General features: G+C 72.3%; 88 protein-coding genes and 1 riboswitch. Of the genes, 57 read left to right on the top strand and 31 right to left on the bottom strand.

The window, feature by feature from the left end; all coding sequences use genetic code 11:
- The first annotated feature begins 373 nt into the window (after positions 1 to 373).
- The 8 genes from CW362_RS18810 (at position 374) to CW362_RS45645 (ending at position 7,819) form a co-directional block, all read left to right on the top strand.
- Entirely contained in the window at positions 374 to 1,456 is a 1,083-nt protein-coding gene (locus CW362_RS18810; protein ID WP_103550665.1) for an NADH-quinone oxidoreductase subunit B family protein, read from the top strand.
- 50 nt (positions 1,457 to 1,506) lie between these two features.
- Positions 1,507 to 3,288, top strand: coding sequence for a nickel-dependent hydrogenase large subunit (locus CW362_RS18805; protein WP_103550664.1), 1,782 nt, complete (start codon positions 1,507 to 1,509; stop codon positions 3,286 to 3,288).
- 100 nt (positions 3,289 to 3,388) lie between these two features.
- On the top strand, positions 3,389 to 4,300 hold the full coding sequence (locus CW362_RS18800) for a NifU family protein (protein ID WP_103550663.1): 912 nt from the start codon (positions 3,389 to 3,391) through the stop codon (positions 4,298 to 4,300).
- Positions 4,297 to 5,052: a DUF5947 family protein gene (locus tag CW362_RS18795; RefSeq protein ID WP_338069066.1), complete on the top strand. Its 756-nt coding sequence runs from the start codon at positions 4,297 to 4,299 to the stop codon at positions 5,050 to 5,052. Before CW362_RS18800 ends, CW362_RS18795 begins: the two co-directional genes overlap by 4 nt.
- Positions 5,049 to 5,702: a DUF6084 family protein gene (locus tag CW362_RS18790; RefSeq protein ID WP_103550662.1), complete on the top strand. Its 654-nt coding sequence runs from the start codon at positions 5,049 to 5,051 to the stop codon at positions 5,700 to 5,702. Before CW362_RS18795 ends, CW362_RS18790 begins: the two co-directional genes overlap by 4 nt.
- A 1-nt stretch (position 5,703) precedes the next feature.
- Positions 5,704 to 7,140, top strand: a complete 1,437-nt coding sequence (locus CW362_RS18785) for a hypothetical protein (protein WP_103550661.1) — start codon at positions 5,704 to 5,706, stop codon at positions 7,138 to 7,140.
- On the top strand, positions 7,137 to 7,697 hold the full coding sequence (locus CW362_RS18780) for a hydrogenase maturation protease (RefSeq protein ID WP_103550660.1): 561 nt from the start codon (positions 7,137 to 7,139) through the stop codon (positions 7,695 to 7,697). The genes CW362_RS18785 and CW362_RS18780 overlap by 4 nt, the downstream gene beginning before the upstream one ends.
- Positions 7,698 to 7,702: 5 nt before the next feature.
- Positions 7,703 to 7,819, top strand: coding sequence for a DUF6893 family small protein (locus tag CW362_RS45645; RefSeq protein ID WP_392180883.1), 117 nt, complete (start codon positions 7,703 to 7,705; stop codon positions 7,817 to 7,819).
- Here CW362_RS45645 and CW362_RS18775 read toward each other — a convergent pair.
- Entirely contained in the window at positions 7,795 to 8,250 is a 456-nt protein-coding gene (locus CW362_RS18775; protein ID WP_162684119.1) for a helix-turn-helix transcriptional regulator, read from the bottom strand. The two genes, CW362_RS45645 and CW362_RS18775, sit on opposite strands and share 25 nt — an antisense overlap.
- 85 nt (positions 8,251 to 8,335) lie before the next feature.
- On the opposite strand from CW362_RS18775, the gene CW362_RS45640 reads away from it, so the two are divergent.
- The 8 genes from CW362_RS45640 to CW362_RS18735 all read left to right on the top strand — a co-directional run bounded on the left by CW362_RS45640 (position 8,336) and on the right by CW362_RS18735 (position 16,429).
- On the top strand, positions 8,336 to 8,845 hold the full coding sequence (locus CW362_RS45640; protein ID WP_103550658.1) for a hydrogenase maturation nickel metallochaperone HypA/HybF: 510 nt from the start codon (positions 8,336 to 8,338) through the stop codon (positions 8,843 to 8,845).
- The gene (gene hypB, locus CW362_RS18765; RefSeq protein WP_103550657.1) at positions 8,829 to 9,614 is read left to right on the top strand and encodes a hydrogenase nickel incorporation protein HypB; all 786 of its coding nucleotides are present in this window, start codon (positions 8,829 to 8,831) and stop codon (positions 9,612 to 9,614) included. Before CW362_RS45640 ends, hypB begins: the two co-directional genes overlap by 17 nt.
- The gene (gene hypF / locus CW362_RS18760; protein WP_103550656.1) at positions 9,611 to 11,980 is read left to right on the top strand and encodes a carbamoyltransferase HypF; all 2,370 of its coding nucleotides are present in this window, start codon (positions 9,611 to 9,613) and stop codon (positions 11,978 to 11,980) included. The genes hypB and hypF overlap by 4 nt, the downstream gene beginning before the upstream one ends.
- Positions 11,981 to 12,015: 35 nt before the next feature.
- On the top strand, positions 12,016 to 12,354 hold the full coding sequence (locus tag CW362_RS18755; RefSeq protein WP_103550655.1) for a HypC/HybG/HupF family hydrogenase formation chaperone: 339 nt from the start codon (positions 12,016 to 12,018) through the stop codon (positions 12,352 to 12,354).
- Positions 12,351 to 13,469 (top strand): hydrogenase formation protein HypD, encoded by a 1,119-nt coding sequence (gene hypD / locus CW362_RS18750; RefSeq protein WP_103550654.1) that lies wholly within the window; start codon positions 12,351 to 12,353, stop codon positions 13,467 to 13,469. Before CW362_RS18755 ends, hypD begins: the two co-directional genes overlap by 4 nt.
- A gap of 73 nt (positions 13,470 to 13,542) precedes the next feature.
- Positions 13,543 to 14,532 (top strand): hydrogenase expression/formation protein HypE, encoded by a 990-nt coding sequence (gene hypE / locus CW362_RS18745; protein WP_240657859.1) that lies wholly within the window; start codon positions 13,543 to 13,545, stop codon positions 14,530 to 14,532.
- Positions 14,533 to 14,767: 235 nt separating this feature from the next.
- Positions 14,768 to 15,124, top strand: a complete 357-nt coding sequence (locus tag CW362_RS18740; protein WP_103550652.1) for a DUF779 domain-containing protein — start codon at positions 14,768 to 14,770, stop codon at positions 15,122 to 15,124.
- A 75-nt stretch (positions 15,125 to 15,199) separates the two neighbouring features.
- Positions 15,200 to 16,429, top strand: a complete 1,230-nt coding sequence (locus CW362_RS18735; RefSeq protein WP_103550651.1) for a phosphodiester glycosidase family protein — start codon at positions 15,200 to 15,202, stop codon at positions 16,427 to 16,429.
- Between the two features lie 33 nt (positions 16,430 to 16,462).
- Here the strand turns inward: CW362_RS18735 and CW362_RS18730 are convergent, their stop codons facing one another.
- The 6 genes from CW362_RS18730 to CW362_RS18705 all read right to left on the bottom strand — a co-directional run bounded on the left by CW362_RS18730 (position 16,463) and on the right by CW362_RS18705 (position 21,900).
- The gene (locus tag CW362_RS18730; protein WP_103550650.1) at positions 16,463 to 16,657 is read right to left on the bottom strand and encodes a hypothetical protein; all 195 of its coding nucleotides are present in this window, start codon (positions 16,655 to 16,657) and stop codon (positions 16,463 to 16,465) included.
- A 104-nt stretch (positions 16,658 to 16,761) separates the two neighbouring features.
- The gene (locus tag CW362_RS18725; protein ID WP_103550649.1) at positions 16,762 to 17,625 is read right to left on the bottom strand and encodes a phosphatidylinositol-specific phospholipase C/glycerophosphodiester phosphodiesterase family protein; all 864 of its coding nucleotides are present in this window, start codon (positions 17,623 to 17,625) and stop codon (positions 16,762 to 16,764) included.
- A gap of 223 nt (positions 17,626 to 17,848) precedes the next feature.
- Positions 17,849 to 18,973, bottom strand: a complete 1,125-nt coding sequence (locus tag CW362_RS18720) for an acyl-CoA dehydrogenase family protein (RefSeq protein WP_206300984.1) — start codon at positions 18,971 to 18,973, stop codon at positions 17,849 to 17,851.
- Positions 18,952 to 20,142 carry an acyl-CoA dehydrogenase family protein gene (locus CW362_RS18715; protein ID WP_103550648.1) on the bottom strand — a complete coding sequence of 397 codons (1,191 nt, stop codon included), beginning with the start codon at positions 20,140 to 20,142 and terminating at the stop codon, positions 18,952 to 18,954. The genes CW362_RS18720 and CW362_RS18715 overlap by 22 nt, the downstream gene beginning before the upstream one ends.
- Positions 20,139 to 21,116, bottom strand: a complete 978-nt coding sequence (locus tag CW362_RS18710) for an NADPH:quinone oxidoreductase family protein (protein ID WP_103550647.1) — start codon at positions 21,114 to 21,116, stop codon at positions 20,139 to 20,141. The genes CW362_RS18715 and CW362_RS18710 overlap by 4 nt, the downstream gene beginning before the upstream one ends.
- Positions 21,117 to 21,255: 139 nt before the next feature.
- Positions 21,256 to 21,900, bottom strand: coding sequence for a helix-turn-helix domain-containing protein (locus tag CW362_RS18705; protein ID WP_240657858.1), 645 nt, complete (start codon positions 21,898 to 21,900; stop codon positions 21,256 to 21,258).
- A 77-nt stretch (positions 21,901 to 21,977) separates the two neighbouring features.
- Here CW362_RS18705 and CW362_RS18700 point away from each other — a divergent pair, with 77 nt between their 5' ends.
- The 5 genes from CW362_RS18700 to CW362_RS18680 all read left to right on the top strand — a co-directional run bounded on the left by CW362_RS18700 (position 21,978) and on the right by CW362_RS18680 (position 26,807).
- Positions 21,978 to 22,958 (top strand): NAD(P)/FAD-dependent oxidoreductase, encoded by a 981-nt coding sequence (locus CW362_RS18700; RefSeq protein WP_103550670.1) that lies wholly within the window; start codon positions 21,978 to 21,980, stop codon positions 22,956 to 22,958.
- A 72-nt stretch (positions 22,959 to 23,030) separates the two neighbouring features.
- Positions 23,031 to 24,569: an ATP-dependent DNA ligase gene (locus tag CW362_RS18695; RefSeq protein ID WP_103550646.1), complete on the top strand. Its 1,539-nt coding sequence runs from the start codon at positions 23,031 to 23,033 to the stop codon at positions 24,567 to 24,569.
- Positions 24,566 to 25,042 carry an NUDIX hydrolase gene (locus CW362_RS18690; RefSeq protein WP_103550645.1) on the top strand — a complete coding sequence of 159 codons (477 nt, stop codon included), beginning with the start codon at positions 24,566 to 24,568 and terminating at the stop codon, positions 25,040 to 25,042. Before CW362_RS18695 ends, CW362_RS18690 begins: the two co-directional genes overlap by 4 nt.
- Positions 25,043 to 25,150: 108 nt before the next feature.
- Entirely contained in the window at positions 25,151 to 26,542 is a 1,392-nt protein-coding gene (locus CW362_RS18685) for an NADP-dependent succinic semialdehyde dehydrogenase (RefSeq protein ID WP_103550644.1), read from the top strand.
- A gap of 25 nt (positions 26,543 to 26,567) precedes the next feature.
- A complete protein-coding gene (locus CW362_RS18680) occupies positions 26,568 to 26,807 on the top strand; it encodes a DUF6213 family protein (protein ID WP_037616672.1) in 240 nt (79 codons plus the stop codon).
- A 211-nt stretch (positions 26,808 to 27,018) separates the two neighbouring features.
- On the opposite strand, the gene CW362_RS18675 is transcribed toward CW362_RS18680, so the two are convergent.
- Positions 27,019 to 27,693, bottom strand: coding sequence for a transcriptional regulator (locus tag CW362_RS18675; protein WP_103550643.1), 675 nt, complete (start codon positions 27,691 to 27,693; stop codon positions 27,019 to 27,021).
- A 219-nt stretch (positions 27,694 to 27,912) separates the two neighbouring features.
- A complete protein-coding gene (locus CW362_RS18670) occupies positions 27,913 to 29,142 on the bottom strand; it encodes an acyl-CoA dehydrogenase family protein (RefSeq protein ID WP_103550642.1) in 1,230 nt (409 codons plus the stop codon).
- A gap of 169 nt (positions 29,143 to 29,311) precedes the next feature.
- Between CW362_RS18670 and CW362_RS18665 the strand changes: the two genes are divergently transcribed.
- The gene (locus CW362_RS18665) at positions 29,312 to 29,956 is read left to right on the top strand and encodes a TetR/AcrR family transcriptional regulator (protein ID WP_103550641.1); all 645 of its coding nucleotides are present in this window, start codon (positions 29,312 to 29,314) and stop codon (positions 29,954 to 29,956) included.
- A gap of 156 nt (positions 29,957 to 30,112) precedes the next feature.
- On the opposite strand, the gene def is transcribed toward CW362_RS18665, so the two are convergent.
- On the bottom strand, positions 30,113 to 30,652 hold the full coding sequence (gene def / locus CW362_RS18660; protein WP_162684118.1) for a peptide deformylase: 540 nt from the start codon (positions 30,650 to 30,652) through the stop codon (positions 30,113 to 30,115).
- A gap of 154 nt (positions 30,653 to 30,806) precedes the next feature.
- Between def and CW362_RS18655 the strand changes: the two genes are divergently transcribed.
- The 7 genes from CW362_RS18655 (at position 30,807) to CW362_RS43795 (ending at position 39,257) form a co-directional block, all read left to right on the top strand.
- Positions 30,807 to 32,045 carry a MurT ligase domain-containing protein gene (locus tag CW362_RS18655; protein ID WP_103550639.1) on the top strand — a complete coding sequence of 413 codons (1,239 nt, stop codon included), beginning with the start codon at positions 30,807 to 30,809 and terminating at the stop codon, positions 32,043 to 32,045.
- Positions 32,046 to 32,064: 19 nt separating this feature from the next.
- Positions 32,065 to 32,793 (top strand): type 1 glutamine amidotransferase, encoded by a 729-nt coding sequence (locus CW362_RS18650; RefSeq protein WP_103550638.1) that lies wholly within the window; start codon positions 32,065 to 32,067, stop codon positions 32,791 to 32,793.
- 293 nt (positions 32,794 to 33,086) lie between these two features.
- Entirely contained in the window at positions 33,087 to 34,112 is a 1,026-nt protein-coding gene (locus CW362_RS18645; protein ID WP_103550637.1) for a 6-phosphofructokinase, read from the top strand.
- 103 nt (positions 34,113 to 34,215) lie between these two features.
- Positions 34,216 to 35,169 carry a cytochrome c oxidase assembly protein gene (locus CW362_RS18640; RefSeq protein ID WP_103550636.1) on the top strand — a complete coding sequence of 318 codons (954 nt, stop codon included), beginning with the start codon at positions 34,216 to 34,218 and terminating at the stop codon, positions 35,167 to 35,169.
- 227 nt (positions 35,170 to 35,396) lie between these two features.
- On the top strand, positions 35,397 to 36,863 hold the full coding sequence (locus CW362_RS18635) for a DUF6777 domain-containing protein (protein WP_103550635.1): 1,467 nt from the start codon (positions 35,397 to 35,399) through the stop codon (positions 36,861 to 36,863).
- Entirely contained in the window at positions 36,863 to 39,004 is a 2,142-nt protein-coding gene (locus tag CW362_RS18630; RefSeq protein WP_103550634.1) for a serine/threonine-protein kinase, read from the top strand. The genes CW362_RS18635 and CW362_RS18630 overlap by 1 nt, the downstream gene beginning before the upstream one ends.
- A gap of 94 nt (positions 39,005 to 39,098) precedes the next feature.
- On the top strand, positions 39,099 to 39,257 hold the full coding sequence (locus CW362_RS43795; protein WP_167455624.1) for a hypothetical protein: 159 nt from the start codon (positions 39,099 to 39,101) through the stop codon (positions 39,255 to 39,257).
- 48 nt (positions 39,258 to 39,305) lie between these two features.
- Here CW362_RS43795 and CW362_RS18625 read toward each other — a convergent pair whose 3' ends face one another.
- From CW362_RS18625 to CW362_RS18610, 4 genes are all read right to left on the bottom strand, one after another.
- Complete coding sequence (locus tag CW362_RS18625; RefSeq protein WP_103550633.1) at positions 39,306 to 40,511, bottom strand: sensor histidine kinase; 1,206 nt, start codon at positions 40,509 to 40,511, stop codon at positions 39,306 to 39,308.
- Positions 40,512 to 40,695: 184 nt separating this feature from the next.
- Positions 40,696 to 42,498, bottom strand: coding sequence for a sodium/solute symporter (locus tag CW362_RS18620; protein WP_103550632.1), 1,803 nt, complete (start codon positions 42,496 to 42,498; stop codon positions 40,696 to 40,698).
- Between the two features lie 3 nt (positions 42,499 to 42,501).
- Positions 42,502 to 42,861, bottom strand: coding sequence for a hypothetical protein (locus CW362_RS18615; protein ID WP_103550631.1), 360 nt, complete (start codon positions 42,859 to 42,861; stop codon positions 42,502 to 42,504).
- 10 nt (positions 42,862 to 42,871) lie between these two features.
- Positions 42,872 to 43,627 carry a LytR/AlgR family response regulator transcription factor gene (locus tag CW362_RS18610; RefSeq protein WP_103550630.1) on the bottom strand — a complete coding sequence of 252 codons (756 nt, stop codon included), beginning with the start codon at positions 43,625 to 43,627 and terminating at the stop codon, positions 42,872 to 42,874.
- Between the two features lie 98 nt (positions 43,628 to 43,725).
- Here CW362_RS18610 and CW362_RS18605 point away from each other — a divergent pair, with 98 nt between their 5' ends.
- From CW362_RS18605 to CW362_RS18590, 4 genes are all read left to right on the top strand, one after another.
- Positions 43,726 to 44,229, top strand: a complete 504-nt coding sequence (locus CW362_RS18605) for an Lrp/AsnC family transcriptional regulator (protein ID WP_103550629.1) — start codon at positions 43,726 to 43,728, stop codon at positions 44,227 to 44,229.
- Positions 44,230 to 44,354: 125 nt separating this feature from the next.
- Positions 44,355 to 45,167, top strand: coding sequence for a dimethylargininase (ddaH, locus tag CW362_RS18600; RefSeq protein ID WP_103550628.1), 813 nt, complete (start codon positions 44,355 to 44,357; stop codon positions 45,165 to 45,167).
- Positions 45,164 to 46,414 carry an ornithine--oxo-acid transaminase gene (rocD, locus tag CW362_RS18595; protein WP_103550627.1) on the top strand — a complete coding sequence of 417 codons (1,251 nt, stop codon included), beginning with the start codon at positions 45,164 to 45,166 and terminating at the stop codon, positions 46,412 to 46,414. Before ddaH ends, rocD begins: the two co-directional genes overlap by 4 nt.
- A 100-nt stretch (positions 46,415 to 46,514) precedes the next feature.
- Positions 46,515 to 47,240 carry a lysophospholipid acyltransferase family protein gene (locus CW362_RS18590; protein WP_103550626.1) on the top strand — a complete coding sequence of 242 codons (726 nt, stop codon included), beginning with the start codon at positions 46,515 to 46,517 and terminating at the stop codon, positions 47,238 to 47,240.
- A gap of 80 nt (positions 47,241 to 47,320) precedes the next feature.
- Here the strand turns inward: CW362_RS18590 and CW362_RS18585 are convergent, their stop codons facing one another.
- The 8 genes from CW362_RS18585 to CW362_RS18550 form a co-directional block, all read right to left on the bottom strand.
- The gene (locus CW362_RS18585; protein WP_103550625.1) at positions 47,321 to 48,925 is read right to left on the bottom strand and encodes an alpha/beta hydrolase; all 1,605 of its coding nucleotides are present in this window, start codon (positions 48,923 to 48,925) and stop codon (positions 47,321 to 47,323) included.
- Between the two features lie 168 nt (positions 48,926 to 49,093).
- Positions 49,094 to 49,861 carry an urease accessory protein UreD gene (locus tag CW362_RS18580; RefSeq protein WP_103550624.1) on the bottom strand — a complete coding sequence of 256 codons (768 nt, stop codon included), beginning with the start codon at positions 49,859 to 49,861 and terminating at the stop codon, positions 49,094 to 49,096.
- Entirely contained in the window at positions 49,849 to 50,526 is a 678-nt protein-coding gene (gene ureG, locus CW362_RS18575; protein WP_103550623.1) for an urease accessory protein UreG, read from the bottom strand. The genes CW362_RS18580 and ureG overlap by 13 nt, the downstream gene beginning before the upstream one ends.
- Positions 50,527 to 50,618: 92 nt before the next feature.
- Complete coding sequence (locus tag CW362_RS18570) at positions 50,619 to 51,293, bottom strand: urease accessory protein UreF (protein ID WP_103550622.1); 675 nt, start codon at positions 51,291 to 51,293, stop codon at positions 50,619 to 50,621.
- Positions 51,293 to 53,014: an urease subunit alpha gene (locus CW362_RS18565; RefSeq protein ID WP_103550667.1), complete on the bottom strand. Its 1,722-nt coding sequence runs from the start codon at positions 53,012 to 53,014 to the stop codon at positions 51,293 to 51,295. Before CW362_RS18565 ends, CW362_RS18570 begins: the two co-directional genes overlap by 1 nt.
- Entirely contained in the window at positions 53,007 to 53,318 is a 312-nt protein-coding gene (locus CW362_RS18560) for an urease subunit beta (RefSeq protein ID WP_103550621.1), read from the bottom strand. The genes CW362_RS18565 and CW362_RS18560 overlap by 8 nt, the downstream gene beginning before the upstream one ends.
- A 16-nt stretch (positions 53,319 to 53,334) precedes the next feature.
- Complete coding sequence (locus CW362_RS18555) at positions 53,335 to 53,637, bottom strand: urease subunit gamma (protein WP_103550668.1); 303 nt, start codon at positions 53,635 to 53,637, stop codon at positions 53,335 to 53,337.
- A gap of 532 nt (positions 53,638 to 54,169) precedes the next feature.
- Positions 54,170 to 54,448, bottom strand: coding sequence for a type II toxin-antitoxin system Phd/YefM family antitoxin (locus CW362_RS18550; RefSeq protein WP_103550620.1), 279 nt, complete (start codon positions 54,446 to 54,448; stop codon positions 54,170 to 54,172).
- A gap of 188 nt (positions 54,449 to 54,636) precedes the next feature.
- Here CW362_RS18550 and CW362_RS18545 point away from each other — a divergent pair, with 188 nt between their 5' ends.
- From CW362_RS18545 to CW362_RS18535, 3 genes are all read left to right on the top strand, one after another.
- On the top strand, positions 54,637 to 55,281 hold the full coding sequence (locus CW362_RS18545) for an ATP-dependent Clp protease proteolytic subunit (RefSeq protein ID WP_103550619.1): 645 nt from the start codon (positions 54,637 to 54,639) through the stop codon (positions 55,279 to 55,281).
- On the top strand, positions 55,278 to 55,583 hold the full coding sequence (locus CW362_RS18540; RefSeq protein ID WP_103550618.1) for a hypothetical protein: 306 nt from the start codon (positions 55,278 to 55,280) through the stop codon (positions 55,581 to 55,583). The genes CW362_RS18545 and CW362_RS18540 overlap by 4 nt, the downstream gene beginning before the upstream one ends.
- Before the next feature lie 350 nt (positions 55,584 to 55,933).
- Positions 55,934 to 56,117: riboswitch (cyclic di-AMP (ydaO/yuaA leader) on the top strand.
- A 3-nt stretch (positions 56,118 to 56,120) separates the two neighbouring features.
- On the top strand, positions 56,121 to 56,594 hold the full coding sequence (locus CW362_RS18535) for a C40 family peptidase (RefSeq protein ID WP_103550617.1): 474 nt from the start codon (positions 56,121 to 56,123) through the stop codon (positions 56,592 to 56,594).
- A gap of 70 nt (positions 56,595 to 56,664) precedes the next feature.
- On the opposite strand, the gene CW362_RS18530 is transcribed toward CW362_RS18535, so the two are convergent.
- The gene (locus CW362_RS18530) at positions 56,665 to 57,360 is read right to left on the bottom strand and encodes a LysE family translocator (protein ID WP_103550616.1); all 696 of its coding nucleotides are present in this window, start codon (positions 57,358 to 57,360) and stop codon (positions 56,665 to 56,667) included.
- A 110-nt stretch (positions 57,361 to 57,470) separates the two neighbouring features.
- Here CW362_RS18530 and CW362_RS18525 point away from each other — a divergent pair, with 110 nt between their 5' ends.
- On the top strand, positions 57,471 to 58,442 hold the full coding sequence (locus CW362_RS18525; RefSeq protein ID WP_103550615.1) for a LysR family transcriptional regulator: 972 nt from the start codon (positions 57,471 to 57,473) through the stop codon (positions 58,440 to 58,442).
- Here CW362_RS18525 and CW362_RS18520 read toward each other — a convergent pair.
- Positions 58,430 to 58,888: an ATP-binding protein gene (locus CW362_RS18520; RefSeq protein ID WP_103550614.1), complete on the bottom strand. Its 459-nt coding sequence runs from the start codon at positions 58,886 to 58,888 to the stop codon at positions 58,430 to 58,432. The two genes, CW362_RS18525 and CW362_RS18520, sit on opposite strands and share 13 nt — an antisense overlap.
- Before the next feature lie 212 nt (positions 58,889 to 59,100).
- On the opposite strand from CW362_RS18520, the gene CW362_RS18515 reads away from it, so the two are divergent.
- Together CW362_RS18515 and CW362_RS18510 are read left to right on the top strand one after the other, a co-directional pair.
- On the top strand, positions 59,101 to 59,958 hold the full coding sequence (locus CW362_RS18515) for a helix-turn-helix domain-containing protein (protein WP_103550613.1): 858 nt from the start codon (positions 59,101 to 59,103) through the stop codon (positions 59,956 to 59,958).
- 13 nt (positions 59,959 to 59,971) lie between these two features.
- The gene (locus CW362_RS18510) at positions 59,972 to 60,196 is read left to right on the top strand and encodes a DUF397 domain-containing protein (RefSeq protein ID WP_103550612.1); all 225 of its coding nucleotides are present in this window, start codon (positions 59,972 to 59,974) and stop codon (positions 60,194 to 60,196) included.
- Positions 60,197 to 60,295: 99 nt separating this feature from the next.
- Here CW362_RS18510 and CW362_RS18505 read toward each other — a convergent pair whose 3' ends face one another.
- Positions 60,296 to 61,420, bottom strand: coding sequence for an 8-amino-7-oxononanoate synthase (locus tag CW362_RS18505; RefSeq protein ID WP_103550611.1), 1,125 nt, complete (start codon positions 61,418 to 61,420; stop codon positions 60,296 to 60,298).
- A gap of 169 nt (positions 61,421 to 61,589) precedes the next feature.
- Between CW362_RS18505 and bioB the strand changes: the two genes are divergently transcribed.
- From bioB to CW362_RS18485, 4 genes are all read left to right on the top strand, one after another.
- On the top strand, positions 61,590 to 62,816 hold the full coding sequence (gene bioB, locus CW362_RS18500; RefSeq protein WP_103550610.1) for a biotin synthase BioB: 1,227 nt from the start codon (positions 61,590 to 61,592) through the stop codon (positions 62,814 to 62,816).
- Positions 62,809 to 64,089 (top strand): adenosylmethionine--8-amino-7-oxononanoate transaminase, encoded by a 1,281-nt coding sequence (locus CW362_RS18495; RefSeq protein ID WP_103550609.1) that lies wholly within the window; start codon positions 62,809 to 62,811, stop codon positions 64,087 to 64,089. The genes bioB and CW362_RS18495 overlap by 8 nt, the downstream gene beginning before the upstream one ends.
- Before the next feature lies 1 nt (position 64,090).
- Positions 64,091 to 64,807 (top strand): dethiobiotin synthase, encoded by a 717-nt coding sequence (gene bioD / locus CW362_RS18490; protein WP_103550608.1) that lies wholly within the window; start codon positions 64,091 to 64,093, stop codon positions 64,805 to 64,807.
- A 129-nt stretch (positions 64,808 to 64,936) separates the two neighbouring features.
- Positions 64,937 to 65,626 (top strand): class I SAM-dependent methyltransferase, encoded by a 690-nt coding sequence (locus CW362_RS18485; protein ID WP_103550607.1) that lies wholly within the window; start codon positions 64,937 to 64,939, stop codon positions 65,624 to 65,626.
- A gap of 31 nt (positions 65,627 to 65,657) precedes the next feature.
- On the opposite strand, the gene CW362_RS18480 is transcribed toward CW362_RS18485, so the two are convergent.
- Positions 65,658 to 66,032: a fic family toxin-antitoxin system, toxin component gene (locus CW362_RS18480; protein WP_103550606.1), complete on the bottom strand. Its 375-nt coding sequence runs from the start codon at positions 66,030 to 66,032 to the stop codon at positions 65,658 to 65,660.
- Positions 66,033 to 66,036: 4 nt separating this feature from the next.
- Positions 66,037 to 66,276, bottom strand: a complete 240-nt coding sequence (locus CW362_RS18475; RefSeq protein ID WP_103550605.1) for a toxin-antitoxin system HicB family antitoxin — start codon at positions 66,274 to 66,276, stop codon at positions 66,037 to 66,039.
- A 297-nt stretch (positions 66,277 to 66,573) separates the two neighbouring features.
- Here CW362_RS18475 and CW362_RS18470 point away from each other — a divergent pair, with 297 nt between their 5' ends.
- From CW362_RS18470 to CW362_RS18440, 7 genes are all read left to right on the top strand, one after another.
- Positions 66,574 to 67,533 carry an ABC transporter ATP-binding protein gene (locus CW362_RS18470; RefSeq protein WP_103550604.1) on the top strand — a complete coding sequence of 320 codons (960 nt, stop codon included), beginning with the start codon at positions 66,574 to 66,576 and terminating at the stop codon, positions 67,531 to 67,533.
- A 7-nt stretch (positions 67,534 to 67,540) separates the two neighbouring features.
- Positions 67,541 to 70,105 carry an ABC transporter permease gene (locus CW362_RS18465; RefSeq protein ID WP_103550603.1) on the top strand — a complete coding sequence of 855 codons (2,565 nt, stop codon included), beginning with the start codon at positions 67,541 to 67,543 and terminating at the stop codon, positions 70,103 to 70,105.
- A gap of 216 nt (positions 70,106 to 70,321) precedes the next feature.
- A complete protein-coding gene (locus CW362_RS18460) occupies positions 70,322 to 71,242 on the top strand; it encodes an LLM class F420-dependent oxidoreductase (protein ID WP_103550602.1) in 921 nt (306 codons plus the stop codon).
- Positions 71,243 to 71,299: 57 nt separating this feature from the next.
- Positions 71,300 to 71,725 carry a GNAT family N-acetyltransferase gene (locus CW362_RS18455; RefSeq protein ID WP_103550601.1) on the top strand — a complete coding sequence of 142 codons (426 nt, stop codon included), beginning with the start codon at positions 71,300 to 71,302 and terminating at the stop codon, positions 71,723 to 71,725.
- Positions 71,726 to 71,951: 226 nt separating this feature from the next.
- Complete coding sequence (locus tag CW362_RS18450) at positions 71,952 to 73,277, top strand: hemolysin family protein (RefSeq protein ID WP_103550600.1); 1,326 nt, start codon at positions 71,952 to 71,954, stop codon at positions 73,275 to 73,277.
- On the top strand, positions 73,274 to 74,287 hold the full coding sequence (locus CW362_RS18445; protein ID WP_103550599.1) for a hemolysin family protein: 1,014 nt from the start codon (positions 73,274 to 73,276) through the stop codon (positions 74,285 to 74,287). Before CW362_RS18450 ends, CW362_RS18445 begins: the two co-directional genes overlap by 4 nt.
- A 101-nt stretch (positions 74,288 to 74,388) precedes the next feature.
- Complete coding sequence (locus CW362_RS18440; protein ID WP_103550598.1) at positions 74,389 to 75,201, top strand: SGNH/GDSL hydrolase family protein; 813 nt, start codon at positions 74,389 to 74,391, stop codon at positions 75,199 to 75,201.
- A gap of 754 nt (positions 75,202 to 75,955) precedes the next feature.
- Here the strand turns inward: CW362_RS18440 and CW362_RS18435 are convergent.
- Together CW362_RS18435 and CW362_RS18430 are read right to left on the bottom strand one after the other, a co-directional pair.
- Positions 75,956 to 77,158: a BN159_2729 family protein gene (locus CW362_RS18435; RefSeq protein ID WP_103550597.1), complete on the bottom strand. Its 1,203-nt coding sequence runs from the start codon at positions 77,156 to 77,158 to the stop codon at positions 75,956 to 75,958.
- Complete coding sequence (locus CW362_RS18430; RefSeq protein ID WP_206300983.1) at positions 77,155 to 77,736, bottom strand: RNA polymerase sigma factor; 582 nt, start codon at positions 77,734 to 77,736, stop codon at positions 77,155 to 77,157. The genes CW362_RS18435 and CW362_RS18430 overlap by 4 nt, the downstream gene beginning before the upstream one ends.
- A 428-nt stretch (positions 77,737 to 78,164) precedes the next feature.
- Here CW362_RS18430 and CW362_RS18425 point away from each other — a divergent pair, with 428 nt between their 5' ends.
- The 4 genes from CW362_RS18425 to mug all read left to right on the top strand — a co-directional run bounded on the left by CW362_RS18425 (position 78,165) and on the right by mug (position 81,491).
- Positions 78,165 to 78,632 carry a transcriptional regulator gene (locus CW362_RS18425; RefSeq protein WP_240657857.1) on the top strand — a complete coding sequence of 156 codons (468 nt, stop codon included), beginning with the start codon at positions 78,165 to 78,167 and terminating at the stop codon, positions 78,630 to 78,632.
- Between the two features lie 243 nt (positions 78,633 to 78,875).
- A complete protein-coding gene (locus CW362_RS43335; RefSeq protein ID WP_162684117.1) occupies positions 78,876 to 79,214 on the top strand; it encodes a hypothetical protein in 339 nt (112 codons plus the stop codon).
- 286 nt (positions 79,215 to 79,500) lie between these two features.
- Positions 79,501 to 80,943 carry an adenylosuccinate lyase gene (gene purB / locus CW362_RS18415; RefSeq protein WP_103550594.1) on the top strand — a complete coding sequence of 481 codons (1,443 nt, stop codon included), beginning with the start codon at positions 79,501 to 79,503 and terminating at the stop codon, positions 80,941 to 80,943.
- Entirely contained in the window at positions 80,940 to 81,491 is a 552-nt protein-coding gene (gene mug, locus CW362_RS18410) for a G/U mismatch-specific DNA glycosylase (protein WP_103550593.1), read from the top strand. The genes purB and mug overlap by 4 nt, the downstream gene beginning before the upstream one ends.
- Positions 81,492 to 81,586: 95 nt before the next feature.
- On the opposite strand, the gene CW362_RS18405 is transcribed toward mug, so the two are convergent.
- Both CW362_RS18405 and CW362_RS18400 read right to left on the bottom strand, forming a co-directional pair.
- Positions 81,587 to 82,312 (bottom strand): ABC transporter permease subunit, encoded by a 726-nt coding sequence (locus CW362_RS18405; RefSeq protein WP_103550592.1) that lies wholly within the window; start codon positions 82,310 to 82,312, stop codon positions 81,587 to 81,589.
- A gap of 2 nt (positions 82,313 to 82,314) precedes the next feature.
- Positions 82,315 to 83,244 carry an ABC transporter ATP-binding protein gene (locus tag CW362_RS18400; protein ID WP_103550591.1) on the bottom strand — a complete coding sequence of 310 codons (930 nt, stop codon included), beginning with the start codon at positions 83,242 to 83,244 and terminating at the stop codon, positions 82,315 to 82,317.
- Between the two features lie 108 nt (positions 83,245 to 83,352).
- Between CW362_RS18400 and CW362_RS18395 the strand changes: the two genes are divergently transcribed.
- The 3 genes from CW362_RS18395 to CW362_RS18385 all read left to right on the top strand — a co-directional run bounded on the left by CW362_RS18395 (position 83,353) and on the right by CW362_RS18385 (position 86,449).
- Positions 83,353 to 84,516 carry a sensor histidine kinase gene (locus CW362_RS18395; protein WP_103550590.1) on the top strand — a complete coding sequence of 388 codons (1,164 nt, stop codon included), beginning with the start codon at positions 83,353 to 83,355 and terminating at the stop codon, positions 84,514 to 84,516.
- A gap of 14 nt (positions 84,517 to 84,530) precedes the next feature.
- Positions 84,531 to 85,193, top strand: a complete 663-nt coding sequence (locus tag CW362_RS18390) for a response regulator transcription factor (RefSeq protein ID WP_103550589.1) — start codon at positions 84,531 to 84,533, stop codon at positions 85,191 to 85,193.
- 98 nt (positions 85,194 to 85,291) lie between these two features.
- Complete coding sequence (locus tag CW362_RS18385) at positions 85,292 to 86,449, top strand: ROK family transcriptional regulator (RefSeq protein WP_103550588.1); 1,158 nt, start codon at positions 85,292 to 85,294, stop codon at positions 86,447 to 86,449.
- Positions 86,450 to 86,587 lie beyond the last annotated feature (138 nt).

The following is an 86,587-nucleotide window of genomic DNA, read 5'->3' as shown; positions in this document are numbered from 1 at the left end:
GTCCTCGCTCACGCAATGTCCTTGGCATCAACAACCATCCCAAATGTCCACGTTTGACTCAATGGGAAATCGGTCCCGCGACGTGCTGACAAAAGACCCTTGCGCTCCCCCTGCCCGGCACCCGACCAGGCCTTTCATCCTCTCCGGCCCACCGGGAAGCCCTCCCGCCGCACATCGGTGTGACATGGCAGACATTTCCCCTCCAGGCGCCTCGAAGGTAAAGGGGCGCCCCTCACCCGCCGGCCGGGACGGGCAATGTGCGGCGCGGCGATAGGGCCGGTTCACACTTACCGCCGACACCTCCGGGCGGTAACCCTGGAAGAGGCTGTTTGGCCGGCTACGACTGGAATACGCCGATTCTCAGGAGGGCTCGATGGACGCCCCGACCGCGACGACGGCGGACCCCACCGCGCAGGACGAAGCGCAGGAGGACCCGACCGTCCACATTCTCTGGATCAACGCGGGGCTGAGCTGCGACGGGGATTCGGTCTCGCTGACCGCCGCGACCCAGCCGAGCATCGAGGAACTGGCGCTCGGTGCCCTGCCGGGACTGCCCAAGGTGGCGGTGCACTGGCCCCTGATCGACTTCGAGTGCGGGCCCGTGGAGGGCGCCGACACGTTCATCGAATGGTTCTTCAAGGCCGACCGGGGTGAGCTGGAGCCCTTCGTGCTGGTCGTCGAGGGGTCCGTCCCGAACGAGCGGGTCAAGCCCGAGGGCTACTGGTGCGGCTTCGGCGACGACCCCGAGACCGGCCAGCCGATCACCACCAGCGAGTGGCTGGACCGGCTCGCCCCCAAGGCGCTCGCCGTCGTCGCCATCGGTACCTGTGCGACGTACGGCGGTATCCACGCGATGGCCGGGAACCCGACCGGCGCGATGGGTGTGCCGGACTACCTGGGCTGGGAGTGGAAGTCCCAGGCGGGCATCCCGATCGTCTGCATCCCGGGCTGTCCCGTGCACCCGGACAACGCCTCCGAGACCCTGCTCTACCTCCTGTACCAGGCGGCGGGCGCGGCCCCCATGATCCCGCTGGACGAGGAACTGCGGCCGACCTGGCTGTTCGGCGCGACGGTGCACGAGGGCTGCGATCGTGCCGGGTACTACGAACAGGGACAGTTCGCCACCGAGTACGGATCCCCCGAGTGCCTGGTCAAGATCGGCTGCTGGGGCCCGGTGGTCAAGTGCAACGTGCCCAAGCGCGGCTGGATCAACGGCGTGGGCGGCTGCCCGAACGTCGGCGGCATCTGCATCGCCTGCACCATGCCGGGCTTCCCCGACAAGTTCATGCCGTTCATGGACGAGCCGCCGGGCGGCCACGTGTCCGCGACGGCGAGCGGGATCTACGGATCCGTCATCCGGCGCCTGCGGAACATCACCGCGAAGACCGTCGACAAGGAACCGAAGTGGCGCGGCAGGAGCGAGGAGCTCACAACCGGCTACAAGGCGCCGTGGTGACCACGGCCACCCGCTGAGCAGGACACTCGACAGGAAGGCGGCGCGGCACCATGGCGACGGCGACGAACAGGCCGGCCGGTGAGGGCCTCACGGAGATGTCGTGGGACCCGATCACCCGCATCGTGGGCAGCCTCGGCATCCACACCAAGATCGATTTCAAGGCGAAGCGGGTGGCGGAGTGCTACAGCACCTCGTCCGTCTTCCGCGGCTACAGCGTGTTCATGCGCGGCAAGGACCCGCGCGACGCGCACTTCATCACCAGCCGGATCTGCGGCATCTGCGGCGACAACCACGCCACCTGCTCGGTCTACACCCAGAACATGGCGTACGGCGTGACACCCCCGCACCTCGGGGAGTGGATCATCAACCTCGGCGAGGCCGCGGAGTACATGTTCGACCACAACATCTTCCAGGAGAACCTGGTCGGCGTGGACTACTGCGAGAAGATGGTCCGCGAGACCAACCCCGGTGTGCTGGAACAGGCCGAGCGCACCGAGGCCCCGCACGCGGCCGACCACGGCTACCGCACCATCGCGGACATCATGCGCTCGCTCAACCCGCTGGAGGGCGAGTTCTACCGTGAGGCGCTCCAGGTCAGCCGCTACACGCGGGAGATGTTCTGCCTGATGGAGGGCCGCCACGTGCACCCCTCCACGCTCTACCCGGGCGGCGTCGGCACGGTCGCGACCGTGCAGCTCTTCACCGACTACCTGACCCGGCTCACCCGCTACGTGGAGTTCATGAAGCGGGTCGTCCCGCTCCACGACGACCTCTTCGACTTCTTCTACGAGGCCCTGCCCGGGTACGAGGACGTGGGCCGGCGCCGGGTGCTGCTGGGCTGCTGGGGCGCGCTGAACGACCCCGAGCACTGCGACTTCCAGTACGCCGGCATGGAGGACTGGGGCCGGCGCATGTTCGTCACCCCGGGTGTCATCGTGGACGGCAAGCTGGTCACCAACAGCCTCGTCGACATCAACCTCGGCATCCGCATCCTGCTGGGCAGTTCGTACTACGAGGACTGGTCGGGCATGGAGAAGTTCGTCGAGCGGGACCCGCTGGGCAATCCCGTCGACGAGCGGCACCCGTGGAACCAGCACACCATCCCGGCCCCGCAGAAGCGGGACTTCGACGACAAGTACAGCTGGGTCATGTCCCCGCGCTGGTTCGACGGCACCGACCACCTGGCGCTGGACACCGGCGGCGGCCCGATCGCCCGGCTGTGGTCCACGGCGCTGTCCGGACTCGTCGACATCGGTTACGTCAAGGCCACCGGGCACAGCGTGCAGATCAACCTGCCGCGCACGATGACCAAGCCGGAGATGGCGCTGGAGTGGAAGATCCCGCAGTGGAGCAACGCCCTCGAACGCAACCGGGCCCGCACCTACTTCCAGGCGTACGCCGCCGCGGCCGCCCTGTACTTCGCCGAGCAGGCGATGGAGGAGGTGCGCGCCGGACGCACCCAGACCTGGGAGAAGTTCGACGTGCCGGACGAGTCGATCGGCTGCGGCTTCACCGAGGCGGTCCGGGGTGTGCTCTCCCACCACATGGTGATCCGGGACGGCAAGATCGCCAACTACCACCCGTACCCGCCGACCCCGTGGAACGGCAGTGTGCGCGACTCCTACGGCACACCGGGCCCCTACGAGGACGCGGTGCAGAACACCCCCATCTTCGAGGAGAACCCGCCCGAGAACTTCAAGGGCATCGACATCATGCGGGCCGTCCGCAGCTTCGACCCGTGTCTGCCGTGCGGTGTGCACATGTACGTCGGCGGCGGGCGGACCGTGGAGGAGACGCACATGCCGACGGGGCTGAGCGGACTGGCCGGCTGACCCTCCCGGGACCCGACGTCCCTCGCGACCCGACACTCATCGCGATCCGACCTCCTCGCGATGCGACCTTCCTCAGGAGCCTCAGGAGAAAGGCTTGCCGATGGCCGGACAGGAGACGGGCGAGCGGATAGGCGCGCTGCTCGACGAGCTGGCGCAGCGGGCGGGACCGGAGGCGCGCGACGTCGCGGACGAACTGGTGCGCTGCCTCATGGAGTTCTACGGCGAGGGCCTGGCCCGGACCGTACGCCTGCTGCGCTCCGCCCCGGACGGCGCGGATCCCCTCGCCGTCCTCACCGCCGACGAGCTCGTCAGCGATCTGCTGATCCTGCACGATCTGCACCCCGAGGACACCGCGACCCGGGTGGGCCGGGCCCTCGACAAGGTCCGCCCCTACCTCGGCTCTCACGCGGGCGACGTCGAGGTGACCGGGCTCGACCTGGAGGCGGCCGACGGTCCGACGCTGCGCCTCAGGCTGCGCGGCAGCTGCGACGGCTGCCCCTCCTCCACCCAGACCGTGCGCTGGACCATCGAGGAGGCGGTCGCCCGGATCGCCCCCGAGGTCGCGCGCATCGAGGTCGAGGGCACGACCGACGGGAACCCGCAGCCCGCCCTGCTCCAGATCCTGCCGCACCGCCCGGACGACGCTCCGGGCGGGGCGGCGCCGGCCGGGGAACCCGGCGCGGCGGCGCGCTGGTACGAACTCGGCCGCCACGCGCTGCCGACGGGCGAGCGGGCCACCGGGGTCACCGAGGTCGGCGGCCGCGCCCTGCTGCTGGTCCGTCTGCCGGGGCAGTTGTACGCCTACCGCGACCGCTGCCCGCTGTGCGCGGCGGGCCTCGCTCCGGCGGTCCTGGACGGCGAGCTGCTGCGGTGCGCGGGCTGCGGCGCTGCGTTCGACGTGCGCAGGGCGGGCCGGGGCGAGGAGGGCCACCTGGAACCCGTACCGCTGCTGGAGGAGGACGGGTCGGTGCGGGTGGCGCTGCCCGGTGAGCTGCTGGGGGCGGGGCCATGACCTCCGACGTCCTCAGGCAGTTCACCCGGAGACCACCGCCGAAGGGCGAGCGCTGCGACCTGTGCGGAGAACCGCTGCCCGCCGAGCACCGGCATCTCGTCGACACCTCCCGGCGGTCCCTCAGGTGCTCCTGCCCGCACTGCCATCTGCTCTTCACCCGGCCGGGCGCGGGACAGGGCCGTTTCCGGGCGGTCCCCGACCGGTACCTCTCCGATCCCGGGTTCGTCCTGGACGAGGCCGGCTGGAACCGGCTACAGATCCCCGTCACGCTCGCCTTCTTCTTCCGCAACTCCGAGCTCGGCCGGCTCGCGGCCTTCTACCCGAGCCCGGCGGGCGCCACCGAGAGCGAACTCGACCCGCGGACCTGGGACACGGTGCTCGGACGCAGCCGGCTGGCGGAGCTGCTGGAACCCGACGTGGAGGCGCTGCTGCTGCACCGCGGGCGGGACGGCTCCGTGATGTGCACGCTCGTCCCGGTCGACGTCTGCTACGAGCTGGTCGGGCGGATGCGGCTGCACTGGAAGGGCTTCGACGGCGGCAGCGAGGCGCGCGCGGACATCGAGGAGTTCCTGGAACGGATCACGGCGGCCGCCCGGCCGCCGGACCCGGAGGCCGCACCGGATCCGGAAGCGGAGACCGAGGCGGGTTCCACCGTCGCGTCCACGCGCCCCGAGCCCTCCGCCGCCCCGGCGAAGTCCCCTCCCCCGGCGGAGCCCGGGGGCCCGGCCCCACCCACCGGAGGCGCCCCGTGACCGATCTCCGGTTCACCTGCACCGGTGTGCGCCCCGAGCCGTACGGAGCCGGGCCCACGCTGTTGTTCAAGCTGCGCGTCGAGGAGGCGGACCACCAGCCGGTGCACGCCGTCGCGCTGCGCTGCCAGATCCGCATCGAACCCGCCGGACGGTCCTACGAACCGGAGGAGGTCGGCATGCTGGGCGACCTGTTCGGTGAGCCGAGCCGCTGGAACAGCACGCTCAAGCCACTGCAGTTCGCCCACACCTCCGTCACGGTCCCGGGGTTCACCGGTTCGACCGAGATCGATCTCCCGGTGCCCTGCACCTACGACACCGAGGTCGCGTCCGCCTCGTACTTCCGGGCGCTGTCCCGCGGTGAGGTCCCGCTGCTCCTGCTCTTCTCCGGCACGGTGTTCACCGGCCGCGACGGCTTCCGGGCCGAGCCGGTGCCCTGGCACAAGGAGACGTCGTACCGGATGCCGGTGGACGTGTGGCGGAACATGATCGAGCAGTACTTCCCCAACTCGGGCTGGCTGCGCGTGCGGCTGGACGTGCTGGACGCGCTGCGCCGCTACCGGTCCGCCCGCGCCCTGCCCTCCTGGGAGCGGGTCTTCGACGAACTCCTCGCCACCGCCGACGCGAAGGCCGACGCCAAGGGGGCCGACTGAGATGAGCAATCCCCTGGAGGACCGCTTCGAGCAGGCCCGCGCGGTGGCGGACGCCGTGCTGTTCGAGGGATACGTCCTCTACCCCTATCGCGCCTCGGCCGCGAAGAACCAGCTGCGCTGGCAGTTCGGTGTCCTGGTGCCGCCCGCCTGGACCGCCACGACCGGAGAACACTCCGTCCAGCGCACCGAGTGCCTCCTCGAACCCCGCAAGGGCGACCGGCTCCACGCCGAACTGCGCTTCCTGCACGTGCGGCGGCGCACGGTCGAACGGCTCGACGCCGACGGCGGCTACACGGAGGTACCCGAACTCGACCTTCCCGACCGGGTGCTGGTGCCCTGGGACGAGGGACACGAGGAACGCGTCCTGATCCACGAGTCGCTCGACGGTCTGACGGGTGATCAGGCAGCCGTCCACGCCGTACGGTTCGACCTGCCGGACGCCGTCGAGTACGAGCCGGTGACCGACGCCGAGGGCCGCACGCTCGGTCGTCTCGTGCGGCACAGACAGCGACTGACCGGCGAGCTGCGCCCGAGTGTCGAGGAGTTGCCGGGCCCCTACCGGGTGCTGCGGCTCACGGTGAGCGTGCACAACACCACCGTCGTCCCGGAACACGCCGACGCCGACCGCGAGACCGCCCTCGCCCACAGCCTGATCGGCACCCATCTGCTGTTCGGCGTTCCGGGGGGACGGTTCCTGTCCCTGACGGACCCGCCCGAGTGGGCCCGTCCGGCCGCGGCGAGCTGCCGGAACGACCGCACCTGGCCCGTGCTCGCGGGCCCGCCCGGCACGGACGACGTCGTGCTGTCCTCGCCGATCATCCTGGAGGACCATCCCGCCGTCGCGGAGGAGAGCCCCGGGCCCCTCTACGACGCGACCGAGATCGACGAGATCCTCTCGCTGCGCACGGCCGCGCTCACCGACCGGGAGAAGCGGGAGGCACGCGGCACGGACGCCCGCGCCGCCGGGGTCGTCGACCTGGTCGACGACATGCCGGAGGCGGTCCGCGAACGTCTGCACGGGGCGATCCGGGGGCTGCGCGAGATCACCGGCGAGGACACCGCGGGCGAGACGCCTCCCCCCGCTCCCGGCACCGGCCTGAGTCTGCCTCAGGGCCCCGGACACCCCTGGTGGGACCCGGCGCAGGACGCCGGGGCCGCCGAGGTGCCGACGGTCGTCGTCATCGACGGCGAGAGGGTGGGGGCCGGGAGCAGGGTCAGGCTCACCCCCGGCGCCCGGCGCTCCGACGCCCAGGACGCCTTCCTCCACGGCCGGCGCGCCACGGTCGAGGCCGTGGTCGGCGACCTCGACGGCGAGACGCACCTCGCCGTCGTCGTGGACGACGACCCCGGCACCGACGTGCGCCGGGCCCAGGGCCGCTTCCTGTACTTCAGGCCCGACGAGGTGGCTCCGCTGAGGGAGCGGGAGGAGGCGCCATGACCGGACCCGATCGCACCGGCCCGGCCGGTCCGGCCGAAGGACGCGGGACGGACCGGGTCCTCGTCGCCGGGGTCGGCAACGTGTTCCTCCAGGACGACGGGTTCGGGGTGGAGACCGTACGGCGGCTCGCCGCCCGCGCGCACGAACTGCCGCCGGGCGTCGAGCTGATGGACGCCGGCATCCGCGGGGTGCACCTCGCCTACCGGCTGCTGGAGGGCTACCGGACGCTCGTGCTGGTGGACATCGTCAGCCGCGAGGGTCCGCCGGGCACGCTCTACACGATCGACGTCGGCCCCGGACCCCCCGCGGCCCGGCCCGGACCCGGCCCGCTGGACACGCACGCCATGGACCCCGCCACCGTGCTGGCCCTGCTGCACGACCTGCACGCGGGCGCGGGCGGCACCCTCCCCGAGGAGGTGTACGTCATCGGCTGCGAACCCCACGACACCAACGAGGGCATGGGGCTGACTCCCCCGGTGGCCGGTGCCGTGGACGCCGCCGGGGACCTGGTGCTCGGCCTGGTCCGCCGGGCCGGCTCCGTAGCCCGGAGGAACTGATCACGATGGAGGCAAGGATGGAATGGCAATGGGTCGGCCTGGCCGCGGGCCTCGTGGTGGCCTACGGGGTCGCGAGAAATCTGTCGGACATCCGCCGCTACTTGCGCATGCGGCGCATGTGATCCGGCGGACGTGAATGATCGGACGGACGCGCGTGGTCCGGTGGACGCGTGCCGACGCGCGGGCTCCCGCCGTCGCGCCCCGCGCGGCCACCGACGTCCTCGAGCTGCACGTAACGCTCCAGGAAGAGATGCAGGGTGCCGTGGAGTTCACCCAGGCGCACGAACCACAGGGCGAGGTTCATGGCGCCCTGCTGAGTGATCGCGTAGACCCGGCGCGCGGGGCCGCTCTCCGAGGCGTGCCAGTGCGAGGTGACCTCACCGCTGCTCTCCATGCCCCGCAGCAGCCGGTACACGTGCGCCTGGTCCGCGTCGCCGCAGCCGAAAGCGCCCAGGCGCTGCACCAGTTCATAGCCATGACCTTGGCGTTCGGCCAGCAACAGGAGCAGCACCGGGGTGAGCAGAGCGCGTCGCTCGACCTCTTGCCCGGTCATCGTGTTCTCAGGGTAACCAGGCATGCGCGGGCCTCACATCCGGGCACGGCGCCGTCCGGTGGCCCGGCCTCGGGAGGTGAGGGCCGTGCATGAGCTGTCGATCGCCGTGGCGGTGGTCGAGCAGGTCGAGGAGGCCGCGCGGGAGCAGGGCCGCGCGGTCGCGTCGCTGACCCTGCGGATCGGCGAGCTGGCGGGGGTGGTGCCCGAGGCGCTGGACTTCTCGTTCGGGCTCGCGGCGGAGGGCACCGCGCTGGCGGGGGCACGCCTGCTGATCGAGACTGTCGAAGCACGGGGCCGCTGCGAGGGCTGCGGCCGCGAGGCGCCGACCGGGATGCCCCCGGTGCTGTGGTGCGCCGGGTGCGGGGCGCCGCTGGCCCTGCTCGGCGGCCGGGAGCTGGAGATCGTCCGGGTGACGCTGGCCGACGGGCCCGCGGCCGGGGAGGCCGACGGCCCCCTGGACGTGACGGACGGCGGAACCCCGGACCGGAAGGGCGGCGGACCCCTGGACGGCGAGGGCGCGGACGACGGATCGCGGCCCGCGCCGGCCGGACCGCCGGTACGCGACGAGGAGACGAGCCATGTGCCGCACCGTTGACCTGCATCAAGCCGTACTCGCCAAGAACGACGAGAACGCGCTGGCCCTGCGGGGCTATCTGGGTGACCGCGGCACGACGGCGGTGAACCTGCTGTCCAGCCCGGGCAGCGGCAAGACGGCCCTGCTCGAACAGCTGCTCGCACGCGCCGTGGCGGGCGGCACCCCCGCCGCCGCCGTCACCGCCGACCTGGCGACCGAGAACGACGCGACCCGGCTGGCCCGGTCCGGCGCGCCGGTGCGGCAGATCCTCACCGACGGGCTGTGCCATCTGGAGGCGGGCATGCTCCGGCGGCGGCTGGAGGGCTGGCTGCCCGAGGGCACCCGGCTGCTGTTCGTCGAGAACGTCGGCAATCTCGTCTGCCCCGCCTCCTACGACCTCGGGGAGACCCTGCGCGTCGCGCTGGCGTCGGTGACCGAGGGCGAGGACAAGCCGGTCAAGTACCCGACCGCCTTCGGGCTCGCCCAGCTGGTCGTGATCACCAAGACCGACATCGCGGACGCCGTCGGCTTCGATCGGGAGGCGTTCCTGCGGGGTGTCCGGCAGGTCAACCCCGGGGTGCCGGTCCTGGAGACCTCGGCCCGCACCGGCCGGGGGGTCGACGCCCTGATGGCGCACGTCCTGCGCTGCGCGGCCGGGGAGGAGGCGCACGTACCGGTGCTGGCCCGGCAGCACGAGCGGTACCTGCACAGCCACGACCGTCCGCCGGCGGACGGACACACCCACGAACACGAACACGTGCGCCCCGGCGTACGGGGACCGGCGCGGTGAACCGGACGGCCCCGGGGCGCGAGCGCCGGCACGTCACCGTCACGGGCGTGGTCCAGGGAGTGGGGTTCCGGCCCTTCGTGTACGCCCTCGCGCAGGAACTCGGGCTGACCGGCTGGGTCACCAACGACGCGCGGGGCGTCGAGGCCGAGGTGGAGGGCCCGGCCGCCACCGTGGCGGAGTTCTGCACGCGGATCGGGACGCGTCCGCCGCCGCTCGCGGTCGTCGAGTCGGTCGAGCACCGGGCCGTACCGCTGGAGAACGACGGTTCGGGGTTCACCATCCGCCCCTCCTCCGGCGGGCCGGGCCGCACGCTGGTCTCCCCGGACACCGCGACCTGCGACGCCTGTCTCGGCGAGCTCGCGGACCCCGCGGACCGGCGCCACCGGCACCCGTTCATCACGTGCACGCACTGCGGTCCGCGGTTCACCGTCGTGACCTCGCTGCCGTACGACCGGGACCGCACCACCATGGCGGGCTTCCCGATGTGCGCGGACTGCGCCCGGGAGTACGCGGACCCGGCCGACCGGCGCTTCCACGCCCAGCCCATCGCCTGCCCCGCCTGCGGTCCCCGGCTCACGCTGCGCACCGGGCCGGACGACCCGGGCGGGCCGCGGGACGGGGAGGCGCTCGCCGAGGCCCGCCGGCTGCTGGCCGCAGGAGCCGTGGTCGCGGTCAAGGGCATCGGCGGCTACCACCTGGCGTGCGACGCGGGGGATCCCGCGGCCGTACGCACCCTGCGCAAACGCAAGAACCGCGGCGGCAAGCCCTTCGCGGTGCTCGCCGGCTCGCTGGAGACCGTCCGACGGCTGGCCCATGTCGGGCCCGAGGAGCGGGAGTTGCTCCTCGGGCCGCGCAAACCGGTGGTCCTGCTGCGGCGGCGGGCGCGGGCGGGCGACGAGATCGCGGCGGGCGTCGCCCCGGGCAGCCCCGACCTCGGCTTCATGCTCCCGTACACGCCGGTGCACCGGCTGCTGCTCGGTCTGCCCGGTGATCCGCCGGGCCCCTCCGTCCTGGTCATGACCAGCGGGAACCGTTCGGGCGAACCCATCGTCACCGACGACGCCGAGGCGCTGACCCGGCTGGCGGGGCTCGCCGACGCCTGGCTCGCCCACGACCGGCCCATCCACGTGCCCTGCGACGACTCGGTGGTCCGGGTGTGCGCGGGCGCCGAGCTCCCGGTGCGCCGCTCGCGCGGTTACGCCCCCTTCCCCGTCGCGCTGCCGGTGCCGGTGGTCCCGGCCCTGGCCGTGGGCGGGGACCTCAAGAACACCTTCTGCGCCGGGGACGGCCGCTACGCGTGGCTGTCCGCGCACGTCGGGGACATGGACGACCTGGCCACCCTGAACGCCTTCGAGCGGGCCACCGGCCATCTGACGGAGCTCACCGCGGTCGAGCCGCGCCTGCTCGTCGCCGACCGGCACCCCGGCTACCGCTCCACCCAGTGGGCCCGGCGCGCCGCCGGGGCCCGCGGACTGACGCTGCGCCAGGTGCAGCACCACCACGCCCATGTCGCCTCGGCGATGGCCGAGCACGGTCTCGACGGCTCGGAGCCGGTGATCGGGGTCGCCTTCGACGGCACCGGCTACGGCGACGACGGTGCCGTGTGGGGCGGTGAGGTGCTGCTCGCCGACTACGACGGATACCGGCGGTTCGCCCATCTGGCCTATGTCCCGCTGCCGGGCGGCGACGCGGCCGTGCGCAACCCCTACCGGATGGCGCTGTCGCACCTGCGGGCCGCGGGACTGCCCTGGCACGACGGGCTGCCGTGCGCGGCGGCGGCCACGCCCGAGGAGCGGCGGCTGCTCGAACGGCAGCTGGAACGGGGGCTGAACTGCGTTCCCACGTCCAGCATGGGCCGCCTCTTCGACGCGGTGTCCTCGCTCGCGGGCGTGTGCCACCGGGTGGAGTACGAGGCTCAGGCGGCGATGGAACTGGAGAGCGCGGCGCTGGACGATCTGGCGGGGCCGCTCGCCGACGACGAGCGGAACGACGCGTACCGGTTCATGCTGAGATCGGTCTGTCAGGACCCCTGGGCGCCGCTGATCGCCGATCCGGCGCCGGTCCTGGCCGCCGCCGTGGCGGACGTCAGGGCCGGTGTCCCGGCCGGTCCGGTGGCCCGCCGGTTCCATCGGGCCGTTGTCGGCCTGGTCCTGGAGGTGTGCACGGTGGCGCGGGAGCGGACCGGGCTCGGCACGGTGGCCCTCAGCGGCGGGGTGTTCTGCAACGCCCTGCTGACCGAGGGCTGCGGCGCCGTCCTGGAACGCGACGGCTTCACCGTACTGAGGCACCACAGGGTTCCCCCCAACGACGGCGGTCTGGCCCTCGGCCAACTGATCGTCGCCGCCCGGTCGGGGGCCACCCCCTAGCGCGGCGAAGCGCACGAGCGAGGCAGGAGCGAGTCATGTGTCTGGCCGTACCCGGCCGAGTGCTGGAGATCGAGGAACGTGACGCCACGCGGATGGCCAAGGTGGACTTCGGCGGTGTCGTCAAGGACGTGTGTCTGGAGTACGTGCCGGACATGAAGGTCGGCGACTACGCCATCGTCCACGTGGGATTCGCGTTGCAGCGGCTGGACGAGGAGTCGGCCAAGCAGACCCTGGAACTCTTCGAGAACCTCGGGGTGCTGGAGGAGGAGTTCGGCGACGCCTGGGGCAGGGCCGCCCGGGACGCCGGTGCCGAACGCCCCGCAGGAACCGGACTTCCGCCCCTGGAGGGCGCCGAGAAGGAGGCGCGGTCATGAAGTACCTGGACGAGTTCAGCGATCCGGTCCTCGCCAAGCGGCTCTTCGACGACATCAGGGCGGCCACCACCCGGCCCTGGTCGCTCATGGAGGTCTGCGGCGGCCAGACGCACTCGATCATCCGCCACGGCATCGACCAGCTCCTGCCCGAGGAGATCCAGTTGATCCACGGGCCGGGCTGTCCGGTCTGCGTGACCCCGCTGGAGATCATCGACAAGGCGCTGGAGATCGCCTCGCGGCCCGACGTGATCTTCTGTTCGTTCGGCGACATGCTGCGCGTGCCCGGCAGCGGACGCGACCTGTTCAAGGTCAAGAGCGAGGGCGCCGACGTCCGCGTCGTGTACTCGCCGCTGGACGCGCTGAAGATCGCGCAGGAGAACCCGGACCGTCAGGTCGTGTTCTTCGGCATCGGCTTCGAGACCACGGCGCCGCCCAACGCGATGACCGTGTACCAGGCCAAGAAGCTGGGCATCCCCAACTTCAGTCTGCTGGTCTCGCACGTGCGGGTGCCCCCGGCCATCGACGCGATCATGAACTCGCCGGACTGCCGGGTGCAGGCCTTCCTCGCCGCCGGGCACGTGTGCACGGTGATGGGCACGGCCGAGTACCCCGAACTCGCCGAGCGCCACCGGGTGCCGATCATCGTGACGGGCTTCGAGCCGCTCGACATCCTGGAGGGCATCCGCCGCGCGGTGCATCAGCTGGAGGCGGGGCAGCACACCCTGGAGAACGCCTATCCGCGCGCGGTGCAGGCCGAGGGGAGCCCAGCGGCGCGCGCCATGCTCGCGGACGTCTTCGAGGTGACCGACCGGGCCTGGCGCGGGATCGGCACGATCCCGCTGAGCGGCTGGCGGCTGTCGCCGAAGTACCGCGAGTTCGACGCCGAGCACCGCTTCTCGGTGACGGGCATCGAGACCGAGGAGTCGACCGTCTGCCGCAGCGGCGAGGTGCTCCAGGGGCTCATCAAGCCGCACGAGTGCGCCGCGTTCGGCAAACAGTGCACCCCGCGAAACCCGCTGGGCGCGACCATGGTCTCCAGCGAGGGCGCGTGCGCCGCGTACTACCTCTACCGGCGGCTGGAGTCCCCGGACAAGGAGGCGAGTTCCGTTGGCTGACTCGGCATACGCCCCCGTCGACTTCTCCTCCTGGACCTGTCCGGCGCCGCTGCGCGACCACGACAGGATCGTGATGGGTCACGGCGGTGGCGGCACGCTCTCCGCCGAACTGGTGGAGCACCTGTTCGCGCCGGCCTTCGGGAACTCCGTGCTCGCCGAGCTCGGCGACGCGGCCCATCTGCGAATGGGCGGGGCCCGGCTCGCCTTCTCCACCGACTCCTTCGTCGTCCGGCCGCTGTTCTTCCCCGGCGGCAGCATCGGCGACCTCGCCGTCAACGGCACGGTCAACGACCTGGCCATGGCGGGGGCCGTACCGGCCTATCTCTCCTGCGGGTTCATCCTGGAGGAGGGCGTCGAACTCTCCGTCGTGGGGCGCGTGGCCGAGGCGATGGGCGAGGCGGCCAGGACCGCCGGGGTGCTGGTCGCCACCGGTGACACCAAGGTCGTCGACGCCGGTCACGGCGACGGCGTCTTCATCAACACCGCCGGGATCGGCCTGATCCCGGACGGCGTCGACATCCGCCCGCAGCGCGCGGCCCCCGGTGACGTGGTGCTGGTCAGCGGGCCCATCGGCGTGCACGGAGTGGCGATCATGAGCGTGCGGGAGGGTCTCGAGTTCGGGGTCGAGATCCAGAGCGACACCGCGTCGCTGGCCGGTCTGGTCGCGGACATGCTGGCCGTGTGCCCGGATCTGCACGTGCTGCGTGATCCGACCCGCGGCGGGCTCGCCACCTCCCTGAACGAGATCGCCGCGGCGGCGCGGGTCGGCATCACGCTGGACGAGCGCTCCCTGCCCGTCCCGGAGACGGTCGCCAACGCCTGCGCCTTCCTCGGCCTCGACCCGCTGTACGTGGCCAACGAGGGCAAGCTGGTGGCCTTCGTGGCGGCCGAGCACGCCGACGCCGTGCTCGCGGCGATGCGGGCCCACCCGCTGGGCAAGGAGTCCGTGGCGATCGGACACTGCGTCCCCGACCATCCCGGCATGGTGGTCGCGGCCACCGGGCTGGGCGGCACCCGGGTGGTGGACATGCCGCTCGGGGAGCAGCTCCCGCGCATCTGCTGACCCACCGCGTCCGCGCCCACCGCGGCGGCTGACACCCCGTCGGCCGGCACGAGCGCGATCCGAGGCCGGTCCTCGGTGACGACCCGCACCACGCGGGCCGCGCCGGGGACCGGCCTCCGGCGTGTCCGGGTGCGCGGGTGTGCGGATGTCCGGATGTCCGGGGTGTGCAACCCTCTCGCAACGTCCGGGATGGTCGGCTGGTCCGCGACAGCCGTGAGACCCGAGGGGGAAGCCGATGGACGTCGTCCCGCGCGTGGAGCTGACACCCGCGGCCGCCGAACTGCTGAGGAGCCTGCGGAGCCGGCACGGACCGCTGATGTTCCATCAGTCGGGCGGCTGCTGCGACGGCAGCGCGCCCATGTGCTACCCGGAGGGCGAGTTCCGCACCGGCGGTTCCGACGTCCTGCTGGCCGAGCTGGAGGTCGAGGGCGTCGAGGAGCCGGTCTCCTTCTGGATGTCCCGGAGCCAGTTCGAGCTGTGGAGCCACACACGCCTGATCGTGGACGTCGTGGCGGGCCGCGGCAGCGGCTTCTCCCTCGAAGCACCCGAAGGAGTGCGTTTTCTGATCCGTTCCCGCGTCGTCGGCGCCTAGCCACCGGCCCGGGTCCCCGTCTCTGGTGCAATTCCCCTGAGTCCTGGCAGAGTTGACGAGACATCAGGGGGCACCGTGACGCGTCTTGGCAGACGGTTCAGAACGGCACTGGCGGTCTTCACGGCAAGCGGAGCACTGGCCGGCGCGGCCCTGGCGGGGGCGGCACCGGCCAGTGGCGCGGAGGACGCGACCCGCATCGCGCCCGGCGTCACGTACACGGAGCTGGACATCCCGGCGGCCAAGGGTGTGGCGCACGCGCACATCCTGAACGTCGATCTGCGCAATCCCCATGTGCGGGTCGACCTCCTCTACCCCGGCAAGGTGGCGTCCCGGGCTCCCGTGTCACAACTGGCCGACTCCCGGGGCGCGGTCGCCGGGGTCAACGGAGACTTCTTCAACATCACGGAGACCCAGCATCCGGGCGTCGAGGCGACGGGCGCGACGGTGGGCCCGGCGATCGCGAGCGGCCACGGTCTCAAGGCCGCGGTCCCCGACGGCCAGCGGTTCGGACCGGCGCTGCCGCCCGGCACGAGCACCGAGGACGTGTTCGGGGTCGGCTTCGACCGCCGGGCCCGGCTGGACGGCGTGGCCCTGGACGGGTCCGTCCGCAGCGCCGACGGCATCTGGCCGCTCGGCGGGTTCAACCAGTACGCGCTCCCGGTCGGCTCCGTCGGCGCGTTCACCGGGGACTGGGGCGGCGCCTCCCGGGTCCGGGCGACCTGCGGCACGGACACGGACCGGGCCGCTCCGTGCAGCGACGACACCTACGAGGTGACGGTCCGCCGCGGGCGGGTCGTGTCCACCGCCGACGCCCCGGGGAGCGGGACCGTCGCCCGGGACACCACCGTGCTGGTCGGCCGCGAGGCGGGCGCCCGGGAGCTGCGGAAACTGTCCGTGGGCGAACGGGTCGGGGTACGGCACCGGCTGGTCGCGAAGTCCTCGCGGGTGCCCTACCGGTTCGCGGTCGGCGGCTATCCGATGATGACCGGCGGGGTGCCGCTGCCGGGTCTGGACGACAGGACCTCGGCCGTACGCACCGCGGTGGGCTTCTCCGACCACGGGCGCCGGATGCAGCTCCTGGCCCTGGACGGCGCCCCGGAGTTCCGCGCCGGACTCACCATCGCCGAGGTCACCCGTGCGATGAGGGAGCTGGGGTCCGAGGACGCCTTCAGTCTGGACGGCGGTGGGTCCACCACGATGGTCGCCCGGCGGGCGGGGGCGGACGCCGTCAGTGTCCTCAACCATCCGAGCGGCGGCGCCGAGCGTCCCGTCCCCAACGGCATCGGGGTGTTCGCGGGCCCCTGACGCGGCCCCCGGTCGGCCCCTGGTGCGGTCCCGTCAGGGGGACAGGCTGCCCACGAGGTCGGCCGTCGAGGTGATGCCGCTGTGGATGGCCGGGGCCATGCTCGTGCTGGCCAGCAGGAACCCGAGCAGGGCGCAGACCAGGGCGTGGGAGACCTTCAGCCCTCCGTTGCGCAGGAAGATCACCGCCAGCACCAGGAGAAACAGCACCGCAGAGATGGAAATGGCCATCGTCAACCTCCTCCGCCACGTCCGCTTCGCGGCGTTCGGCCGTAAGTGTGGCGTAGCGGAGGGATCGTCCGGGCGGCTGACGTGTCCCCCGAACGGGTGGTCTTCTACCGTCGGTCGTGGGCGTCCAGGAACTCCTCGAGACCGCCCAGGTCATCGGTGTTGAGGTAGTCGACGTCGGCGGCGAGCAGTTCGCGCCAGAGCGCCTCGCGTGCCGGTCCGGCGAGGTCCGGGGTGGCCCAGAACCGGACCTTCTGCCGGCGCGCGTGCGCGGTGGCCATGATGCCGCGCAGCTTCTCTCGTTCGGCGTCCGGGAACGGGCCGTCGCCCGACCAGCCGAAGTTGAGGGCCCAGTTGTCGCTGATCAGGGGAACGAAGGAGGCGGGGGCGGTGCCGCCGAGGTCGGCGAGCCGACCGTCGTAGAAGGCGAGCCGTTCGGTCTGTGCCTCCATGGGCGCCCGCGCCGCACGGTCCCCGGAGATCACGGCCGTGACCGGGCCGGGGCGCACCCGCCCGTGCGCGTACGAGGTGAACAGGTGCCGGTACCGGCGCAGATGGCGGTCGAGTTCGAGGTAGGTCGAGGAACCCTCGGTCTTGATGTCGACGAGTAACTGAAGCGGCCGGCGGTGGCCGCGGTACACCGAGCCGTGGCCGGCCCTGACGCGGGCCGCCAGCGGTTCGAGGTAGAGGGATTCGAGGGTGCGGGCGGGGTCGAGTTCCACCGGGTCGTGGGCGACGAGGAGTTGACCGTCGACGAGGTGGACGTCGGCCTCGACGCTGCCGAAGCGGTGGTCGAGCGCGTCGAGGAGGGGACGGGGGTGCTCGTAGTCGTTGTGCGCGTGGGCCCGCCACAGGGGGCGGAGGCCGGGCTTCGCCTCGTCCGCGAGGGACCGCGGGGCGGGCAGGACGAACGCGCCGGTGAGGGCGCTGCCGAGAGTGGTGAGGGCTCTGCGTCGAGTGGTGAGGGCCATGGCCCGCCTCCCTTGGGGATGCCGTCGATGACATCGGGGAGTATGCGGCCGGCGCGGGCCGGAGAACCTCGCCCCGGCGGGAGTTGGCCGGACCGACGTGACGCGTTCACTTCACCGGAACAACCGGATCAGGAGGGACCGGCGTCCTCTGCTCCCGTCCCCGTGCGGCGGGCGCACGCGAAGAGCCCGCCCCGGACGGGACGGGCTCTTCGCGGGACCGGTGTCAGGGCGCCCGCAGGTCGACCAGTTCGGCCAGGGCCTCGCGGTGCGCGCCCGCCGTGCCGTAGGCGATCGAGTCGGCCTTGGCGCGCTTGAGGTGGAGGTGCGCCGGGTGCTCCCAGGTCATGCCGATGCCGCCGTGCAGCTGGACCGCCTCCTCCGCGGCGTGCACGGCGACGGGTGCCGCGTACGCCTGGGCGACGGCGACCGCCAGATCGGCGTCCGCACTGGCGGTGGCCAGCGCGTCGGCGGCGTTCCGGGCCGCGGCGCGGGCGCCCACGACCTCCAGCCACACCTGGGCCAGCCGGTGCTTGAGCGCCTGGAATCCGCCGACCGGCCGGTTGAACTGCTTGCGCTCCTTGAGGTAGCGGACCGTCTCCGTCAGCGAGTGGTCGGCGATGCCGAGCTGTTCGGAGGCGAGCAGTCCGGCCCCGGCCCGCAGCGCGCGCCGTACGGCACCGGGCGCGTCCGCGGTGAGCCGGCGCCCGGGCGCGGCGTCGAAGGTGATCCGGGCGAGCGGCCGGGTCTGGTCGAGGCTGACCTGCGGGACGATCGTGACGGCGTCCGCGTCGACGGCGTACAGTCCGCCGTCCTCGGCCGGGACCAGCAGGACGTCGGCGGCCGCGGCGTCCGCGATGCCGGTCAGCTCGCCGTGCAGGGAGCCGTTCTCCAGGCGGACGGCCCGGTGGGCGGCTCCCGGTCCGGCGTTCAGCGCGACGGCGAGGGCGCCCACGGTCCGGCCGGAGGCGAGCGCGGCGAGCAGTTCGGCCGCGGCGGGTCCCTCGCAGGCCAGCAGCGCCTCGGTCGCGACCACGGCGCTCGTCAGATACGGCACGGGAGCGACGGCGCGGCCCAGTTCCTCCAGGACCACGGCGGCCTCGCGGTGCGTGGCGCCCTGGCCGCCCCGCTCCTCGGGCACCAGGAGGCCGGCGAGGCCCATGCCCTCCGCGAGGGCCTTCCACAGGTCGGCGTCGTGCGGGGTGCCCGACTCGGTGCGGGTGATGACGTCCGCCGCGGCGCAGCGGTCGGTGAGGAGGTCGCGGACGGCGGCGCGCAGCGCCTCCTCCTCCTCGGTGTAGAGCAGATCGGGCTCGGTGCTCACCTGGCTCATCGGGCGAGGTCCTTCCATGCGACGTCCTTGTCGGTGCGCGGCTCGGACGGCAGGCCGAGGACGCGTTCGGCGACGATGTTCAGCAGGACCTCGCTGGTCCCGCCCTCGATGCTGTTGCCCTTGGAGCGCAGGTAGCGGTATCCGGCGTCCCGGCCGGTGAAGTCGACCAGTTCCGGCCGGCGCATCGTCCAGTCCTCGTACAGCAGGCCCTCCTCGCCGAGGAGTTCGACCTCCAGACCGCTGATCTCCTGGTTGAGCCGGGCGAAGCCGAGCTTCATGCCGGCGCCCTCGTGGCCCGGCTGGCCGGCGACGAGCTGCTGGCGCAGCCGTTCGCCGGACAGGCGGGCGACCTCGGCCTCGACCCACAGTCGCAGCAGCCGCTGGTGCGTGTCGTGGGTGCGCAGTTCGGGCCGCTCGCGCCAGGTCTTCGCGACCGGGCCGATCATGCCGCCCTCGCGCGGGATGCGCATGCCGCCGATGGAGACGCGCTCGTTCATGAGGGTGGTCTGCGCGACCCGCCAGCCGTCGCCGACCTCGCCGAGGCGGTGGGCGTCGGGGATGCGGACGTCGGTGAGGAAGACCTCGTTGAACTCGGCCTCGCCGGTGATCTGGCGCAGCGGGCGCACGTCGACGCCCGGGTCGCTCATGTCGCAGACGAAGTACGTGATGCCCCGGTGCTTGGGCACGTCCGGGTCGGTGCGGGCGATGAGGATGGCGAAGCGGGCGAGGTGGGCGCTGGAGGTCCACACCTTCTGCCCGTTGACGACCCAGTCGCCGTCCTCGCCGCCCTCGCGGACCGCGCGGGTGCCGAGCGCGGCGAGGTCCGATCCGGCGCCGGGCTCGCTGAAGAGCTGGCACCACACCTCCTCTCCGGTCCACAGGGGCCGCAGGAAGCGCCGCTTCTGCTCCTCCGTGCCGAAGCCGAGGATGGTCGGGGCGGCCATGCCGAGGCCGATGCCGATCCGCCGCGGGTCGTTGTCGGGCGCGCCCGCGGCCGCCAGTTCGGCGTCCACGACGGTCTGGAGGCTGCGCGGGGCGCCGAGTCCGCCGAGGCCCTCGGGGTAGTGCACCCAGGCGAGCCCGGCGTCGAAGCGGGCCCTCAGGAAGTCCAGCCGGTCCGTCTCCCCGGGCGGGTGTGCGGCCAGCAGCTCCTGGGTGCGGCGGCGCAGTTCGGCTGCGTCGGTCATGCGGCGGCTCCGTTCTCCAGTGTGGGCACCACGGCGATCCGCCCGGTGGTGACTCCGTCGGCGACCCGCTGCACGGCGTCGGCGGCCGCGCTCAGCGGCACCCGCTCGCTCACCAGCGGCTTGATCGCGCCCCGTGCGGCCAGCTCGGTGAGCTGTTCGTGGCAGTGCAGGACGAGCTTCGGGTTCTTGGTGTTGTACAGGCCCCAGTGCAGGCCGAGGATCGCGTAGTTCTTGACGAGGGCGTGGTTCAGCGCGGGGCTCGGGATGGAGCCGCTCGCGAAGCCGACGACCACGATCCGGCCCTCGAAGGCGACGACCTTCGTGGACTGGGTGTAGGCCTCGCCGCCCACGGGGTCGTAGATCACGTCCGCGCCGCGTCCGCCGGTCGCCTCCTTGACGGCGCCGATCACGTCCTCGGTACGCCGGTCGATCACGACGTCGCAGCCCAGCTCGCGCGCGACCTGGGCCTTGTCGGCGCCGCCCACGACACCGATGACCCGCGCGCCCGCCGCCTTCCCGAGCTGTACGGCAGCGCTGCCTACGCCTCCGGCGGCCGCGTGGACGAGCAGCGTCTCGCCGGCCTCCAGACGGGCCCGGCGGTGCAGTCCGAACCAGCCGGTCTGGTAGCCGATGTGCAGGGCGGCGGCCTCGGCGTCGTCGAGGGCGTCGGGAGCCGGCAGCAGGGCGGCGGCGTCCGCGACCGCGTACTCGGCGAAGCCGCCGTGCGGCAGCGCGGGGTTGGCGATCACCCGGCGGCCGTCCTCGGTCTCGCCGCAGATCTCCACGCCCGGTGTGAACGGCAGCGGCGGCCTGACCTGGTACTGGCCGCGGCACATCAGCGCGTCGGGGAAGTTGATGTTCGCGGCGCGCACCTTGAGCAGGACCTGGCCGTCACCGGGGGCCGGCCGGTCCACCTCCAGCAGGCGCATCGCCTCTGCGGGCTCGCCGTTCTGGTGCACTTGCCATGCCTGCATGCGGGGCCTCCAGGGGACTGCGTCGGCTGACCGGGGTCCTTCGCATACTAAGCGGTCGCTTGCCCACCTGGGAACAGCGGACGGCCCTCGTCTTCACCACGCCCCGCGCGGGTGCCCCGGACCGCCCCGCCGCCTGCGCTCACACCTCCTCGGACCGGGCCTTGGGCCGCGCCCGTACGTGCATCCGCTCCCCCTGCGGCCCGAACAGGCTCAGGAACTCCGCGGGCCCCTCCCCCGTCGACCCGAACCAGTGCGGCACGCGGGTGTCGAACTCCGCCGCCTCCCCCGCCTCCAGCACGACGTCGTGCTCGCCGAGGACCACCCGCAGCCGCCCGGACAGCACGTACAGCCATTCGTAGCCCTCGTGCGTGCGCGGATCGGGTTCCGTCGTCCGCTTCGGTTCGAGCACCTTGTACGCCTGGAGTCCGCCGGGCCGGCTGGTCAGCGGCCAGTACGTGCGGCCGTGGCGCACCATCGGCTCGGCACGCACCCGCGGGTCCCCGACCGGCGGGGCGCCGACCAGTTCGTCCAGGGCGACCCGATGGGCCCGTGCGATGGGCAGCAGCAGTTCCAGACTGGGCTTGCGCAGCCCCGATTCCAGACGCGAGAGCGTGCTCACCGAGATGCCGGTCGCCTCGGACAGCCCGGCCAGGGTCGCCCCGCGCTCCTTCCTGATGCGCCGCAGCCGCGGGCCCACCTCGGCGAGGACCTCGTCCGTCGCCGCGTCACCGGTCGCTCCGCGCCCGCCCTGGCCACTGTCGCCCGCACGGGCCGCGTCACTCATCCCCCTATTGCAGAATCGGCAAAGAGGTTTGTCAATCCGGCGGGTTCCGGGCGACCTTCTCCGTGGAGGTGGTCACCATGACCGAGACGAAGACCGGGCCGACGGCCGGAACATCCACCGGAACCTACGAGGCGGTCGTCGTGGGCGGCGGAACGGCGGGGCTCTCCGCGGCCTTGGTCCTCGGCCGGGCACGGCGCCGGACGCTCGTCGTCGACGAGGGCGAGCCGCGCAACGCGCCCGCCGCGCACATGCAGGGCTATCTGACCCGCGACGGCATGCCGCCCGCCGAGTTCCTCGCCGAGGGACGGCGGGAGGTCGAGGGGTACGGGGTGGAGATCGTCCGGGACCGGGTGACGGACGTCGTCCGGGACGGCGCCGGGGAGTTCGACGTCACGACCGGGTCCGGGCGCACCGTCCACGCCCGCCGGCTGATCGTCACGACGGGGCTGGCCGACGAGATGCCGCGGGTGCCCGGCGTCGCCGAGCGCTTCGGGCGCGACGTGCTGCACTGCCCGTACTGCCACGGCTGGGAGGTGCGCGACCAGGCCTTCGGCGTGCTGGCCACGACGCCGATGAGCGTGCACCAGGCGCTGATGGTCGGCCAGTGGTCGAAGGACGTCACGCTGTTCCTGCACACGGTGGCCGAGGACGAGCTCTCCGACGAGGACCTGCGCCGGCTCGCCGCCGCGGGCGTCGCCGTGGTGCCGGGCGAGGTCGCCGGGTTGGTGGTCGCCGGGGACCGGCTCACCGGGGTGCGGCTCGCGGACGGGGCCACGCACGAGCGCTCCGTGCTGTTCGTGGCCCCGCGCCCGGTGCCGCGGACCGGCCTGCTGGAGGGGCTGGGCGCGGAACTGCGGGAGACGCCGTTCGGCAGCTACCCGGTGACGGACCCGACCGGGCTGACGAGCGTGCCGGGCGTCTGGGCGGCCGGCAACGCCGCCGGTTTCGCCGAGCAGGTGGTGAACGCGGCGAGCGGCGGATACCGGGCGGCGGCCACGCTCAACGGCGAACTCCTCCTCGCCGACCTCGACGCGGCGATCGCGCGCGGACAGGGCTGAAACACGCCGTACGGGACACGTCCCACGTCCCGTACGGGTGTGCGGCGGGCACTCGCGTTGCACGATGGCTGCATGCTGCTGAGCCGGCTCGCCCACGTGTCCCAGGAGGTCGCCGCCACCTCGGCGCGGTCCCGGAAGACCGCTCTGCTCGCGGAGCTGTTCCGGGACGCCGAGGCGGACGACGCGCCCGTCGTGATCCCCTACCTGGCGGGCCGCCTCCCGCAGGGCCGCGTCGGTGTCGGCTGGAAGGTGCTGAGCACCCCGGTCGCCCCCGCCGCCGCCCCCACCCTCACCGTCCGCGAGGTCGACACCCGGCTCACCGCGCTCGGCGAGGTCTCCGGCGCCGGTTCACAGGCCGAACGGGCCCGTCTGGTAGGTGAGTTGATGGGGGCGGCGACCGAGGAGGAGCAGCGTTTCCTGTTCGGGCTGCTCACCGGTGAGGTGCGCCAGGGCGCGCTGGACGCACTCGCGACCGAGGGGCTGGCGGAGGCGACCGGCGCGCCCGCGGGGGACGTACGCCGGGCGGTGATGCTGGCGGGTTCGCTGTCGGCGGTGGCGCGGGCCCTCCTGGCGGACGGTCCGGGAGCCCTGGACGGCTTCCGGCTCACCGTCGGCCGCCCGGTGCTGCCGATGCTGGCCCACACCGCCTCCTCCGTCTCCGAGGCGGTCGGCAAGCTCGGCGCCTGCGCGGTCGAGGAGAAGCTCGACGGTATCCGGGTGCAGCTGCACCGGGACGGCGAGGACGTCCGCGTCTACACCCGCACCCTCGACGACATCACCGACCGACTTCCCGAACTCATCTCTGTCGCACGGGAGTTGCGGGGCGAGCGGTTCATCCTGGACGGTGAGGTGATCGCGCTGGACGACCGGGGGCGGCCGCGTTCCTTCCAGGAGACGGCCGCTCGGGTGGGGTCGCGCGTGGACGTGGCGGCGGCCGCGGAGACCGTGCCCGTCTCCCCCGTCTTCTTCGACGCCCTGTCCGTCGACGGGCGGGACCTGCTGGACCTGCCGTTCACCGAGCGGCACGCGGAGCTGGCACGGCTGGTGCCCGAGCCGATGCGGGTGCGGCGGACGCTCGTGCGGGGGCCGGACGACACCAGACAGGCCGAGACGTTCCTCGCCGACACCCTGGCCCGGGGGCACGAGGGCGTCGTCGTGAAGGCCCTCGACGCCCCGTACGGCGCGGGCCGGCGCGGCGCCTCCTGGCTCAAGGTCAAACCCGTGCACACCCTCGACCTGGTCGTCCTGGCGGCCGAATGGGGACACGGGCGGCGCACCGGCAAGCTCTCCAACCTGCACCTGGGCGCCCGCACCGGTGACGGCTCCTTCGCCATGCTCGGCAAGACCTTCAAGGGCATGACCGACGTGATGCTCGCCTGGCAGACCGAACGCCTCCGGGAGCTGGCCGTCGCCGACGACGGCCACGTGGTGACCGTGCGGCCCGAGCTCGTCGTGGAGATCGCGTACGACGGTCTGCAACGCTCCACCCGCTACCCGGCCGGGGTCACCCTCCGCTTCGCCCGGGTCGTGCGCTACCGCGAGGACAAGCCGGCCGCCGAGGCCGACACCGTCGACACCCTGCTGGCCGCCCACCCGGAGGTGACGCGATGAGCGGATCACAGCACGGGAGGAGGAGCGCGGGACTGCTGCTGTTCCGGCGCACCGGCCACGGCGTGGAGGTGCTGGTCGGCCACATGGGCGGCCCGTACTTCGCGCGGCGCGACGCCGGGGCCTGGACGCTCCCCAAGGGCGAGTACGGGCCCGACGAGACGGCCTGGGACGCCGCCCGGCGCGAGTTCCGGGAGGAACTCGGACTGCCGCCGCCCGACGGGGAGGCGATCGCGCTCGGCGAGGTCACCCAGACGAACGGCAAGGTCGTCACGGCCTGGGCGGTCGAGGCGGACCTCGATCCGGCGGCCGTGGTCCCCGGCACGTTCACGATGGAGTGGCCGCCGAGGTCGGGGCGGCGCCAGGAGTTCCCCGAACTCGACCGGGTGGAGTGGATGACCCCGGAGCGGGCCCGGACTCTGCTGGTGACCGCCCAGACCGTGTTTCTCGACCGGCTGGCTGAGCACTCGGTCTGAAGAGTCGGCGTTCGGCCAGGAGCGTCGGCTCGCCTCGGGCCCGCCCGCGTTGCGCGGCACCGCACCGCGCGGGAGGGTCGGGGAACAGTCCGCTTTCAGGAGGTCGGCATGCCCATCGCGACGGTGAACCCGGCGAACGGCGAGACGCTCAAGACGTACGACGCCCTCGGCGCCGAGGAGATCGAGCGCAGGCTCGCTGCCGCCGAGGCCACGTTCCGCACGTATCGCACCACCTCGTTCGCCGAGCGGGCGCGGCTCATGCACCGCGCCGCCGGTCTCCTGGACGAGGACCTGGAGGACATCGGCCGGGTGATGACCACCGAGATGGGCAAGCCGGTCAAGCAGGCCCGGGCGGAGGCCGCCAAGTGCGCCAAGGCCATGCGCTGGTACGCCGACCACGCCGAGGACCTGCTCGCCGACGAGCTGGCCGCCCCCGCCGACGCGGCGGACTCCGGGGCCTCCCGGGTCCTCGCGCGCTACCGGCCGATCGGCCCCGTGCTCGCGGTGATGCCGTGGAACTTCCCGCTCTGGCAGGTGGTCCGCTTCGCCGCGCCCGCACTGATGGCGGGCAACGTGGGACTGCTCAAGCACGCCTCGAACGTGCCCCAGACCGCCCTGTACCTGGAGGACCTGTTCCGCCGGGCGGGCTTCCCCGAGGGCTGCTTCCAGACGCTGCTGATCGGGTCGGGGGCGGTCGAGGGCGTCCTGCGCGACCCCCGGGTCAAGGCGGCCACCCTCACCGGCAGCGAACCGGCGGGCCGGGCGGTCGCCTCGGTCGCCGGGGACGAGGTGAAGAAGACGGTGCTGGAGCTGGGCGGCAGCGACCCGTACGTCGTGATGCCGTCCGCCGACGTGGAGCGCGCCGCGACGGTCGCCGTCACCGCGCGTGCGCAGAACAACGGGCAGTCGTGCATCGCCGCCAAGCGGTTCATCGTGCACGCCGACGTGTTCGACGCCTTCGCGGAGCGGTTCACCGCGGGCATGCGGGCCCTCAAGATCGGCGACCCGCTGGAGGAGGACACCGAGATCGGGCCGCTCTCCACCGAACAGGGCCGCACCGACCTGGAGGAGCTGGTGGACGACGCCGTGGAGAAGGGCGCGACGGTGCTGTGCGGTGGCGGACGCCCCGAGGGTCTCGACGGCGGCTGGTACTACGCGCCGACCGTGCTCACCGGCATCACGCCCGGCATGCGCATCCACCTGGAGGAGACGTTCGGGCCGGTCGCCACGCTGTACCGGGCCGCCGGCCTGGACGAGGCGGTGGCCCTCGCCAACGACACCCCGTTCGGGCTGAGCTCGAACCTGTGGACCCGTGACGCGGCCGAGGTGGAGCGGTTCGTACGTGATTCCGAGGCGGGCGGGGTGTTCGTCAACGGGATGACGGCCTCGCACCCGGCGTTCCCCTTCGGCGGGGAGAAGCGGTCCGGCTACGGGCGTGAGCTGTCGGGGCACGGAATCCGCGAGTTCTGCAACATCACCACCGTATGGCACGGAGCGTGAGCGTTCCGCAGCTACGATCCCTCGTGTGAACCGCGAAGTGACCCTCCCCCTGATCGTCGACGACCGCGGCACGTTGCAGGTGGCGGCCGCCGACGTCAGCAAGCTGTTGCGCACGGTGGGCGGCCGGTGGCTGCATCTGGTGGAGGCCGGCCAGGACGGCCTCGACGAGGACACGGTGGCCGCTCTCACGATCGAACTGGCCAAGCTGGCCGACCGGATCGACGTGGCCTGCATCGCGCACAGCAGCGGGCCGAACGGCCGCTGAACCCCGGCGACGGCGCCGAGCCGGAGCCACGGACGGTGTCCCCCGCGGGACGCCGTCCGGCCGGTGGTCACGGCCGGACACACCGGCCCGTGGTCACCGTCGGGGCCGGCCCCGTCGACGGCCCCCGCCGTGCACCGACGGTCACCACCGGGCGGCCCCCTGCCGGGGCCGGGGTCCGGCGGACCCGGCCCGGTGGCCCGGCCCGCCGGGCTCAGGCGACCCTCTGGTCCAGCTCCCACAGCGCGTGCCAGAACTTCGCCTCGTAGGCCTGGAGCAGTCGCCCGTGGCGCAGGACGTCGTCCATCGAGATCCGTTCGGCGTCGAGACCGGCCTGCACCGCGGTCAGCGCCCTGCTCTCCAGCTCGGGCGCCGGCTCGGCGAAGAAGTCGAAGAAACCGCAGACCTCGTCGTCGAAGCCGTAGTGACGGCGCAGGGCCTCGGCGATGGTCTCGCAGTAACCGCCCCACGCGGCGACGTTGGCGCCGAGCGCGAGGACCATGTCGGCCGGCTCCCCGTTCAGCGCGAGCAGGGCGACGTACGCGGGATAGGCCTGGCAGTCGGCCAGCGGTTCGTACTCCGCCGCCCTCGCCTCGTCGGCCCCCACCGCGGCGGCGAACGCGGTGAGCCGTTCACCGGCCGTCACCTCGTCCTTCGCGAGCATCTCGAAGAAGGCGGCGGTCGCCGGGTCGGCCGCCGAGCGTTCGGCCAGGTGGACGAAGGCCCGGTGGTCCGCTGCGATCACATGGCGCTGTTCCAGGGCGAGGGCCGCGAGCGTGCCGAGTTGGGCGGCGCCCCGGGCGACCAGGGGCAGCAGCCGGTTGGCATGGGGGTCCGGGGCGAGTTTCCCGGTGACGCCCTCCAGCAGTTCTCTGGCCGTCCGCGTCATCGCGCGCTCCTTCGGTCCGGCTGACTCCGAGCCCCCGCGACCAGAGTGCACGGTCATCGCCGGTTCACCGCGCTGCGACGCGAAGTCCCAGGTCCGGTGGGGTGACGGCAGCCGGGAGGGCGGCCCGGACGCGCTCGCCCCCGTACCGCGCGGGTACCGGCACGGAAGCGGGGGACACGACGGGGGCCGTTCCCGGCCCCCGGCCCGTGCGGCGGAGCGTCAGCGGATCGGCATGCCCGACAGCGTGCGGGCGATCACCAGGCGCTGGATCTCGCTGGTGCCTTCGAAGATCGTGTAGATGGCCGCGTCGCGGTGCATCCGCTCCACCGGGTACTCGCGCGTGTAGCCGTTGCCGCCCAGGATCTGGATGGCCTGGGCCGTGACCTTCTTCGCCGTCTCGCTGGCGAACAGCTTCGACATCGAGCCCTCGGCCGCGGTGAACTGCTTGCCGTTGACCGCCATCCAGGACGCCCGCCAGACCAGCAGCCGCGCCGCGTCGATCGAGGTGCGCATGTCGGCGAGCTGGAAGGCGACGCCCTGGTTGTCGATGATGGGGCGGCCGAACTGCTCACGCGTCTTCGCGTAGTCGAGGGCGACCTCGTACGCGGCCCGCGCGGTGCCCACCGCCATGGCGCCGACGGCCGGGCGGGAGGCCTCGAAGGTGGCCATCGCGGCGTTCTTCACCCGCTCGCCGCCACCGGCCCTGACGCGCTCACGGGCACGGGCGAGGCGCTCGTCGAGCTTCTCCTTGCCGCCCAGGAGACAGGAGCCGGGGACGCGGACGTTCTCCAGGACGACCTCGGCGGTGTGCGAGGCGCGGATGCCGTGCTTCTTGAACTTCTGGCCCTGGGACAGGCCGGGCGTGTTCGGCGGCACGATGAAGGAGGCGTGGCCCTTGGAGCCGAGTTCCGCGTCGACGACCGCGACGACGACGTGGACGTTGGCGATGCCGCCGTTGGTGGCCCAGGTCTTCGTGCCGTTCAGGACCCACTCGTCCTTGGCCTCGTCGTAGACGGCGCGCGTGCGCATCGAGGCGACGTCGGAACCGGCGTCGGGCTCGGAGGAGCAGAAGGCGGCGACCTTGACATCGTTGGCATCGCCGTACATCTGGGGGATCCAGGTGCCGACCTGCTCCTCGGTGCCGTTGGCGAGGACGCCCACGGCGGCCAGGCCGGTGCCGACGATGGACAGCGCGATGCCCGCGTCCCCCCAGAACAGCTCCTCCATCGCCATGGGTATGCCGAGGCCGGTGGGGTCGAAGTACTGCTGGGCGTAGAAGTCCAGGGAGTAGATGCCGACCTTCGCGGCCTCCTGGATGACCGGCCAGGGAGTCTCCTCACGCTCGTCCCATTCGGCGGCCGCGGGACGGATGACATCGGCGGCGAAGCCGTGCAGCCAGTCCCGGACCTCCTTCTGTTCGTCGTTGAGCTCCATGGTGAACTCGGCCATGTCCCCTCCAGCGCTGCACTAAGCTGTTACTTGCGGTAACTGGAGTGTGTTACTGGCTAGTAAGAAAAGTCAACTCCCGAGTTCGGCTCGGCATCCCGTTCGATACCCATACGACGATCAGTGTTAGTTTGCGCAAGCGTCACCGAATCACCACGGGTGGGGAGAGCACATGGACACCACACAGCGGACCGATCAGCAGAGGTCCGCCGACCGCCGCCGGCGCGAACTGCTGGAAGCCGCCGACAGAGTGGTGCTCCGTGACGGCCCCGGGGCCTCCATGAACGCCATCGCCGCGGAGGCCGGCATCACGAAGCCCATCCTGTACCGCCACTTCGGCGACAAGGGCGGCCTCTACGCCGCCCTCGCCAAGCGGCACACCGACGCGCTCCTCGAAGCGCTGCGGGCGGCACTGGACGCCCCGGCCGAACGGCGTGAGCGCGTGGAGTCGACGCTCGACACGTACTTGGCCGCCATCGAGGCACGGCCGCAGGTGTACCGGTTCCTGATGCATCCGGCGGAGGGCGGCCAGCCGGGCGACCCGGGGTTCGACGTGGGCAAGTACTCCGCGCCGGTGCTGCGCCGCATGGGTGAGGAACTGGCCGAGGTCATCGAGGAGCGGGTGGATCTCGGACCGGGCAGCCAGCAGCTGGCACGGGTGTGGGGCCACGGCATCGTCGGCATGATGCACGCCGCCGGAGACTGGTGGCTCGGCGAACGCCCGTGCTCGCGCGCCGAGTTGGTGCGGAGCCTGGCCGACCTGCTGTGGGGCCGCCTCGCGGCGGCGGGCGACCGTGTCGGCGGCCCGGGTTTCTGACCGGGGCTCACACGGACACCCCGTCAGGCGGACACCTCGTCAAAGGACACGGACGGCGCCGGCCACCGGGCCGACGGAAGCGTCCGGCACCGGCCGCCGGACCGTCACGGGGCCCGGCGCCGCCCGCCGGGAACGGCCGACGGCGCCGGGCCGCCCTCAGCCGCTCCAGGAAGCCCGTGCCACCTGACGCAGATGGCGACGCCGGCGCCACCCGGTGAGCCGGTCCGCGTACACCCCGCCGTCGAGGTGGTCGCACTCGTGCTGGAGGCACCGCGCGAACCAGCCCGTGCCGTGCACGGTGACCGGCTCGCCGGTGAGCGCCCGGCCCTCGACGACCGCGTGGTCGTACCGCTCGGTCCCGGCCTCCAGACCGGGCAGCGAGAGACAGCCCTCGGGTCCGCGCAGGACCACGCCGTCCGCCTCGACGAGACGGGGGTTCACCACGTGTCCCACGTGGCGGACGTCGTCGTCGTCCGGGCAGTCGTACACGAAGACCCTCAGACCGACGCCGATCTGGTTCGCGGCGAGACCGACGCCCTCGGCGGCGTACATCGTCGCGAACATGTCCTCGACGAGCTCCGCGAGCTCGGGGCCGAATTCGGTGACGTCCTCGCAGGCTGTACGCAGGAGGGGGTCACCGAGCAGGATGAGGGGCCGGACGCGTCCGTGGGTGCCCGGGATGGAACCGTGTCGCATGGCGGCAAGGGTACGGTCCTGGTAGGCGCGCGCAGGTCGCGCCGGCACCGAGGTGGTGCCGCGATTCGGGCCCGTGAGCGGATCTCGATAGGCTGAGCCCCCACATGTGCCGGGGGCAGGGGCGCGGCGCGTACGCAAGGAGGATCGAGAAACGATGTCAGGCAACTCGGACCCGCTGTCGCCGCGGGCCAAGCTGGCCGTGACGGCGGGCAAGGCGGCGGCGGCCGTCTCGCGAGCCGCCGGACGCGGCAGCGGATCGGTGATCGGCGGCCGGGTGGCGCTCAAGCTCGACCCCGACCTGCTGGCGAGGCTCGCCACGCACCTGGACGTGGTCCTGGTGTCGGCGACCAACGGCAAGACCACGACGACCCGGCTGATCGCGGAGGCGCTGCGCGCCGCGGGCCCGGTCGTGTCCAACGCGCTCGGCGCCAACATGCCCGCGGGCATCACCTCGGCGCTGGCCGGGGGCTCGGACGCCAAGTTCGCGGTCATCGAGGTCGACGAGAAGTACCTCGCCGGTGTGGCACGTGACACCGACCCGAAGTGCATCGCGCTGCTGAACCTCTCGCGCGACCAGCTCGACCGCGCCGCCGAGACGCGGATGATGGCCGAGCACTGGCGTGAGGGGCTGGCCGGTTCCAAGGCCGTCGTGGTCGCCAACGCGGACGACCCGCTGGTGGTCTGGGCCGCCTCCTCCTCGCCGAACGTCATGTGGGTGGCGGCCGGCCAGATGTGGAAGGAGGACGCCTGGTCCTGCCCGTCGTGCGGTGGTGTGATGCAGCGCCCCGGCGACGACTGGTTCTGCGGCGAGTGCGGCTTCCGCCGTCCGACGCCGACCTGGGCGCTGTCCGGGGACCACGTCCTCGACCCGCACGGTTCCGCGTGGCCGATCCACCTCCAGCTCCCGGGCCGGGCCAACAAGGCGAACGCCGCCTCGTCGGCCGCCGTGGCCGCCGTCTTCGGGGTGCCGCCGCAGGTCGCCCTGGAGCGCATGTACCAGGTGCAGGCGGTGGCCGGACGCTACGACGTGGTCCAGTTCATGGAGCGCGACCTGCGTCTGCTGCTCGCCAAGAACCCCGCGGGCTGGCTGGAGACCTTCTCCCTGATCGACCCGCCGCCGACCCCGGTCATCCTGTCGGTGAACGCGCGCGGCGCCGACGGCACCGACACCTCCTGGCTGTGGGACGTCGACTACACCCGCCTGACCGGACACCCGATCTTCGTTCTCGGCGACCGCAAGCTCGACCTCGCCGTCCGCCTCGAAGTGGCGAACCAGCAGTTCCAGGTCTGCGACACCCTCGACCAGGCCGTGCAGATGGCACCGCCCGGACGTATCGAGGTCATCGCGAACTACACCGCATTCCAGGACTTGAGGCGTCGTGTCGGCAACTGAGCCACGGAGGACGAAGAGAATGACTGACAACAGCCTGCGTCTGGTGTGGGTCTACCCAGACCTGCTGAGCACCTACGGCGACCAGGGCAACGCCCTCGTCGTGGAGCGCCGGGCGCGTCAGCGCGGCCTCGACGTGGCCCGCGTCGACGTGCGCAGCGACCAGCCGATCCCGACCTCCGGCGACATCTACCTGATCGGGGGCGGCGAGGACCGGCCGCAGCGGCTCGCCGCGGAGCGGCTGCGCCGTGACGGCGGTCTGGAGCGCGCGGTCGGCAACGGCGCGATCGTGTTCTCCGTCTGCGCCGGCTACCAGATCCTCGGGCACGAGTTCATCAACGACCTCGGTGAGCGCGAGCCGGGCCTCGGCCTGCTCGACGTGGTCTCGGTGCGCGGTGAGGGCGAGCGGTGCGTCGGCGACGTCCTCGCGGACATCGACCCGCGGCTCGGCCTGCCCCAGCTGACCGGCTTCGAGAACCACCAGGGCGTCACCCACCTCGGTCCCACCGCCCGCCCGTTCGCGAACGTGCGGTTCGGCAGGGGCAACGGCACGGGCGACGGCACCGAGGGCGCGTACAACGACACCGTGTTCGGCACGTACATGCACGGGCCCGTCCTCGCCCGCAACCCGCAGATCGCGGACCTGCTGCTGAAGCTGGCCCTCGACGTCAACGCGCTGCCGCCGACCGACGACCGCTGGTACGAGGCGCTGCGCGCCGAGCGCATCGCGTCCGCCCAGCAGCCCGCGTAGGGCCGGCCCGCTCCGGCGGTCAGAGGAACCGTTTCTCATGGAGGAACGGTTCCTCTTGGCGTTTCCGGAGAGGAATCGTTTCCGCTTCACCGAACGGTCCGTACGGGTTCACCGAACGGTCCGCACAGGCCCTCCCGGAGCCCGTCTGAAACGGCATCCGCACAGGTGAGCGGGCGCGTCCAGCAGGCGGACGCACAGTACGGCGCGGGCCCCTCCCGCCGGTAGGCTGGCCGCGATCCTCGCCGGACAACGTGGTCCGGTCCCCGGACCACGTTGAGAAGGTATTTCGGGCTATGCGCATTGGTGTCCTCACGTCCGGCGGCGACTGCCCCGGCCTGAACGCCGTCATCCGGTCGGTCGTACACCGTGCCGTCGTCGACCACGGCGACGAGGTCATCGGCTTCCGGGACGGCTGGAGGGGTCTCCTGGAGTGCGACTACCTCAAGCTCGACCTCGACGCCGTGAGCGGCATCCTCGCCCGCGGCGGCACCATGCTCGGCTCCTCCCGGGTCCAGCCCGCGCATCTGCGCGACGGCGTGGAGCGGGCCAAGGGCCACGTGGCGGACCTCGGGCTCGACGCGATCATCCCGATCGGCGGCGAGGGCACGCTGAAGGCGGCCCGCCTGCTGTCGGACGGCGGCCTGCCGATCGTCGGTGTGCCCAAGACCATCGACAACGACATCGCGGTCACGGACGTCACCTTCGGCTTCGACACGGCCGTCGGCGTCGCGACCGAGGCCCTCGACCGGCTGAAGACCACCGCCGAGTCCCACCAGCGCGTCCTGATCGTGGAGGTCATGGGCCGCCACACCGGCTGGATCGCGCTGCACTCCGGCATGGCCGCGGGCGCCCACGCCATCGTCGTGCCGGAGCGTCCCTTCGACATCGAGGAGCTGGCCGCGCGGGTCGGCGAGCGGTTCGAGGCGGGCAAGCGGTTCGCCATCGTCGTCGCCGCCGAGGGCGCCAAGCCCCGCGAGGGCTCGATGGCCTACGACGAGGGCGGCAAGGACATCTACGGCCACGAGCGCTTCGCCGGCATCGCCCGGCAGCTCTCCATCGAGCTGGAACAGCGGCTCGGCAAGGAGGCCCGGCCGGTCATCCTCGGTCACGTGCAGCGCGGCGGCACCCCGACGGCGTACGACCGGGTGCTCGCGACCCGCTTCGGATGGCACGCCGTGGAGGCCGTGCACCGGGGCGAGTTCGGGATGATGACCGCGCTGCGCGGCACCGACATCGTCATGGTGTCGCTCGCCGAGGCGGTCGAGACCCTGAAGACGGTTCCGGACGAGCGCTACGCCGAGGCGGAGTGCGTGCTCTGAGACGTACACGGGAGAACCGCCCCCGGTCGCAGTCGCGGCCGGGGGCGGTTCTACTCTGGTGCGGACAGACAGCGCACAACCAGTACGAAACAGGAGCCGGCGGATGGATCACAGCGGGCACGGCATGACCATGGATCTGCCGCCGTTCACGCTGGGGCGGGGGCTCGCATGGTCCGCCGACCCGTTCTTCCTCGTCGCGTGCCTGCTCGGGCTCGGGCTCTACGGCTGGGGAGTCGTACGGCTGGCCCGGCGCGGCGACGCGTGGTCGTGGGGCCGTACGGCCTCCTTCTTCGTCGGCGTGCTGACGGTGATGCTCGTCATGTGCACCCGGCTGAACGACTACGGCATGGTCATGTTCAGCGTGCACATGGTCCAGCACATGGTGATCAGCATGCTCTCGCCGATCCTGATCCTGCTCGGGGCGCCGATCACACTGGCGCTGCGCGCGCTGCCGGTGGCCGCGAAGCGCGGCGGCAAGGGGCCGCGCGAGCTGCTGCTGATGTTCCTGCACAGCCGGTACATGAAGATCGTCACGCACCCGGCGTTCACGATCCCGATGTTCATCGCGAGCCTGTACGCGCTGTACTTCTCCCCGCTCTTCGACTTCCTGATGGGCTCCACCACGGGTCACGTCGTGATGATGTGCCACTTCCTCCTCGTCGGCCTGTTCTTCTTCTGGCCGATCATGGGCGTGGACCCGGGCCCGCACCGGCCGGGCCATCTGATGCGGATGCTGGAGCTGTTCGCGGGCATGCCGTTCCACGCGTTCTTCGGCATCGCGCTGATGATGGCCTCGGGCCCGATGGTCGAGTCGTACAAGAATCCGCCGGCCTCCCTCGGCATCGACGCGCTCGCCGACCAGACCGCCGCCGGCGGCATCGCCTGGGCGTTCAGCGAGATCCCCTCCGTCCTCGTCCTGCTCGCGCTGCTCTTCCAGTGGTACAACTCCGAGCAGCGGCAGGCCAAGCGCCTGGACCGCGCCGCGGACCGGGACGGCGACAAGGAACTCGAGGCGTACAACGCCTATCTGGCCTCATTGAACGCACGCGGTCGCTGAATTCACCGCATCGATTCCACTTGCCTGAAAGGCATTTCCATTCAGTAGCATGGAGGTGAAGCTCCGCGTCCGCTCTCCGGACCGCGGAGTCCAGGGGGAAATCGCAAGGGGGAGCGGCCATGACGTTTCGCGCATCCATGCGAAGGGCCGGATTAACAGCGGTACGCCGAACGGTCCTGCTACTGGTTTCCGCACTGGTCGTCAGTGGATGCGGAAAATCCGATCACATGTTCGCCATTCGCGCCGTGGCCGCGGGAGTCTCGCAGGCCGATCCCTTCTTCGAGGAGGACGGCGCACTCGGAAAGGACGCCACCGGCGCACGGCCGGCCCGGCCGGTCGGCGGGGTGCAGGCCAGCAACAGCCCGGGGCTGTACGGGGGCACGGCCCGAGGTGACGCCCCGAGTGAACCCGGTGGTGGCGGCACCGGTGGCCGGGGCGGAAGCACCGGCGGCGGGAACGACGGGACACCGGGGCCGGACCGGACCGGCGGGCCCGCCCCCGACTTCGGCGGCTCGGCCCGGCCCGGCACCTGTGTCGTCGCACGACTCAAGGAATTCCTCACCGATCCCAAGAACTCGGCCAGGGCGCGAGAATGGGCACGCGTCCTGGATATCCGTCCGGACGAGATCCCCGGATATGTCGACCGGCTCACGCCCGTCGTCCTGCGCCACGACACCCTCGTGACGAATCATGCCTACAAGCACGGCAAGGCCGTCCCCTTCGAATCCTTGCTCCAGTCCGGAATCGCCGTTCTGGTCGACCGTCGGGGGCTGCCCGCGGTGAAGTGCTCCTGCGGCAATCCATTGCGCCCCTCCAAGGCGGACATCAAAAAGGTCTCGGTGGGTTTCAAGGACGGAAACAGGAAATGGTCCGGCTTCCGGGAGGACCGGATCGTCGTCGTCGAGCCGCCCCCCGGCGAGGAACCCCTCCACCGGCTCCGCCTGGTGGACGTCGACGACCCCGGCCGGGGGATCTCGCGCCCGCTGGGCACGGGGGGCGAGAAGGACACGCCGTTCGACGCGCGGAAGGGGACGACCGTGCCGCCGGTCACGGGACTGACGTTCGCCGAGGCGAGCGAACGGCTGGTGCGGGCCGGACTCGCCGTCTCCTTCGACGGCGCCTCCCTGCCCCCGGGCGACTCCCCGGTCACCTCGTCCCGGCCCGCCGAGGGCAGCGCCCTGGAATGGGGCGGCCAGGTGACGCTGCACGTGTCCGGCCCGGGCGGCGACGGGAGCCCGGACACCCCCACGGACACCGGCGGCCTGACACCGGGCCCGAACACGTCCGGTCCCGGCCCGGACGACACCGACGCGGGGACTTCCCCCGGAGATCCCACCGGGGGCGGGACCGACACGGGCGAGCCCGACCCGGGGACCGCCGGAAGCACCACAGCCACGGACGGAAGCACGACCGGAAGTCCGACCGGGGCCACGACCGGTGCCACTGCCGGTGGCGCGAGCACGGACGGGACCACGCCGGGCGCCACGGAAGGCACCACCACGGAGCCCGCCACCACGAGCCGGACCACCATCACCGCGAGCGGGACCGCCACGGACGGAATCGGTACCGGTCCCACGGACGGCGAGACCGTCGCGGGCTCCGCCGGCACCGCCACCGGTGAGACCGGCGAGACCGGCTCCACGGACGCCGGCGGCCCCGCGGAACCGTCCGCCTCCGCGGGGAGTACGACCTGATGGCGCCGGGGCCGCCCCAGTCGGGCGTGGGCCGGCTCATCGCCGACCGGTATCTGCTCGTGGACCGGGTCGGGTCGGGCGGGATGGGGCACGTGTGGCTCGCCCACGACCAGCGGCTCGACTGCGACGTCGCGCTCAAGGAGATCAGGTTCCCCGACTCCCCCGGGAGCGGCGCGGACCACGAGTCGCGGACGGCGCGGGCCCGCGCCGAGGCCCGGCACGCGGCGGTGCTGCGGGGGCATCCGCACGTCGTGACGGTCCACGACGTCCTGGAGCACGAGGGCCTGCCGTGGATCGTGATGGAGTACGTGGCCGGCGCGGTGGACCTGCGCGACCGGGTCGCCCGGAGCGGCCCCCTCGCCCCCGACGCCTGCGCCCGTATCGGCGTCGCGGTGCTCGACGCCCTGACCGCCGGGCACGAGCACGGCATCATGCACCGGGACGTGAAGCCGGCCAACATCCTGCTCGCCCCGGACCGCACCGGGAACCCGGAGGCCCGCGTCCTGCTCACCGACTACGGGATCTCGGTCCAGCCCGACTCTCCGGAGACGCGCTGGACCCAGACGTCCGTGCTGGTGGGCACGGCCGGCTACCTGGCCCCGGAACGGGCGACGGGAGGTCCGCCGACGGCGGCGGCGGACCTGTTCTCACTGGGCTGCACCCTGTACTTCGGGGTGGAGGGCCACGGGCCCTTCGACCGGGACACCGATCTCGCCGCCATCACCGCCGTGGTCCTGGAGGAGGCCCCTCCGCCGCTTCGGGCGGGCGCCCTGCGGCCGGTCGTCGAGGCGCTGCTGGCCAAGGATCCCGCCCTCCGGCTGTCCGCGGAGGACACCGCGTCGGCGCTGGCCGGGATCCTCACGCCGCACCCCCATCCCCCGACCCGTCTCGACCCGGGCTCGCGGCCTCCGTGGTCGGGGCTCGTCACGTTCGACGGGCCTTCCGGGGCGGCCGCGTACGGTCCGGTCCGGGGCCAGGGACCGGCGCAGGACCAGGGAGCGGCCGTACCGGCGGGGCACTCCCCCGCCGCGGGCCCGTACCCGTCGGCGGACGGAGGATACGGGCACCCGCCGACGGCCGAGGGACACGCGTGCTCGGCGCCGGCCGGGGAGTACGGATACCCGCCGACGGCCGAGGGGCACAGCCCGTACGCGCCCGCGGGCCGGGGGCCGGACTCCGGCACGGCCACGCCCGGGGAGGGGTTCCACCGTCCGGCGTCTGGCGCGCTGCACACCCCGTGGCCGGCGCCCGGGCAGGTCCACGGGCCGCCCTGGTACGGAGCACCGCCCGCCCCGGTCCCCGGCCCTCCCGGACGGCGCAGGCGAAAGCCGCCGTACGCCCTGCGGGCCGTGGCCGCGGCCCTGCTCGCGTTCGCGCTGACGGCCGGTGTGGTCGTCTGGTACGCGGAGGCGCACCGAGTGGCCCGGCTGCCGTACGGCGACGCGGTCGGACTCGCCGAACCGCTGCGCCGGGGCGACTGCGTCCTCGGTGAGCCGGCCCTGTCGAAGACCACCGACGTGCCACGGCTGACACGGGACCCGGGCTGTCGCCACGGTCCCGACGCCCAGGTGATGGCGGTGTACAGGGCGCCCTCGTTCGAGGCGGCCCGCCGTGACGGTGCGCGACGGTGCGCGGAACGGACCAGGGACACCGCCCACAAGCTCGCGTGGAACGTCAGGAGCATGGCCGTCGTGCCCACCCGGGAGGGCTTCGGCACCACCGGCGGTACCGTCGCCTGTCTGCTCGCGGGCGTGCACGGCCCGGTGTTCGGTCCGCTCGGGGAGCTGCGCGGGTACGGGATGACCTTCACGGACGCGACCCAGATGCAGCGGGGCGACTGTCTGGGCCATGTGGGAGGAGAGGCCCGTGTCGGTACGCACTTCGAACTGGTCGCCTGTGACGGGAAGGAGGTGGGCAAGGTCGTCGAGATCACCCACCTCGGCGCCCACCCCCTCGGGACGGACCCGTTGGAGCAGGCGAACGACCGGTGCGCGCTCGACGCGCCACCGGAGCGGCACGGCTACGACCCCTCGTCGTACTGGAGCCACGGCGTGCGCAGTGTGGGGGTGTGGGCCCGGCCGTACCGCCTGGTGGTCTGCTTCATCGAGAAGGGGCAGCGCCCGTCACGGGGGACCCGGTAGTCCGCACGGCTCTGGCGATGTGACTCACTCCGGGTGAAAATGGCCCCGAAGGCCACGGCCCGCGTCGCGGACCCGCCTGGAGGAGGGTGCTGCGATGCCCGGTTCGACGAAGACGATGGGGGTGCTCACCGTGGGCGGGCTCGTCGCGGTGACGGCCTACACGGTGGCGCTGGGCAGCAACGGCTGGCTGTGGTTCGGCTGGGTCGTGCTCGGTCTGATCACGCTGGGGATGGTGGTCTCCCACAGCACCTGACCTCGGCCCGAAGGACCTGGTCCCGGCCGCGACGGTGGCCGGGGCCGCTCACTGCCGGGGGCGCCGGGCCGCGGAGTGGACGCCGGGCCGGTACTTGGGGAGCCGGGCGGTGATCCTCATTCCCGCTCCCACCGCGGTCTCGATGACCAGACCGTGATCGTCGCCGTAGACCTGGCGCAGCCGTTCGTCGACGTTGGAGAGTCCGATCCCCCCGGAGGGGCCGACCTCGCCGGACAGGATGCGGCGCAGCCGCTCGGGGTCCATGCCGACGCCGTTGTCCTCGATGACCACGAGCGCCTCGGCACCGGCGTCCTGTGCCGTGATGCTGATGTGGCTCTTGTCGGTCTTGCCCTCCAGTCCGTGCTTGACGGCGTTCTCCACCAGGGGCTGGAGGCAGAGGAAGGGCAGCGCGACCGGCAGCACCTCGGGTGCGATCTGCAGGGTGACGGACAGCCGCTCGCCGAAGCGGGCCCGGACGAGCGCCAAGTAGTGGTCGATGGCGTGCAGTTCGTCGGCGAGGGTGGTGAAGTCACCGTGCCTGCGGAACGAGTAGCGGGTGAAATCGGCGAACTCCAGGAGCAGTTCGCGGGCGCGCTCGGGATCGGTGCGGACGAACGAGGCGATCACGGCGAGCGAGTTGAAGATGAAGTGCGGGGATATCTGGGCTCGCAGTGCCTTGATCTCGGCCTCGATCAGCCGGGTCCGGGACCGGTCGAGGTCGGCCAGTTCCAGTTGGACGGAGACCCAGCGCGCGACCTCGCCCGCGGCGCGTACGAGCACCGCGGACTCCCGGGGCGCACAGGCGACGAGCGCTCCGTGCACCCGTTCGTCGACGGTGAGGGGGGCGACCACGGCCCAGCGCAGCGGGCAGTCGGGCTCGTCGCAGGTGAGCCGGAAGGCCTCGCCGCGGCCGGTCTCCAGCGGGCCGCCGAGGCGTTCCATCACCTCGGCGCGGTGGTGGGCCCCCACGCCGTCCCAGGCGAGGACCGTCTCCCGGTCGGTGAGGCACAGGGCGTCCGTGCCGAGCAGGGTACGCAGCCGCCGGGCGGACCGGCGGGCCGTCTCCTCGGTGAGTCCGGCGCGCAGCGGGGGCGCGGCGAGCGAGGCGGTGTGCAGGGTCTGGAAGGTGGCGTGCTCGACCGGGGTGCCGAGTCCTCCGAGGTTCTCGGGCCGCGCGGTGCGCCTGCCGAGCCAGAACCCGGCCGCCAGCAACGGGAGTACGGCCACGCACAGTCCGGCGACGAAGCCGCTCACCCGCTCACCGTCCCGTCCACGATCCCGTACCCGTCCACGATCCCGTACCCGCCCCCGCACTCGTACCCGCCCCCGCACCGGCACCGGCACCGGCACCGGCACCGGCACGGTGGCCCGGCCCACCGCCGGTCCCGCGCCGCCCCGGGCCCGGGACCCTCGCCTCGCGGCCCGTCGGCCGGGGCCCTCACGGTCCGGCCTCCTTCGTGCACGCCACGCCCTCCCCCACGCTCGGCTTCGCTCGCGCGGGCAGTGCCCCCGTCCCGCCGGCCACCTCCCGGACCTGGCCTTCCATGAGCTCCTCCGGGAGGTGGAAGCGGGCGAGTATCGCCGCCGTCCCGGCCGGTACGCGGCCGGCGGTGGCCAGCGACACCAGCACCATGGTCACGAAACCGAGCGGCACCGACCAGAGCGCCGGCCAGGCGAGCAGCGCGCGCAACGTGCCCGTCGTCCCCGGATAGCCGGCCATGGTCGCGCCGACGGCGACGAGTGCCGCGCCCCCGCCGCCGAGCATGCCGGCCGCCGCCCCGGGCGGGGTGAGCCGCCGCCACCAGATGCCGAGGACCAGCAGCGGGCAGAAGGAGGACGCGGACACGGCGAACGCGAGGCCCACGGCGTCGGCGACGGGCAGTCCGCCCACCAGCACGCTCGCGGCGAGCGGTACGGCCATCGCGAGGACGGTGCCGAGCCGGAAGTGCCGTACGCCGCGGGCGGGCAGTACGTCCTGGGTGAGCACGCCCGCGACCGCCATGGTCAGTCCGGAGGCCGTCGAGAGGAACGCGGCGAAGGCGCCGCCCGCGACGAGCGCCCCGAGCAGGTCCGCGCCCACTCCGCCGATCATCCTGTCGGGCAGCAGGAGCACGGCGGCGTCCGCGTCGCCGGTGAGGCTGAGTTCGGGGGCGTACAGCCGGCCGAGGGCTCCGTAGACGGGCGGCAGGAGGTAGAAGGCGCCGATCAGGCCGAGCACGGCGACGGTGGTGCGGCGGGCGGCGACGCCGTGCGGGCTGGTGTAGAAGCGGACGACGACGTGCGGCAGGCCCATCGTGCCGAGGAAGGTGGCGAGGATCAGTCCGTAAGTGGCGTAGAGCGGGCGTTCCTCGCGCCCGGCGGCCGGTGAGGCCGCCAGGGCGTCGCCGCCGCCCCGTTCGGCCGCCGGGACCGGGGTGCCCCGGGCGAAGGTCAGCCGGGTGCCGCCGCCGATGCGGTGGGTGCCCCGCGGGAGCCGGACGCGCGCGTCCTCGTACCGCCGGCCGTCGACGGTGCCGGTCGCGGTGACGGTGAGCGGCCGGGACAGCCTCAGGTCGAGTGTCGAGCCGATCCGGACGAGGCGCTGTTCGCGGAAGGCCGGCGGTTCCCCGAAGGCGTCGCGGGGAGCTCCGTGGGACTGCCAGGCCAGGATCAGGAAGAGCGCGGGGACGAGCAGGGCGGTGAGCTTGAGCCAGTACTGGAAGGCCTGGACGAAGGTGATGCTGCGCATGCCGCCCGCGGCGACCGTGGCCACCACGACGACGGCGACCAGGACTCCGCCGAACCAGTCGGGTGCGTCGGTCAGTACCGCCAGTGTCAGTCCCGCGCCCTGGAGCTGGGGCAGCAGATAGAGCCATCCGACACCGACGACGAACGCCCCGGCGAGCCGTCTGACGGCCTGGGAGCCGAGCCGGGCCTCCGCGAAGTCGGGCAGCGTGTAGGCGCCGGAGCGGCGCAGGGGTGCCGCGACGAACAGGAGCAGCACGAGATACCCCGCGGTGTAGCCCACGGGGTACCAGAGCATGTCGGGTCCCTGGACGAGCACCAGGCCGGCGATGCCCAGGAAGGAGGCGGCGGAGAGGTATTCGCCGCTGATCGCGGCCGCGTTGAGCCGGGGGCCGACGGTGCGCGAGGCGACGTAGAAGTCGGAGGTGGTCCGGGAGATGCGCAGTCCGAAGGCGCCGACCAGGACGGTCGCGAGGACGACGAGGGCGACCGCGGGGACGGAGTAGTTCTCGTTCACGGGTCAGCGGTCCTCGACCAGGCGCACGAGGTCCCTCTCGTTGCGTTCCGCCCGCCGTACGTACCAGCGGGCGAGCAGCACCAGCGGCGGGTAGAGGCCGAAGCCGAGGACGGCCCATTCCGGGCCGGCGCCGTCGGGCATCGCGGCGAAGACCAGCGGCAGTGGTCCGACGAGCAGGACCAGGACGGCGAACGTGACGCACGCGGCCCGTAGCTGACTGCGCATCAGGGAGCGTACGTAGGTGTGGCCGAGTGTGGTCTGTTCGTCGATCTCGGTCCTCGGCCTGTGGTGGCCGGAGGTCCGGCGGACGCGCCGGGGCACTCCGGTGACGACCACGCGGCGTTCGACGGGGTCCTGTGGCACGTGGTGCTCCTCAGCTCGTGGTCCGGCGCAGCAGCAGATCGCGCAACTGGCGGGCGTGCCGACGGCTGACCTGGAGTTCGACGGAGTCGACCAGAACGCTCACCGTGCCCGCGTCCAGGCGGAGTTCGCCGATGTGGCGCAGGGCGACGAGGTGGCGCCGGTGGATGCGGACGAAACCGCGGGAGCGCCAGCGTTCCTCGAGGGTGGACAGCGGGATGCGCACCAGATGGCTGCCCTGCGCGGTGTGCAGCCGGGCGTAGTCGCCGTGGGCCTCCACGTGCGTGATGTCCTCGACGGCCACGAAGCGTGTCACGCCGCCGAGTTCGACGGACATGTGGTCGGGGTCGGGCTCGTGGACGGGTATCAGGGGTGTGGTGTCGCGCAGTTGGGCGGCCCTGCGGACCGCCTCGGCGAGCCGTTCGCGGCGTACGGGCTTCAGGACGTAGTCGACGGCCTTGAGGTCGAAGGCCTGGACGGCGAATCCCTCGTGGGCGGTGACGAACACGACGAGCGGCGGCTGGGCGAACCCGCCGAGCAGCCGGGCCAGGTCGAGCCCGTCCAGGCCGGGCATGTGGATGTCGAGGAAGACGACGTCGATCGCCTCGGGGCCGCCGGGTCCGCTCTCGAGCGCCCGGTTGATCCGGCGCAGCGCCTCGGTCGCGTCGCCCGCGCCCTCGGCGCTGCCGATCCGGGGGTCGGCGTTCAGCAGGTACAGCAGTTCCTCGAGGGAGGGTCGTTCGTCGTCGACGGCGAGCGCGCGCAGCATGAGAGTGGAGTGTAGGAGTGATTCGCACGGCTGGACATGTGCCGGACACGGCCGTCGTGCCCGGCCGGGTGGGGGTCGCCGCTGGATACAGTGCGCCCATGAACAGCAAGCCCGCGATGTTCGACGAACTCGACCGCAAGATCATCACCGCCCTGATGGCCAATGCCCGGACGAGCTTCGCGGAGATCGGCGCGGCGATCGGACTGTCCGCGACGGCGGTCAAGCGCCGGGTCGACCGGCTGCGCGAGACGGGTGTGATCACCGGGTTCACGGCCACGGTGAAGCCCGCGGCGCTCGGCTGGCGCACGGAGGCGTACGTGGAGGTGTACTGCGAGGGAGCGGCACCGCCCCGGCGGCTCGCGGAGGTGGTGCGCAACCATCCGGAGATCACCGCCGCGATGACGGTGACCGGGGGCGCGGACGCGCTGCTGCACGTACGGGCGGTCGACGTGGAGCACTTCGAGGAGGTCCTGGAGCGCATCCGGGTGGAGCCGTTCATCCGGAAGACGATCAGCTACATGGTGCTGTCCCATCTGCTGCCCGAGGCCCCGGAGGCGGGGGCCACCCAGGCGGCTCCGGACGACGCAGGAAACGTGCGCTGATCCCGCTGATCACGCAACGGTACTGCGTATACGCGCAGCTCTCGTCGCTTGTCGTGCCTGTCCCCCGCTTCTTACCGTGGAGACATCCCACCAGATGACACCGCAGGAAGCGGAGGAACCTCTCTGTGTCCGAAAGCCGTGTGCCGCGCCCCCGGCGCTTTCTCGTCTGCGAACCCAGACACTTCGCCGTGCAGTACGCGATCAACCCCTGGATGCGTCCCGACACCCCTGTGGACGTCGAGCTCGCGCTCGCCCAATGGCAGGCGCTGATCAGCGCCTATCGCGCGCACGGTCACACCGTCGACTCCGTCGAGCCGGTCGCGGGGCTTCCCGACATGGTCTTCGCCGCGAACTGCGCGCTCGTCCTGGAGGGCCGTGTCTTCGGCTCCTCCTTCCACGCACCGGAGCGCCGTCCCGAGTCCACCGCGTACGAGACCTGGTTCAAGACGGCCGGTTTCGACGTCTACCGCCCCGAGTCGGTGTGCGAGGGCGAGGGCGATCTCGTCCCGACGCGCCGCTTCGTCCTCGCGGGCACGGGTTTTCGCACCACGCCCGAGGCCCATCGCGAGGTCCAGGAGTTCTTCGGCGTCCCGGTGATCGGACTGCGCCTGGTGGACCCGCACTTCTACCACCTGGACACCGCGCTGTTCGTCCTCGACGACGACAACATCGCGTACTACCCGGAGGCGTTCTCGCCCGGCAGCCGCGAGGTGCTCCGCCGGCTGTTCCCGGACGCGGTGCTCGCCACCCGTGAGGACGCCCTCGCCTTCGGCCTCAACTCCGTCTCGGACGGGCGCCACGTCTTCATCGCGCCACGCGCCGAGGCCCTCGCCGACCAGCTCGTGACCCACGGCTACGTCCCCGTCCCCGTCGACCTGTCGGAGTTCCACAAGGCCGGCGGCGGCATCAAGTGCTGCACACAGGAGATCCGTTCATGACCGCTCCCGCCCGCGCCACCACGTCCGCCGGCGCCGACGCACGCAGCTCCGAGGAACTGATCCGGGCCGAGGAACCCGTCCTGGCGCACAACTACCACCCGCTGCCCGTGGTCGTCGCGCGCGCCGAGGGCACCTGGGTCGAGGACGTCGAGGGGCGCCGCTACCTCGACATGCTGGCGGGCTACTCGGCCCTCAACTTCGGCCACCGCAACCCGGTGCTGATCGAGGCGGCGCACCGCCAGCTGGACCGGCTCACCCTGACCTCGCGGGCCTTCCACAACGACCAGCTGGCCGGGTTCGCCGAGTCCCTGGCCGCCCTGACGGGCCTGGACATGGTCCTGCCGATGAACACGGGCGCCGAGGCGGTGGAGAGCGCCGTCAAGGTGGCCCGCAAATGGGCGTACGAGGTGAAGGGCGTCGAGCCCGGCCGGGCCACGATCGTGGTGGCGGCCGGCAACTTCCACGGCCGTACGACCACGATCGTCAGTTTCTCCACCGACGAGAGCGCCCGCGAGGGCTTCGGCCCCTTCACGCCCGGCTTCCGGGTCGTGCCGTACAACGACCTCGCCGCGCTCGAGGCGGCGATCGACGAGACGACGGCCGCGGTGCTGATCGAGCCCGTCCAGGGCGAGGCCGGTGTGATCATTCCGGACGACGGCTATCTCGCCGGGGTCCGCGAGCTCACCCGCCGGGCCGGCTGCCTGTTCGTCGCGGACGAGATCCAGTCCGGCCTCGGCCGCACCGGCACCACCCTGGCGGTGGAGCACGAGTCGGTCGTTCCCGACCTGCTGCTGCTCGGCAAGGCGCTCGGCGGCGGCATCGTGCCCGTCTCCGCGGTCGTCGGACGCCGGGACGTGCTGAGCGTGCTGCGTCCGGGTGAGCACGGTTCGACGTTCGGCGGCAACCCGCTGGCCGCGGCCGTCGGCTCGGCGGTCGTGGGCCTGCTGGAGACCGGTGAGTACCAGCGCCGGGCCGCCGAGCTCGGCGTGGTGCTGCGGGACGGGCTCGCGGCCCTGGTGGGCCGGGGCGTCGAGGGCTTCCGCTCCCGGGGGCTGTGGGCGGGCGTCGACATCGACCCGTCCATCGGCACGGGCCGGGAGATCAGCCAGGGCCTGATGGACGAGGGGATTCTGGTCAAGGACACCCACGGCTCGACCATCCGGCTGGCACCGCCGCTCACCATCACGGCCGAGGAACTCCTGTCGGCTCTCGGGTCCCTGGAGAAAGTTCTGACGCGAGGGGTCTGATACCGGCCAAGAGGCCACAGAGAGTGACACCGCAGCGGTTACGCCCGACGACGGCCGCGCCTACACTGATCGCTCCCCAGGGGAAAAGAGGAGTGCCCCAGTGTTCTATCACGTGCTCAAATATGTGCTTCTGGGTCCGCTGTTGAGGCTGGTCTTCCGGCCTCGGATCGAGGGCCTTGAGCACATACCGTCGTCGGGTGCCGCCATCGTGGCGGGCAACCATCTGTCCTTCGCGGACCACTTCCTGATGCCGGCCATCCTGAAGCGCCGGATCACCTTCCTCGCGAAGGCCGAGTACTTCACCGGTCCGGGCGTCAAGGGGCGGCTGACGGCCGCCTTCTTCCGCAGCATCGGGCAGATCCCGGTGGACCGTTCCGGCAAGGAGGCGGGGCAGGCCGCGATCCACGAGGGGCTCGGAGTGCTGCGCAAGGACGAGCTGCTCGGCATCTACCCCGAGGGCACCCGTTCGCACGACGGGCGGCTCTACAAGGGCAAGGTCGGCGTCGCGGTGATGGCCCTGCGGGCCCAGGCCCCGGTGATCCCCTGCGCGATGATCGGCACCTTCGAGGCCCAGCCCCCGGGCCGGAAGCTCCCGCGGATCCATCCCGTGACGATCCGGTTCGGCAAGCCCCTCGACTTCTCGCGCTATGCCGGGATGGAGGGCGAGAAGGCCGTCCTGCGCGCCATCACCGACGAGATCATGTACGCGATCCTCGCTCTGTCCGAGCAGGAGTACGTCGACCGGTACGCGGCCGTCGTCAAGGCCGAGGAGGCCGCGGCGAAGGCCGAGTCGGGGCGCAGGTTCCCCCGGATGCCGATGAGTTGACGCGGTCGGCACGGGCACGCGCACCGCGCACGGCGAAGGGGGCGGCCGGGATGGACCGGCCGCCCCTCGTGCTGTCGGGACTACGGCTTCGGAGTGGCGTGCGGGGTGCACGTCACGTCGGCGGCGTCCGTCTTGCCGGTGAGCAGGTAGGAGTCCACCCGCTCGTTGATGCACGGGTTGACCAGACCGGTCACACCGTGGGAGCCCGCGCCCTGCTCGGTGATCAGACGGGAGCCCTTGAACCGCTTGTGCAGTTCGACGGCGCCGGCGTAAGGCGTGGCGGCGTCGTTGGTGGACTGCACGATCAGGACGGCCGGCAGACCCTTGCCGGTCTTCACGTTCACCGGGGTCTGCTGCTTGACCGGCCAGGTGGCGCACGGCAGGTTCATCCACGCGTTGGCCCACGTCATGAACGGGTAGTCCTTGTGGAGCCACGTGTTGTCCCGGTCCCACCTCTTCCAGCTGGTGGGCCACTGCGCGTCGGTGCACTCGACGGCCGTGTACACGGCGTTGCCGTTCTCCGAGGAGATGTTGCCCGCCGTGTCCGACAGGTCGGGGGACGCGGCGTCGACCAGCGCCTGGGTGTCACCGGCGACGTACTTGCTGAACACCGAGGCGACCGGCACCCACGAGGAGTCGTAGTACGGGGCGCTCTGGAAGAAGGAGATCAGCTCGGCGGGGCCGACGACACCGCCCAGCGGGCTCTTCTTCGCGGCGGCGCGCAGCTTCAGCCACTGGTCCTGCACCTTGGCGCGGGTGTCACCGAGGTGGAAGGACGCGTCGTTCTTGGCGACCCAGTCCTCCCAGTCCTTCCAGCGGCCCTCGAAGGCGATGTCCTGCTCCAGGTTGGCCTGGTACCAGATGTTGTCGCGCGACGGGTTGACGACGCTGTCGACGATCATGCGGCGCACGTGCCCCGGGAAGAGCGTGCCGTAGACGGCTCCGAGGTACGTGCCGTAGGAGACGCCCAGGTAGTTGAGCTTCTTCTCGCCGAGCGCGGCCCGGATGACGTCGAGGTCGCGTGCCGTGTTGGGCGTGGTCATCTGCGCCAGCACGGCCTTGCCGCTGCGCTCGGCGCAGCCGTCGGCGTACTCCGCGGCCAGCTTGCGCTGGGCCCGCTTGTCGGCCTCGGAGTCCGGGACCGGGTCCGCCTTGGGCGCCTTGACGAACTCCTGCGGGTCGATGCAGGAGATGGGCGCCGAGTGGCCGACGCCGCGCGGGTCGAAGCCCACGAAGTCGTACGCCTTGGCGGTGTTCGCCCACAGGGGGCTCTTGGTGGTGACACGGCGCGGGAAGCGCATGCCGGAGCCGCCGGGACCGCCCGGGTTGTAGACGAGCGCGCCCTGGCGCTCCTCCTTGGTGCCGGTGTTCCCGATGCGGTCGACGGCCAGCTTGAGCTGCTTGCCGTAGGGGTGCGCGTAGTCCAGCGGCACGCTCACCCAGCCGCACTGGATCGGCTTCTCGAAGCCCCAGTCGGCCGGGCAGTCCTGCCAGTCGATCCCGGCCTTGGCGGCCCGCTCGGCGGCGACGGCCGCTCCGCGCTGCTCACGGCTCTGCCCGTGGCCGTACAGCGAGTCGGCGGTGGCCGCCGGCGCCGCGACGGCGCCGGCTATCAGGGTCGCCGTGACGAGCACTCCGGCCGAACCGAACGCCGCCACCCGTTTCGTCGGTCTCTTGGACCTCAAGTGTGACCTCCCCGTACCTCATGGTGATTGGTACGGGGATCCTTTCGGCTGTGAGGTCCCTGAGAACAGACGTGACCGGTGTTCTTTACCAATCCGATAGCCGGTACGCCGTGTTCCGGTGAGCGGTGAACCTGATGTGAATCAGCCTTCCCGGAAACATAGTTGACGTCACGTGAGATCGCCCAGCGCATTGTCCAGCACGCGTCGCAGCAGCAGCGCGTCGGGGGCCAGCGCCGTCACGAGCACGGCGGGTCCGGCGAGCGGGGTGAGCGCGGCGTACTCTCCGAACGGTCGCGCCGCCGGCATCTCCCTCTCGAACTCCGGTCGCACGACGATCAGTTGCCCGAGCGCCCGATGGCCCGCGAGGACGGCGGGACCGTCCCAGCCACCGGGCGCTCCCGGACCGCAGGCCAGCTCCTGGTCGAGCAGGGGCCGTCCGTCGCGCCGCACGGTGAGACGGCTGGTGAGCCGCCCGGGTTCCTCTCCCACGCGCCCGAGCACCTGCTCCTCCCGGAGGACGAGCCGGGCGCCTCCCATGAGCCCGACGCGCACGGAGACGGACAGCTCGCTGCCGCCGGCGGAGATCAACTGTTCCGGCAGCCAGCACAGTTCGCCTCCGTCGGCGACGTCGAGGCGTACGTCGTAGCGGGCCTCGCCCTTGGTTTGTCCGGGCAGCGCGATGGTGGCGGCGGCCGAGCCGCCCCGCAGCCGCGCGCCCGGCCCGACCCGGGCCTCGACGGTGAGGTGATCACCGCCGAGCGGGCCGCTCATCGCCCCGACCAGCATCACACGCGCCTCGGACCCGCCGCCCCGGACCCGGCGCAGGGCGAGCGGGCCCTGCCCCTCCAGCACCGGCAGCGAGGTCCCGCCCCGGCCGTCGTCCCCGGCCTCGATCCGCGCGGTGGCGCGGACTCCCGCCGTCGTCACGCCGTCCACGCCGCGAGCCGTTCCCGCACCCAGCCGGCGACCGCCGTGACACCGCTCCCGGTGCGCAACGACTGGAACACCACCGGGAGTCCGGCCCGCTGCGCCTCGGCGTCGGCCGCCATCCGCTCCAGGTCGGAACCCACGTACGGTGCGAGATCGGTCTTGTTCACGACGAGCAGGTCGGCCGTCGTGACACCGGGTCCGCCCTTGCGCGGGATGTCGTCCCCGCCCGCGACGTCGATCACGAAGATCTGCGCGTCGACGAGTCCCCTGGAGAAGGTCGCGGTGAGGTTGTCACCGCCGGACTCCACGAGGATCAGGTCCAGTGGCCCGGTCTCGTCCTCCAGGTCCTCGACCGCTTCGAGGTTGGCGGAGATGTCGTCCCGGATCGCGGTGTGCGGGCAGGCGCCGGTCTCGACGGCGGTGATCCGCTCGGGTGGCAGTACGGCCTCCCGCAGCAGGAACTCGGCGTCCTCACGGGTGTAGATGTCGTTGGTGACGACGGCGAGGGACAGTTCGTCGCGCAGCGCCCGGCAGAGCGCTGCGACGGTGGCGGTCTTCCCGGAACCGACGGGACCACCGAGCCCTATGCGCAGGGCACGCCGCCTTCCGTCGGGCCGACGCGCGTCGGCGCTGACCGCGGACGGCCCGTCGTGGGTGTGGTCGAGATGCACGGTGCGACTCCGACTTCGTTCGGCGTGTGAGCGTGTGTGTGGGGGGACTCGGGGGGACGGCCGGTCCCCGGCGGTCCGGGAGCGTGCGGCCGTCAGGACGCGAACAGCCGTACCGGCCAGGCCGCGTGCGCCTCCGCACCGATCTCCAGCAGCGGCGCCGAAGCGGCGGGAAGCGTCTCGACACCGTCGGCGAGGGCTCGCCGCGCCGCGTCCGCCGCCGCGTGGGCGACGACGTCCAGCTCCGGCGCGAGCCGGGCCAGCGCGGCCGTCGCGTCGAAGGGATCGAGGCTCAGCAGCCGTACCGTCGCCGACGCGGGCCCGCTGACGCACTCGTACACGGAGCAGTAGGCGGCGTCCTCGGGCCCGAGGCCGGCGGCCCGTGCCGCCACCCCCAGCACGACCGGCTGATGAGCCCCCTTGGGGAACTGGCGTGCCAGCGCGTCGAGTTCGGTGCAGGGCCAGGTCGCCCTGGCCGCCCGTACGAGTTGCCGGCCCAGCCGGCGCGCGGCGACCCGCAGGGCCGGCGAGGGCGTGCGGGCGTCGGCGGCCGCGTCCAGGGCGACGGGGTCGGCCCCGAGCGCCGCCGCCGCGGCCAGCGCGGCCGAGACGAGCCCGCTCGTGTGCAGCCGCCCCCGGCAGAAGTCCTCCAGGCTCGCCGCCCCGGTGATCCGTCCGGCCCGGACCGCGGCCTCGGCCCCGCCGGAGTGCGCGTGCCCTCCGGCGGGAAAGCGGCCGTCGGCCAGGACGAGAAGTGCCGCCCGGGACATCAGAAGAGGAAGTAACGCTGGGCCATGGGCAGTTCGGCGGCCGGAGTCGCCTCGACGAGCTCCCCGTCGATGTGCACGGCGAAACTGTCGGGATCGATCCGCACGTCGGGCCGGGCGTCGTTCTCGCGCATGTCGGCCTTGGTCACCGCCCGCGTCGACTCGATGGCGACGAACCGCTTGCCCAGCGAGAGCCGCTCCGGCAGCCCGTCCTCGATGGCGAGCGGCGCCACGAAGTTGAACGAGTTGGCGGCCGGGGCCCGCCCGATCGCCCCGAACATCGGCCGGGGCAGCACCGGTTGAGGGGTCGGGATGGACGCGTTGGCGTCGCCCATCTGCGCGTACGCGATCTGGCCGCCCTTGACGACCAGGTGCGGCTTGACCCCGAAGAACGCGGGCTCCCACAGCACCAGGTCGGCGAGTTTGCCGGTCTCCACGGAGCCGATCTCGCGGGCGAGGCCCTGCGCGAGCGCCGGGTTGATCGTGTATTTGGCGACATAGCGACGTACCCGGTGGTTGTCGGCGCGGCCGTCTCCCGGCAGGGCGCCCCGGCGGCGCTTCATCACGTGGGCGGTCTGCCAGGTCCGCATCACGACCTCGCCGACGCGACCCATGGCCTGGGAGTCGGAGGAGATGATCGAGATGGCGCCGAGGTCGTGGAGTATGTCCTCGGCCCCGATGGTGGAGGGCCGGATACGGGACTCGGCGAAGGCCAGGTCCTCGGGAACCGCCGGGTTCAGGTGGTGACAGACCATCAGCATGTCGAGGTGTTCCTCGGCGGTGTTGACGGTGTAGGGCCGGGTCGGGTTGGTCGAGCTGGGCAGGACGTGGGGCTCGGAGACCACGGTCATGATGTCCGGCGCGTGCCCGCCGCCCGCGCCCTCCGTGTGGTACGCGTGGATGCCTCGTCCGGCGACGGCGGCGAGGGTGTCGGCGACGAACCCGGCCTCGTTCAGGGTGTCCGTGTGGATGGCGACCTGGACGCCGGTGCGGTCGGCGACGGTGAGGGCGGCGTCGATCGCGGCGGGCGTCGAGCCCCAGTCCTCGTGGATCTTCAGGCCGAGCGCGCCGCCGCGGATCTGCGAGAGCATCGCCTCGTGCGAGACGGTGTTGCCCTTGCCGAGCAGCCCGAAGTTGACCGGGTGACCCTCCATCGCCTCCAGCATCCGGGCCAGGTGCCAGGTGCCGGGGGTGACGGTGGTCGCCTTGGAGCCCTCGGCGGGTCCCGTGCCGCCGCCGACGAGCGTGGTGACGCCGGAGGCGAGGGCCTCGTCGGCGATCCCCGGACAGATCAGGTGGACGTGCGCGTCGATGGCACCCGCGGTCAGGATCCGGCCGTTGCCCGCGATGATCTCGGTCTCGGGACCGATCACCAGGTCGGGGTGGACCCCGTCCATGGTGTCCGGGTTGCCGGCCTTGCCGATGCCCGAGATCCGGCCGTCGCGGATGCCGACGTCGGCCTTGACGATCCCCCAGTGGTCGACGATCACGGCGCCGGTGATCACCGTGTCCGGGGTGCCCTCGGCGCGCGTGGCCCGGGACTGGCCCATGGACTCCCGGATGACCTTGCCCCCGCCGAACACCGCCTCGTCGCCGGCGCGTCCTGGCCCGCCGCAGCGGTCCTCCTCGATCTCGATCAGCAGGTCCGTGTCGGCGAGGCGGATGCGGTCGCCGGTGGTCGGACCGAACAGGTCGGCGTACGCGGCGCGCGAGATCTCAGGCATCGAGGGCACCCCCGGTCTCCCCGCGCAGTCCGGGCACCACGCGGGCGCCGGCGAGCGGGACGAGTCCGACCTCGACGGGGATCCCGGGCTCGAAGCGCACGGCGGTCCCGGCGGCGACGTCGAGCCGCTTTCCGTACGCGGCGGCGCGGTCGAAGTCCAGACCGGGGTTGGCCTCGGCGAAGTGGTAGTGGGAGCCGACCTGCACGGGGCGGTCGGCGGCGTTGAGGACGGTCAGCCGGGTGACCTCGCGCCCCTCGTTGAACACGACGGGTTCGTCGGCGAAGAGGAACTCTCCGGGAATCACGGCGCTTCCCCCTCCGTCAGACGATCGGGTCGTGGACGGTGACCAGCTTGGTGCCGTCCGGGAAGGTCGCCTCGACCTGGACGTCGTGGATCATCTCGGGGATGCCCGTCATGACGTCGTCCCGGGTGAGGATCTTGCGCCCGGAGGACATGAGTTCGGCGACGGTACGGCCGTCACGGGCGCCTTCGAGGATGTGCGACGTGATCAGCGCGACGGCCTCGGGGTGGTTCAGTCTCAGTCCGCGGGCCCGGCGCTTCTCGGCGACATCGGCCGCCACGTGGATCAGCAGCCTCTCCTGCTCGTGCGGGGTCAGTTGCACGACGTCCCACCTCACATCCTCGCTCCGGACCGTGCGGGGCCGGTGGCCGCGGCCACCGAGGTCCCTGGCGGCGTGGATGGGCACGCTAGCCGGACGGGGTTTCGAGGACGTTAACCGGCCTGTGATCCCTTCCGGCCCGGCCCGCAGGGCCCCTCCGGGCCCGCGGAAGCGCCCCGCTTGCCCGAATCCGCCCAGGCGGACCACGCCGCCACCCCACGGTGGGAGGATCCGGCCACCACCGGGACGTATACGGCGGTCGACCCGACGCGCTGGAGCGCCTGCGGCAGAACAGGGGCGGCTCCCCGGCACGGGCGAAGACGGCCGAGAGACGCCGGGCGGCTCGAAAGCGCTGGACCCGCCTGGACCACCGGCCGACAGGAGGCGCCTGCCCCGTATGCGGGGGCGGTCAGGAGGCGCCGGGCTCCCGTGACCGAGTGCGGCTCGCAGGCGCTGGGCTCGCCCGCCCCGCGGCGGCCAGGAGGCACCGGCCCCGTTCCCGGGTGCGGGCAGAGACCGGTTCCGTATGCGGCAGCTAGGACGCGCTGGGCCCCCGGTGCTCCGCGGCGATGCCGAACCGCTGGTGCTCGCGGGGCGCGGACGCCACGTCACGGACGCCGGCCAGAGAGCTGATCACCTGCTCGTCGGCGGACTCCGGGAGTTCCTCGAGGCGCTCCAGGTCGGCGGCCGAGACCAGGGCGACGAGCGGCTTCCCGTGCCGCGTCACGACGACGCGCTCACCGCCGTACACGACGCGGTTGATCAGTTCGGCGAGCTCAGCCCTGGCTTGCGTCACCGGAATCTCGTAGGCCATGACGTCCAGCTTAGACCGGGCCTCCCGCACCCCGCGGGGGTGCGGGATCCCCCCGGCCGACGGTGCGCGGCACCCTCGGCCCCCTTCGCGTCCGACGGCACCACCGTTTTCGCTCTCGGCATGACCCTCTCCCACAAGGACGTACGTCCTGTACATTTTTTACAGACGTCGACCTGAGGAGGCACGCCATGGACAGCCCGTCCGCCCGTCACGTCCTGCCCGAGTTCACCGAACGCACGAGCACGGGGCACCGGACCCTCGATCCGTACGCGAAGCTGCTCGGCGAGCGGATCGTGTTCCTCGGGACACCGATCGACGACACCTCGGCGAACGACGTGACGGCGCAGTTCATGTACCTCGAACACCAGGCGCCCGAGCGGGACATCTCGCTGTACATCAACTCCCCGGGCGGCTCCTTCGGCGCGATGACCGCGATCTACGACACGATGCGGTTCGTCACCTGCGACGTCGAGACGATCTGCCTCGGCCGGGCGGACTCGACCGCGGCGGTGCTGCTGGCCGCCGGAACTCCGGGCAAACGGCTCGCGCTGCCGGGGGCCCGCGTCCTCCTGCGCCAGCCGTCGGTCCCGGAACCGATCGAGGGCCATCCGGGCGATCTGGCGGTCCAGGCCGAGGAATTGGCCCGCACCCGCCGGATCCTGGAGGAGATGCTCGGGCGCCACACGGGGCGGAGCCCGGAGCGGATCGCCGCGGACATCGAGCGCGACAAGATCTTCGACGCGCCGGGGGCACGGGCCTACGGGCTGGTCGACCGGGTCGTCCCGAGCCGCAGGCCCGCGCCGGACGCCGGACGCGAGGTGCGCGGCCGATGATCCCGGACCTACCCCCGCTGCCCGCGCTGACCCGCGCCGAGGCCGAGCTGATCGACCGCTATCTCGACGTGGTCGACCTGGTCGGCCGCATCAACCCGTCCCGCCCCGGAGACACCTATCGCGGCCTGAGGGCGGCTCAGGCACTGGTCGGCAAGGCGGAGGCGCTGCGGGACGCCCTCGCCCTGATGCACCAGCGGGGCGAGAGCGAGGTGCACGCCCCGACGCTGGCCCAGGCCCTGCGGGTGCTCGGCGGAGAACGGCGGACGGCCAGGGTCACCGTGCCGCCCGGGTCCGGCAGTTGACGGACCCGCACCGGCGGGCCGGTGCGCGCCGGAGCCCCGCACCGTCCGGCCCACGACTCAAACGGACCGGATGGTGTACCCCCCGATGGCGTATTTCACGATCCTTTCCACGACCCCTCCGAGTTGCGCAACGCGCGGACCACGGAGGCCGGATGAGGCCCTCCACCGCAGGTGCGGGCCTCATCGGTGTCTCCAACACGTGCTCGAACGCAGGTCTGTTCACCCGAACGGGTGAGTGGTGAGTAAGCCCACAAAACGCCGATTCCGCTCGGATTTTCCGCCCCTCATGAGTGAAGATCCCTTCCGACGACAAGCCCCCGCCACAGCGGCGGGGCGGTCCGGGCGGACGCCGAGTCCTGCCGCTGCCCGGATGACCGGTCGACAGGAGTGGATCGGCAGGAGTGGAGGACCCAGCTAGACGGGCCGCCGGAACAGTTCCGGGCGGTCCTTGGGGTGAAGCCGCAACCGCGGCCGGGCAACTTCGCCAGCCCGAATCCGACAGGTCATCCTTCACAGGCGGCTGACGAAGGGTTGCGCATGACTGCGCTCAATCGTGTCCCGTCGCTGTGGACCCGGGCCGGTACGGCCTCGGCGCTCACCCTTGCCGCGGTGGGCGGCAGCCTCGTGGTCCCCGGCGCCGCATCCGAGGCCGAGGCGGCCACCGTCGCGACGAGGGCACTCCAGGTCGCGGCGTCGAAGCACGGCTCCCCCTACCAGTGGGGCGCCACCGGACCGCACCGCTTCGACTGCTCAGGGCTCACGCTCTACTCGTACAAGAAGGCGGGCAAGAAGCTGCCCCGTACGGCCGCGGCCCAGTACAACAAGACGCACCACGTCTCGGCCTCGCACCGCAAGGCCGGTGACCTCGTGTTCTTCCACTCGGGCCGGAACGTGTACCACGTCGGCATCTACGCCGGGAAGGGGAAGATCTGGCACTCCCCGAAGACCGGGGAAGTGGTGAAGCTCCAGAAGATCTGGACGAGAAGCGTCTGGTACGGCAGGGTCGGCTGATCCTCGCCTCCGGGGCGGCGGACCTCGCCGCCCCGGGGCCGGCCCTCCTCACGGCCGTCGTGACGCCCTCTCAGCTCCTCAGGGGCTCCAGCAGCAGGACGAGGCCCAGAACGGTGAGGGCGCCGCCGGTGAGCCCCGCCACGGCCCGTGCGGCCCGCGGTCCGCGCAGCCACCGCCCGAGCCGGTCCACCAGCAGCGCGACCGCCGGGAACCACACCAGGGCCAGAGCGACCACGATCAGCGCGAGCAGCAGGGTCCGCGGCATCGCGGGACTGCCCGCCGGCACGAACTGCGGCAGCAGGCTGAGGAAGGTGACGGGCGCCTTCGGGTTGAGCGCGTTGGTGACGAAGCCCTGCCTCAGCGGACGCGCGCCCCGGCCCGCCCCCCGCGCCCCCGCCCCGTGCGGTGCCGCGGCGGAGCCCGGCTCCCCCGCCGCCGTGTCGCGCGGCCCCGGGTCCGTTCCTCCGGCCGCCGCCCCGCCCGGACGGACCGGCGAGCGGAGCGTGCGCAGGCCCAGGTACAGCACGTAGGCCCCGCCGAGCAGTTGGAGCGTCCTGAAGAGCGTCGGCACGGCGGTCAGGACCGCGGCGACCCCGGCGACGGCGAGCGCGGTGTGGATCAGCAGCCCGCCCGTGATGCCGAGGGCGCACGCGAGGCCCGCCCGGCGGGAGACGAGCGCGTTGCGTACGACGACGGTGAAATCCGCGCCGGGCATGGCGACCATGCCCGCGGCGACGCCCGTGAAGGCGATGAGCTGTGCGTCCATGCCCCCAGGCTGCCCGGTACGGGCCTTCAGCAGGTATGTCGAATATCCTGGGCCGGTCTTAAGCGGTCGTTTAGACCTGGCAGGGTGCCACCGGATCCGGGAGGGCCGCGATGTACGACCCGACGCGGCTCGCGGCGCTGGTGGCGGTCGCCGAGGCGGGGTCGATCACCCGGGCCGCCGAGCGCCTCGGCTACACCCCGCCGGCGCTGTCCCAGCAGGTGGCGAAGCTGGAGCGGGAGACGGGGGCGACGCTGCTGGTGCGCTCCCACCGCGGGACCCGGCTCACCGGCGCGGGTGAACTGCTGGTCGTACGGGCCCGCCGGGTCCTCGACGAGATGGAGCTGGCCCGGCACGAACTGGCCCGTCTGACGGGGCTGTCGGGCGGCACACTGCGGCTCGGCACCTTCCAGACGGCGGGCATCCATCTGCTGCCGCCCGTGCTCAGCGCCTTCCGCCGGGCCCACCCGGACGTGGCGCTCGCGGTCGCCGACCACGAACCGCCGCACGGGATCGCGGCGGTCGCGGCCGGCGAGGTGGACCTGGCGCTCACCCACACCTATCAGCCCGCCCCGCCGGTACCGCTCCCCTCGTCCGTGGGCGTCGAGCCGGTCCTGGTCGAGGAACTGGTGCTGGTGACCGCTCCCGGTCACCTTCTCGCGGGCGGTTCGACGCGGCTGCCGCTCTCCGAGCTCGCCGGGCAGCCGCTGATCAGCATGGCCCCGGACCACCCTCCCCGGCAGGGGGTGGAGGCCGCGCTCGCCGAGGCGGGGGCCACACCGGCCGTGCTCGTCGAGACCCCCGGGTACGCCCTGGTGTGCGCGCTGGTCAGCGCCGGACTCGGGGTCGCGGTCGTGCCGGAGATGGTGGCGGCGACGGCGGCGACGCCGGTGGGCACCAGGCTGCTGGAGCCGGGAGATCTGCGCCGCACGATCTCGGTCGCCCACCGGACGGATGTGACGGCGCCCGCGGCCGACGCGTTCCGCGCCCTGCTGCGGGGTGCCTTCGGGCGGGCCGGACGGCACCGGACCGGCGGCCGGCCGGATGTCCGGGGACATCGGGACGACGCGCCTCAGGGCTCCTGAGGCCACCCGGTCGGCACCGTCCGGACCGGTACCGTCCACGGGATTTCGATGGAAACCGTCTTGCCGCCCTCCCGGGTCGGGCGGACGGTGAGCCTGCCGCCGCATTCGGCGGTCAGCCAGCGGATGATCACCATGCCCCGGCCGTTGTCCTGCTGGACGGCCGCGGGCAACCGCTTCGGAAAGCGCGGATGGCTGTCGGTGACCCCGATGCGCAGGCGCTCCTCCCGGTCGAGGCGCACACCGACCGTGAAGGTGGGCGACTGTCCGAACGTGTGCTGAACGGCGTTGGTGGCCAGTTCGGACACGATCAGACGTACCGTCTCGGCGTCTTCGCAGTCGCGCGGCAGGCCCCATTCGGCCAGCACTTCGGCGACGAATTTACGGGCCACGGAAACCGAGGCCGGTTCGCTCGGCAGCGTGACGGATGCTTCCTGATGGTCTGCCATGGCGACGTTCGTCCCTTTCCCACGGGACCGGAACCCGACACCGAGCGGATGGTTCGAGTACGGTCCCGGACTGGTGCTTGCGCCAGACTGCCATTACCGGGCCGGTCGCGGGTGCGATCCACCGAGTAATGCATATATCTGTCGCTCGATGCGGTGAACTCTGCGTCGGCAGAGCGTATTCGGACGACTTGGAAGGAGTAAGGAGAACAGTCATGCAGCACGGTCCCGCGGTGCGCCGCCGCAAGCTCGGTGCCGAACTGCGCGCACTGCGCGCCGGCACGGGTCTCACGAGCGGAGAGGCGGCCCGCCTGCTCGGCTGGCACCAGTCGAAGGTGAGCCGCATCGAGACGGGCACCAGCGGGGTGAAACCGGCCGACGTGGAACGCCTGTTGCACGCGTACGGCGTCGAGGACCCCGAACTGCGCGAACTCCTCGTCGTGCTGGCGGGATCCGAGGGGAACGGCCGCCACCACTGGTGGCACGCGTACCGCGGCGTGCTCCCGCAGGCCTACCGCGACTTCATCAGCCTGGAGTCGGGGGCCAGCGGCATGCGCACCCTGGAGACCTCTGTCGTACCCGGGCTGCTGCAGACGCCGGAGTACGCCCGCGCGGTGACGCGGGCCGCCGTGGACGGACTGGAGGAGAGCAAGCTCGACGCCCTGGTCGAGGTGCGCCTGGCCCGGCAGGACGTCCTGCGTTCGGATCCGCCGCTGGAGCTGTCCGCCGTCCTGGACGAAGCGGTGTTACGGCGGGAGGTCGGCGGCCCCGACGTCATGGCACGCCAGCTGCGCCGGCTGCGGGAGGCCGCCACCCTGCCCCAAGTACGGCTCCAGGTACTGCCGTTCGCCGCCGGGGCACACATCGGAGTGACCGGCCCTTTCGTTATTTTCTCATTTCCGAACACAACTGATCTGGACGTGGTTGTTCTCGACCACTTGACGAGTAGCCTCTATCTCGAGCGGAAAGAAGACCTCCGGGCCTATGCCGAGGCCTTCGACGCCCTTCGGTTCCACGCCCTTTCACCCGAGGACTCGTTGGACTACATCGCCGCGATAGGTGACGACACGTAAGGAGGCGCACGTCATGTCCGCAATGCCTCGGTACGTACGCTCCAGCACTTCACTGCACCATGTGCGATGGCTGCGCAGCAGCCGCAGTACCGGGATGAACAACTGCGTCGAGACCGCACGCCCGAGCACCGGACCGTGGTCCGGGATGGTCGCGGTGCGCGATTCCAAGAACACGGCGGGACCCGCCCTGCTGTTCACCCCGGGCGTCTGGGAGGGGTTCATCACCGGGCTGAACTGACCCCGCACGGTTCACCGTTCCACCGCACCACCGGCCGGCCGCCCCTGCGGACCACCGGCCGATCGCCCCACCCGCTCGTCGATCGATCGCTCCACCGTTTCACCGGTTCCGGCTGATCACGTCCACCGCGTGCTCGATCTGCTCCTCGGTGAGGTCCGCGCGGGCCGTCAGCCGCAGCCGCGAAACACCGTCGGGCACCGACGGGGGACGGAAACAGCCGACGGCGAGGCCCGCCTCGCGACAGTCGGCCGCCCATCGCACCGCCCGTTCGGGGGACGGTGCCCGCACGGAGACGACGGCCGCGTCCGGCCGTACCGCGGAGAGACCCTCCGCCGTCAGCCGCGTGTGCAGTGCCGTGGCCACCTCGCGCGCCCGCGCCGCACGCCCGGGCTCACGGCGCAGCAGCCGCAGCGCCGCGAGGGCCGCTCCCGCCGCCGCGGGCGCGAGGCCCGTGTCGAAGATGAAGGTGCGCGCCGCGTTGACCAGGTGGTCGATGACCGCCGCCGGTCCGAGGACGGCACCGCCCTGGCTCCCGAGCGACTTGGAGAGCGTGACGGTCACGACGACGTCCGGGTCCCCCGCGAGCCCCGCGGCGTGCGGAGCGCCCCTGCCGCCGTCGCCCAGGACACCGAGGCCGTGCGCGTCGTCGACGATCAGTCCGGCCCCGTGCTCCCGGCAGGCACGGGCGAGTCCGGCGAGCGGGGCCGCGTCGCCGTCCACCGAGAAGACCGTGTCGGAGACGGTGACGGCCGGTCCGTCGTGGGTGCCGAGGGCCTTGCGCACGGCGTCGGGGTCCGCGTGGGGGACCACCTGCGTGGTGCCGCGGGCCAGTCGGCAGCCGTCGATCAGGGAGGCGTGGTTGCCCGCGTCCGAGACGACCAGCGAGCCGAACGGCGCGAGCGCGGTGACGGCGGCGAGGTTGGCCGCGTAGCCCGAGGACAGGACGAGCGCGGACTCGAACCCGCAGAAGTCGGCCAGTTCGCGTTCCAGCTCGCCGTGGAGCTCGGTGGTGCCGGTGACGAGCCGCGAGCCCGTCGCGCCGCCGCCCCAGGTACGGGCGGCCTCGGCCGCGCCCTCGGTCACCTCCGGATGGCGGGCGAGACCGAGATAGTCGTTGCTCGCGAGATCGAGGAGCGGGGACCGGGCCGGACGGGGGCGCAGCGTCCGCACGAGTCCGGCCCTGCGGCGCGCCTCGGCCTGCTCGTCGATCCAGCCGAACGCCATGTTTCCTCCGGGTCTCGCTGCGGTGCGGTGGCGGTGATTTGTAGGCAGTGAACAGACCCTAGCGGTCACCCCGTCGGCGCATGATGTGGCAATACCCACACGTCGAACCATCTCTGTTGTGCAAACTCTCCTTGGCCGGGAGCGGTCGCATGGTCCAGGATCGGACCTCATGGACCTGCTGAACACGCTGGTGGACAAGGGGCTTCGGCGCGAGCTGCCGACCCGTGACGAGGCACTGGCCGTACTGGCCACCTCCGACGACGACGTGCTGGACGTGGTGGCCGCGGCCGGCAAGGTACGCCGGCAGTGGTTCGGCCGACGGGTGAAACTGAACTACCTCGTCAACCTGAAGTCGGGCCTGTGCCCGGAGGACTGCTCGTACTGCTCGCAGCGTCTCGGCTCGACGGCCGGCATCCTCAAGTACACCTGGCTCAAGCCCGAGGAGGCGTCCAAGGCCGCGGCGGCCGGTCTCGCCGGGGGCGCCAAGCGGGTGTGCCTGGTGGCCAGCGGGCGCGGTCCGACGGACCGCGACGTGGACCGGGTCTCCGACACGATCAAGGCGATCAAGGACCAGAACGAGAACGTCGAGGTGTGCGCCTGCCTCGGTCTGCTCTCCGACGGCCAGGCCGAGCGGCTGCGCGAGGCGGGCGCGGACGCCTACAACCACAACCTGAACACGTCCGAGGGGACGTACGGGGAGATCACGACCACCCACACGTACGCCGACCGGGTGGACACCGTCCAGAAGGCGCACGCGGCGGGGCTGTCCGCCTGCTCGGGTCTGATCGCGGGCATGGGCGAGTCGGACGAGGACCTCGTGGACGTCGTGTACGCGCTGCGCGAGCTCGACCCCGACTCCGTTCCGGTGAACTTCCTGATCCCGTTCGAGGGAACCCCGCTCGCCAAGGAGTGGAACCTCACCCCGCAGCGCTGTCTGCGCATCCTGGCCATGGTCCGCTTCGTCTGCCCGGACGTCGAGGTCCGGATCGCCGGCGGCCGCGAGGTGCACCTGCGCACGATGCAGCCGCTCGCCCTGCACCTCGCCAACTCGATCTTCCTCGGTGACTACCTCACCAGCGAGGGCCAGGCGGGCAAGGCCGACCTGGAGATGATCGCCGACGCCGGCTTCGAGGTGGAGAACGCGGGCGAGGTGACGCTGCCCGAGCACCGCGCCCCGTCCGGCGGCGGCTGCGGATCGCACGCGGAAGGCGGCTGCGGATCGCACGAGGGCGCCGGCTGCGGAGCGGCGGCCGAGGCGGGCTGCGGGTCCCACGGGGGCGGCGGCGTGTGCGGCTCGGTGCCCTCGGCCGCGGCCGAGGCTCCCGCCGACGCCCGTACCGACCTCGTCTCCGTACGCCGTCGCGGCGCCGGAACGGACCTCGCGCCCAATGCCTGACCTGTCCGTGCGGGAACTGCTCGACCTCGACCGGCGGCACGTCTGGCATCCCTACGGGCCCATGCCCGGCCGCCAGGAGCCGCTGGTCGTGGAGTCGGCGAGCGGGGTCCGGCTGCGGCTGGCCGACGGTACGGGCGAGCTGGTCGACGGCATGTCGTCCTGGTGGTCGGCCATCCACGGCTACAACCACCCGGTCCTGAACGACGCCGCGCGCGGCCAGCTGGAGCGCATGAGCCATGTGATGTTCGGCGGGCTCACCCACGAGCCCGCCGTCCTGCTGGCCAAGCGGCTGGTCGACATCTCGCCGGAGGGCCTGGAGCACGTCTTCCTCGCCGACTCCGGCTCGGTCTCGGTCGAGGTCGCCGTCAAGATGTGCCTCCAGTACTGGCGCTCGCTCGGCCGTCCGGGCAAGCAGCGGTTGCTGACCTGGCGGGGCGGCTACCACGGGGACACCTGGCAGCCCATGTCGGTGTGCGACCCCGAGGGCGGGATGCACGAGCTGTGGCAGGGCGTGCTCCAGCGCCAGGTGTTCGCCGACACTCCGCCGGCCGCGTACGAGGAGTCGTACGCGGACCACCTGCGCGAGCTGATCGGGCGGCACGCCGACGAACTCGCCGCGGTGATCGTGGAGCCGGTGGTGCAGGGCGCGGGCGGGATGCGCTTCCACTCCCCCGACTACCTGCGGGTGCTGCGCGAGGCCTGCGACGCGCACGACGTCCTGCTCGTGTTCGACGAGATCGCCACGGGTTTCGGCCGTACGGGTGAGCTGTTCGCGGCGGACCACGCGGGCGTCACCCCGGACGTGATGTGTGTCGGCAAGGCGCTGACCGGCGGCTATCTGACGATGGCGGCGACGCTGTGCACCTCGCGGGTGGCCGAGGGCATCTCGCGCGGTGAGGTCCCGGTGCTCGCGCACGGCCCGACCTTCATGGGCAATCCGCTCGCCGCCGCGGTGGCGTGCGCCTCCGTCGACCTGCTGCTGGGGCAGGACTGGCGGACCGAGGTGAAGCGGATCGAGGCGGGGCTGCGGGACGGCCTCGCGGAGGCGGCCTCGCTGCCGGGCGTCCGGGACGTACGCGTGCTCGGCGCGATCGGGGTCGTCCAGCTCGACCACGAGGTGGACATGGGGGCGGCGACGGCGGCCGCGGTGCGCGAGGGCGTGTGGCTGCGGCCGTTCCGCGACCTCGTCTACACGATGCCGCCGTACGTCACCGGTGACACGGACCTGGCACGGATCACACGCGCGGTGTGCGCGGCGGCGCGGGAGGGCTGAGATGGCGGTACTGGTGATCACGGGGACGGGCACGGAGGTGGGCAAGACGGTCGTCACGGCCGCCGTCGCCGCCACGGCCCTCGCCGCCGGGCGGTCCGTGGCCGTCCTGAAGCCCGCGCAGACGGGCGTGGGCCCGCACGAGCGCGGCGACGCCGACGAGGTGGCCCGGCTCGCCGGTGCCGTCACCACCCTCGAGCTGGGCCGCTATCCCGAGCCGTTGGCGCCCGCGACGGCCGCCCGGCGGGCCGGGCTGCCGACCGTGTCCCCCGAGGCGGCGGCGGAGGCCGCGGCGAAGCTCGCCACCGAACACGATCTGGTGCTGGTGGAGGGCGCGGGCGGTCTGCTCGTCCGGTTCGACGACGCGGACGGAACGCTGGCGGACGTGGCCCGGCTGCTGGACGCTCCCGTGCTGGTCGTCGCCTCGGCCGGGCTGGGGACGCTCAACACGACGGAACTGACGGCTCGTGAACTACGGCTGCGGGAACTGGAGTTCGCGGGCGTGGTGATCGGGAGCTGGCCGGACTCCCCCGACCTGGCGATGCGGTGCAACCTCGCGGACCTGCCCGCGGTGTCCGGAGCACCCCTGCTGGGCGCGGTCCCGGAGGGCGCGGGGATCCTCTCGCCCGCGGACTTCCGTGCCGGTGCGCCGGGCTGGCTGGACCACCGGCTGGGCGGACGCTGGAACGCGGGCGTCTTCGCCGCGGCGCACACGGCCTGACACCGGCTCCGTCACCCGGCCGTGGTCGTCCCCGGCCGGGTGAAACCGCCTCGCCCCCGACGGGCGAGGCGTGCGGCGGCCGTCCAGGGGGGACAATCCCGGTGAGCCCCGTCTCCCGGGAGGTCCGTCATGCCGTTCAAGCCGCTCCGGCCGGCCGGCTCCGGCAAGGTCTCCGCGGAGGCCGTGCACCATCCGGTGTTCGCCCGCTCCTACGCCCGTCTCAGTGTCCGCGCCGAGACCCGGATGGGGATCGGCGGGGTGCGCGACCGACTGCTCGCCGGGCTGTCCGGGCGGGTGATCGAGATCGGCGCGGGCAACGGTCTGAACTTCGCCCACTACCCGGGCACCGTCTCGGAGGTCGTCGCCATCGAACCCGAGCGCCTGCTGCGGCAGTTGGCGGTGGAGGCGGCGCTGCGCTGCGAGGTGCCCGTCGACGTGGCGCCGGGCGCCGCCGAGGCCCTGCCGGTCAAGAGCGAGGCGTACGACGCCGCCGTGCTCTCGCTGGTGCTGTGCAGCGTGCGGGACGTGCCGAGGACGCTCGCCGAGGTGCGGCGGGTGCTGCGGCCGGGCGGCACGGTGCGGTTCTTCGAGCACGGCAGGGGCGGCGGACGGGTCATGGGGGCGGTCCAGCGGGGCCTGGACGCCACGGTGTGGCCGCGGTTGTGCGGCGGCTGTCACGTGGCCCGCGAGCCGATCGCCGCACTGCGTGCGGCCGGGTTCGAACTGGGCCCGTACCGGCGGCTGCTGATGCCGGAGAAGGGCCCGCGCCTGCCCACGTCGTACTGCGTCCTGGGCACGGCCCGCCGGCCGCTCGGCTGACGGGTCCCGCGGCGGCCGGGCGCCGTGGGTGTCACAGACTCCAGCGGCGCAGTTCGTGCGCGATGTCGTGCACGGTGGCCTCGCCGTTCTTCACCAGACGGGCCAGGTCCCGCACCTGCTCGGGCGAGGTGACGACCTTCAGGCCGCTGGCGACGAGATAGGCGTAGGCGACGGCCGAGGCGAACATCGCGTTGGAGCGTTCCAGCGCCGGGACGTGCAGCAGGAGCTGGAGCAGTGCGGCGGCGCGGGCGTGCGGGCTGTCGTAGACCGGGATGCCGAGGATCTCCGCCTCGTGCCGGGCGACCGCGGCGACGAGGGCTCCCCAGTCGGTGACCTGGGGGTCTCCGGGGGTCTTCTGTTCGGCGATCATGAGGAGCCAGGCAAGATCGACTCTGAGACTGCTCAACGGATCAACGACGACCTTCGCTGGTGCCTTCACGGTCCGGGCCGAACTCCTCGGCGAACACGGACTCGTACTGCTTCATGAAATCGGCGGCGGCCTCCACGAAGGTGCGGCCCACTTCCCCGGTGTCCTGCCGGACCAGCTCCTCGATGTAGCGGTTCACGCTCATCCCCCGTTCCAGGGCTCGCTCACGGGCGGCTCTCGCGGTGCCCTCGTCCACCCGGACGTTCAGCTGAGTCTTCGCCATCCTTCGAAGCTAGCGCGATGCCGCTAGCACCGGCAAGGGGGCCCGGTCCGGGGCGGAGACCCGGCCGACGAAGACAGTAGGACGAAGACGCGAAGGCGAGGACGCGGACGCGAAGACGCCGAGGCGAAGATGCCGAGGGTGGAGAGCCGCGGTGGAGAGTGCCCCTTACATCGATATCAGGGACCCACCCTGGGACGGAGACCGCTCGGCACCTAGGGGGGATACCGGGTGTGCCCCCGGTCACACTACGCTCGGGCCGGACGAGGAGTCCGGGCATCCATCACAGAGGAGGCGGTCTTGTCCACAGCTGCTGCGGAGCAGATTCCCGGCCGCGCGGAAGGGGACGGGATCGCCGCCCGCGCCCGCGGCCTGACCAAGGCGTACGGTTCCGGCGAGACCGCGGTACTGGCACTCGACTCGGTCGACGTGGACATCGCGCGCGGCCGGTTCACCGCCGTCATGGGCCCCTCGGGCTCCGGGAAGTCCACCCTCATGCACTGTCTGGCGGGCCTGGACACCGTCTCGGCCGGACAGGTGTGGCTGGGCGACACCGAGATCACCGGCCTGAAGGACCGCGAACTGACCCGGCTGCGACGGGACCGGATCGGCTTCATGTTCCAGTCGTTCAATCTGATCCCCACCCTGAACGCGGCCGAGAACATCACGCTGCCCATGGACATCGCGGGCCAGAAGCCCGACCAGAAGTGGCTCGACCAGGTCATCGACACCCTCGGGCTGCGCGAGCGCCTCAAGCACCGGCCCGCCCAGCTCTCCGGTGGACAGCAGCAGCGCGTCGCCTGCGCGCGGGCGCTCGCCTCCCGGCCCGAGTTGATCTTCGCGGACGAGCCGACCGGGAACCTGGACTCGCGGGCGGGCCTCGAAGTCCTCGGGTTCCTGCGCGAGGCCGTCGACGGGCTGGGCCAGACCGTCGTCATGGTCACGCACGACCCCGGTGCCGCCGCCCACTCCGACCTCGTGCTCTTCCTCGCGGACGGACGGATAGTGGACGAGATGGAACGGCCCTCGGCGGAAGCCGTGCTGGAGCGGATGAAGCGTTTCGACACGGCCCGGGTGACCTTCGACGGCGGGCGCGGCACGCCCGGTGGAGCGGCGCCCGAAGACGGCGGGGACCCCACGGAGGGCGTCCGCGGCGCGGACGGCACGGCTCCCGTCGCCGCCGTCGACGACACCGCTCACGGCGGTTCCGGCGACACCGCTCCCGGCGGTTCCGGCGACGTGACCCTCGACAAGGACTGAGGCCCTCGTGCTCAAGGCGACATTGCGCAGCTTCCTCGCGCACAAAGGGCGGCTGCTGCTCTCGGCCCTGGCCATCGTGCTGTCCGTGGCGTTCGTCGCGGGCAGTCTCATCTTCTCGGACACGGTGACCCGTACGTTCGACCGGCTCTTCGCCTCCACCGCGGCCGATGTGACCGTGGAGCCGAAGAACGACCTGAAGTCCCAACTGCCCACCGGGGCCACCGAGACCGTTCCGGCCTCCCTCGCGGACCGGCTCGCGAAGGTCGACGGGGTCGCCGCCACGCACGTGGACGCGTCGGTGGAGAACGCCCCCGTCGTCGACAGCGCGAACAAGTCGGTCGGGCCGACGACGGGCGCTCCCACGATCGTCACCAACTGGGAGCTCACCGAACGCAGTCCGGTGAAACTGACCTCCGGGCACGAGCCGCACGGCGGCGACGAGGCGCTGCTCGACGCGGACACCGCCGACAAGAAGCACCTCGGCATCGGCGACACCCTGACCGTGCAGGCACAGCCCGGCTCCTTCCGGGTGCGGATCGTCGGCATCGCGACCTTCACCACCACCAACCCCGGTGCCGCGCTGGTCTTCCTCGACACCCCGACCGCGCAGACCAAGCTGCTCGGCCGCCCCGGACTCGCCACGAGCATCTCCGTGGACGCCGCGAAGGGGGTCGGCGACGCCCGGTTGAAGCAGCGCGTCCAGGCCGAACTCGGCACCGGGGCCTACGAGGTGAAGACCGCCGAGGAGCAGGCGAAGTCGTCCGCCGAGTCGCTCGGCGGGTTCCTCGACGTCATCAAGTACGTGATGCTCGGCTTCGCCGGGATCGCGGTGCTCGTCGGGATATTCCTCATCGTCAACACCTTCTCCATGCTGATCGCCCAGCGCACCCGGGAGCTCGGACTGCTGCGGGCGCTGGGCGCCGACCGTCGCCAGGTGCGCCGGTCGGTGCTCACCGAGGCGCTGCTCCTGGGCCTGGTCGGCTCGACCCTCGGCCTCGCGGCCGGGATCGGGCTGGCGGTCGGGCTGATCAAGCTGATGACCGCCTTCGGCATGAACCTCAAGTCCACGGAGATGGTGATCGGCTGGGGGACCCCCGTGGCCGCGTACGTCGTCGGCGTCGGCGTCACGTACGTCGCCGCCTATCTGCCGGCCAGGCGCGCGGCGGCCGTCTCCCCCATGGCGGCCCTCTCGGACGCCGAGGTCGCGGGCGTGGGACGGCCGTTGCGGGTACGGGCCGTGGTGGGCGGGGTCGTCGGCGCGGCCGGGGCCGCGGCCCTCGCGGGATGCGCGGCCTCGACGAAGACCTCGACCGCGGCCTCGCTGCTGGGACTCGGTGTCGTCCTGACCCTGATCGCGACGGTGATCGCCGGACCGCTGCTCGTCCGCCCGGTGATCCGCGTCCTCGGGGGCGCGTTCCCCGCGCTCTTCGGCCCGGTGGGCCGCATGAGCCAGCGCAACGCGCTGCGCAATCCGCGGCGCACCGGCGCCACCGCCGCCGCCCTGATGGTCGGTCTCGCCCTGGTCGGCGGGATGTCCGTGGCCAGCGCGTCCATGAGCAAGTCCTTCGACCAGCAGATCGACAAGACCCTCGGCGCCGACTTCGTGCTCCAGAACGCCAATTTCGTGCCGTTCTCGCACGAGGTCACGGAGAAGGTGCGCGCCACCGAGGGGGTCGGACTGGTCGTCCGGCAGCGGTTCACGCCGGTCGCGGTGAAGCTGCCCGACGGCAAGCGGATGGAGACGACCGCGGCGGCCTACGATCCGAAGCTGGACGACGTCGCCCACATCACGTACGCCCGGGGCGACACGGCCGCGGCGCTCGGCGAGGGCCGCATCGCCATGGACGTGAAGTTCGCCGACGACCACGACGTGCGGGTCGGCAGCACGATCCCGGTCGAGTTCCCCGCCGGCCGCACGACCGAACTGACGGTGGGCGCGCTCACCGACCAGGGCGGCGGAGGCTTCGGGACGCAGGGCGGACTCGTCTTCGGCTTCGGCACGATCGAGAAGTACGTGCCCGGCGGGCAGGACTCGGCGCTGTACGTGAACGCGGCCCCGGGCACCTCCCCCGAGAAGCTGCGTCCCCGGCTGGAGAAGACCCTGGAGCCGTATCCGCAGGTCCAGGTCCGCGACCAGGCCGACTACAAGAAGCTGGTCCACGACCAGATCGCCGTGCTCCTCTACCTCGTGTACGCGCTGCTCGGGCTCGCGATCGTCATCGCCGTGCTCGGCGTGGTCAACACCCTCGCCCTGTCGGTCGTGGAGCGCACCCGCGAGATCGGACTGCTGCGCGCCATCGGTCTCGGCCGGCGCCAGCTGCGCCGGATGATCCGTCTGGAGTCCGTGGTCATCGCCGTGTTCGGCGCGGTCCTCGGCCTGGCACTGGGCATCGTCTGGGGTGTCTGCGTCCAGCAGGTGCTCGCGCTACAGGGCATGAAGGCGCTCGCCGTCCCCTGGACGACGATCGTCGCGGTCGTGATCGGCTCGGCCGTCGTCGGTATCGTCGCGGCGCTGCTTCCGGCGCTGCGGGCGTCGCGCATGAACGTGCTCGCGGCCATCGCGCACGAGTGACCACGGGCCCGTCCCGGCCCACGTGGGCCGGGACGGGCCCACCTGCTCGCGCCCGCCGGCCGGGACGGGGACGGACCGCCCGCCCACTCCCGCTTCCCGGCCCGTCGGCACCGGGAAGCGGCCACTGCCCACCCGGTCCGCCAGGGCCGGGGACCGCCCGCCCGTTCTCCCCGGTCCGCCGCGGCCGGGGCGAGTCCCCCGAGGAAGGGATGACCCATGTCGCGCCCGTTCCGTTTCGGTGTCAGCCTGATCGCCCCGGCGACCGCCGCCGAGTGGACCGCCAGGTGCCGCCGCGCCGAGGAACTCGGCTACGACGTGATCACCGTGGCGGACCATCTGGGGATGCCCGCCCCCTTCCCCTCGCTGGTCGCCGCCGCGGCGGCGACCGAGCGGCCCCGGCTCGGCACGTTCGTGCTCAACACGGGCTTCTGGAACCCCGCGCTGCTCGCCCGTGAGGTGACCACCGCGGACGCCCTGACGGGCGGCCGTCTCGAACTCGGCCTCGGCACCGGATACGTGGCGGCCGAGCACGAGACGGCGGGCCTGCCCTGGGGCACCCCGCGCGAGCGCGTCGACCGTCTCCTGAGCACGGTCGAGGAGTTGAAGCACCTCCTCGGCCCGGACGGACCGCTCCGCCACGGCACGCCGTGGCCGGGCGGGAAGGCTCCCGGGCCGGGCGACGGCGGGCCGCCGCGGGTGCCCCTGCTGATCGGGGCCAACGGCGACCGGATGCTGCGCATCGCCGCGGAGCACGCGGACATCACGGCGTTCACGGGCGCGCGCACCGGAGGGAACGGCACGCTGGAGCCGCTGACGGCCGCCGAGCTCGACGAACGCGTCGCGCTCCACCGGAAGGCGTCCGCCGCCCGCGAGGAACCCGCCGAGCTCAATCTGCTGGTCCAGATCGTCGCCGTCGCCGACGACCGGAGTGCCGCCGTCCGGCCGTGGCTGCCCCGGCTTCCGCACCTGACCGAGCGGGAGGTGCTGGAGCTGCCCGTCGTCCTGATCGGCACCGTGGAGCAGATCGTCGATCAGGTCCGGGACCTGCGGGAGCGCTACGGATTCTCGTATCTGACGGTGCTGGAGCCGAACCTCGAGGCCTTCGCTCCCGTGGTCCGCGAGCTGCGCGGCCGATGACCGTCCGCATGGCGGAAATGCCGTTCCGTCCCGCGGCCCGCGTGGTGGGATCGGACCATGACCGACTTGCGCATACGGGCCGCTCGGCCCGAGGACCTCGACGCCGTGCTCGCCTTCTGGAAGACGGCCGCCGAGGGCACCAGCATCAGTGACGACCGCAGCGGCGTGGAAGGGCTCGTCGCCCGGGACCCCGGGGCCCTGCTGCTCGCGGAGCGCGCCGGGGAGCTGGTGGGCACGGTGATCGCCGGCTTCGACGGCTGGCGCTGCCATCTGTACCGGCTGGCGGTCCGTCCGGACCGACGGCGCCTCGGCATCGGCTCGGCGCTGCTGGCCGCGGCGGAGGAACGTTTCGTACGGCTCGGGGGGCGGCGCGGGGACGCCATGGTGCTGAAGCGGAACGAAACCGCCCACCATGCCTGGCGGGCCGCGGGGTACACGCCGGAGGAGCACTGGCGGCGCTGGGTGAAGCCGCTCACCGACTAGCGCTCCCCGGCGGGGGCGGAGGAGGGCCGCACCCGCCGGGCGGCGGCCGCCGAGGAATCCCCTTTGCCGATCCTTTACCCTTGTTGGACCATCGTTCCTCCGACGAAAGGTGTGAGCGTCCGCCCATGGGCGAGCCTCCCAGTACCCGCGGCCGTGATTCCCACGGCGTCCGCGGACATCGCGCGATCCCCGTGTCCCTGGCCGACCATGGGACGGAGGTGACCCGATGACCGAAGTGCTCCTCCTGCTGGTCGCAGTTCTGCTGTCGCTGGCCTGTGGCGGTTTCGTGGCGGCCGAGTTCTCGCTGACCACGGTCGAACGCAGCGAACTGGAACGTGCCGTGGAGCGCGGCGAGCGGGGCGCCTCCGGAGCCCTCAAGGCCGTACGCAACCTCACCTTCCAGCTGTCCGGCGCCCAGCTCGGCATCACCGTGACGAACCTCGTGGTCGGCATGCTCTCCGAGTCGTCGATCGCCAAGCTCATCGCGGGCCCCCTGGAGTCGCTGGGCGTCCCGCCCTCCGCGTCGAACTCGGTGGCGCTGGTCATCGGCACGGCGCTCTCGACGATCTTCCTGATGGTCGTCGGTGAGCTGGTGCCCAAGAACTGGGCCATCTCGTCGCCGCTGGCCGTGGCCAAGCGGGTCGCGACGCCGCAGCGCTGGTTCAGCGCCGCGTTCCGCCCCTTCATCGCCCACCTCAACAACAGCGCGAACCACGTGGTGCGCCGCTTCGGCCTCGAACCCGCCGAGGAACTGGCCTCCGCCCGCGGTCCCCAGGAACTGGTGGCGCTCGCCCGGCACTCCGCCAAGGAGGGCGCGCTGGAGGCGGACACCGCCGAGCTGTTCGTGCGCACCCTGAACCTCGCCGACCTGACCGCGGAGAACGTGATGACACCGCGCGTCCAGGTCATCGCACTGGACGTCCAGGCCACCTGCGAGGACGTGGCGAACGCGACCCGGGCGACCGGCCTGTCCAGATTCCCGGTCTACCACGAGAGCCTCGACGAGGTCGTCGGGGTCGCGCACATCAGGGACGTGCTGACCGTGCACGCCACGAGCCGGACGCAGACGCCCGTCTCGCAGATCATGCGCGAGCCGCTGTTCGTACCGGAGTCGCTGACCGTCGACAGACTCCTGGACCGGCTGGCCGGCAAGCGCACGATGGCCGTGGTCATCGACGAGTACGGCGGTACGGCCGGTGTCGCCACCCTGGAGGACATCGTCGAGGAGGTCGTCGGCGAGGTACGCGACGAGCACGACCCGCACGAGACGCCCGACCTCGCCCCGGCGGGCACGGACGAGGAGGGCCGGACGCTGTACTCGGCCGACGGGTCCGCCCGTACCGACCAGCTCGCCCGCGTGGGGCTCCGGGTGCCCGACGGGCCGTACGAGACCCTGGCCGGCTTCGTCGCGGCCGAGCTCGGCCGCATCCCCGCCGAGGGGGACACCGTCGAGGCCGACGACTGGCGGCTCGACGTCGTGGACGCCTCGGGACGGCGGGCCGCACGGGTGCTGCTGCACGCCCCGCACGACGCCGAGGAGAGCACGCGATGACCGCCGTACAACTGTTGATCGGACTCGCGACCCTCGTCGTGAACGGCTTCTTCGTCGGCGCCGAGTTCGGGCTGATCTCGGTGCGCCGCAGCCAGATCGAACCCCACGCCGAGCGGGGCGACCGGCGGGCGCGGAGCGTGCTCTGGGGCCTCGAACACGTCTCGGCGCTGCTCGCGACCGCGCAGCTCGGCATCACGCTGTGCACCCTGGTGCTCGGCATCGTCGCCGAACCCGCCATCGCGCACCTGCTGGAGCCGGTGTTCCACGCGGTGGGCGTCCCCTCGGGCGCGGGCCACGCGGTCTCCTTCGTCATCGCGCTCACCCTGGCGACGTATCTGCACATGCTGCTCGGCGAGATGGTGCCGAAGAACGTGGCCCTCGCGGAGCCGGTGCGGACGGCGCTGGTGCTCGGACCGCCGCTGGTCGCGCTCTCCCGTGCGCTGCGCCCGGTGATCTTCGCGGTCAACGCCTTCGCCAACGGACTGCTGAAGCTGCTGCGGGTCGAGGCGAAGGACGAGGTCACGGCGACCTTCTCGGACGACGAGCTCTCCCGCCTGGTCAAGGACTCCAGCGCGGCGGGGCTCATCGACCACCGCGCCCAGGAGCGGTTGCGCGACGCCCTGGAGCTGGGCCGCCGGCCCGTGCACGACGTCGTGCTCCCGGTGGAACGCGTCGTCTACGCGCGCGTCGGCGTCACTCCGGAGGAACTGGAGCGGCTGTCGGCCGAGTCGGGGTTCTCCCGCTTCCCGGTCGTCGACGAGGGGCGCCGGATCGTCGGCTATCTGCACGTCAAGGACGCGCTGGACGCGGCTCCGCGCGAGGTGCCGTTCCGCGTGGAGGACATGCGGCAGATCGCCCGCGTACGGGAGAGCACTCCCCTGGACGACGTCCTGACCGCGATGCGCCGCAGCCGTACCCATCTCGCGGCTGTCATGGGCAGCGACGGACGGCTCACGGGGCTGGTGACGATGGAGGACGTCCTGAGGGAGCTGTTCGGGCAGCCGGCGTAGGGCCTTTCCGGGGCCGGGGCGGGAGGCGCCCCGGCCTCCGTCGCAGGTAGGACCGTCCGACCGACCGATGGGTATGTGTTCGGGTTACCATCTTTCTCGCCATGCAGATGAATGCCTCATACACCAGCCTCGTCGCGGTCGGCGACTCCTTCACCGAGGGCATGTCGGACCTGTTGCCCGACGGCTCGTACCGGGGATGGGCCGACCTCCTCGCGGGCCGGATGGCGGCCCGCGCGCCCGGTTTCCGCTACGCCAACCTCGCGGTGCGCGGCAAGCTGATCGGGCAGATCGTCGAGGAGCAGGTGGACGTGGCCGCCGCCATGCGGCCCGATGTGATCACACTGGTGGGCGGCCTCAACGACACCCTGCGGCCCAAGGTCGACATGGGGCGTGTCCGCGGTCTCCTGGAGGAGGCCGTGGAACGGCTGGCCCCGGCCTGCGAGCGACTCGTCCTGATGCGCAGCCCCGGCCGCGACGGCCCGGTCCTCGAACGCTTCCGGCCCCGCATGGAGGAGCTCTTCGCCACCGTCGACGATCTGGCCGAGCGGCACGGCGCCCTGGTGGTCGACCTCTACGGGGCACCCTCGCTCGCCGACCCCCGCGCGTGGGACGTCGACCGGCTGCACCTGACCGCCGAAGGGCACCGCCGGGTCGCGGAGGCCGTGTGGCAGACCCTCGGGTACGAGGCCGAGGACCCGGACTGGCACGTCCCGTCGGCACCCACCCCGCCTCCCGGCTGGGTGTCCCGCCGCACCGCCGACGCGCGTTTCGCCCGGCAGCACCTGCTGCCGTGGATCGGGCGGCGGCTGACGGGGCGCTCGTCCGGCGACGGACGGCCGGCGAAGCGGCCGGAGCTGCTGCCCTACGAGGGGCCCGTCCACGACGGTCCCGTCACGGGCGGTCACGGCGGCTGATCCCGTGATCCACCTGGGCGGGCCCGGGAACCGCGGGCCCCGTCCGCGCGTGGAGGAGGCCGGGCACGGTGGTCGCGGGAGCCGGGAGGAACACCGGCCGGGCGGCTTCCGCCGTGCCGCTCTCTCGAGTGACACGGCGGCCCATGCTCCGCATGAAGAGGACGCTACCGGTTCACCCCTCGCCCGCCACAGGGCGCACGGGGGGCGCTCGACAGCGCGGGGGCGCCGTTTCCGCTCTCGCCCACGCGCCCCGGAACTACGGCTGGGCCCGGCGCGTACGCCGGGCCCCGCCGACGGCCCCTCCAGCTTTGCGGAGCATGGAGAGGAGCCGTCTCGCCACCCGGAGGGGATGGCAAGTAACAGGCCAGCCGGGAGTTCCAGCCGGAATCGATATCCAAGCACTCATGCGGGGACCTGAGAAGTACGCCCCCGAGCACCGCTCGAGGAACTTGTCGGCATCTGTCCATGGGCGTGGCCGGGGCAAAGGCTCATGCGCACCTTTTGGCACCGACACGCCACCGGTGGACCGATCAGGGCCGATGTGCCCCATCGGCACCCTTGCGGCCGACTGCCGACAGGGTGGGAAACCAGCCACGCCGAGCGACCGCACCTACTGTGGGCAGGGGTCGCTCTGCGCCAAGTGCAGTACACGGAACGTGAGCATTCATGGACGCGTCGCCCCGGTTCACCTCATGCAGAGGCGCGGGGCACCACGAGTGAGAAACAGCCAGTCGAGGCGGCGCCCCGGCGTCGGTCACGCACTGTCCCCGGCCATTCCGCCGGAGGGCAGGGGGGTGGGCGTCAGCGGGCCGTGCGCCATGATGATCGAAGAGAGCGGATAAGGGGGGCCGTCCGTGCCGCGCAGGATCAGCAGGGGCATCCCGCGCTCGTCCTGCCGTCGGCCGAGGGACAGCCAGACGCGGTCGGTCCGGTCGACCTGCCCCACCCCGAGGTCGTAGATCCGCCCCCAGAGGTAGAAGGGATCGGCGGCCGCGTCGTTCGCCTCCTGGAGGAGTTCGGGGACGCCGTGCGCGGTGAGGTGGACGGCGACCCCGTCGAGGGTTCCCGCGGCGACCTGGGCGTGCCCGGCCGTCCTGGTCCGGACGTTGCGGGGAGCCCCGATGGCGTCGAGCCAGTACTCCCAGTCGGCCAGACAGGTGGCCTTGACCGCCACCGTCACCCGCTCGCCGTCCGCGGTGATCTGCATGGCCTCCAGGCGCGCGAGGTGGTCGGCCTGGAGGCCCGCGGCGACGGAGACCGCACGGGCGGAGGCGCTGCCCCATCCGACCGCGCGCGACCGCGCGGCGGCCGGCCGCACCCGCGGGACCTCGCCGTCGACGCGCTTCGGCACCGGCGCCGCCCCGTGCTCCGCCACGACCCGTCCGGCACCGCGGTCGGCGAGGTGCAGGACGATCGCACCGCGCGCGGTCGGCACGAGCGGCGAGGACGCGGAGTCCCGGTCGGGCCGCGGCTCGGGGCCCCGGACGTCGAGGACCGGCACGGACGCGGGACCGTGATCGCGGCGGGGCACCGGTCCCTCACCACCACGGACAGGGCCCTCGTGGTCCGGTACGGAAGCACGGTCGTGCCGCGGCTCGGGCCCCCCGGTCCCGGGGCCCGGCTCCTCGCGGCCGGACGCGGGTTCCCGGTGGTGGCGCGGCTCGGCGTCGTCGCCGGGGATCAGCCCCTTGCGGTTCAGCGCGGTGGCGATCCGCATCGCGACCTCGCTCGGGTAACCGCAGTCCTCGACGATCGTGTCGACGGCGGCGTGGTAGGCCTCCGGGCAGTTCTGCCAGGTCTCGACCTGCGTCCGCAGCCGTTCGAGGACGCCGGCCCCGCCCGCCTCCACCAGACGCCCCTGCGCCTCCAGGTCGGCGACGAACTCCCGGGCGAACGTGCTGAGTTGTTCGGCGAGATTGGCTTCGACGGCCGAACGGATCCCGGGCACGGTGGTCATGCCGCCACCCCCAGGTACTCGCTGCGCAGCTTGGCCAGAGCCCTGAACTGCAGGGTCTTCACCGCCCCTTCGGACCGCTCCATCTGGCGCGCCGTCTCCAGCACCGAGAACTCCATCAGGAAACGGCGCGTGAGGACTTCGCGCTGCGGCGGCCGCAACTGCTCCAGGGCTCGGCGCAACAACTCCTCGTCAAGACTGATCAGTACGGTGTCCTCGGTACTGACCGTGAGGTCCTCGTCGAAGCCGAGCATGTCCTCGACGACGAACTCACGGCGCTGCGCGCTCTTGCAATGGTCGATGACCTTGTTCCGGGCGATGGTGATCAGCCACCCGACGAAGCCGATGCCGCGGTAGGTGAAGGTCCCGCGTTTCATCCAGGCGTTGAGAAAGGTCTCGCCGGTGATGTCCTCGGCGACCTGCCGATTGCGTACACGGCGCTGTACGTAAGCCAGTACCGCGGGGTGGTGCAGGGCGTAGAGCTCCCCGAAGGCGTCCCGGTCACCCGCGAGCGCACGGGTGACAAGGGCCTGTTCTCTGGTGTCGAACCGCGGTGTGGCGGCGTTAGCCTCGGCGATCAAGGCCTACTCCGTTCATGAGTGGATGAACTGTGGTGGGCAGGTGCTGCGACGGTCCGCTCCGGCCATGGCCGGGTTCGGGCGCCGGATGACCGGGTCGTCGTGTCCGAAGGTTTCGAGGCGTCCCCCCGCTGGCGCCTCGCAGCTCCGGAGCCTGCTCGAGCCGATGCCGAGGCGGTGCAAATAGGGTCCCCTCAAAGGGACTTGCATACGTGCGACTAACTCACAGTCATGCAACATATGCAACTTGCGTACACGTGCGCAAGTTGCTTCGCCCGGATGACGGCGAGACTTTTTGCCGGGAACTGGAGTGCGAGCCGTCCCCCGTGGCCTGGCACGACACCCAAACACCTATTGACCTGCGAAGATGCACGCATGCAAGTCGCGTGCAAGTTGCATACACGCGCGCTACTCTCCGAAACATGCGGAGCATGGAAGAGTCCCCCCACGAGTCCCGCGGTGAGCGACAAGCTCTCGCAAGGAGGGTGGGCGAGTACCTCACGAACGCCGCGACAGCGGCCGGGTACGACGTCCGTCCACGAGCCGGTGGCCGGGCCCAACTGGCCATCTCGATTGGAGTGAGCCTGACGACGATCAGCAGGACACTGGAAGGAAAAACCCTCCCCCTTCCCTCGCAACTGACCACCTGGGCGTCAGTACTCGGCCTCGACCAGCGAGAGATGTTGGTGAACAGCGGCATGCTTCCACCGGAACACGGGCCTCAGCCTGCGACACGGAGGGTAGCCTCAGTAACACTCACCCCGGAGGAGGCAATGGACGCATGGGGCATCACTGATCTCAGAATCCGCACAATGCTCAGCGGGAACATCGTCCAAGCTATCGAGCTCCAGAAGGATCTCGACGCCGACGACAACCGGGGGGCCACTGCAAGGGGGTAACGAAACGTGGCGTACAGACTGGCACTCGCGTCCGCCGCCAGCTGCACAGCCGGCTGGACATTCGTGGGCATGGGCGTCCGGCACCATACATGGGAGTTGGCGACAGTCGGGATCGGCCTGTTAACCATGGGCGTGGCAGGGGCACTTGCTGCCCTTCTCCGCCGCACGGTCAGACAGGTCGAGGCCCGCACACGGCATGATCTCAGCATCCTGGCGGAACACCGACAACGCCTTGAGCTGGACATGCACAGACGCGAACAGGACCTGTCCCAGCGAGAGAAGGCCATGGCCCGCAGGGCCACCATCACAGCCATCAGACTCGGCAGTCATGCCCGAGCCCTCGACGAGGCGCGGAACGCGAACACGGCACTGCGCGCCAAGAACTCCGAGCTCATGCAGGAGATCGAGGAAGTCAACGACGAGCGCAACCAGCTGATCACGGCAGAGCTCACCTTCGCCCACGACCGGTTCACCTCGAAGACGTACGGGGGTCTGCGCGCTGTTGTCGGCAGCGAGCAGTCCCACCCCGATCCGCACGCCCAAGCGGGGTACGGAAGCCGCCCCCCGCGTTCTGGATCCTGAACACGACCCTGCGAAAACGTTCCATCACGACATCCGTCCATCAATACGGCGAACGACTCCCCTCTGTTCAAAGGAATCGAGCGTCTTTCCGCCGGGACCACCGGCGGACGGCAGGAGCGACGACGCGGTCTGTGGTGCGCGCCCGCGCGCGGCACCTCCGTCCCGTCCCCGCGCCTCTCACGCACACCCCGGTCCGCCGGGGGGTGCCGCTCCGCCCCGACCCGCGCGTCCGGGGCGCCGCGGACACAACAGAACCCGCGCCGAACAGCCGGTATGCTCCGTACACGTGACTGCCGCGCCTGCAAAGCCCCGTATCCCCAACGTTCTCGCCGGACGCTACGCCTCCGCCGAGCTCGCCACGCTCTGGTCCCCCGAGCAGAAGGTCAAGCTGGAGCGTCAGCTCTGGCTCGCCGTGCTGCGGGCCCAGAAGGACCTCGGGATCGAGGTGCCGGACGCCGCGATCGCCGACTACGAGCGCGTCCTCGACCAGGTCGACCTCGCCTCCATCGCCGAGCGCGAGAAGGTCACCCGGCACGACGTGAAGGCGCGGATCGAGGAGTTCAACGACCTCGCCGGCCACGAGCACGTGCACAAGGGCATGACGTCCCGCGACCTCACCGAGAACGTCGAGCAGCTACAGATCCGCCTCTCGCTGGAGCTGGTGCGCGACCGCACGGTGGCGGTCCTCGCCCGCCTGGCCAAGCTCGCCGGCGAGTACGCCGAGCTGGTCATGGCCGGCCGCTCCCACAACGTGGCCGCGCAGGCCACCACCCTGGGCAAGCGCTTCGCGACCGCCGCGGACGAGATGCTCGTCGCGTACGGCCGCCTCGAGGAGCTCCTCGGCCGCTACCCGCTGCGCGGCATCAAGGGCCCGGTCGGCACGGCCCAGGACATGCTCGACCTGCTGGGCGGCGACGCGGCCAAGCTCGCCGACCTGGAGCAGCGGATCGCCGGGCACCTCGGCTTCTCGCAGGCCTTCACCTCCGTCGGCCAGGTCTACCCCCGTTCCCTGGACTACGACGTCGTGACCGCGCTGGTGCAGCTGGCGGCCGCCCCGTCCTCGACGGCCAAGACGATCCGGCTCATGGCCGGGCACGAGCTGGTCACCGAGGGCTTCAAGCCCGGCCAGGTCGGCTCCTCCGCGATGCCGCACAAGATGAACACCCGCTCCTGCGAGCGCGTCAACGGCCTGATGGTCATCCTGCGCGGCTACGCGTCGATGACCGGCGAGCTGGCCGGCGACCAGTGGAACGAGGGCGACGTGTCGTGCTCGGTGGTGCGCCGCGTCGCGCTGCCGGACGCGTTCTTCGCACTGGACGGTCTGCTGGAGACCTTCCTGACCGTCCTCGACGAGTTCGGCGCCTTCCCCGCCGTCGTGGCCCGCGAACTGGACCGCTACCTGCCGTTCCTCGCGACGACCAAGGTCCTGATGGGCGCGGTGCGCGCCGGTGTCGGCCGTGAGGTCGCCCACGAGGCGATCAAGGAGAACGCCGTCGCCTCCGCGCTCGCCATGCGCGAGCAGGGCGCCGAGCGCAACGAGCTGCTCGACAAGCTCGCCGCGGACGAGCGGATCCCGCTGGACCGCGCGCAGCTCGACGAGCTGATGGCCGACAAGCTGTCCTTCACGGGGGCCGCGGCCGACCATGTGACCGTCGTCGTCGGCCGTGTCGAGGAGATCGTGAAGCAGCACCCGGAGGCCGCGGGCTACACGCCCGGAGCGATCCTCTGACCAGGCTCACCCGAGCGGACCTGGAGGCCGCCCGCGACCGGCTCGTGCCGGATGTCGTCGCGGACGGCCTCTCGGTGCTTTTCTGCGGCATCAATCCGGGTCTGATGACGGCGGCCACCGGCCATCACTTCGCCCGGCCCGGCAACCGGTTCTGGCCCGTGCTGCACCTTTCCGGGTTCACCCCCCGGCTCCTGCGGCCCTCCGAGCAGGACGAGCTGCTCTCCTACGGACTCGGCATCACCAACGTGGTGGCCCGGGCGACCGCCCGGGCCGACGAGCTGAGCGCCGAGGAGTACCGCGAGGGCGGGCGGCTGCTCGCCGAGAAGGTGGAACGGCTCCGCCCCGGGTGGCTGGCCGTGGTGGGGGTGACCGCGTACCGGGCGGCCTTCGGCGACCGCGGGGCCCGTATCGGTCCCCAGGAGCGGACGATCGGGTCGAGCCGGGTGTGGGTCCTGCCCAACCCCAGCGGGCTCAACGCGCACTGGACGGCCGCGACGATGGCCGAGGAGTTCGGCCGGCTGCGGGAGGCCGCGGTCCGGCCCCGGTAGGCCGTGGCGGGTCCCCCACCGTGACCGGGACCTCCGGTCGGGGACGGCGGTTCGCCGTCCCCGACCGGAGGCGGGGCGCCGTGGAACCGGCGCGCTCACGCGTCCCTGCGCCGGACGCACCACGCGCCCGCGCCCAGCGCCGCGGCGGTCCACAGCGCGGTCACGGCGAGCCCGCTCCAGGGTCCCAGGGCGCCGTCCCACGTCTCGTGCAGGACCGTCTGGCCTGCCTTGTCCGGCAGGAAGTCCGCCACGCTCCCGGACGCGTTCCCGACGACGAAGGACACGATCAGCAGGAACGGGATCAGGATGCTCAGCGTGGCGACCCCGCTGCGCAGGACGGCCGCCAGGCCCGCCGCGAAGAGGGCCATGAGCATCAGGTAGACCGCGCAGCCGACCACTCCCCGGAGTTCTTCCGCCCAGGTCAGTGCGTCCGCCCGGGAACCGAGCACGGACGTCCCCACGACCAGGCCGGCCACGCCGGTGACCAGGCCGATGCCTAGGGCCGGGGCGCCGATGGCCACCGTCTTGGCCAGGAACCAGCGCCCCCGGCCGGGAACCGCCGCCAGCGAGACGCGCAGCGCGCCGCCCTGGTACTCGGCCGAGACCGCCTGGGCTCCGAAGGTGATGGCCGCGATCTGGCCGAAGCTGACGCCGAAGAACGCCGAGAAGAGCGGGTCGAAGTCCGGGTCGGCCGAGTCGTCGAGCCCGGCGAGTGCCGAGAACGCCACCGTGGCCGCGAGGACGGCGAGCAGCCCCCACAGGAGCGGGCGCAGGGTCCGGATCTTGATCAGTTCCGCGCGGAGTGCGGGTGCGAAGGACATGGTCAGGCCTCCTGAGGCTGAACGGGGGCGGCGGCGAACTCGGTCTCGGTGGCGGTCAGGTCCAGGTAGGCCTGTTCCAGCGTGCCCTCCTCCGCAGCGAGTTCGAGAACGGTGAGGCCGGCGGCCGCGGTCAGACGGCCGATGTCCTCCGGTCGCGCGTCCAGCGCGGTCCAGCGGCCCTCCTCGCCCTCGGCGGCCTCGATGCCGTGTTCCGCGAGCAGGTTCCCGAGCGCGCGGCTGTCCGTGCCGCGCACCCGGACACGGGGCTGTACGCGTGCGTCGATGAACTCGCGCATCGGCATGTCGGCCAGGAGCCTGCCGCGGCCGAGGACGACGAGCTGGTCGGCGAAGGAGGCGGTCTCGTTCATGAGGTGGCTGGAGACGAGGACGGTGCGCCCCTCGCGGGCCAGCCGGCGCAGCAGCTCCCGGATCCAGATGATCCCCTCCGGGTCCAGCCCGTTCGACGGTTCGTCGAGGAGCACCACGGGCGGGTCGCCGAGGAGGGCGGCCGCGATGCCCAGACGCTGGCGCATGCCCAGGGAGTACGTCTTGACCCGGCGGCGGGCCACCGGGGCGAGGCCCGTCTCCTCCAGCACCTCGTCGACCCGGCGTTCGGGGATGCGGTTGGTGGCGGCGAGCGCCCTCAGGTGGTTCCGGGCGGTCCGCGAGCCGTGCGCGGCGCCCGCGTCGAGGAGGGCGCCCACCTTCCGCAGCGGCTCCTCGAGGGCGGCGTACGCGCGGCCCCCGATGGTGGCGGTGCCGGAGGTGGGCCGGTCCAGGCCCAGGACGAGCCGCATGGTGGTGGACTTCCCGGCGCCGTTGGGGCCGAGGAATCCGGTGACGCGGCCCGGGAGGACGCTGAAGGACAGGTGGTCCACCGCGCGCCGGGTGCCGTACTCCTTGGTCAGGTCTTGGACGTCGATGCTGGTCATGGGCACAGCCTGGCCGCCGGGCACCGGTGTCCACCTCCCCCACGGGTGGAGATCGTCTCCCCCGCCCGGGGGAGGTCCGCCGTCGGTGCCCCCTGGCACGATGGCGCGATGGCCCGATTCCTGCGCCCGCTGCTGTGGGGGACGACGTACACACGCCTGCTGCACCTGTGGGTACCGATGCTGTTCGTCAGCGTGTGGCTGTTCATCGACTCGTCGAAGCCGTGGGTGCCCGCGGTGGTGCTGGTTCCGCTCGGGCTGATCCCGGCCGTGCGGCGGGGCGAGGGGGTGCAGGCGCGGTTCATGCTGGCGCCGGGCGAGCGGGACGGCAAGGACCCGGGGTTCTCGGTGGCCCCTTCGGCCGGATGGCGGGACCGGTGGCGGACCGTGCTCTGGCTGGAGGCGCGCCTGCTGCTGGGCGTGGCGGCCTCCATGGTCACCGTGTGGCTGCCCGTGTTCGCCGTCGACCTCACCAGGGCGGCCCTGGGCCACTGGCCGTCCGGTGACCCCGTGGTGCGGCTCCTCGACCCGCACTGGAGCTGCGCCCTGCTGATTCCGCTGCCCCTGATCGCCCTGTACGGCGCGGTGGTCGGGCTCGGCGAGTTCATCACGGCGCTCGCCCGGCGGCTCCTCGGCCCCTCCCCCACCGAGCGGCTCGCCGCACTGGAGGAGCGCACCGAGCAGCTCCTGGAGCGCAACCGCATCGCCCGTGAGCTCCACGACTCCATCGGTCACGCGCTCACCGTCGCGGTGGTGCAGGCCGGTGCCGCGCGCGCGGCCGGCGACCCGGAGTTCACCGCGCGTGCCCTGGCCGCCATCGAGGAGACCGGACGGGCCGCCCTGGAGGACCTGGAGCGCGTCCTGGGGGTGCTGCGCGAGGCGGAGCGCCCCGTGAGCGGGCGCCCCACGCTGGCCGACGCCGACCGGCTGCTGGAGTCGGCGCGCACCTCCGGGGCCAAGGTGGACGCCGAGGTGTCGGGTCCGGTGGAGACCGTGGCCGGCCCGGTGTCCAGGGAGGGCTACCGCATCCTCCAGGAGGCGCTCACCAATGTGCTCCGGCACGCCGGGAGCGTTCCGGTGCGGGTCCGCGTCGAGGTCCGGGACGGCACTCTCTCCCTGGAGGTCCGCAATCCGCTGCCGGACGGCAGGTCCGGATCCGGACGGGGCAGCGGCCTGCGCGGCATACGGGAGCGGGCCGCGCTGCTGGGCGGCAGCGCCCGGACGGGCCCGCACGAAGGCGACTGGCAGGTGCATGCAGAGCTGCCGCTGCACTGATCTACGCTGGCCGGATGCCGGTCACCGTTCTGCTCGTCGACGACGAACCCCTCGTGCGCGCGGGGCTGCGCGCCGTCCTGGAGGCGCAGCCCGACATCGAGGTCGTCGGCGAGGCCGCCGACGGAGCCGCCGTGATCCCGCTGGTCCGGCAGCTGCGGCCGGACGTGGTCGCCATGGATGTCCGCATGCCCCTGATGGACGGCATCGAGGCCACCCGCGCGATACTGCGGACCGTCGCCGACCCACCCAAGATCCTCGTGGTGACGACGTTCGAGAACGACGAGTACGTCTACGAGGCGCTGCGCGCGGGGGCCGACGGATTCCTCCTGAAGCGGGCGCGGCCGGCCGAGATCGTGCACGCGGTGCGGCTGGTGGCCGAGGGCGAGTCCCTGCTGTTCCCCGCCTCCGTGAGGCAGTTGGCGGCCGACCACGGGGACGGCGGGGCCAGTCCGGCGGCGCGGGCGGTCATGGAGCGGGCCGCGCTGACCGAGCGCGAGGCGGACGTGCTGCGGCTGATGGCCCGGGGGATGTCCAACGCCGAGATCGCCGCGCGGCTGGTCGTCGGCACGGAGACGGTCAAGTCGCACGTCAGCTCCGTACTGGCGAAGCTGGGGGCCCGGGACCGCACTCAGGCGGTCATCGCGGCCTACGAGTCGGGGTTCGTGGCGCCGGGCTGACGGCGGCCCGTGAACGGGAAAGGGTCCCCGGCCCTCGCCGGGGTTCCCCACGACGAGTACGATCCGGCCAACACGCGTACTAGCTGGGAGGACGGGCGTTGGGGCGGTTGACCGGCGGGGATCCCTCTCTGCTGCGACGGATCAATTCCGCGGTGGTCCTGCACGCCTTGCGTGCCACGGACTGCGCGACCCTCACCGAGATCACCCGGGTGACCGGATTGTCACGGCCGACGGTCGAAGGGGTCGTCGAGGGACTGATCGAGAACGGGCTCGTCGTCGAGAAGGCGGCCGAGGAGGGCGCCGCGCGGCGCCAGGGGCGTCCGGCGCGCAGGTTCCGGTTCCGGGCCGAGGCGGGACATCTGCTGGGCCTGGAGATCGGCCCGCACCGCGTCGCGGCGCTGCTCGCGGGCCTGGACGGGCGCGTGATGGGCGCGACGGCCAAGGACGTGGACGAGACGGCGTCCGCCGACGAGCGGCTGGAGCGGCTGCGGGTGGCGGTCGCCGAACTGCTGCGCAGGGCGGGTGTCGCCCGTAGCTCCCTGCGCGCGGTGGGTGTGGGAAGCCCCGGCATCGTGGAGGCGGACGGCACCGTACGCCTGGGCACGGCGCTGCCGGAGTGGACGGGCCTGCCGCTGGGCGAGCGGCTGAGCCGTTCCTTCAAGTGCCCGGTGCTCGTGGAGAACGACGCCAACGCCGCCGCCGTCGCCGAGCACTGGAAGGGCGCGGCCACCGAGTCCGACGACGTGGTGTTCGTCCTGGCGGGGCTGAGTCCGGGCGCCGGCGCACTGATCGGCGGGCGGCTGCACCGGGGGTTCGGCGGGGCGGCCGGCGAGATCGGCGCGCTGCACCTGCTGGGCCGTGACGTCACCCCCGAGACGCTGCTGTCGACAACGGACGAGCCGTTGCACCCGCTCGACGAACAGGCGGTCGCGAAGGTGTTCGCGCTGGCCAAGGGCGGCGATCTGCGGGCGCGCGCGGCGATGGACCGCTTCATCCAGCGCCTGGTGCACGACGTGGCCGCCCTGGTCCTCGCCCTCGACCCGGAGCTGGTCGTCATCGGCGGCTGGGCGGCCGGTCTGGACGGCGTACTGGAGCCGCTGCGGACGGAGTTGGCGCGCTACTGCCTGCGTCCGCCCAAGGTGGCCCTCTCGATGCTGGGGGAAGCGGCCGTGGCGACCGGGGCGCTACGGCTCGCCCTCGACCACGTGGAGGAGCAGTTGTTCGCGGTGGAGGGAACCGTGACCGCGCGCCGCTGAGGCGCGAGCGACACGGCGCCGGCCACCGGCCACAGCCACCGGCCACAGCCACAGCCACAGCCACAGCCACAGCCACAGCCACAGCCACAGCCACAGCCACAGCCACAAAACCCGTCGCGCCCCGGAAGGTTCCGGGGC

The organism is Streptomyces populi, from assembly GCF_002911015.1.
Lineage (GTDB): Bacteria > Actinomycetota > Actinomycetes > Streptomycetales > Streptomycetaceae > Streptomyces > Streptomyces populi.
This window is presented reverse-complemented; position numbering and strand designations above follow the sequence as displayed.

Coding starts and splice junctions, on each gene's coding strand:
- CW362_RS18630 (WP_103550634.1), top strand. CDS start 36,863: ATGGCGCCGGGGCCGCCCCAGTCGGGCGTGGGCCGGCTCATCGCCGAC.
- CW362_RS18515 (WP_103550613.1), top strand. CDS start 59,101: ATGCAGCACGGTCCCGCGGTGCGCCGCCGCAAGCTCGGTGCCGAACTG.
- CW362_RS18710 (WP_103550647.1), bottom strand. CDS start 21,116: ATGCAGGCATGGCAAGTGCACCAGAACGGCGAGCCCGCAGAGGCGATG.
- CW362_RS18740 (WP_103550652.1), top strand. CDS start 14,768: ATGGACGTCGTCCCGCGCGTGGAGCTGACACCCGCGGCCGCCGAACTG.
- bioD (WP_103550608.1), top strand. CDS start 64,091: ATGGCGGTACTGGTGATCACGGGGACGGGCACGGAGGTGGGCAAGACG.
- CW362_RS18400 (WP_103550591.1), bottom strand. CDS start 83,244: ATGACCAGCATCGACGTCCAAGACCTGACCAAGGAGTACGGCACCCGG.
- CW362_RS18635 (WP_103550635.1), top strand. CDS start 35,397: ATGTTCGCCATTCGCGCCGTGGCCGCGGGAGTCTCGCAGGCCGATCCC.
- CW362_RS18775 (WP_162684119.1), bottom strand. CDS start 8,250: ATGACCGGGCAAGAGGTCGAGCGACGCGCTCTGCTCACCCCGGTGCTG.
- CW362_RS18435 (WP_103550597.1), bottom strand. CDS start 77,158: ATGACCACCGTGCCCGGGATCCGTTCGGCCGTCGAAGCCAATCTCGCC.
- rocD (WP_103550627.1), top strand. CDS start 45,164: ATGACCGCTCCCGCCCGCGCCACCACGTCCGCCGGCGCCGACGCACGC.
- bioB (WP_103550610.1), top strand. CDS start 61,590: ATGGACCTGCTGAACACGCTGGTGGACAAGGGGCTTCGGCGCGAGCTG.
- CW362_RS45645 (WP_392180883.1), top strand. CDS start 7,703: ATGGAGGCAAGGATGGAATGGCAATGGGTCGGCCTGGCCGCGGGCCTC.
- CW362_RS18505 (WP_103550611.1), bottom strand. CDS start 61,420: ATGGCGTTCGGCTGGATCGACGAGCAGGCCGAGGCGCGCCGCAGGGCC.
- CW362_RS18510 (WP_103550612.1), top strand. CDS start 59,972: ATGTCCGCAATGCCTCGGTACGTACGCTCCAGCACTTCACTGCACCAT.
- CW362_RS18605 (WP_103550629.1), top strand. CDS start 43,726: ATGAACAGCAAGCCCGCGATGTTCGACGAACTCGACCGCAAGATCATC.
- CW362_RS18565 (WP_103550667.1), bottom strand. CDS start 53,014: ATGCCTGAGATCTCGCGCGCCGCGTACGCCGACCTGTTCGGTCCGACC.
- CW362_RS18520 (WP_103550614.1), bottom strand. CDS start 58,888: ATGGCAGACCATCAGGAAGCATCCGTCACGCTGCCGAGCGAACCGGCC.
- CW362_RS18405 (WP_103550592.1), bottom strand. CDS start 82,312: ATGTCCTTCGCACCCGCACTCCGCGCGGAACTGATCAAGATCCGGACC.
- CW362_RS18535 (WP_103550617.1), top strand. CDS start 56,121: ATGACTGCGCTCAATCGTGTCCCGTCGCTGTGGACCCGGGCCGGTACG.
- CW362_RS18610 (WP_103550630.1), bottom strand. CDS start 43,627: ATGCTGCGCGCGCTCGCCGTCGACGACGAACGACCCTCCCTCGAGGAA.
- CW362_RS18425 (WP_240657857.1), top strand. CDS start 78,165: ATGGAAGAGTCCCCCCACGAGTCCCGCGGTGAGCGACAAGCTCTCGCA.
- CW362_RS18670 (WP_103550642.1), bottom strand. CDS start 29,142: ATGGCCGAGTTCACCATGGAGCTCAACGACGAACAGAAGGAGGTCCGG.
- CW362_RS18690 (WP_103550645.1), top strand. CDS start 24,566: ATGAGCGGATCACAGCACGGGAGGAGGAGCGCGGGACTGCTGCTGTTC.
- CW362_RS18685 (WP_103550644.1), top strand. CDS start 25,151: ATGCCCATCGCGACGGTGAACCCGGCGAACGGCGAGACGCTCAAGACG.
- CW362_RS18800 (WP_103550663.1), top strand. CDS start 3,389: ATGGCCGGACAGGAGACGGGCGAGCGGATAGGCGCGCTGCTCGACGAG.
- CW362_RS18640 (WP_103550636.1), top strand. CDS start 34,216: ATGGATCACAGCGGGCACGGCATGACCATGGATCTGCCGCCGTTCACG.
- CW362_RS18720 (WP_206300984.1), bottom strand. CDS start 18,973: ATGGAAGGACCTCGCCCGATGAGCCAGGTGAGCACCGAGCCCGATCTG.
- CW362_RS18545 (WP_103550619.1), top strand. CDS start 54,637: ATGGACAGCCCGTCCGCCCGTCACGTCCTGCCCGAGTTCACCGAACGC.
- CW362_RS18675 (WP_103550643.1), bottom strand. CDS start 27,693: ATGACGCGGACGGCCAGAGAACTGCTGGAGGGCGTCACCGGGAAACTC.
- CW362_RS18530 (WP_103550616.1), bottom strand. CDS start 57,360: ATGGACGCACAGCTCATCGCCTTCACGGGCGTCGCCGCGGGCATGGTC.
- CW362_RS18525 (WP_103550615.1), top strand. CDS start 57,471: ATGTACGACCCGACGCGGCTCGCGGCGCTGGTGGCGGTCGCCGAGGCG.
- CW362_RS18495 (WP_103550609.1), top strand. CDS start 62,809: ATGCCTGACCTGTCCGTGCGGGAACTGCTCGACCTCGACCGGCGGCAC.
- CW362_RS18550 (WP_103550620.1), bottom strand. CDS start 54,448: ATGGCCTACGAGATTCCGGTGACGCAAGCCAGGGCTGAGCTCGCCGAA.
- CW362_RS43335 (WP_162684117.1), top strand. CDS start 78,876: ATGCACAGACGCGAACAGGACCTGTCCCAGCGAGAGAAGGCCATGGCC.
- CW362_RS18725 (WP_103550649.1), bottom strand. CDS start 17,625: ATGGCCCTCACCACTCGACGCAGAGCCCTCACCACTCTCGGCAGCGCC.
- CW362_RS18450 (WP_103550600.1), top strand. CDS start 71,952: ATGACCGAAGTGCTCCTCCTGCTGGTCGCAGTTCTGCTGTCGCTGGCC.
- CW362_RS18665 (WP_103550641.1), top strand. CDS start 29,312: ATGGACACCACACAGCGGACCGATCAGCAGAGGTCCGCCGACCGCCGC.
- CW362_RS18695 (WP_103550646.1), top strand. CDS start 23,031: ATGCTGCTGAGCCGGCTCGCCCACGTGTCCCAGGAGGTCGCCGCCACC.
- CW362_RS18755 (WP_103550655.1), top strand. CDS start 12,016: ATGTGTCTGGCCGTACCCGGCCGAGTGCTGGAGATCGAGGAACGTGAC.
- CW362_RS18655 (WP_103550639.1), top strand. CDS start 30,807: ATGTCAGGCAACTCGGACCCGCTGTCGCCGCGGGCCAAGCTGGCCGTG.
- CW362_RS18485 (WP_103550607.1), top strand. CDS start 64,937: ATGCCGTTCAAGCCGCTCCGGCCGGCCGGCTCCGGCAAGGTCTCCGCG.
- CW362_RS18780 (WP_103550660.1), top strand. CDS start 7,137: ATGACCGGACCCGATCGCACCGGCCCGGCCGGTCCGGCCGAAGGACGC.
- CW362_RS18730 (WP_103550650.1), bottom strand. CDS start 16,657: ATGGCCATTTCCATCTCTGCGGTGCTGTTTCTCCTGGTGCTGGCGGTG.
- CW362_RS18390 (WP_103550589.1), top strand. CDS start 84,531: ATGCCGGTCACCGTTCTGCTCGTCGACGACGAACCCCTCGTGCGCGCG.
- CW362_RS18810 (WP_103550665.1), top strand. CDS start 374: ATGGACGCCCCGACCGCGACGACGGCGGACCCCACCGCGCAGGACGAA.
- CW362_RS43795 (WP_167455624.1), top strand. CDS start 39,099: ATGCCCGGTTCGACGAAGACGATGGGGGTGCTCACCGTGGGCGGGCTC.
- hypE (WP_240657859.1), top strand. CDS start 13,543: ATGGGTCACGGCGGTGGCGGCACGCTCTCCGCCGAACTGGTGGAGCAC.
- hypB (WP_103550657.1), top strand. CDS start 8,829: ATGTGCCGCACCGTTGACCTGCATCAAGCCGTACTCGCCAAGAACGAC.
- CW362_RS18445 (WP_103550599.1), top strand. CDS start 73,274: ATGACCGCCGTACAACTGTTGATCGGACTCGCGACCCTCGTCGTGAAC.
- CW362_RS18650 (WP_103550638.1), top strand. CDS start 32,065: ATGACTGACAACAGCCTGCGTCTGGTGTGGGTCTACCCAGACCTGCTG.
- CW362_RS18715 (WP_103550648.1), bottom strand. CDS start 20,142: ATGACCGACGCAGCCGAACTGCGCCGCCGCACCCAGGAGCTGCTGGCC.
- def (WP_162684118.1), bottom strand. CDS start 30,652: ATGCGACACGGTTCCATCCCGGGCACCCACGGACGCGTCCGGCCCCTC.
- CW362_RS18705 (WP_240657858.1), bottom strand. CDS start 21,900: ATGAGTGACGCGGCCCGTGCGGGCGACAGTGGCCAGGGCGGGCGCGGA.
- CW362_RS18475 (WP_103550605.1), bottom strand. CDS start 66,276: ATGGCGAAGACTCAGCTGAACGTCCGGGTGGACGAGGGCACCGCGAGA.
- CW362_RS18540 (WP_103550618.1), top strand. CDS start 55,278: ATGATCCCGGACCTACCCCCGCTGCCCGCGCTGACCCGCGCCGAGGCC.
- CW362_RS18795 (WP_338069066.1), top strand. CDS start 4,297: ATGACCTCCGACGTCCTCAGGCAGTTCACCCGGAGACCACCGCCGAAG.
- CW362_RS18395 (WP_103550590.1), top strand. CDS start 83,353: ATGGCCCGATTCCTGCGCCCGCTGCTGTGGGGGACGACGTACACACGC.
- CW362_RS18570 (WP_103550622.1), bottom strand. CDS start 51,293: ATGTCCCGGGCGGCACTTCTCGTCCTGGCCGACGGCCGCTTTCCCGCC.
- CW362_RS18460 (WP_103550602.1), top strand. CDS start 70,322: ATGTCGCGCCCGTTCCGTTTCGGTGTCAGCCTGATCGCCCCGGCGACC.
- CW362_RS18785 (WP_103550661.1), top strand. CDS start 5,704: ATGAGCAATCCCCTGGAGGACCGCTTCGAGCAGGCCCGCGCGGTGGCG.
- CW362_RS18645 (WP_103550637.1), top strand. CDS start 33,087: ATGCGCATTGGTGTCCTCACGTCCGGCGGCGACTGCCCCGGCCTGAAC.
- CW362_RS18700 (WP_103550670.1), top strand. CDS start 21,978: ATGACCGAGACGAAGACCGGGCCGACGGCCGGAACATCCACCGGAACC.
- CW362_RS18440 (WP_103550598.1), top strand. CDS start 74,389: ATGCAGATGAATGCCTCATACACCAGCCTCGTCGCGGTCGGCGACTCC.
- hypD (WP_103550654.1), top strand. CDS start 12,351: ATGAAGTACCTGGACGAGTTCAGCGATCCGGTCCTCGCCAAGCGGCTC.
- CW362_RS18805 (WP_103550664.1), top strand. CDS start 1,507: ATGGCGACGGCGACGAACAGGCCGGCCGGTGAGGGCCTCACGGAGATG.
- CW362_RS18455 (WP_103550601.1), top strand. CDS start 71,300: ATGACCGACTTGCGCATACGGGCCGCTCGGCCCGAGGACCTCGACGCC.